Annotated in this window: 102 protein-coding genes and 6 tRNA genes (1 of these 108 running past the window's edge); 61 read left to right on the top strand and 47 right to left on the bottom strand. The window is 56.5% G+C overall.

From position 1 onward, the window contains the following. Positions 1-993, top strand: the 3' portion of a protein-coding gene (gene guaA, locus IM271_RS07135; protein WP_028014050.1) for a glutamine-hydrolyzing GMP synthase. It extends 585 nt beyond the left edge of the window; 993 of the gene's 1578 nt are visible here — the last part of the coding sequence; its start codon lies beyond the left edge, outside the window; the stop codon is at positions 991-993. 112 nt (positions 994-1105) lie between these two features. Here guaA and IM271_RS07130 read toward each other — a convergent pair whose 3' ends face one another. Next, the gene (locus IM271_RS07130) at positions 1106-2026 is read right to left on the bottom strand and encodes a hypothetical protein (RefSeq protein WP_226858952.1); all 921 of its coding nucleotides are present in this window, start codon (positions 2024-2026) and stop codon (positions 1106-1108) included. 589 nt (positions 2027-2615) lie between these two features. After that, a complete protein-coding gene (locus IM271_RS07125; RefSeq protein WP_024908667.1) occupies positions 2616-3449 on the bottom strand; it encodes a MurR/RpiR family transcriptional regulator in 834 nt (277 codons plus the stop codon). A gap of 292 nt (positions 3450-3741) precedes the next feature. Between IM271_RS07125 and IM271_RS07120 the strand changes: the two genes are divergently transcribed. The 10 genes from IM271_RS07120 to iolB all read left to right on the top strand — a co-directional run bounded on the left by IM271_RS07120 (position 3742) and on the right by iolB (position 16864). Then, positions 3742-5247 (top strand): CoA-acylating methylmalonate-semialdehyde dehydrogenase, encoded by a 1506-nt coding sequence (locus IM271_RS07120; RefSeq protein ID WP_193052386.1) that lies wholly within the window; start codon positions 3742-3744, stop codon positions 5245-5247. A gap of 11 nt (positions 5248-5258) precedes the next feature. Beyond that, complete coding sequence (gene iolD, locus IM271_RS07115; protein ID WP_193052385.1) at positions 5259-7184, top strand: 3D-(3,5/4)-trihydroxycyclohexane-1,2-dione acylhydrolase (decyclizing); 1926 nt, start codon at positions 5259-5261, stop codon at positions 7182-7184. Between the two features lie 301 nt (positions 7185-7485). Further along, positions 7486-8472: an inositol 2-dehydrogenase gene (iolG, locus tag IM271_RS07110; protein WP_047368086.1), complete on the top strand. Its 987-nt coding sequence runs from the start codon at positions 7486-7488 to the stop codon at positions 8470-8472. Positions 8473-8503: 31 nt separating this feature from the next. Next, complete coding sequence (locus IM271_RS07105) at positions 8504-9433, top strand: sugar ABC transporter substrate-binding protein (RefSeq protein ID WP_041908742.1); 930 nt, start codon at positions 8504-8506, stop codon at positions 9431-9433. Positions 9434-9481: 48 nt separating this feature from the next. Beyond that, positions 9482-11029 carry a sugar ABC transporter ATP-binding protein gene (locus tag IM271_RS07100; RefSeq protein ID WP_126818698.1) on the top strand — a complete coding sequence of 516 codons (1548 nt, stop codon included), beginning with the start codon at positions 9482-9484 and terminating at the stop codon, positions 11027-11029. Positions 11030-11040: 11 nt separating this feature from the next. After that, positions 11041-12069 carry an ABC transporter permease gene (locus tag IM271_RS07095; RefSeq protein WP_028014045.1) on the top strand — a complete coding sequence of 343 codons (1029 nt, stop codon included), beginning with the start codon at positions 11041-11043 and terminating at the stop codon, positions 12067-12069. Between the two features lie 8 nt (positions 12070-12077). Then, positions 12078-13211 (top strand): Gfo/Idh/MocA family protein, encoded by a 1134-nt coding sequence (locus IM271_RS07090; protein WP_193052384.1) that lies wholly within the window; start codon positions 12078-12080, stop codon positions 13209-13211. Between the two features lie 12 nt (positions 13212-13223). Next, a complete protein-coding gene (gene iolC, locus IM271_RS07085; RefSeq protein WP_193052383.1) occupies positions 13224-15128 on the top strand; it encodes a 5-dehydro-2-deoxygluconokinase in 1905 nt (634 codons plus the stop codon). 11 nt (positions 15129-15139) lie between these two features. Next, positions 15140-16030 (top strand): myo-inosose-2 dehydratase, encoded by an 891-nt coding sequence (gene iolE, locus IM271_RS07080; RefSeq protein ID WP_193052382.1) that lies wholly within the window; start codon positions 15140-15142, stop codon positions 16028-16030. A 9-nt stretch (positions 16031-16039) separates the two neighbouring features. After that, positions 16040-16864, top strand: coding sequence for a 5-deoxy-glucuronate isomerase (iolB, locus tag IM271_RS07075; RefSeq protein ID WP_193052381.1), 825 nt, complete (start codon positions 16040-16042; stop codon positions 16862-16864). Positions 16865-16918: 54 nt separating this feature from the next. Here iolB and IM271_RS07070 read toward each other — a convergent pair whose 3' ends face one another. Genes IM271_RS07070 through IM271_RS07060 form a run of 3 tightly spaced genes read right to left on the bottom strand, consistent with a single transcriptional unit; the run spans position 16919 to position 19420 of the window. Then, complete coding sequence (locus IM271_RS07070; protein WP_193052380.1) at positions 16919-17662, bottom strand: alpha/beta fold hydrolase; 744 nt, start codon at positions 17660-17662, stop codon at positions 16919-16921. A gap of 11 nt (positions 17663-17673) precedes the next feature. Beyond that, on the bottom strand, positions 17674-18141 hold the full coding sequence (locus tag IM271_RS07065; RefSeq protein WP_193052379.1) for a DUF6130 family protein: 468 nt from the start codon (positions 18139-18141) through the stop codon (positions 17674-17676). A gap of 49 nt (positions 18142-18190) precedes the next feature. Further along, complete coding sequence (locus IM271_RS07060) at positions 18191-19420, bottom strand: MFS transporter (RefSeq protein ID WP_193052378.1); 1230 nt, start codon at positions 19418-19420, stop codon at positions 18191-18193. Positions 19421-19516: 96 nt separating this feature from the next. Between IM271_RS07060 and IM271_RS07055 the strand changes: the two genes are divergently transcribed. Continuing rightward, positions 19517-20407 carry a LysR family transcriptional regulator gene (locus tag IM271_RS07055; protein WP_193052377.1) on the top strand — a complete coding sequence of 297 codons (891 nt, stop codon included), beginning with the start codon at positions 19517-19519 and terminating at the stop codon, positions 20405-20407. Here the strand turns inward: IM271_RS07055 and IM271_RS07050 are convergent. After that, positions 20404-20574 carry a YfgG family protein gene (locus IM271_RS07050; RefSeq protein ID WP_023337595.1) on the bottom strand — a complete coding sequence of 57 codons (171 nt, stop codon included), beginning with the start codon at positions 20572-20574 and terminating at the stop codon, positions 20404-20406. The genes IM271_RS07055 and IM271_RS07050 overlap by 4 nt on opposite strands. Positions 20575-20945: 371 nt before the next feature. On the opposite strand from IM271_RS07050, the gene IM271_RS07045 reads away from it, so the two are divergent. Continuing rightward, the gene (locus IM271_RS07045; RefSeq protein WP_028014035.1) at positions 20946-23186 is read left to right on the top strand and encodes an EAL domain-containing protein; all 2241 of its coding nucleotides are present in this window, start codon (positions 20946-20948) and stop codon (positions 23184-23186) included. 4 nt (positions 23187-23190) lie between these two features. Here the strand turns inward: IM271_RS07045 and ppx are convergent, their stop codons facing one another. The 4 genes from ppx to purM form a co-directional block, all read right to left on the bottom strand. Then, complete coding sequence (gene ppx, locus IM271_RS07040; RefSeq protein ID WP_028014034.1) at positions 23191-24729, bottom strand: exopolyphosphatase; 1539 nt, start codon at positions 24727-24729, stop codon at positions 23191-23193. 3 nt (positions 24730-24732) lie between these two features. Continuing rightward, on the bottom strand, positions 24733-26793 hold the full coding sequence (gene ppk1 / locus IM271_RS07035) for a polyphosphate kinase 1 (protein WP_028014033.1): 2061 nt from the start codon (positions 26791-26793) through the stop codon (positions 24733-24735). 183 nt (positions 26794-26976) lie between these two features. Continuing rightward, complete coding sequence (gene purN / locus IM271_RS07030; RefSeq protein WP_028014032.1) at positions 26977-27618, bottom strand: phosphoribosylglycinamide formyltransferase; 642 nt, start codon at positions 27616-27618, stop codon at positions 26977-26979. Continuing rightward, positions 27615-28652, bottom strand: coding sequence for a phosphoribosylformylglycinamidine cyclo-ligase (purM, locus tag IM271_RS07025; RefSeq protein WP_008501643.1), 1038 nt, complete (start codon positions 28650-28652; stop codon positions 27615-27617). Before purM ends, purN begins: the two co-directional genes overlap by 4 nt. 266 nt (positions 28653-28918) lie before the next feature. On the opposite strand from purM, the gene IM271_RS07020 reads away from it, so the two are divergent. The 4 genes from IM271_RS07020 (at position 28919) to IM271_RS07005 (ending at position 33363) form a co-directional block, all read left to right on the top strand. Continuing rightward, positions 28919-30349 carry a 6-phospho-beta-glucosidase gene (locus tag IM271_RS07020; RefSeq protein ID WP_028014031.1) on the top strand — a complete coding sequence of 477 codons (1431 nt, stop codon included), beginning with the start codon at positions 28919-28921 and terminating at the stop codon, positions 30347-30349. Positions 30350-30566: 217 nt separating this feature from the next. Then, the gene (gene upp, locus IM271_RS07015; RefSeq protein ID WP_008501641.1) at positions 30567-31193 is read left to right on the top strand and encodes a uracil phosphoribosyltransferase; all 627 of its coding nucleotides are present in this window, start codon (positions 30567-30569) and stop codon (positions 31191-31193) included. Between the two features lie 82 nt (positions 31194-31275). Beyond that, on the top strand, positions 31276-32565 hold the full coding sequence (uraA, locus tag IM271_RS07010; RefSeq protein ID WP_017692944.1) for a uracil permease: 1290 nt from the start codon (positions 31276-31278) through the stop codon (positions 32563-32565). Between the two features lie 96 nt (positions 32566-32661). Next, the gene (locus IM271_RS07005) at positions 32662-33363 is read left to right on the top strand and encodes a DnaA inactivator Hda (protein WP_211438414.1); all 702 of its coding nucleotides are present in this window, start codon (positions 32662-32664) and stop codon (positions 33361-33363) included. 76 nt (positions 33364-33439) lie between these two features. Here the strand turns inward: IM271_RS07005 and IM271_RS07000 are convergent, their stop codons facing one another. From IM271_RS07000 to celB, 3 genes are read right to left on the bottom strand one after another with little or no spacing between them, the layout of a single operon-like run. Continuing rightward, entirely contained in the window at positions 33440-34858 is a 1419-nt protein-coding gene (locus IM271_RS07000; RefSeq protein ID WP_048999503.1) for a M17 family metallopeptidase, read from the bottom strand. After that, positions 34858-35814, bottom strand: a complete 957-nt coding sequence (locus IM271_RS06995) for a N(4)-(beta-N-acetylglucosaminyl)-L-asparaginase (protein WP_028014028.1) — start codon at positions 35812-35814, stop codon at positions 34858-34860. Before IM271_RS06995 ends, IM271_RS07000 begins: the two co-directional genes overlap by 1 nt. Positions 35815-35817: 3 nt before the next feature. Beyond that, positions 35818-37137 (bottom strand): PTS cellobiose transporter subunit IIC, encoded by a 1320-nt coding sequence (celB, locus tag IM271_RS06990; protein ID WP_047368073.1) that lies wholly within the window; start codon positions 37135-37137, stop codon positions 35818-35820. Between the two features lie 147 nt (positions 37138-37284). On the opposite strand from celB, the gene IM271_RS06985 reads away from it, so the two are divergent. After that, the gene (locus tag IM271_RS06985) at positions 37285-38109 is read left to right on the top strand and encodes a homeodomain-like domain protein (protein ID WP_041908768.1); all 825 of its coding nucleotides are present in this window, start codon (positions 37285-37287) and stop codon (positions 38107-38109) included. Here the strand turns inward: IM271_RS06985 and arsC are convergent. Together arsC and bepA are read right to left on the bottom strand one after the other, a co-directional pair. Beyond that, the gene (arsC, locus tag IM271_RS06980) at positions 38106-38462 is read right to left on the bottom strand and encodes an arsenate reductase (glutaredoxin) (RefSeq protein WP_193052376.1); all 357 of its coding nucleotides are present in this window, start codon (positions 38460-38462) and stop codon (positions 38106-38108) included. The two genes, IM271_RS06985 and arsC, sit on opposite strands and share 4 nt — an antisense overlap. 13 nt (positions 38463-38475) lie before the next feature. Beyond that, entirely contained in the window at positions 38476-39939 is a 1464-nt protein-coding gene (bepA, locus tag IM271_RS06975) for a beta-barrel assembly-enhancing protease (protein WP_041908772.1), read from the bottom strand. 221 nt (positions 39940-40160) lie between these two features. Here bepA and IM271_RS06970 point away from each other — a divergent pair, with 221 nt between their 5' ends. Continuing rightward, on the top strand, positions 40161-41225 hold the full coding sequence (locus IM271_RS06970) for an AI-2E family transporter (RefSeq protein WP_028014023.1): 1065 nt from the start codon (positions 40161-40163) through the stop codon (positions 41223-41225). A gap of 95 nt (positions 41226-41320) precedes the next feature. Here the strand turns inward: IM271_RS06970 and bcp are convergent, their stop codons facing one another. Together bcp and IM271_RS06960 are read right to left on the bottom strand one after the other, a co-directional pair. Beyond that, the gene (gene bcp, locus IM271_RS06965) at positions 41321-41791 is read right to left on the bottom strand and encodes a thioredoxin-dependent thiol peroxidase (protein WP_014171119.1); all 471 of its coding nucleotides are present in this window, start codon (positions 41789-41791) and stop codon (positions 41321-41323) included. Then, a complete protein-coding gene (locus IM271_RS06960; protein ID WP_048959913.1) occupies positions 41791-42360 on the bottom strand; it encodes a glycine cleavage system transcriptional repressor in 570 nt (189 codons plus the stop codon). The genes bcp and IM271_RS06960 overlap by 1 nt, the downstream gene beginning before the upstream one ends. A gap of 145 nt (positions 42361-42505) precedes the next feature. Between IM271_RS06960 and dapA the strand changes: the two genes are divergently transcribed. From dapA to ypfH, 6 genes are all read left to right on the top strand, one after another. After that, the gene (gene dapA, locus IM271_RS06955) at positions 42506-43384 is read left to right on the top strand and encodes a 4-hydroxy-tetrahydrodipicolinate synthase (RefSeq protein WP_028014021.1); all 879 of its coding nucleotides are present in this window, start codon (positions 42506-42508) and stop codon (positions 43382-43384) included. A 16-nt stretch (positions 43385-43400) separates the two neighbouring features. Beyond that, on the top strand, positions 43401-44435 hold the full coding sequence (gene bamC, locus IM271_RS06950) for an outer membrane protein assembly factor BamC (RefSeq protein ID WP_028014020.1): 1035 nt from the start codon (positions 43401-43403) through the stop codon (positions 44433-44435). A 109-nt stretch (positions 44436-44544) separates the two neighbouring features. After that, positions 44545-45258, top strand: a complete 714-nt coding sequence (purC, locus tag IM271_RS06945) for a phosphoribosylaminoimidazolesuccinocarboxamide synthase (protein ID WP_023332985.1) — start codon at positions 44545-44547, stop codon at positions 45256-45258. A 120-nt stretch (positions 45259-45378) separates the two neighbouring features. Continuing rightward, complete coding sequence (locus IM271_RS06940) at positions 45379-46245, top strand: neutral zinc metallopeptidase (protein WP_028014019.1); 867 nt, start codon at positions 45379-45381, stop codon at positions 46243-46245. Then, complete coding sequence (locus tag IM271_RS06935; RefSeq protein WP_193052407.1) at positions 46245-48191, top strand: tRNA(Met) cytidine acetyltransferase TmcA; 1947 nt, start codon at positions 46245-46247, stop codon at positions 48189-48191. Before IM271_RS06940 ends, IM271_RS06935 begins: the two co-directional genes overlap by 1 nt. Positions 48192-48264: 73 nt before the next feature. Continuing rightward, entirely contained in the window at positions 48265-48960 is a 696-nt protein-coding gene (gene ypfH / locus IM271_RS06930; RefSeq protein WP_028014017.1) for an esterase, read from the top strand. Positions 48961-48998: 38 nt separating this feature from the next. Here ypfH and IM271_RS06925 read toward each other — a convergent pair whose 3' ends face one another. From IM271_RS06925 to IM271_RS06915, 3 genes are read right to left on the bottom strand one after another with little or no spacing between them, the layout of a single operon-like run. Further along, positions 48999-49196 carry a YpfN family protein gene (locus IM271_RS06925; RefSeq protein ID WP_193052375.1) on the bottom strand — a complete coding sequence of 66 codons (198 nt, stop codon included), beginning with the start codon at positions 49194-49196 and terminating at the stop codon, positions 48999-49001. Positions 49197-49220: 24 nt separating this feature from the next. Beyond that, positions 49221-50348, bottom strand: coding sequence for a succinyl-diaminopimelate desuccinylase (gene dapE, locus IM271_RS06920; protein ID WP_028014016.1), 1128 nt, complete (start codon positions 50346-50348; stop codon positions 49221-49223). Positions 50349-50351: 3 nt separating this feature from the next. Continuing rightward, positions 50352-50708 carry an ArsC family reductase gene (locus IM271_RS06915; protein ID WP_045261161.1) on the bottom strand — a complete coding sequence of 119 codons (357 nt, stop codon included), beginning with the start codon at positions 50706-50708 and terminating at the stop codon, positions 50352-50354. A gap of 387 nt (positions 50709-51095) precedes the next feature. Between IM271_RS06915 and ypfM the strand changes: the two genes are divergently transcribed. Next, positions 51096-51155, top strand: a complete 60-nt coding sequence (gene ypfM / locus IM271_RS06910) for a protein YpfM (protein WP_015572204.1) — start codon at positions 51096-51098, stop codon at positions 51153-51155. 108 nt (positions 51156-51263) lie between these two features. Here ypfM and acrD read toward each other — a convergent pair whose 3' ends face one another. Together acrD and narQ are read right to left on the bottom strand one after the other, a co-directional pair. After that, positions 51264-54377, bottom strand: a complete 3114-nt coding sequence (acrD, locus tag IM271_RS06905) for a multidrug efflux RND transporter permease AcrD (RefSeq protein WP_193052374.1) — start codon at positions 54375-54377, stop codon at positions 51264-51266. A gap of 142 nt (positions 54378-54519) precedes the next feature. Continuing rightward, entirely contained in the window at positions 54520-56214 is a 1695-nt protein-coding gene (gene narQ, locus IM271_RS06900) for a nitrate/nitrite two-component system sensor histidine kinase NarQ (RefSeq protein WP_028014013.1), read from the bottom strand. A 236-nt stretch (positions 56215-56450) separates the two neighbouring features. Between narQ and nudK the strand changes: the two genes are divergently transcribed. Together nudK and IM271_RS06890 are read left to right on the top strand one after the other, a co-directional pair. Continuing rightward, a complete protein-coding gene (gene nudK / locus IM271_RS06895) occupies positions 56451-57041 on the top strand; it encodes a GDP-mannose pyrophosphatase NudK (RefSeq protein ID WP_041908784.1) in 591 nt (196 codons plus the stop codon). A 109-nt stretch (positions 57042-57150) separates the two neighbouring features. Next, on the top strand, positions 57151-58194 hold the full coding sequence (locus tag IM271_RS06890) for a DUF1176 domain-containing protein (protein ID WP_193052373.1): 1044 nt from the start codon (positions 57151-57153) through the stop codon (positions 58192-58194). Between the two features lie 23 nt (positions 58195-58217). Here IM271_RS06890 and tkt read toward each other — a convergent pair whose 3' ends face one another. Together tkt and tal are read right to left on the bottom strand one after the other, a co-directional pair. Next, positions 58218-60206, bottom strand: coding sequence for a transketolase (tkt, locus tag IM271_RS06885; RefSeq protein WP_028014010.1), 1989 nt, complete (start codon positions 60204-60206; stop codon positions 58218-58220). A gap of 19 nt (positions 60207-60225) precedes the next feature. Beyond that, entirely contained in the window at positions 60226-61176 is a 951-nt protein-coding gene (gene tal, locus IM271_RS06880) for a transaldolase (RefSeq protein ID WP_028014009.1), read from the bottom strand. A 246-nt stretch (positions 61177-61422) separates the two neighbouring features. On the opposite strand from tal, the gene maeB reads away from it, so the two are divergent. After that, positions 61423-63702, top strand: coding sequence for an NADP-dependent oxaloacetate-decarboxylating malate dehydrogenase (gene maeB, locus IM271_RS06875; RefSeq protein WP_028014008.1), 2280 nt, complete (start codon positions 61423-61425; stop codon positions 63700-63702). 64 nt (positions 63703-63766) lie between these two features. Here maeB and hemF read toward each other — a convergent pair whose 3' ends face one another. Both hemF and amiA read right to left on the bottom strand, forming a co-directional pair. After that, positions 63767-64666 (bottom strand): oxygen-dependent coproporphyrinogen oxidase, encoded by a 900-nt coding sequence (gene hemF, locus IM271_RS06870; RefSeq protein WP_063155455.1) that lies wholly within the window; start codon positions 64664-64666, stop codon positions 63767-63769. After that, positions 64666-65541, bottom strand: coding sequence for an N-acetylmuramoyl-L-alanine amidase AmiA (amiA, locus tag IM271_RS06865; RefSeq protein ID WP_028014006.1), 876 nt, complete (start codon positions 65539-65541; stop codon positions 64666-64668). The genes hemF and amiA overlap by 1 nt, the downstream gene beginning before the upstream one ends. 212 nt (positions 65542-65753) lie before the next feature. Between amiA and IM271_RS06860 the strand changes: the two genes are divergently transcribed. From IM271_RS06860 to pdxK, 10 genes are all read left to right on the top strand, one after another. After that, positions 65754-66179, top strand: a complete 426-nt coding sequence (locus IM271_RS06860; RefSeq protein WP_193052372.1) for a GNAT family acetyltransferase — start codon at positions 65754-65756, stop codon at positions 66177-66179. Next, entirely contained in the window at positions 66166-66615 is a 450-nt protein-coding gene (locus IM271_RS06855; protein ID WP_041908792.1) for a DUF2919 domain-containing protein, read from the top strand. Before IM271_RS06860 ends, IM271_RS06855 begins: the two co-directional genes overlap by 14 nt. Before the next feature lie 63 nt (positions 66616-66678). After that, positions 66679-67254, top strand: a complete 576-nt coding sequence (locus tag IM271_RS06850) for an RpoE-regulated lipoprotein (RefSeq protein ID WP_028014004.1) — start codon at positions 66679-66681, stop codon at positions 67252-67254. A gap of 92 nt (positions 67255-67346) precedes the next feature. Beyond that, entirely contained in the window at positions 67347-68246 is a 900-nt protein-coding gene (locus IM271_RS06845; RefSeq protein WP_047368060.1) for a Dyp-type peroxidase, read from the top strand. Positions 68247-68421: 175 nt separating this feature from the next. After that, positions 68422-69435 (top strand): sulfate ABC transporter substrate-binding protein, encoded by a 1014-nt coding sequence (locus IM271_RS06840; protein ID WP_193052371.1) that lies wholly within the window; start codon positions 68422-68424, stop codon positions 69433-69435. Next, positions 69435-70268, top strand: a complete 834-nt coding sequence (gene cysT / locus IM271_RS06835) for a sulfate/thiosulfate ABC transporter permease CysT (protein ID WP_004123378.1) — start codon at positions 69435-69437, stop codon at positions 70266-70268. Before IM271_RS06840 ends, cysT begins: the two co-directional genes overlap by 1 nt. Further along, positions 70268-71143: a sulfate/thiosulfate ABC transporter permease CysW gene (gene cysW / locus IM271_RS06830; RefSeq protein ID WP_193052370.1), complete on the top strand. Its 876-nt coding sequence runs from the start codon at positions 70268-70270 to the stop codon at positions 71141-71143. Before cysT ends, cysW begins: the two co-directional genes overlap by 1 nt. Further along, on the top strand, positions 71133-72227 hold the full coding sequence (gene cysA / locus IM271_RS06825; RefSeq protein WP_008501607.1) for a sulfate/thiosulfate ABC transporter ATP-binding protein CysA: 1095 nt from the start codon (positions 71133-71135) through the stop codon (positions 72225-72227). Before cysW ends, cysA begins: the two co-directional genes overlap by 11 nt. 67 nt (positions 72228-72294) lie before the next feature. Further along, positions 72295-73206 carry a cysteine synthase CysM gene (cysM, locus tag IM271_RS06820; protein WP_059358547.1) on the top strand — a complete coding sequence of 304 codons (912 nt, stop codon included), beginning with the start codon at positions 72295-72297 and terminating at the stop codon, positions 73204-73206. A 5-nt stretch (positions 73207-73211) separates the two neighbouring features. Beyond that, on the top strand, positions 73212-74048 hold the full coding sequence (pdxK, locus tag IM271_RS06815; protein WP_193052369.1) for a pyridoxine/pyridoxal/pyridoxamine kinase: 837 nt from the start codon (positions 73212-73214) through the stop codon (positions 74046-74048). 44 nt (positions 74049-74092) lie between these two features. Here pdxK and crr read toward each other — a convergent pair whose 3' ends face one another. From crr to cysZ, 5 genes are all read right to left on the bottom strand, one after another. Next, positions 74093-74602, bottom strand: coding sequence for a PTS glucose transporter subunit IIA (gene crr, locus IM271_RS06810; RefSeq protein ID WP_003861316.1), 510 nt, complete (start codon positions 74600-74602; stop codon positions 74093-74095). 40 nt (positions 74603-74642) lie between these two features. Continuing rightward, the gene (gene ptsI / locus IM271_RS06805) at positions 74643-76370 is read right to left on the bottom strand and encodes a phosphoenolpyruvate-protein phosphotransferase PtsI (RefSeq protein ID WP_008501604.1); all 1728 of its coding nucleotides are present in this window, start codon (positions 76368-76370) and stop codon (positions 74643-74645) included. Positions 76371-76414: 44 nt separating this feature from the next. Further along, a complete protein-coding gene (gene ptsH, locus IM271_RS06800) occupies positions 76415-76672 on the bottom strand; it encodes a phosphocarrier protein Hpr (RefSeq protein ID WP_000487600.1) in 258 nt (85 codons plus the stop codon). 317 nt (positions 76673-76989) lie between these two features. After that, a complete protein-coding gene (cysK, locus tag IM271_RS06795; protein WP_028013996.1) occupies positions 76990-77961 on the bottom strand; it encodes a cysteine synthase A in 972 nt (323 codons plus the stop codon). A 163-nt stretch (positions 77962-78124) separates the two neighbouring features. Continuing rightward, entirely contained in the window at positions 78125-78886 is a 762-nt protein-coding gene (gene cysZ / locus IM271_RS06790; RefSeq protein ID WP_193052368.1) for a sulfate transporter CysZ, read from the bottom strand. A gap of 230 nt (positions 78887-79116) precedes the next feature. Here cysZ and zipA point away from each other — a divergent pair, with 230 nt between their 5' ends. From zipA to IM271_RS06775, 3 genes are all read left to right on the top strand, one after another. Next, on the top strand, positions 79117-80091 hold the full coding sequence (gene zipA, locus IM271_RS06785; protein ID WP_048999323.1) for a cell division protein ZipA: 975 nt from the start codon (positions 79117-79119) through the stop codon (positions 80089-80091). A 69-nt stretch (positions 80092-80160) separates the two neighbouring features. Further along, positions 80161-82176 carry an NAD-dependent DNA ligase LigA gene (gene ligA, locus IM271_RS06780; RefSeq protein WP_028013993.1) on the top strand — a complete coding sequence of 672 codons (2016 nt, stop codon included), beginning with the start codon at positions 80161-80163 and terminating at the stop codon, positions 82174-82176. Position 82177: 1 nt separating this feature from the next. Then, positions 82178-82393: a DUF3820 family protein gene (locus tag IM271_RS06775; RefSeq protein WP_048959525.1), complete on the top strand. Its 216-nt coding sequence runs from the start codon at positions 82178-82180 to the stop codon at positions 82391-82393. Here the strand turns inward: IM271_RS06775 and IM271_RS06770 are convergent. After that, complete coding sequence (locus IM271_RS06770) at positions 82390-83385, bottom strand: bile acid:sodium symporter family protein (protein ID WP_041908807.1); 996 nt, start codon at positions 83383-83385, stop codon at positions 82390-82392. The two genes, IM271_RS06775 and IM271_RS06770, sit on opposite strands and share 4 nt — an antisense overlap. Positions 83386-83474: 89 nt before the next feature. Between IM271_RS06770 and IM271_RS06765 the strand changes: the two genes are divergently transcribed. Then, a complete protein-coding gene (locus IM271_RS06765) occupies positions 83475-84410 on the top strand; it encodes a LysR family transcriptional regulator (protein WP_041908810.1) in 936 nt (311 codons plus the stop codon). Here the strand turns inward: IM271_RS06765 and IM271_RS06760 are convergent. The 5 genes from IM271_RS06760 to IM271_RS06740 all read right to left on the bottom strand — a co-directional run bounded on the left by IM271_RS06760 (position 84407) and on the right by IM271_RS06740 (position 85207). Continuing rightward, positions 84407-84745: a FlxA-like family protein gene (locus tag IM271_RS06760; protein WP_045631028.1), complete on the bottom strand. Its 339-nt coding sequence runs from the start codon at positions 84743-84745 to the stop codon at positions 84407-84409. The two genes, IM271_RS06765 and IM271_RS06760, sit on opposite strands and share 4 nt — an antisense overlap. A gap of 125 nt (positions 84746-84870) precedes the next feature. After that, positions 84871-84946: transfer RNA gene (locus tag IM271_RS06755), tRNA-Lys, on the bottom strand. A 3-nt stretch (positions 84947-84949) separates the two neighbouring features. Continuing rightward, positions 84950-85025, bottom strand: a tRNA-Val gene (locus tag IM271_RS06750). 27 nt (positions 85026-85052) lie between these two features. Next, a tRNA-Lys gene (locus IM271_RS06745) sits at positions 85053-85128 on the bottom strand. Positions 85129-85131: 3 nt separating this feature from the next. Then, a tRNA-Val gene (locus IM271_RS06740) sits at positions 85132-85207 on the bottom strand. A 258-nt stretch (positions 85208-85465) separates the two neighbouring features. Here IM271_RS06740 and gltX point away from each other — a divergent pair. Next, positions 85466-86881: a glutamate--tRNA ligase gene (gltX, locus tag IM271_RS06735; RefSeq protein WP_045631029.1), complete on the top strand. Its 1416-nt coding sequence runs from the start codon at positions 85466-85468 to the stop codon at positions 86879-86881. Between the two features lie 52 nt (positions 86882-86933). On the opposite strand, the gene IM271_RS06730 is transcribed toward gltX, so the two are convergent. Then, positions 86934-87317 (bottom strand): YfeC-like transcriptional regulator, encoded by a 384-nt coding sequence (locus IM271_RS06730; RefSeq protein ID WP_032644902.1) that lies wholly within the window; start codon positions 87315-87317, stop codon positions 86934-86936. Between the two features lies 1 nt (position 87318). Further along, positions 87319-87681 (bottom strand): YfeC-like transcriptional regulator, encoded by a 363-nt coding sequence (locus IM271_RS06725; RefSeq protein WP_028013988.1) that lies wholly within the window; start codon positions 87679-87681, stop codon positions 87319-87321. Between the two features lie 217 nt (positions 87682-87898). On the opposite strand from IM271_RS06725, the gene IM271_RS06720 reads away from it, so the two are divergent. The 3 genes from IM271_RS06720 (at position 87899) to IM271_RS06710 (ending at position 90495) form a co-directional block, all read left to right on the top strand. Beyond that, positions 87899-87974, top strand: a tRNA-Ala gene (locus tag IM271_RS06720). A 41-nt stretch (positions 87975-88015) separates the two neighbouring features. Further along, a tRNA-Ala gene (locus IM271_RS06715) sits at positions 88016-88091 on the top strand. A 214-nt stretch (positions 88092-88305) separates the two neighbouring features. Next, positions 88306-90495 (top strand): EAL domain-containing protein, encoded by a 2190-nt coding sequence (locus tag IM271_RS06710; protein ID WP_045631031.1) that lies wholly within the window; start codon positions 88306-88308, stop codon positions 90493-90495. 42 nt (positions 90496-90537) lie between these two features. Here the strand turns inward: IM271_RS06710 and IM271_RS06705 are convergent, their stop codons facing one another. Further along, positions 90538-91725 (bottom strand): NupC/NupG family nucleoside CNT transporter, encoded by a 1188-nt coding sequence (locus IM271_RS06705; protein WP_008501591.1) that lies wholly within the window; start codon positions 91723-91725, stop codon positions 90538-90540. A 346-nt stretch (positions 91726-92071) separates the two neighbouring features. Between IM271_RS06705 and IM271_RS06700 the strand changes: the two genes are divergently transcribed. Beyond that, complete coding sequence (locus IM271_RS06700) at positions 92072-93310, top strand: Nramp family divalent metal transporter (RefSeq protein ID WP_045631032.1); 1239 nt, start codon at positions 92072-92074, stop codon at positions 93308-93310. Positions 93311-93341: 31 nt separating this feature from the next. Here the strand turns inward: IM271_RS06700 and IM271_RS06695 are convergent, their stop codons facing one another. Next, entirely contained in the window at positions 93342-93680 is a 339-nt protein-coding gene (locus IM271_RS06695) for a DUF2502 domain-containing protein (RefSeq protein ID WP_041908820.1), read from the bottom strand. Positions 93681-93807: 127 nt separating this feature from the next. Next, the gene (mgrA, locus tag IM271_RS06690; RefSeq protein WP_126345384.1) at positions 93808-94806 is read right to left on the bottom strand and encodes an L-glyceraldehyde 3-phosphate reductase; all 999 of its coding nucleotides are present in this window, start codon (positions 94804-94806) and stop codon (positions 93808-93810) included. Between the two features lie 185 nt (positions 94807-94991). Between mgrA and ipdC the strand changes: the two genes are divergently transcribed. Further along, complete coding sequence (gene ipdC, locus IM271_RS06685; RefSeq protein WP_193052367.1) at positions 94992-96650, top strand: indolepyruvate decarboxylase; 1659 nt, start codon at positions 94992-94994, stop codon at positions 96648-96650. Here the strand turns inward: ipdC and IM271_RS06680 are convergent, their stop codons facing one another. Beyond that, positions 96651-97886 carry an ion channel protein gene (locus IM271_RS06680; RefSeq protein WP_028013982.1) on the bottom strand — a complete coding sequence of 412 codons (1236 nt, stop codon included), beginning with the start codon at positions 97884-97886 and terminating at the stop codon, positions 96651-96653. Positions 97887-98091: 205 nt separating this feature from the next. On the opposite strand from IM271_RS06680, the gene glk reads away from it, so the two are divergent. Continuing rightward, a complete protein-coding gene (gene glk / locus IM271_RS06675; RefSeq protein ID WP_028013981.1) occupies positions 98092-99057 on the top strand; it encodes a glucokinase in 966 nt (321 codons plus the stop codon). A 38-nt stretch (positions 99058-99095) separates the two neighbouring features. On the opposite strand, the gene IM271_RS06670 is transcribed toward glk, so the two are convergent. After that, complete coding sequence (locus IM271_RS06670) at positions 99096-99827, bottom strand: LytTR family DNA-binding domain-containing protein (RefSeq protein WP_028013980.1); 732 nt, start codon at positions 99825-99827, stop codon at positions 99096-99098. 1 nt (position 99828) lies between these two features. Further along, positions 99829-101535 (bottom strand): sensor histidine kinase, encoded by a 1707-nt coding sequence (locus IM271_RS06665; protein WP_193052366.1) that lies wholly within the window; start codon positions 101533-101535, stop codon positions 99829-99831. A gap of 386 nt (positions 101536-101921) precedes the next feature. On the opposite strand from IM271_RS06665, the gene alaC reads away from it, so the two are divergent. Next, positions 101922-103160 carry an alanine transaminase gene (alaC, locus tag IM271_RS06660; protein ID WP_028013978.1) on the top strand — a complete coding sequence of 413 codons (1239 nt, stop codon included), beginning with the start codon at positions 101922-101924 and terminating at the stop codon, positions 103158-103160. Between the two features lie 50 nt (positions 103161-103210). On the opposite strand, the gene ypdK is transcribed toward alaC, so the two are convergent. Both ypdK and lpxP read right to left on the bottom strand, forming a co-directional pair. Then, positions 103211-103282, bottom strand: coding sequence for a membrane protein YpdK (ypdK, locus tag IM271_RS20305; RefSeq protein WP_099458937.1), 72 nt, complete (start codon positions 103280-103282; stop codon positions 103211-103213). A gap of 358 nt (positions 103283-103640) precedes the next feature. Continuing rightward, positions 103641-104561: a kdo(2)-lipid IV(A) palmitoleoyltransferase gene (gene lpxP / locus IM271_RS06650; protein WP_028013977.1), complete on the bottom strand. Its 921-nt coding sequence runs from the start codon at positions 104559-104561 to the stop codon at positions 103641-103643. A gap of 12 nt (positions 104562-104573) precedes the next feature. On the opposite strand from lpxP, the gene IM271_RS06645 reads away from it, so the two are divergent. From IM271_RS06645 to IM271_RS20175, 10 genes are all read left to right on the top strand, one after another. Beyond that, on the top strand, positions 104574-104711 hold the full coding sequence (locus tag IM271_RS06645; RefSeq protein WP_162196518.1) for a hypothetical protein: 138 nt from the start codon (positions 104574-104576) through the stop codon (positions 104709-104711). Positions 104712-105355: 644 nt separating this feature from the next. Beyond that, positions 105356-105853: a type VI secretion system contractile sheath small subunit gene (gene tssB, locus IM271_RS06640; protein ID WP_193052365.1), complete on the top strand. Its 498-nt coding sequence runs from the start codon at positions 105356-105358 to the stop codon at positions 105851-105853. 32 nt (positions 105854-105885) lie between these two features. Then, positions 105886-107430, top strand: coding sequence for a type VI secretion system contractile sheath large subunit (gene tssC, locus IM271_RS06635; protein ID WP_193052364.1), 1545 nt, complete (start codon positions 105886-105888; stop codon positions 107428-107430). An 18-nt stretch (positions 107431-107448) separates the two neighbouring features. Next, positions 107449-108786 carry a type VI secretion system baseplate subunit TssK gene (gene tssK / locus IM271_RS06630; RefSeq protein WP_045259656.1) on the top strand — a complete coding sequence of 446 codons (1338 nt, stop codon included), beginning with the start codon at positions 107449-107451 and terminating at the stop codon, positions 108784-108786. Further along, positions 108783-109436 (top strand): type VI secretion system protein TssL, short form, encoded by a 654-nt coding sequence (gene tssL, locus IM271_RS06625; protein ID WP_193052363.1) that lies wholly within the window; start codon positions 108783-108785, stop codon positions 109434-109436. Before tssK ends, tssL begins: the two co-directional genes overlap by 4 nt. 3 nt (positions 109437-109439) lie before the next feature. Further along, the gene (locus IM271_RS06620) at positions 109440-111164 is read left to right on the top strand and encodes an OmpA family protein (protein ID WP_193052362.1); all 1725 of its coding nucleotides are present in this window, start codon (positions 109440-109442) and stop codon (positions 111162-111164) included. Between the two features lie 5 nt (positions 111165-111169). Continuing rightward, positions 111170-111661 carry a type VI secretion system effector Hcp gene (gene hcp, locus IM271_RS06615; protein ID WP_001007319.1) on the top strand — a complete coding sequence of 164 codons (492 nt, stop codon included), beginning with the start codon at positions 111170-111172 and terminating at the stop codon, positions 111659-111661. A gap of 159 nt (positions 111662-111820) precedes the next feature. Next, the gene (gene tssH, locus IM271_RS06610) at positions 111821-114454 is read left to right on the top strand and encodes a type VI secretion system ATPase TssH (RefSeq protein ID WP_193052361.1); all 2634 of its coding nucleotides are present in this window, start codon (positions 111821-111823) and stop codon (positions 114452-114454) included. A gap of 25 nt (positions 114455-114479) precedes the next feature. Continuing rightward, complete coding sequence (locus tag IM271_RS06605) at positions 114480-115121, top strand: hypothetical protein (protein WP_193052360.1); 642 nt, start codon at positions 114480-114482, stop codon at positions 115119-115121. Continuing rightward, positions 115118-115343, top strand: a 226-nt coding sequence (locus IM271_RS20175; RefSeq protein WP_226858951.1) for a hypothetical protein, incomplete at its 3' end; no start/stop codon positions are given. The genes IM271_RS06605 and IM271_RS20175, both read left to right, overlap by 4 nt.

Here is a 115343-nt window from a genome sequence, read left to right as displayed (position 1 = left end):
CGCTTCGTGCGTGACATCTGCCAGTGTGAAGCCCTGTGGACCCCGGCAAAAATCATCGACGACGCCGTTGAGCGTATCCGCCAGCAGGTTGGCGATGACAAAGTGATCCTCGGCCTCTCCGGCGGCGTGGACTCCTCCGTCACCGCGATGCTGCTGCACCGCGCCATCGGTAAAAACCTGACCTGCGTCTTCGTGGACAACGGTCTGCTGCGTCTGAACGAAGCGAAGCAAGTCATGGACATGTTCGGCGACCACTTCGGTCTGAACATCGTTCACGTGGAAGGCGAGCAGCGCTTCCTGGACGCGCTGAAAGGCGAGAACGATCCGGAAGCGAAACGTAAAATCATCGGTCGCGTCTTCGTGGAAGTATTCGACGAAGAAGCGCTGAAGCTGGAAGACGTGAAGTGGCTGGCGCAGGGTACCATCTACCCGGACGTGATCGAGTCTGCGGCCTCCGCAACCGGTAAAGCGCACGTCATCAAATCTCACCACAACGTGGGCGGCCTGCCGAAAGAGATGAAGATGGGTCTGGTTGAACCGCTGCGCGAGCTGTTCAAAGACGAAGTGCGTAAGATCGGTCTGGAACTGGGTCTGCCGTACGATATGCTCTACCGTCACCCGTTCCCGGGTCCGGGTCTGGGCGTGCGCGTGCTGGGCGAAGTGAAGAAAGAGTACTGCGACCTGCTGCGTCGCGCGGACGCGATCTTCATCGAAGAGCTGCACAAAGCTGACCTGTACAACAAAGTAAGCCAGGCGTTCACCGTGTTCCTGCCGGTTCGCTCCGTCGGGGTAATGGGCGATGGCCGTAAGTACGACTGGGTTGTTTCCCTGCGTGCGGTGGAAACCATCGACTTCATGACCGCGCACTGGGCGCACCTGCCGTATGACTTCTTAGGCCGCGTGTCTAACCGCATCATCAACGAAGTGAACGGTATTTCCCGCGTGGTGTATGACATCAGCGGTAAGCCACCGGCTACGATTGAGTGGGAATGATGGAGTAAATTTTTTCACTGCCTGACTTAATAAAAGAACACCAATAAATTTTTCTATTGGTGTTCTTTTTAAAAGTTAAAGATTTAAATATCCTAATTGAATTTATAATACCTTATTGTTCATAATCCCAGCCCCATGAATGTAAGCATTGTATTGCATGAAGGAGAGCACATAAATAAATACTTTTGGATATTGAGAAATAATTCCTCCCACTAAAAGATTTATCCAAGTCCTCAGGTATATTTATATAGCTTAATGTTTTCAATTGTGTTTTTGTTCTTTTTATTTCAGAATAAAGTTGTGGAGATTCTCTCAGTTGGAAGTGCTCTTTATTTCCCTGAAGGATTAAATCGTCAAGATAATTAGCACTTATGGAGAGATCGGCTTTTAGATTGTTGTGCAACATATTAAAGTTAATCATTTCTTTTTGAACGTTGCTCATCAGTTCTTGCAGTTTAGATTGATCAACTCTTGCTTTCATCTCTAAAACCAGATTGCAAAAATAAGTATCATTCAATAAATCCGCCTCTAGATATGCATTTGGATCTAAATCATACTTTGAATGAATTTTCTTCCTGAAAGAACGATCTCCAAATATATTTTTAATAGGATTAAGGTTATCCTCAAGGAAGGATATTTGGTAAAATCTATGTGATATGTTTTCTGAGGTTTGCCAGGCGAGTTGCCCTTGGAATGTTCGGAAAACCATTTCTGAACTTTCATGCAGTAAATGTCGTAGATATCTCTCTGCATGCTGATTGGTATCATATTGATCGAAGTGGTTTACTATTCTTATTAATGTTTCCCCAGCTAGTCTACTTAATTTAATAAGATCATTTTTATGTTTTTTTTGTGTTTCAGTTAGTGCACTTCTATATTTTAAATGAGATTGAGATAAATGAGAACGATAGTCATTGAAATGATCTTTCTTCGCAAAATCACTTTGCTTTTTTGCATATAACATACTTAATGCCGATACAATTAATGCGGCAAATGATAAAATTTCAGTTAGTCCAATATTCATTGTATCCATAACATATCATCTATTATTCCACGTCCTAGGATTATACTTTGTTGAACATTTCTGCATCAAGGAAATTGTTCAGAGGATTAGAATTTTAAATATCCAATAGCGATCGTTATGAGACTGATTATTCTGAACCCTGCATGGTTACCGCTGCAGGATATATTTACATCACTGCAATAAATGAATTAGCCAGAAGAGTATGCATTTCGCGTAGTCTTGTAAGCGTTAGTGTAGGGGAACACTGAATTTGTCCTCGTGGACTTAGGAGTTATGCTCATCTCAGACCAATACATAAGTCCCAATGAAATGAAGAAATTTCAGCGTAGAGTTTAAACATAAATACGCCAAACTATTATATTTAGTTGTTGAATTGTTAGTTGAGTTATGTCTGCAGGATATTCCTGTTGTTTGACATATTATTCTCTCAAATCACCATCTATCAAACCGCAATCTCGCAACCTTCGAGAAAGTAAACTGATTGGTTTTCTTCTATAAATGCCTTCAATAAAAGGCTCAGATAGTCCTTTGAATAAAAGAAATGACCGAAATGCCGGATGACGGCTGTGTCGTTTCCGGCCGGCTAAGGCAATGCAGACTATTTCTCTCCACTCCCCAACCTATACGCCAGCGCCACCACCAGCGACTGCACCAGGCACAGCGTTGCCGACTGGGACCGGAACGCATCCACCTGCGCCTCTTTCACCACAAAGCAGAGATCGCTGAATGTTGCCAGCGGGCTTATCTGGCTGTCCGTAATCACGATCTGCCGGGCGCCGACGCTGGCGGCGGTTTCGCTGACCATCACCGTCTCTTCCGCGTACGGCGAGAAGCTGATCGACACCACGATGTCGCGCGCCTTAATGCGGCTGATTTGCTCGCGCAGCATCCCGCCCATGCCGTCGAGCAGGATAGGGCGGCACTCCAGGTGGCTCAGGGCGTAGGTAAGGTAGGCAGCGACGCTAAACGAGCGGCGCAGTCCGGCGATGTAGATAGTGTCGGCGTCGGCCAGCAGCTGTACCGCGCGCTCCAGCATTTCCGGCTCGGCGCGGGCGGCCAGCTGCTGCAGCGCCTGCGCGTTCGAGCGGGCGAACTCCTGCAGAATATCGAGCGGCGTTTCCGGCACGGCCTCGCTCTCCATTTCGCGGAACAGCCGCGCGCGGTCGCTGTAGCTGGCAGTCTCCTCCACCAGGTTCATGCGAAACAGCTGTTTCATTTCGTTGAAGCCGGTGAAGTCAAAGGCGTTGGCAAAGCGGATCAGCGTCGACGGCGGCACGTCGGCGCGCTCGGCAATGACGGCAACCGTATCAAAGGCCACGCTGTTGGTGTTATCCAGCACGTAGCGGGAGACCTGCTGCAGCCTCTTGCTCAGGCTATCGTAGCGATCGCGGATTTGCTGCTGCAGTTCGTTCAGGCTGGTTGCTGTCGTCATGTTATCCCCCAAATACAGTCTGATGATTCTAAACGCAAAACCGCGGCTTTTAAATGTCGGCCATCCATCTGGCAGCAAAAATGAAACAGAAGCTTCAGTCATTTCCTCGCCCGAAATCCCTTAATAGCGCACGCAGCGTCAGTGTTGCTGGCTGTTAACATAAAAATCCATCCTTGATCACAATAATCATCATTTATTTTATTTCAACTTAAAATGGAATATTTGTTTCATATATAGTGTCCTGTACACAGCGTTCAGGTAACAGTCACGTATCAACAGCGAGAGGTTAAGGATGGAGACGGTAGCGAATTTTATTCACGGCGAATGTGTCACCGGTTCAGGCCAGCGCGTTCAGGCGATCTTCAACCCGGCCACCGGCGAGCAGATCCGCCAGGTGGTGATGAGTACGGCACAGGAAACGGAGCAGGCGATTGCCGCCGCGCAGCAGGCGTTTCCCGCGTGGGCGCGCCAGGCTCCGCTTAAGCGCGCGCGCGTGATGTTCCGCTTCAAGGCGCTGCTGGAAGAGAACATGACGCGCCTGGCCCGCATCATCAGCGAAGAGCACGGCAAGGTCTTCTCCGACGCGGTGGGCGAACTGACCCGCGGTCTGGAAGTGGTGGAATTTGCCTGCGGTATCCCGCATCTGCAAAAGGGTGAACACTCTGCGAACGTCGGTACCGGCGTCGACAGCCACTCGCTGATGCAGCCGCTCGGCGTCTGCGCCGGGATCACGCCGTTTAACTTCCCGGCGATGGTGCCGATGTGGATGTTCCCCATTGCGCTGGCGACCGGGAATACCTTCGTGCTGAAGCCGTCGGAAAAAGACCCTTCTCTCGCGCTCGCGCTGGCGCAGCTGCTAAAAGAGGCAGGCTTGCCGGACGGCGTCTTCAACGTGGTGCAGGGGGATAAAGAGTCCGTTGACGTGCTCCTGACCGACCCGCGCGTGCAGGCGGTGAGCTTTGTCGGCTCCACGCCGATTGCCGAATACATTTACCAGACCGCCTCCGCCCACGGTAAGCGCTGTCAGGCGCTGGGAGGCGCGAAAAACCACTGCATTTTAATGCCGGATGCCGACATGGAGATGGCGACCAACGCCATCATGGGCGCGGCCTATGGCGCGGCGGGGGAACGCTGCATGGCGCTCTCGGTGGTGCTGGCGGTGGGGGATAAAACCGCCGATGACCTCTGCACCCGGCTGGAAAAACAGATTGAAGCGCTGCGCGTCGGGCCGGGGCTGGACCAGACACCGGAAAACGAAATGGGGCCGCTTATCTCCTCCGCGCACCGCAGCAAGGTGCTGGGCTATATCGACAGCGGGGAAGCGCAGGGGGCGAAACTGCGCGTGGACGGGCGCGGCTTCAGCGTGAAGGGCCACGAGCAGGGCTACTTCGTCGGGCCGACGCTGTTTGATAACGTCACACCGGAGATGACCATCTATAAAGAAGAGATTTTTGGCCCGGTGCTTTCTGTGGTGCGCGTAGCAGATTACGCCAGCGCGGTGGACCTCATTAACCGCCATGAATATGGTAATGGCTCGGCGATCTTCACCCGTGACGGCGGCTGCGCGCGCCGCTTCTGCGAAGAGGTGCAGGCGGGCATGGTGGGGGTCAACGTGCCGATCCCGGTGCCGATGGCATTCCACAGTTTCGGTGGCTGGAAGCGTTCCATCTTTGGCGCGCTCAACGTGCACGGCAACGACGGCGTGCGTTTCTACACCCGAATGAAAACCATCACCGCGCGCTGGCCGGAATTGCAGCAGGAGACAGGCGCTGCGTTCTCCATGCCGACGCTGGGCTGACAGGAGGCATTATGCAAACCGAACGTATGACCATGGCCCAGGCGCTGGTCCGGTTCCTGAATCAACAGTACGTCAGCGTTGACGGCAACGAAACGCCCTTCGTGGAGGGCGTGGCGACGATCTTTGGGCACGGCAACGTGCTGGGTATTGGCCAGGCGCTGGAGCAGGATCCCGGTCATCTGAAAATCATGCAGGGGTGCAACGAGCAGGGCATCGCCCACATGGCGACGGGATTCGCCAAACAGCACCGCCGCCAGCGCATTTTTGCCATCACCTCCTCGGTCGGGCCGGGCGCCGCCAATATGGTCACGGCGGCGGCCACCGCCACGGCGAACCGCATCCCGCTTTTACTGCTGCCGGGCGATATCTACGCCAGCCGCCAGCCGGACCCGGTGCTGCAGCAGATCGAGCAGTATCACGATCTCAGCATCAGCACCAACGACTGCTTCCGTCCGGTTTCCCGCTACTGGGACCGCATCAACCGCCCCGAGCAGCTCATGAGCGCCATGCTAAGCGCGATGCGAACGCTTACTGACCCCGCAGATACCGGAGCGGTGACCCTCTGTCTGCCGCAGGACGTGCAAGGGGAAGCGTGGGACTACCCGCTAAGCTTCTTCGCGCGTCGGGTGCACCACATCGAACGCCGTCCGCCCGATCCGCAGCGACTGGCACAGGCGCGGGCGCTGATCGCCCGCAAGCGCCGTCCGCTGGTGGTGTGCGGCGGCGGCGTGCGCTACTCCGGCGCGCATGAGGCGTTTCGCGAATTTGTCGAGACGCTGCAGCTGCCGTTTGCCGAAACGCAGGCCGGGAAGGGGGCGCTGGTAAGTGACCACCCACTTAACCTCGGCGGCGTAGGAGTGACGGGCGGAATGGCCGCCAACCAGCTCGCGCCACAGGCTGACTTAGTGATTGGCGTCGGCACGCGCCTGACCGACTTTACCACCGGCTCCAAGGCGCTCTTTTCCCACCCGGACGTCGAATTCCTGCTGCTGAACGTGGCCGAGTTTGACGCCCTGAAGCTGGACGCCACCGCGCTGATTGCCGATGCCCAAACCGGGCTGCAGGCCTTAACCCACGCGCTCGGCGATTACCGCAGCGGCTGGGGAGAGGCGATCGCCCAGGCTAAATCCGCGTGGCGCGATGAGTGCCGCCGCTTGTGGGATCGCCAGTGGCATCCGGACGACGCGCCCGAAGTGGCGGGGCATCTGGACGCGCAGCTGACGGAATACGGCGAGACGCTCAACACCCGCCTGACCCAGACGCGGGTGCTGGGGCTGATCAATCAGCATGTGGAAGATAACGCCATCGTGGTGGGCGCGGCCGGTTCGCTGCCGGGAGATTTACAGCGCCTCTGGCAGGTCAAAACGCCGGACAGCTATCACCTGGAGTACGGATACTCCTGCATGGGCTACGAGATTGCGGCGGCCATCGGCGCGAAGCTCGCCCGCCCCGGGCAGCCGGTTTACGCCATGGTGGGTGATGGCTCCTACATGATGCTGCACTCCGAGCTGCAAACCGCGGTGCAGGAGGGCATTAAGGTCACCGTTCTGCTGTTTGATAACGCCAGCTTCGGCTGCATTAACAACCTGCAGATGGGTCACGGAATGGGCAGCTTTGGCACGGAAAATCGCCATCGCAACCCGGAAACCGGGCGGCTTGACGGGCCGCTGGTGAAGGTCGACTTTGCGCAAAACGCGGAAAGCTACGGTTGCTGCGCGTGGCGGGTGAACGACGAGCAGAGCCTGCTGGCGGCGCTTGAGGCGTCACGCGCCCATCCGGGCCCGACGCTGCTGGACATCAAGGTATTGCCGAAGACCATGACCCATGACTACGCCTCGTGGTGGCGAACCGGTGACGCGCAGGTGGCAGAGTCGTCTGCCGTGCGTGAGGCCGCGGAGCAAACGCAGGCGCAGGTGAAAAAAGCCCGTCAGTATTGAGTTTTCCTGTCTTAACGAAATTTTCATTTCATTTCCCCCTCACCCTAACCCTCTCCCCAAAAGTGGAGAGGGGATGGGGTGGTGCACGCTTTTCTCCCTCGCTCCTTTGGGGAGAGGGCCGGAGTGAGGGGTGAGCAGTACCTTCTTTCATGTTGTGAGATTGATAACAAAAATTATCTCATACATCTCAAAAGTGTTAACCCGCACTCAAAAACATAATTTTCACTATTTATAAAAATGAAATAAATGTTTTATTTATAGGGTCGTTAGTTCACAGCATTCACCAACACCGGGAGCCGTTATGTTTAACATTGCTTTACTGGGCGCTGGCCGAATTGGCCAGGTACATGCAGCTAACATCGCCAGCCACGGCGCGACCACGCTCTGGTCCGTGGTTGATCCGAATCAGGAATTTGCCACCCGTCTCGCCGCACAGTATCAGGCCCGCCAGCAGAGCGTGGATGAGGCGATGACCGACCCTAACGTTCACGCCGTGCTGATCGCCTCCGCCACCGACACCCACGCGGATCTGATTGAAATGGCCGCCCGCCACGGCAAGGCTATCTTCTGCGAAAAGCCGGTACACCTCGACCTCGCCCGCGTGCGCGACTGCCTGAAAGTGGTTAAAGAGTACGACGTGCCGCTGTTCATCGGCTTTAACCGCCGCTTTGACCCTCAGTTCCGCCGCGTGAAAACCGATGCCCAGGCCGGACGCATCGGCAAGCCGGAATCGTTGCTGATCATCTCCCGCGACCCGTCTCCGCCGCCCGCGGAGTACGTGCGCGTCTCCGGCGGCATGTTCCGCGATATGACCATTCACGACTTCGACATGGCCCGTTTCATCATGGGCGAAGAGCCGGTGTCGGTGTATGCCCAGGGCAGTAACCTGGTGGATCCGGCGATTGGCGAGGCGGGGGATATCGATACCGCGTTTATCGTTCTGAAATATGCCTCCGGCGCGATGGCGACCATCGTCAACAGCCGCCGCTCCTCTTACGGCTACGACCAGCGCCTGGAGCTGCACGGCTCCGAAGGGCTGCTGTGCGCCGGCAATATTCTGGAAAACCAGGTGCAGCACTACGGCAAACAGGGCTGCACCAGCGCGCTGCCGGAACACTTCTTCCTGCAGCGCTACAAATCCGCTTACGCCGCGGAATGGGAACACTTTGTTGCGGTCCTGCGCGGCGAAGCGGTGCCGGACTGCAGCGGCGATGATGGTGAACGTGCGCTGTACCTCGCGGATAAAGCGCTGGAGTCGCTGCGTAGCCAGCGCGAGATCGTCCTCTAAACACAACAACCCTACACAGAGAGACATAATAATGAAAAAACTGATCTTAGCCGCCCTCATCGCAATGACGTCCGGGGCCGCCCTCGCCGAAAACGAGCAGATTGTTTTCAGTACGCCAAACCTGGCCATGCCGTTTGAGGTTCACATGCAGCGTACGGCGGTGAAAGCCGCGAAAGAGATGGGCGTGAAGCTTCAGGTACTGGACGGGCAGGGCAGTTCACCGAAGCAGGTGGCTGACCTGGAAAACGCCATTACCCGCGGGGCGCAGGGCTTTATCGTCTCCCCGAACGACGTGAACGCGGTCTCCAGCGCGGTGGATGAAATTCAGGATGCGAAGCTGCCGGTGGTCACCCTTGACCGCTCCGTCGACAGCCAGAAGAAAGTGCCCCACTTTGGCGCCAACAACTACAAAGGCGGCCAGGCGATTGGCGACTTCGTCAAAACCAAATTCCCCGACGGGGCAGAGATCATCCTGCTCACCGGCCAGCCGGGTTCCTCTTCCAATATTGAACGCACCAAAGGGATCCGCGACAGCCTGAAGGCGGGCGGGGATAAGTACAAGATCGTCGCCGATCAGACCGGCAACTGGATGCGTTCTGAAGGGATGCGCATCGTCGAAAGCGTTCTGCCTTCGCTACCGAAACGCCCGCAGGTGATCCTCTCCGCCAACGACGATATGGCGCTGGGCGCGATTGAAGCCCTGCAGAGCCAGGGCGTGAAGCCGGGTGAAATCCTCGTGACCGGCTTTGATGCGGTGCCGGAAGCGCTGGCCCGCGTGCGCGACGGCTGGCTGGCGGTAACGGCGGATCAGCGTCCGGGCTTTGCGGTGCAGACGGCGATGAGCCAGCTGGTGGCCAACGTGCGCGAGAAGAAAGCCATCACCGGGGCCGACTACCCGCCAACGCTTATCACCAAAGAGAACCTGCAGCAGGCTGAGCGTATCGGTGAGGCCGGTAACTGATATGTCCCGAGCCGCCTCTGGCGGCTCAACATGAGGAGGAGCAGACCGATGTCGCAACCCTTACTGAAAGTGACCGACCTGGCAAAAAGCTTTTCTGGCGTCTGGGCGCTAAGCAGCGCCCAGCTGACCGTCGGCGCGGGGGAGATCCACGCCCTGCTGGGGGAAAACGGAGCGGGAAAATCCACGCTGCTGAAGGCGCTTGCGGGCGCGCAGCCGCAAACCCGCGGGGATATCTGGTTCAACGGCGAAATGCTGCCGGTGGACGACTCTCCGGTGGAACGGCAGAACAAGGGCATTATCACCATCTATCAGGAATTCAACCTGCTGCCCAACATGACCGTCGCGGAAAACATGTTTCTCGGGCGCGAGCCGCGTAAACGTAATCTGATCGTCGACGAAAGGGCGGTAAATCAGGAGGCGCAGGTCATTCTCGATTACCTGCAGCTAAACGTTGCGCCGACCACGCCTGTCGCTCGTCTGAGCGTCGCCCAGCAGCAGATGGTGGAGATCGCCCGGGCGCTGACCCTCAACGCTCGCCTGATCATCATGGACGAACCTTCCGCCGCGCTGAGCGACAGCGAGGTGGAAAGCCTGCACCGCGTGGTGCGGGAGCTTAAAAACCGCGGCGTGAGCATTATTTACGTTACCCACCGCCTGCACGAAGTTTTCCAGCTCTGCGATCGCTTCACCGTATTTCAGGACGGCCGCTTCACCGGCACCGGCGCGGTGGCGGAGACCAACGTCGAACAGCTGATCCGCCTGATGGTCGGGCGCGACGTGGCCTTTAACCGTCGCCCCGCCAGCGAAACCCATCATCAAGACAAACCTGTCCGCCTGACGGTGAAGGGGCTGAGCCGCGAAAAGCCGCCGCTGGATCCGCACGGCATCGCCCTGCACGACATCAGCTTCCACGTCCACGCCGGGGAAGTTCTGGGCATTGCCGGGCTGGTGGGCGCGGGACGCACCGAGGTGGCCCGCTGCCTGTTTGGCGCAGACGCCTTTACCTCCGGGAGCTTTGAGCTGGACGGCGTGCCGTACCAGCCGCGCGACCCGCTGTATGCCCTCGACCAGGGCGTGGCGCTGGTGCCCGAAGACCGTAAAAAAGAGGGGGCGGTGCTCGGGCTGTCGATTCGCGACAACCTGTCGCTCTCGTGTCTCTCCTCGCTGCTGCAGTGGCGCTGGTTCGTGAACACCCGCAAAGAGGACGATCTGATTGAGTCCTATCGCCAGGCCCTGCAGATCAAAATGGTCAACAGCGCGCAGGAGGTGCGCAAGCTCTCCGGCGGTAACCAGCAGAAGGTGATCCTCGCGCGCTGCATGGCGCTCAACCCGCGGGTGCTGATCGTCGATGAGCCGACGCGCGGCATCGACGTGGGGACCAAATCGGAAGTGCACCAGGTGCTGTTTGACATGGCGAAAAAGGGCGTGGCGGTGATCGTGATCTCCTCCGATCTGCCTGAAGTGATGGCGGTGTCTGACCGGATCATCACCCTCAGCGAAGGCCGGGTGACCGGCGAGATCCACGGTGACGACGCTAACGAAGAACGGCTGATGACGATGATGGCCATCAACCACAACGCCCTGAACGCGGCATAACGGAGTTTCTCATGACGCAGATGATTTCTAAAACGCAGGCCCCGGTCAAACGCGCCGGACGCATCGATCCCATCGCCTTCTTCGAGCGCTTCGGGGTGTTGATTTTCATGATCCTGCTGCTGATCTTCTTCCAGTCGCAGAACAGCAACTTTTTCTCTGAACGCAATATTTTCAACATCCTGACTGAAGTCTCCATCTACGGGATCATGGCCGTGGGGATGACCTTCGTCATTCTGACCGCCGGGATCGACCTCTCCGTGGGCTCCATCCTGGCGGTGTGCGCCATGACCGCGGCGTACGTCATTAAGGGCGACAACTTCACCACCGTCGACCCGAACGCCTGGGGCGGCATGAGCTGGCTGATCGGGCTGGGGATTTGTCTGGCGATGGGCACGGCGATTGGCTTCCTGCACGGCCTGGGTGTCACCCGCCTGCGCCTGCCGCCGTTTATCGTCACCCTCGGCGGGATGACCATCTGGCGCGGCCTGACCCTGGTGATCAACGACGGCGCACCGATCGCTGGTTTCGACCCTGGCTACCGCTGGTGGGGACGCGGGGAGTTGCTCGGCATCTCCATTCCGATCTGGATCTTCGCCATCGTCGCCGTCGGCGGATATCTGGCGCTGCATAAAACCCGCTGGGGCCGCTTCGTCTACGCCATCGGCGGCAACCCGGAGGCGGCGCGCCTGGCGGGGGTTAACGTCAAGCGCGTGCTCGTCAGCGTCTACGTGCTGATCGGCTGTCTGGCCGGGCTGGCGGGCTTCATCCTGAGCGCGCGTCTGGGGAGCGCAGAGGCGGTGGCCGGGATCTCCTTTGAGCTGCGCGTTATCGCCTCGGTGGTGATTGGCGGCACCTCGCTGATGGGCGGCTACGGGCGCATCGGCGGCACCATTATCGGCTCCATCATTATGGGCATTCTGATTAACGGCCTGGTGCTGATGAACGTCTCGGCTTACTACCAGCAGATTATCACCGGGTTAATTATCGTTCTGGCGGTGGCGTTTGATACCTACGCCAAGAGCCGTCGCGGCGCACTGTGAGGATCACGATGAAAGAGGTTCGTATTGGATTGATTGGCACCGGGTATATCGGCAAGGCGCACGCTATCGCCTATGCCCAGGCCCCGACGGTGTTCAACCTGCGCGGCAGGCTGGTGCGCGAGATGGTGGCGGAAGTCACGCCGGAGCTGGCGGCAGAGCGCGCGCAGGCGTTTGGCTTTAACCGTTCAACGGGAGACTGGCGGGCGCTGGTGGCCGACCCGGCCATTGACGTGGTGGATATTTGCTCACCCAACCACCTGCATAAAGCGATGGCGCTGGAGGCGATCCGCCACGGCAAGCACGTCTACTCGGAGAAGCCTCTGGCGCTCAACGCCCATGATGCGCGCGAGATGGTCGACGCCGCGAAGCGGGCCGGGGTGAAAACGCTGGTGGGGTTCAACTACATGAAGAACCCGACGGCGCAGCTGGCGAAGGAGATTATCGCCCGCGGCGAGATTGGCGATGTGATCCACTTCTACGGCACCCACAACGAAGACTACATGGCCGACCCGCTGTCGCCCATCCACTGGCACTGCTTTAAAGAGACCGCCGGGCTGGGCGCGCTGGGCGACCTTGCGGCGCATATCGTCAATATGGCTCAGTACCTGGTGGGCGATATCGAGCAGGTCTGCGGCGATCTGAAGATCGTGGTCCCGGCGCGCCCGGCGAAGGCCGGATCGTCAGAGATGATTGCGGTGGAAAACGAGGATCAGGCCCACGCGATGGTGCGCTTCGCGGGCGGGGCGCAGGGGGTCATTGAAACCTCCCGCGTCGCCTGCGGCCGCAAGATGGGGCTCTCGTACGTGATCACCGGGACGAAGGGCTCCATCAGCTTCACCCAGGAGCGCATGGCGGAGCTAAAGCTCTATCTGCATGACGATCCGGTGAACCGTCAGGGGTTCCGCACGCTGCTCGTCGGCCCGGCGCACCCGGACTACGCCGCGTTCTGCATGGGCGCAGGCCACGGAATTGGCTTTAACGATCAAAAAACGGTGGAGGTGCGCGACCTGGTGGACGGGATTGCCGCCGACGCGCCGATGTGGCCGGACTTCGAAGAGGGCTGGAAGGTGTCGCGCGTGCTGGACGCGATTGCGCTCTCGCACCGGGAAGGCCGCTGGCTGAACGTGAACGACATTGTCTGATGAGGTATCAACGTGGAAAAGCAGTTTGATGTGATATGCATGGGCCGCGTGGCGGTAGACCTCTACAGTCAGCAGATTGGTGCCCGCCTGGAGGACGTGTCGAGCTTCGCCAAATACCTTGGCGGATCCTCCGGCAACGTGGCGTACGGCACCGCGCGCCAGGGCCTGCGCTCGTCGATGCTGGCGCGCGTCGGCGATGAACATATGGGCCGCTTCCTGCGCGAAGAGCTCAACCAGGTAGGCTGCGATACCAGCCATCTGATTACCGATAAAGAGCGCCTCACGGCGCTGGTGCTACTCGGCATTAAAGACCGGGACACCTTTCCTCTGATTTTTTATCGCGATAACTGCGCGGATATGGCGATTACCGCCAGCGATGTGGATGAAAGCTACATTGCCTCCGCACGTTGTCTTGCCATCACCGGGACCCACCTTTCTCATCCGCAGACCCGCGAGGCGGTGCTGACGGCGCTGGGCTATGCCCGCCGTCACGGCGTGCGCACGGTGCTGGACATCGACTACCGTCCGGTGCTGTGGGGGCTCACCTCCTTAGGCGACGGCGAAACGCGCTTTATCGCCGCCGACCAGGTCACCCGCGAGCTGCAGGAGGTACTGCACCTTTTCGACGTCATTGTCGGCACCGAAGAGGAGTTCCATATTGCGGGCGGCAGCACGGATACGCTGCAGGCGCTGGGGCAGGTGCGCGCCGTGAGTCACGCAACGCTGGTCTGCAAGCGCGGCGCGCTGGGCTGCTCGGTCTATACCGACGCCATTCCGTCCCGGCTGGACGACGGCCTGACGGTGACCGGCGTGCGCGTGGAGGTGCTGAACGTTCTCGGGGCGGGGGACGCGTTTATGTCCGGCCTGCTGCGCGGCTACCTGAACGACGAGGGCTGGGAGCAGGCGTGCCGCTACGCCAACGCCTGCGGCGCGCTGGTGGTCTCGCGCCACGGCTGCGCCCCGGCGATGCCGAGCAAAATCGAGCTGGATGACTATCTCTCCCGCGCTGCGGTTGTGCCGCGCCCGGATCTTGACCCGCGTCTTAACCATCTCCACCGGGTGACCACCCGCCGCCGCGAATGGCCGGAGCTGTGCGTGATGGCCTTCGATCACCGCAGCCAGCTCGAGGATATGGCGATGCAGTGCGGCGCGTCGCTTAAGCGCATTCCGGCGCTGAAGCAGCTGATCCTGCAGGCCAGCCGCGAGGCGGCGAGCAGCGCCGGGCTTGAGGGCAAAGCCGGCCTGCTGTGTGACGGCACCTTTGGTCAGGACGCGCTGAACGCGATCACCGGGGAAGGGTGGTGGATTGGTCGCCCCATTGAGCTGCCGGGCTCCCGCCCGCTGGAGATGGAGCACGGCAATATCGGCACCCAGCTTATCAGCTGGCCGCAGGAGCACGTGGTGAAGTGCCTGGTCTTCTTCCACCCGGAAGACGCCCATGGCCTGCGCCTGGAGCAGGAGCAGAAAATCGCTGAGGTGTACCACGCCTGCTGCCGGTCCGGGCACGAGTTGCTGCTGGAGGTGATCCTGCCCGCCAGCATGCCGCGCAGCGACGAGCTCTACCTGCGCGCCATCTCCCGCTTCTACAACCTGGGCATTTACCCGGACTGGTGGAAGCTGCCGCCGCTCTCCGCCGAGGGCTGGACGGCACTGAGCGAGATTATCGAACGCCGGGACCCGCACTGCCGCGGGGTGGTGATCCTCGGCCTGGACGCCCCGGCGGAACAGCTGCGCGCCGACTTCAGGGCCGCAGCGGGGCAGACGGTAGTAAAAGGCTTCGCCGTGGGGCGCACGCTGTTTGGCGACGCCTCCCGCGCGTGGCTGAAGCACGATATTGACGATGCGCAGCTGGTGGCGCGCATCCGGGACAACTACCTGCAGCTTATCGCCTGGTGGCGCGAGCGCGGACACGCATAATGGAGATAACAATGAGTGTGCAATTAGGCATTAACCCGCTGACGTGGACGAACGACGATCTGCCTTCCCTCGGTGCGGAAACCTCGCTGGAGACCTGCCTGAGCGAAGGGAAAGAGGCCGGTTTTGCTGGCTTTGAGCTGGGCAACAAATTTCCGCGTGAAGCGCGCCTGCTTGGCCCGATTTTGCAGCGCCACGACCTGCAGCTGGTCTCTGGCTGGTACTCCGGCCGCCTGCTGGAGCGCAGCGTGGAGGCGGAGATCGCCGCCGTTCAGCCGCACCTGACGCTGCTGCGCGAGCTGGGGGCGAAGGTGCTGGTCTTTGCGGAAGTGAGCGGCTGCATTCACGGCGAGCAGCAGACCCCGGTGCATCTGCGTCCGCGCTTCCCTCAGGCGCGCTGGAAGGAGTACGGCGATAAGCTCACCGAATTTGCCCGCTATACGCAGCAGCAGGGAGTCCAGATTGCTTACCATCATCATATGGGCACGGTGATTGAGTCCGCCGACGACGTGGACAACCTGATGACCCACACCGGAGAGGCGGTGGGACTGCTGCTGGACACCGGTCACCTGACCTTTGCCGGGGCCGATCCGCTGGCGGTGGCGCAGCGCTGGGCGTCGCGCATCAACCACGTTCACTGCAAAGACGTGCGCGCCGACGTGCTGGCGGACGTGAAAAACCGCAAAACCAGCTTCCTTGATGCGGTGCTGAGCGGCGTGTTTACCGTGCCGGGCGACGGCTGCGTCGATTACCCGCCGATCATGAGTCTGCTGAAGGCGCAGGACTATCGCGGCTGGCTGGTGGTGGAGGCCGAGCAGGATCCGGCGATTGCCCATCCGCTGACCTACGCTCGTCTGGGGTATAACAACCTGAGCCGCCTGGCGCGCGACGCCGGGCTTATTTGAGGAGGTGACATGTCACGTCTGTTATCACGCTGGCAGCAGCCGAACGCGGAGGGGCGCACTCAGTCCGTCACCCCGGAACGCGCAGGGTGGGGGTACGTCGGGTTTGAGGCGTATGAGCTGCAGGAGGGGCAGACGCTGACGCTGCCCGCCGTCAGGGGAGAACGCTGCCTGGTGCTGGTCGCCGGGCGCGCCTCTATCACCACGCCTTCCGCGCAGTTTAACGATATCGGCGAGCGGATGAGCCCCTTCGAGCGCATCAAACCGTGGGCGGTGTACGTCACCCCGCAGGAGACGGTGCAGGTGAAGGCGCTGACGACGCTGGAGCTGGCGGTCTGCGCCGCGCCGGGCAAGGGCACGCATCCGACGCGGCTGATTGCCCCGCAGGATATTGACGGTGAGGCGCGCGGTAAGGGTCACAACCAGCGCTATGTGCATAACATTTTGCCGGAAGACAAGCCTGCCGACAGCCTGCTGGTGGTGGAGGTGTGGACCAGTGAGGGCTGTACCAGCTCGTACCCGAGCCACAAGCATGACACGGATAACCCGCCGCAGGAGACTTACCTGGAGGAGACCTACTACCATCGCCTCAACCCGGAGCAGGGGTTCTGCATGCAGCGCGTCTACACCGACGACAGAACGCTGGATGAGTGTATGGCGGTCTACAACCGTGACGTGGTTATGGTGCCGAAGGGGTATCACCCGGTGGCGACGATGGCCGGGTATGACAGCTACTACCTCAACGTGATGGCCGGCCCGGTGCGCAAATGGATGTTTACGTGGGAAGAGGACCACGCGTGGATTAATCGCGATTATCCCGCGGATGGCGGGCGCTGAGGCTGTTTTTTGCCGGGTGGCGCTGCGCTTACCCGGCCTACAATTCGCAAAAAATTACTTTGCTTCAATCGCCTGCTCAATCGTCCGGGCAACGATCTGCGGCTGGCTCACCATTGACACGTGGCTCGCGGCCACCTCGGTGGTTTTCGCGTGGATCGTCTTCGCCATCGCGCGTTCAAGTGCCGGGTTAATCATCCGGTCATTCTTACTCACCACATACCAGTTCGGTTTGTTGTGCCACGCGGCGTGAGTCACTTTTTCTGCGAAAGCTTCGCCCTTTATTGGCCCCTGCGTGGCCGCAATGGTCTGTTGTTCACCCGGTTTCACGTCCGGCGCGAAATCCTTCCTGACGGCTTCCGTCGGCAGGTATAAATAGCCGTCCGCCGTTTTAGCGATGCCCGCGCTACCCGGCGGCGGCGGGTAGCTTCCTGCCAGATCCGCCGTCGACTGGCCGGAATCCGGCGCGAACGCCGCCACATAGACCAGCGATTTTACACGTGCATCGTTGCCCGCCTCGCTAATCACGGTGCCGCCCCAGGAGTGGCCTACCAGCACCACGTCGCCGTGCGCCCGGGCGATGGCCCGTTTTGTGGCGGCAACATCATCCTTAAGCGAGGTGAGCGGGAGCTGGACGGCAATGACCTCTGCGTGCTGTTTCTGCAGAAGGGTAATCACTTTATTCCAGCTGCTGCCGTCGGCAAACGCGCCGTGCACCAGCACGACGCTGGTTTTATTTTCCGCGAAGGCGCTGGCGGAAAGCGCCAGCAGGCCCGCCGTCAGTACAGACAGTGCTTTCATCTTCAGACTCCTTAAAAATGGTGGACCGCCGCGTGGGGCGGGACGGTAAATTCAATGGTTTTGTGGTCGAGCGGCTTGTGCGTCGGGTCAGCCAGAATGATCGTTACCTTGTGCTTGCCGGCGGGCAGCCCCACCAGGATCACCGGCTCGCCGCTGGCGTCAGCCCAGTGCCACGGCGCGCCGTCCACCACCACGTGAATGTGCCCGATGCGCGGGGTGACCTTGAGCGCCTCGGGGCCGAATACCGGCTCGATGCGCAGGTTTTCGGCCCGGTACTGAATAAACACCGCGCCTTTGCTCAGCGGCTCAGCAAGCGGCGGATCGACGATCAGTTTTGCAGGCGGCTGCGGCTGCGCCAGCGGAGCAACGGCGGCGGGGCCGTTAACGTCCGCGGCGCTCAGGTTGTCCAGCGTCGTGGCCTGGGCATGTGTTACAGAGGCCAGGACAAGCAGGGGTAAAATTGCGTAACGGCGAATCATGGTTCTCTCCTCATCAGTTCTGAATGACGACAGGGAAAGAAAACCATTTTTATGTATCGGAGATATTTGCCGGAGGGGGCGTTTTGTACCCGTTTGTCAGCGCGTCGCGCGGGATACAGTGCGATACAGTTTGCCCCCCGGGACGGTGCACGATCGCTATCGCCAGCCCGGCAATCACCAGCGTTAACCCCGTCGACACCCACATTGCACCCGCGATCCCCAGCGTTTTATTCAGCCACGCATAGGTAAACGGTGCGGCTGCCGCCATCAGCTGGCCCGGAATAAGCAGCATGCCCGTGCGGCGGGCATAGCTTTCCGTGCTAAACAGCTCCAGTGGCAGCGTGGCTTTTACTATGGTGACCAGCCCGTTGATGGCGCCGTAGCCCAGCACAAACCCGGCCGCGCACCAGACAAACAAGGTGCTGCTTATTCCCACAAGAAAACACAGCGGCATGGCAAGAGCGGTAAAAAGCGTAAGTTTGAAGGGGGTTAAGCGGCCACCTGCCAGCACCTCCAGCGAGCGCGCGCCCGTCTGGCCGATCCCCCACAGCATGCCGATGGCGACCGGCAGGCCAAAGTGGGCAATAAACTCCGGCAGATGGGTGGAGGTGCCGTTAGAGACAAAGGTGATAAGGGCGATGAAGGCCGCATAAAGCCAGGCGTTACGCCGCTCGTTGCGCAGGGGCGGTGCGATGGCCTTTGTGTTTTCCGTCAGCCGCTGCCGGGGAAGCGTGCGGATCAGCACTGCGCTCAGCAGACCAATCAGGGCATAAATGCGTAACGCGTCCTGCCAGCTCATGATGTGAAGCAGGCCATCGCCCAGCGGCCAGAAGACGGCGGAGGCCAGCCCGCCCGCCAGCGTGACGCGTGAGATCGTTCTTCGCGCCTGCTGCCCGTAGAGGTTGACCAGCGCGGCGAACAGCGCATCGTACAGCGACAGACGCATCCCAGTGCCAGCGACAATCCAGGCGCCGTACCAGCCATAAAGCGTCCGGCTATACGCCATTTCTGCGCAGCTTGCGGCGATCAGCAGCGTTCCGACCATCACCACTTTCTGCCCGCCAAAGCGTGCCAGCAGGCGGGCGACGAAAGGGGAGACCGCCGCCATCACCAGCATCGCCAGCGTTAGGCCGAGGTAAATCTGCGGTGATGACCATCCCCGGTCGGCTGAAATCGCCTGCGCAAAGGTGCCGGGCAGATAAAACGAGATCCCCCAGTTGATAAGCTGATTACATCCGGCAGTAAGGGCAAGGCGACGAGGCAGGGCAGGTGTTTCCATTGTTTTCATTCCGTTATGCAGTTGTCCTGAGCATAGCGAGCGCGGTATTGTGCTGGCAGGCCTGCAACCTTATGCGCGGTATAAGAGAAACTTTGAATGACGACGCTTAATCTTGGCTATCTCGCGACGTTTCGTCTGGTGATCCAGCGCGGCAGTTTTTCCGCTGCGGCGGATGTACTGGGCATTTCCCAGCCCGCCGTCAGCCTGCAGGTACGCCAGCTGGAGCAGTTTCTGCAAACGCGGCTGGTGGAGCGTACCGGGCGGGGCATTAAGGCCACGGCGGCAGGAGAGTCACTGCTGGTGCACGGAGAGCGCATTCAGCAGGTTGTGGACGAAACCCTGCGGTCCGTGAGCGCGTTCAGCCACGATGTCAGCGGGACCATTACTCTTGGCACGGGTGCGACGGCCTGTATCCACCTTCTGCCGCCCCTGCTGGAGCAGCTGCGCCGCGACTATCCGCTCCTGCGGGTGGGCGTAACAACGGGCAACACCCTCGACATCGTCAGGGCCATCGAAGAGAACCGTCTCGATATGGGGCTGGTGACGCTGCCGGTCAGCGGCAGAGCGCTGGACGTTATGCCGGTGATGGACGAGGAGTTTGTTTTTATCGCGTCGCGGGAACAGCAGGATGCTTTCAGCGAGTTAACCCCGGAGGCGCTCCATGCTCAGCCGCTGATCGCCTTTGAGTCTGGCAGCGGTACCCGGGCGCTCATTGATGGCTGGTTTGCGGCCAATGGGTTAGCGATCGCGCCGGTGATGCAGCTTGGCAGCATTGAGGCGATTAAGCGTATGGTTCGGGTGGGGCTCGGCTACAGTATCGTTCCGCGAATGGCGGTTGAGCATGACGCTGACCGTGAAGGGCTCTGCGTCATGTCGCTCACGCCCGTGCTGCAGCGACAGCTCGCCATCGTGATGCGGCAGGACAAGATCCTCAGCAAAGGGATCGCGGGGATTATTCGGCTGGTGCAAAACCCATCGCAGGGCTAGCGGTCAGCGGCGTCGACGTTCAGGCTGGACTGCTGCGACTGGATTTTGTCCTGATGGTGATACCAGGCGCCGATGGAAGAGTAAACGAAGCGGCCAAAGAAAAACAGAAAGCTGATGAGCAGTATAATGCGGGTCATCCGGGTGTTAAAACGGTGTCGTTTGCGCATACGCGTGGCCTGACTCACTCTTCTTTTTCCTGGGCATGCCCTACTGGGCGACGGGGATATTAAGGCACAGCGGAAAGAGAGGGTCAATTCCGTCATGTGTAAATAACCGTCAACGTTTACATTAATTATTGTTATTGAAATTAATATTTGCATTTACCATATTGATAATATGAAGAAAATTATTTCAAAAAAAAGCGGTGCAAAGCTTATTTGCGTAAAATAGTTTGATTTATGTCAACGGATTCCCGGCCCTGATATTTAAAATCCCTCCTCCATACCGTTTGCCCCGCACGTCGCCGGGCTGCGCCAGGTCAGGTTGGATGCCTGTCATTATTTTCCTTCTGGAGAAAAAGGGGTTTAACCGGGCATCTATGAACATTTTTGCTTTCCTGAAAAAGAATCAACACCGCTGGTGGGTATTGCCGCTTATTTTACCGGTGGTTTTACTTCCCGTACTGAGCGTGGCGAATACGTTCACGCACCTGGGCGACGGGATAGCGGCACTTTATTATTTACCGCTCTCGTTTTTGCTTTCGCTGATGATGTTTTTTGGTCTGGAAGCCCTTCCCGGGATCGTGTTGTCGCTGTTTATCCGCTATTACCCGTCGGTCGGGATGTTTGAAACTGTCGCCGGCGTGCTCCATTTTATTGTCCCTATAGTGCTTAGCTGGGGCGGCTACCGGGTGTTTGCGCCCAGACGCAATATGACGGCGTATGGCGACGTACGGTTGATGGCGCAGCGCATCTTCTGGCAGGCCTTCTGCCCCGCGACGCTGTTTCTGTTGTTGTTCCAGTTTGCGGTGTATTTGGGCGTGTATGAGAGTCGCCAGAGCCTGGCAGGGCTTAACCCCCTCAACATTCGCACGCTGATCAACTATCAGGCCTTGCTGGTCAGCGGTCTGACGGGCGTGCCGTTAAGTTATCTGCTGATCCGCCTGATTCGTCATCCGCGCTATCTCAAAAGCCTCATCTCGCAGATCCGTACCCAGATAGACAAAAAGGTGACGCGCGCTGAGTTTCTGATTTGGGCCATTGCGCTTGCCGGGCTGCTTTCGCTCCTGCTGCTGCCGATGAATGAAAACAGTTCGATTTTCACCACTAACTACACCCTGTCGCTGCTGATGCCGGTGATGCTCTGGGGAGCGATGCGCTTTGGCTATAAGCTGATTTCGCTTATCTGGATCCCGATACTGCTGGTGTCTATTCACTATTTTTACCGCTATATCCCCGTGAACCAGGGGTACGACATTCAGCTGGCAATCACCTCTTCCAGCTATCTGGTCTTCTCGTTTGTGGTGATCTACATGTCGATGCTGGCGACCCGGCAGCGGGCGGTGAACAAACGCTCCCGCAGGCTGGCGCTGCTCGACCCGGTTCTGCATATGCCTAACCTGCGGGCGCTCTCGCGCGATCTGGCGAAAAACCCGTGGTCGGCGCTCTGTTTACTCCGCGTTCCGGAGCTTGAAATTCTGGGCCGTAACTATGGCGTGTTACTGCGCATTCAGTACAAACAGCAGCTGGCGCAATGGATTAACGGCACGCTCCAGCCCAATGAGCAGGTCTATCACCTGACGGGCTGTGACATGGCGGTTCGCCTTAACGCCGAATCGCACCAGCAGCGGATTGAAACCCTGGACGAGCACATCAAGCAGTTCCGCTTTGTCTGGGACGGCATGCCGCTGCAGCCGCAGGTGGGGGTGAGCTACTGCTATGTGCGTTCGCCGGTTAACCACCTCTATCTGGTGCTGGGTGAGCTGGGGGTGGTGGCCGATCTATCGCTCTCCTCTAACCACCCGGAAAATCTTCAGCAGCGCGGCGCCGTCCATCTGCAGCGTAGCCTGAAGGATAAAGTCGCGGTGATGAGTCGCCTGCAGCGTGCGCTGGATAACAACGCATTCACGCTGCTCGTTCAGCCCGTACGCGGCCTGCGTGGCGATAGGTATCATGAGGTCTTGCTGCGGATGACTGATGCAAACGGGCTGTTGATCTCCCCTGAACAATTCCTGCCGATAGCCCAGGAGTTTGGCCTCTCTTCGCGGGTAGATTTGTGGGTGCTGGAGCATACGCTGCGCTTCCTCGCCGCGCATCGCGAACGGCTGCCCGGCCAGCGCTTTGCCATTAATCTGGCCCCTTCAACGGTGTGTCGGGTGCAGTTCCCGCTTGAGGTGAGTCGCCTGCTGGCGAAATATGCCATTGAGCCGTGGCAGCTGATCTTTGAAGTGACGGAGTGCAGCACCTTCTGCAACGCGGAGCAGGGGCTCCACATCCTGCGGCAGCTGCAGAAAATGGGGGTACGCATTGCGATCGATGATTTTGGTACCGGCTATGCGAGCTATGCGCGGCTGAAAAGCGTGGATGCGGACATTCTCAAAATCGACGGCGATTTCATCCGCAATATCGTCAACAACAGTCTGGATTACCAGATTGTGGCCTCTATCTGTCATCTGGCGCGCATGAAGAAGATGCTGGTGGTGGCGGAATATGTCGAGACCGAAGAGATACGTAGCGCGGTGCACGCGCTAGGCATTGATTATGTGCAGGGCTATCTGATTGGCAGACCGGCACCGCTTGAGTCACTGCTGGAAGCAGAGGCGTCCACGGCGGACGCCTGAGCCGTTACGCGGCGACGTCGGCGCTATCTTCCTCGATTTTGAGCATCCAGCCGGTGACCGCTTCCCAGTACTGCTGCTCTTTTTCCAAGTCCAGCAGGACCAGCGCGTTCTGGCTGAACCAGTCGTGCGGGAAGCTCAGCGTCCAGTGGTGATCGTCGGTTTTCAGCTTCAGCGTCGGCGGTGTGGTGGTGGCCTGACGCTGATTGTTCAGCAGCACGCCCAGGCGCAGCAGCTGAATAAGCGGCAGGAACTGCTTTTTCTTAAACAGCGTGAAGCGCGGCAGATCGTCGAGCTTGATGGCTTTACGGTGATAGCGCACCAGGGTCGCCATCATGGTTTGCTGCTCCTGGTTGAAGCCGGGCAGATCGCTGTTTTGCAGAATATACGCTGAATGGCGGTGCATCCCGCTGTGGTTGATGTTCAGCCCTACCTCGTGCAGCATCGCGGCCCATTTCAGCAGCGCGGCAAGCTGCGGGTGCGCCAGCTTGGGGTTCTGCTCCTGCCACTGCTCGTACATCTGCACCGTGGTTTCCAGCACGCGCTTCGCCTGCTCGCGGTCGATGTTGTACTGGTTGGCCAGGCTCTGCGCGGTGCGGCTGCGAATGTCCTGATGGCGGAAACGGCCCTCCATCTCATACAGCACCCCCTCACGCAGCGCGCCGTCGGAAAGGCGCAGCTCTTTAATCGCCAGGGCGTCAAACACGCCGCAGAGAATAGCCAGGCCCGGCACGAAGACTGCCTTACGCTCGTCGGAAAGCCCCGGCAGGCTTAGGGCGTCAAAACTTTTATGCTTCAGCACCTCTTCGGTCAGCAGGGTCAGGCGTTCAGGCGTGATAAAACCGTCTTTTTCACCCATCGCCAGCAGCACTTCATGCGCCGCCTTGATGGTGCCCGACGCGCCCAGCGCCACGTTCCAGCCCTGAATGCGGTACTGCCAGGCCAGATTCTCCAGCTTCTGGATCGCAGCCATTTTCGCCCGCTGGAAGTTTTCACGGGTAATGGTGCCGCCGGGGAAGTACATCTGCGCGAAGCTGACGCAGCCCATGCGACGGCTCTCCACCAGGCGCGGCTCAAAGTCTTCACCGATCACCAGCTCCGTAGAACCACCGCCGATGTCGATCACCAGCTTGCGCCCTTTTTCCGGCTGGGTATGTTCAACGCCCATGAAAATCAGACGCGCCTCCTCGTTACCGGAGATGATCTCAATCGGGTAGGGGATCACTTTTTCGGCCCGCTTGAGGAACTCCGGCGCGTTCAGCGCCTGGCGCAGCGTGTGGGTGCCCACGATGCAAACGCTGGAGGGCGAGAAGCCCTGCAGGCGTTCGGCAAACAGCGACAGGCAGTTTAAACCACGCTCCATCGCCTCTTCGCTGAGCATGCTGCGCTCATCAAGCCCATCCGCCAGGTGTACGCGCTGCTTCAGACGACCGATGATCTGCAGCGCGCCATCCACCTCACGGGCGATGACCATGTGAAAACTGTTAGAGCCAAGATCGACCGCGGCGTATTCCTGCGGGCGTGGGGTCTTATCATTTATCGGCATAGGTTAATCGGGTTGCTCGAGTGATTTGATATAGTCGTAAATCGCCAGCTGTGACCGCACTTTACGGCGGTTGCCGCGCGGTACGTAGCGGTTACTGAGTTCTTTGTCGATATAGCGCGCCTTCACCGTATCGCTGAACAGGATCTCGATAATGTCGAGGATACGCTGTTTCAGACGCGGATCCAGCAGCGGCGTCGCGACTTCAATTCGATAGTCAATATTGCGCGTCATCCAGTCTGCCGAAGAGAGATAGACCTGCTTATCGCCCGCATTATCGAAAATATAGACCCTATCGTGCTCCAGGTAGCGGTCAACGATGCTGATAACGCGAATATTGTCGCTGATGCCTTCCAGTTCCGGAATAAGCGAGCACATGCCGCGGATCAGCAGGTTAACCGGCACGCCGGAGCTGGACGCCGCATACAGCCTGTCCACCAGCCCTTTATCGACCAGGTTGTTAAGCTTCAGCGTGATGCCGGACGACAAGCCTTTCTGCGCATTGGCGATCTCTTTATCGATCATATCGTACAGCAGGCGGCGCGAGTTCTGCGGTGAGACCAGCAGATAGTCGAAGCTGACCGGGCGGTACGGGTTTTCGATAAAGTTAAAGACCCGGCGCACTTCGTTGGTAATGCGGGCGTCAGCGGTTAAGAGCGAGTAGTCGGTATAAATCCGCGCGGTTTTTTCGTTAAAGTTCCCGGTGCCGATGTGGGCATAGCGCACCACGTCATCCCCCTCTTTACGCGAGATCAGGAACAGTTTGGCGTGAATTTTCAGACCCGGCGCGGAGAAGATCACGTGCACGCCCGCTTCCGTCAACCGGCGCGCCCAGTGAATGTTTGCCTCTTCGTCGAAGCGCGCCTGCAGCTCAACCACCACGGTGACTTTTTTGCCGTTGTGTGCCGCGTGGATCATCGCATCGATGATGCGGGAATCTTTTGCCACGCGGTAGATATTGATTTTGATCGCCAGCACGTTCGGGTCGAACGAGGCCTGACGCAGCAGCTCCAGCACGTGTTCAAAGGTGTGGTACGGGTAGTAGAGCAGCACGTCGCGCTCGCGGATAGCGTCGAATCCGTTGCGGAATTTATCGAACCAGATATGACGCAGGCGCGGCAGCGGTTTGTTCACCAGATTGGCTTTGCCAACGTTCGGGAAGCCAATGAAGTCTTTAAAGTTGTGGTAACGGCCACCCGGCACGATGGAGTCATAGCGCGAAATGGTCAGCTTCTCGCGCAGCATCTCCACCATGGCGTCCGGCATATCGCGCTGATAGACAAAGCGCACCGGCTCAGCCGTCAGACGCTGTTTCAGGCTGGAGGACATCAGCTCCATCAGGCTGGCTTCCATCTCGTGCACCAGGTCATATTCGGCGTCACGGGTCATCTTCATCGAGTAGGCGTTTAACGCATCGTAATCGAAGAAGCCTTTGAAGATGTCGTCCAGGCAGTAGCGCAGGATGTTATCCAGCAGGATCATCGGCTTGCGTCTGCGCGGGGTTTCCGGCGGCAGGTTCACGAAGCGCGGCACCTTGTCGGACGGGATCTCCAGCAGGGCATAACGGATGGATTCACCGCGAATAATTTCCACCGCCAGGTAGGTGTAGTCATCCTTCAGGAACTGCACCAGATCGGTTTCGCGGTTGATCAGAATCGGGGTAATGTGCTGGCGCAGGTACTGTTTAAAGTAGTGGCGCAGCCAGTTTTGTTGGTTAACGGAAAGCTGACGTTCGTTAATCAGGAATATTTGATTGCGCGCCATCTCCAGCAGCAGTTCGTTATACAGGCCGTCAAATTCCTGATCGGCTTTCAGCACGCGGGACTGGATTTTGCCCAGCAGATGCCGCGAGTGCGAGTTTAAGCCCTGTTCTTCGCTGATGATGATGCGTCTTTTCAGCTCGGCAAAGCGAACCTTGTAGAACTCATCCAGGTTGTTGGAATAAATGCCTAAAAAACGCATGCGTTCGATCAGCGGGTTACTTTTGTCTGCCGCTTCCTGGAGTACACGTTCGTTAAATGCTAACCAGCTTAGCTCTTTCTCGATATATAACTTTTCCTGACCCATTACAGCTCACACTCCAGTTCAATCACAGGACGTGGTAAATCCGTCTCGTCCTTATTATGGCGAGCATTTCCACGATATGTCCAACAGTGCCAGAAAAGTATGACAGTTATTTTTTTTGTTGGGGAATTTAGCGGGTTGGGGGAGGGAATATCGGGTAAGCGAAGCGCCACCCGACATAGCAAACTACTCTTCGGCCGCATAACCCTGCGGGGGCAACTTCACGCCATCCAGCCAGGCTGCGCCGTCGCGCATTTCGAGACGCCCGTCGACAAACCAGCTTACCACCAGCGGGTAAATGGCGTGCTCCTGCGTCTGCACGCGTTCGGTCACGTCGTCTTCGTTGTCGCCGTCAAAGACCGGGACTTTCGCCTGCAGGATCACCGGGCCACCGTCCAGCTCGTCGGTCACGAAATGGACGGAGGTACCGTGCTCCTCGTCACCGTTTTCCAGCACCTGACGATGGGTATGCAGGCCGGGATATTTTGGCAGCAGGGAAGGGTGAATATTCAGCAGTCGACCGGCGTAGTGTTCGACGAAGGCTGGGCTCAGAATACGCATATAGCCCGCCAGCACCACGAGGTCGGGCGCGTAGGCGTCAATCTCCTGCACCAGCTCGCGGTCAAAGGCTTCACGTCCGGCGAACTGGCTGGCTTCCAGCGCGTGAGCGGGAATGTTCGCTTCCCGCGCGCGCTCAAGACCGAACGCGTCGGCCTTGTTGCTGAAAACTGCCCGAATGGTGCCATTGATTTTCTTCTGTTTGCAGGCGTCTATGATGGCCTGCAAATTGCTTCCGTTGCCGGAAATGAGCACCACGATGTTTTTCATTCAATGACCACACGCTGTTCGGAATCGGAGGCTTTAATCGTACCGATTTTCCACGCGTTTTCACCTTTCTCGGTCAGCAGCTTAACCGCTTTATCCGCTTCGCTTGCCGGCAGGGCGATAACCATGCCCACGCCGCAGTTAAAGGTACGGTACATTTCGTGAGAGCTCACGTTGCCTGCAGTCTGCAGCCAGTTAAAGACGGCTGGCCACTGCCATGAGGATTCGTCGATCACCGCCTGGGTGTTGTCAGGCAGCACGCGCGGGATGTTTTCCCAGAAGCCGCCGCCGGTCAGGTGAGCAATAGCGTGAACGTCAACGTTCTCGATAAGCTCCAGCACGTTTTTCACATAGATGCGGGTTGGGGCCAGCAGGTGGTCGGCCAGCGGTTTACCGTCCAGCTCGGTGGTCAGCGGATCGCAGCCGCTTACTTCGAGGATTTTACGCACCAGAGAGTAGCCGTTAGAGTGCGGGCCGCTGGAGGCCAGCGCGATCAGCACATCGCCATCGGCCACTTTGCTGCCGTCGATAATTTCTGATTTTTCTACTACGCCGACGCAGAAGCCCGCGACGTCATAATCTTCGCCGTGGTACATGCCCGGCATTTCAGCGGTTTCACCGCCCACCAGCGCACAGCCGGACTGCAGACAGCCTTCGGCGATACCGTTAATGACGCTGGCTGCGGTATCCACATCCAGTTTGCCGGTCGCGTAGTAATCGAGGAAGAACAGCGGCTCTGCGCCCTGAACCACCAGGTCGTTCACACACATCGCAACCAGATCGATACCGATCGTGTCGTGACGTTTTAAATCCATCGCCAGGCGCAGCTTGGTGCCTACGCCGTCAGTACCCGAGACCAGAACAGGTTCACGATATTTTTGCGGCAGCGCGCACAGTGCGCCGAATCCACCCAGACCACCCATCACTTCCGGGCGGCGGGTTTTCTTCACCACACCTTTGATTCGGTCAACCAGCGCATTACCTGCGTCAATATCAACACCGGCATCTTTGTAGCTGAGAGAAGTTTTGTTGGTCACGGCTTAAATCCCCACGCGATTGCATAGCTAGTAAGAAAAATCGGCGCAATTCTAACAGTCCAGGCAAACGTTTGCGAGCCTATTCTGGACGTGGGGATCTTTTTTTCTGTATAGCCCGCAAATGCAGCCAAACTTGACTCCGTTCACGAAAATGAAACCGGTTTCGGCGATCTGCTTGCAACGAATATCCCCTTTGCACATCATCGAACTGAAACCGGTTTCTGTAATTGTTTTTGCAGAAAATAACGCAGAATGAGGGAAAGCGAATGTCAGGATTCAAAGCAGATTTTCTGTGGGGTGGGGCCGTTGCAGCTCACCAGCTTGAGGGCGGCTGGAAAGAGGGCGGTAAGGGCGTAAGCGTTGCCGACGTCATGACCGCGGGCGCCCACGGCGTGCCGCGTGAAATCACCAACGGCGTGCTGGAGGGGAAAAACTACCCTAACCATGAGGCTATCGATTTCTACCACCGTTATAAAGAAGACATCAAACTCTTTGCCGAGATGGGGTTCAAATGCTTCCGTACCTCCATCGCCTGGACGCGTATCTTCCCGAAAGGCGACGAGCTGGAGCCGAACGAGGCGGGCCTCAAATTCTATGACGATCTGTTCGACGAATGCCTGAAGTACGGCATTGAACCGGTTATTACGCTTTCCCACTTCGAGATGCCGTTCCACCTGGTGACGGAATACGGCGGCTGGCGCAACCGTAAGCTGATCGACTTCTTCGTGCGTTTTGCAAAGGTCGTTTTTGAGCGTTACCAGCACAAGGTGAAGTACTGGATGACCTTTAACGAGATCAACAACCAGGCCAACTTCCACGAAGACTTTGCGCCATTTACCAACTCCGGGCTGAAGTACGCGCCGGGTGAAGACCGCGAGCCGGTGATGTTCCAGGCGGCGCACTATGAGCTGGTGGCCAGCGCCCTGGCGGTGAAGGCGGGGCGCGAGATTAACCCGTCGCTGCAGATCGGCTGCATGATTGCCATGTGCCCCATCTACCCGCTGACCTGTGCGCCGGACGACATGATGATGGCGATGAACGCCATGCACCGTCGCTACTGGTTTACCGACGTTCACGTGCGCGGCAAATATCCGCAGCATCTGCTCAACTACTTCGAACGTCGCGGCTTCGCGCTGGATATTACCGAAGAAGATAAGGCGGCGCTCACGCAGGGCTGCGTGGATTACATCGGGTTCAGCTACTACATGTCTTTCGCCACCAAAGCGACGGCAGATAACCCGGCGCTGGACTACGACGAAAGCAAGAGCCTGGTCTCCAACCCGTACGTGCAGAAATCCGACTGGGGCTGGCAGATTGATCCGGTCGGGCTGCGCTACTCTCTGAACTGGTTCTGGGATCACTATCAGCTGCCGCTGTTTATCGTTGAGAACGGCTTTGGCGCGATCGACGTGCAGGAGAGCGACGGCACGGTGAACGACCAGTACCGCATCGATTACCTTTCCGCGCACATCCGCGAGATGAAAAAAGCGGTGGTGGAAGACGGCGTGGATCTGATGGGCTATACCCCGTGGGGCTGTATCGACCTGGTGTCTGCCGGAACGGGCGAAATGAAAAAACGCTACGGCTTTATCTTTGTCGATAAAGATAACGAAGGTAACGGCACCCTGAACCGCAGCAAGAAGAAATCGTTCGACTGGTATAAGCAGGTGATTGCGAGCAACGGCGACAACCTCTAATTGTCGGGTGGCGCTAACGCTTACCCGACCTACAATACACGTAGGCCCGCGTAAGCGCAGCGCCACCGGGCAAGACCCCGCACCCAAGCCGGAGCCCAGCCTCCGGTTTTTTTGTTTTTGATTGATATACGTCAAGCAAGTTGGGTATGGCGCAATCCGAAAAAAGCGGTATAATCCCGCGATTTTTTTGCGGATGCCACCTCAGAGGAGAAAGAGAATGAAGATTGTGGAAGTGAAACACCCACTCGTTAAACACAAGTTGGGCCTGATGCGTGAGCATGACATCAGCACGAAGCGTTTTCGCGAACTGGCTTCTGAAGTGGGCAGCCTGCTGACCTACGAAGCAACCTCCGATCTGGAAACAGAAAAAGTGACCATCGAAGGCTGGAACGGTCCGGTGCAGGTTGAGCAGATCAAAGGTAAGAAAATTACCGTAGTGCCTATCCTGCGTGCCGGTCTTGGCATGATGGAAGGCGTGCTGGAGCACGTACCGAGCGCGCGCATCAGCGTGGTCGGTATCTACCGTAACGAAGAGACGCTGGAGCCGGTACCTTACTTCCAGAAGCTGGTCTCTAACATCGACGAGCGCATGGCGCTGGTGGTTGACCCAATGCTGGCGACCGGCGGTTCAATGATCGCCACCATCGATCTGCTGAAAAAAGCGGGCTGCAGCAGCATTAAGGTGCTGGTTCTGGTTGCTGCTCCGGAAGGGATCGCGGCGCTGGAGAAAGCGCACCCGGACGTTGAGCTGTACACCGCCTCTATCGACCAGGGGCTGAACGAGCACGGGTACATCATCCCGGGGCTCGGCGATGCCGGCGATAAGATCTTTGGTACGAAATAATCGAATAACGATAAATAAGCCGACTTTGATAGTCGGCTTTTTTTTGAATAAAAACCAACAATACTACACAGAGGAAAACACTATGACGCGCCGTGCTATCGGGGTGAGTGAAAGACCGCCGCTTTTACAGACTATCCCGCTTAGTTTGCAGCACCTGTTCGCTATGTTTGGCGCAACCGTGCTGGTGCCAATCCTGTTTCACATTAACCCGGCTACCGTGCTGCTTTTCAACGGCATCGGTACGCTGCTGTACCTCTTTATCTGTAAAGGCAAAATCCCGGCGTATCTGGGGTCGAGCTTTGCTTTTATCTCGCCGGTGCTGTTGCTGCTGCCGCTGGGTTATGAGGTCGCGCTGGGCGGCTTTATCATGTGTGGCGTGCTGTTCTGCCTGGTTTCCTTCATTGTGAAGAAAGCCGGTACCGGCTGGCTGGACGTGATGTTCCCGCCTGCGGCGATGGGCGCCATCGTTGCCGTCATCGGTCTGGAGCTGGCGGGCGTGGCGGCTAATATGGCCGGCCTGCTGCCTGCGGACGGCCAGTCGCCGGACTCCAAAACCATTATCATCTCACTGGTGACGCTGGGCGTGACGGTATTTGGCTCCGTGCTGTTCCGCGGTTTTATGGCGATTATCCCGATCCTGATCGGCGTGCTGGCGGGCTACGCGCTCTCCTTCGTCATGGGCGTTGTGGATACCACCCCGATTGCCGAGGCGCACTGGTTCGCGCTGCCAACTTTCTACACCCCACGCTTTGAATGGTTCGCCATTTTCACCATTCTGCCTGCCGCGCTGGTGGTAATTGCGGAGCACGTTGGCCACCTGGTGGTGACGGCGAACATTGTGAAGCGCGACCTGATCCGCGACCCGGGTCTGCACCGCTCCATGTTTGCCAACGGTTTCTCCACCATCATCTCCGGTTTCTTCGGTTCCACGCCAAACACCACCTACGGTGAAAACATCGGCGTGATGGCGATTACCCGCGTCTACAGTACCTGGGTTATCGGCGGCGCGGCGATCATCGCCATTCTGCTCTCCTGCGTGGGCAAGCTGGCGGCAGCGATTCAGATCATTCCTGTGCCGGTGATGGGCGGCGTTTCTCTGCTGTTGTACGGCGTGATCGGTGCCTCCGGTATTCGCGTGCTGATTGAATCCAAAGTGGATTACAGCAAGGCGCAAAACCTGATCCTGACCTCCGTTATCCTGATCATCGGCGTGAGCGGCGCGAAGGTGCACATCGGTGCGGCCGAGCTGAAGGGCATGGCGCTGGCGACCATCGTGGGCGTGGGCCTGAGCCTGATTTTCAAGCTGATCTCGGTGATCCGCCCGGAAGAGGTGGTGCTGGACGCTGACGAAAGCGAAAAAGCCCCACACTGATCCATTAACTGGGCGAAGGATCGCCCGGTTCTCTCCTGGCAGGTTCCGTGTTAAACTCATCGCCGATTTTATGTAAGATCTCTGGTTGAGGTATTTCTGAACGGACCGGCACAGCTCTCTCTGCCACTCTATCTCCCTGACGACGAAACTTTTGCGAGTTTCTGGCCGGGTGATAACCCCTCTTTACTGGCTGCACTGCAAAACGTGCTGCGTCAGGATCACAGCGGATACATCTATATCTGGTCACGCGAAGGCGCGGGGCGCAGCCACCTGCTGCATGCCGCCTGTGCCGAGCTTTCGGCGCGCGGCGATGCGGTCGGCTATGTGCCGCTGGATAAACGTACCTGGTTTGTGCCTGAAGTGCTTGAGGGCATGGAACATCTCTCGCTGGTCTGCATCGATAATATCGAATGCGTGGCGGGGGACGAGCCGTGGGAAATGGCGATCTTTAACCTCTACAACCGCATTCTGGAGTCGGGCAAAACCCGGCTGCTGATCACCGGCGATCGTCCGCCGCGCCAGCTTAATCTTGGGCTGCCGGATCTGGCGTCTCGTCTGGACTGGGGACAAATCTACAAGCTCCAGCCGCTATCAGATGAAGATAAGCTGCAGGCGTTACAGCTGCGAGCAAAGCAGCGCGGCTTTGAGCTGCCGGAAGACGTGGGCCGTTTCCTGCTCAAGCGTCTGGACCGCGAGATGCGCACCCTGTTTGATACGCTCGATCAGCTCGATCGCGCCTCCATTACCGCCCAGCGCAAGCTGACCATTCCGTTTGTGAAAGATATTCTTAAGCTGTAGTTATGCCGGGTGGCGTCTGCGCCTTACCCGGCCTACATATGGCGTCCGTAGGCCCGGTAAGCGCAGCGCCACCGGGCTAAAGATCCCCCACCAAGTGCTCCACCAGCAGCGGAATCGGCCTTCCCGACGCCACGCTCCTGCCGTTCTCGCGCCACAGCGCCGTGCCGCTGATGTCCAGATGCGCCCACGGGATCGTCTGCGGGCAAAAATGGTGCAGCAACCACGCCGCCGACGCGCTGATTGCCGCGTTGTTTGTCGGGGTGTTGCACAGATCGGCAATCGCGCTGTCGGTCTGCTTTTTCAGCCGCGCGTCCAGCGGCAGGGACCACACTTCGTCACCGCTCCGCTTACCCGCCTGCGTCAGCGCGGCGCGCAGCGGCTCGTCCTGCGTCATCAGCCCGCTCAGCTCATACCCCAGCGCTTTCACCACCGCACCGGTTAAGGTCGCCATATCAATGATATAGCGCGCCTGCGGATGGCGCTGGCTGGCCCAGGCGATGGCATCCGCCAGCACCAGTCGGCCTTCGGCGTCGGTGTTGTTGATTTCAACCGTCATGCCGTTGCAGGCCGTTGCTACCGAGCCGGGCTGCATGGCGTCCGGTCCGATGGCGTTTTCCGCCAGCGCCAGCACGCCCATGATGCGTACGGGCAGCGCCAGCTCTGCTACGGTCAGCACCAGCCCCAGCACGTTGGCCGCACCGCACATGTCGTATTTCATGGTGTACATGCCTGCGCCTTCCTTCAGCCACAGGCCGCCGGTATCGAAGGTGATGCCTTTACCTACGTAGCAGCGCACCGGGCCGTCAGAAACGCCGTCATAATGAATAGCCAGCAGACGTGGCGGACAGGTCGCCCCTTTGCCGACGGCGTTCAGCAGCCCAAGACCTTGCTCAACAATAGCCTTTTCGTTCAGCACCTCGCAGCGCAGGGCAGGGTAGGCGGCACACAGTTTTTGCGCCTCTTCGACCATAAACTGCGGCGTACAGCGATCGGAGGGTATATCCGCCAGGCGACGCGCTGCGACCATGCCGTGAGCGATGGCCTGCTGCTGGCGGAAAATTGTTTCCAGCTTCGCCTGCTGTTCCGGCAGGCAGAGGGCGGTGATGTGCTTAATACGAACGCACTCACTGGTTTTTTTCAGCTGTAAATCGCTCAGCCTGTGCGCCTGATTAAAGAGAAAACGCAGCACCTGCGCCAGCACCACCTCGTCGATATCCGTCACGTCCAGCACGATATCTGCGCTGATGGGAGAGGCAAACAGCGGTCGCAGGGCGGCAAGCAGGCCTTCAGTGAGCGCGTCATGCCAGAGCGCATCCGGCAGCAGGGTGATGCGCGCAAAGGGCGCGCAGCCAAAGCGGGTGTTCGCGATGCCGTCAGAGTCACGCATTTCCGCAACAAGCGCGGTTTGCGGCAACTGCGCACAGGAGACGCGGGCGATTAAATGGCTTCGTGGCTTCGCGTCAGAAAGCGCGGTGATAAACTGATACGCGATCATCATGACTCCTCAATCGGTGCGCGGATCCGCGCGGCGTAGGCCTGCATCCACTCTTCGTCCACGGCGTGATAGTGCGTTTTCTCCCGCAGGCGCTCGGTACGAAAAACGGTGAGGGGCTGACGGGCCGTCGCCACCACAAACGAGAAGGTTTTGATGTTAGTGGCGGCGCCAAATTCGCCCCTGTTGTTCATGCACACCACGGAGAGATCGCCCACGCGACCGAAGCGCGACATCAGCTTGTCTTCCAGCTCGAACACCACGGAGTCTGCCGCCTGCTGCGGCGTCATACCCTGCGCCATGCGACGAACGATTTCGTAGCTCGTGCAGCCTTTCATCAGATCTTCACCGACGCCCGTAGCGGTGGCCGCGCCGGTTTCGCTGTCGCAGTAAAAGCCGGAGCCGATAATCGGCGAATCCCCAATGCGGCCGCGTTTTTTCATAAACAGGCCGCTGGTGGAGGTGGCAACGCTCATCGACCCCTGCTTATCGAGGCCGATAATGCCGACGGTGTCGTGTCCGTCGTACGGGCTTAAGCCTTTATCCAGCGTCTCGCGGCAGCGTTTGCGGTAGTGCTGCATGGCGCGTTCGGTGAGCATGCTTTTGTCGGCAAAGCCCTGACTTAGCGCCCATTCACGCGCGCCCTGGCCGACCAGCAGGCTGTTGTAGCGCTGGCGGCTGAGCGCGTGCGCCACGCGCACCGGGTTGGCGATATCCACCAGGTTCCCCACGGCACCGAACGCCAGCGTGTCGCCGTCCATGAATGCCGCATCCAGCTCGACTTCGCCGTTTTCGGTCGGCAGCCCGCCGTAGCCGACGGATTTATAAAACGGAAAGTCTTCGACGGCGGCGACGGCATCAACCACCGCCGTAGCGACCGGTTTTCCCGCCGCCAGGGCAGACGCAGATTCCGTTACCCCTTCAAGCGCCATTCGCCAGGTTGCGATAATTCCCCACATGCTTTACTCCTGTTTTGCAAGGGTGGTGTCGGTTTGCGTAACGGTGGCAATTTCCGCCGCGCGGTACTGTTTGTCCACGATACGCATGAAAGGCAGGTACAGCATGGCGCCAATCAGCAGGTTGATCAGCTGCATCACGCTGCCGCTCAGGTGTCCGGTGACGATAAAACCGCTGATCACCGGCGGCAGCGTCCAGGGGATAAACACCCCGGTGGTGACGGCGACCGCGCCAACCTTCATCGCCGCATACTGCACGGTGACCAGCACCAGCGGCACCAGGTTGAACGGAATAAGCATGATCGGGTTCATGATCACCGGCAGGCCAAACAGAATCGGCTCGTTGATGTTAAACACCGACGCCCCGGCGCCGAGGCGCGCCACTTCGCGCATGTTTTTACTGCGGGCGAAAATCAGCATCGCAATCACCAGCGACAGCGTAGCACCCGCGCCGCCCATCCAGATCATGTCAAAAAACTGTTCCGTGATAATGTGCGGCGGCGTCGTCCCCGCCTGGATAGCGGCGATGTTGTCGGTCTGGTTTTCCATCCACAGCGGACGAATGATGCCGTTAATCATCGAGCCGGAGTTAATGCCCACTGACCAGAGAATGGTGATGCTGAAAACGGTCATCAGCGCACCGAAATAGGAGGTGCCGTAGTGGCGCACCGGGGTAGCAACCACTTCATAAATAAACTGGTGGATGGTGTTGTAGTGAGTGTTTTCGAAGACGATGCGGATACCCAGTACCAGAATCATCACCAGCAGGGCGGGGATCAGCGCCGCGAACGACTCCTGCACCGCAGGAGGCACGCCGTCCGGCATTTTAATGACCAGATTTTTGCGCTTCAGCCAGCAGAACAGCTCCGTCCAGAGCAGCGAGCCGATCATCGCCACGAACAATCCTTTGCTGCCAATCCACTCCACCGGCATCACGGTAATCCCGCCATTTTCCGCCACCTTAATAAACGGCGTCAGGATCAGAAACGCGACCAGCGCCAGAATGCCGCAGGAGATGCGGTCCTCGCCGTAGTGTTCCGCCAGGCGGAAGGCGACCAGGAAGCTGATGAACAGCGACATGGTGGAGAACACCGCGTTGAATGGAATTTCAATAATCGCGCTCCAGCTCTCGCCAAAGGCCTGAGACATAAACTGCTGATAGGCCTGGTTAGGGAAGGAGGAGATAACCAGCAGAATGGAGCCGACGATAATAAATGGCATGAATGACACGTAGGCACCGCGAATGGCCCCGAGATGACGCTGCTGGGCCGTTTTCGCCGCCAGGGGCATCAGTTTTGCTTCAAGAAATCCCAGAACATTGTTCATTGTGAACTCCGTACAAGATTGAGGGGTGTTGTTTATGTTATGTCTGTGGATTATCAGTGAAGCGCGGCGAGCGAAAGGTGAAACCGGTCACAAAGCAATCGCCTGTGTTATATAAATCTCATATGATTAGTTAACGGAATTGTTGCGATGGAAATTAAACTACATGCCAATGCGACCACCACGCCGCGCATCCGCCGCTATCTGCAACAGTCAGATAAAAGCGACAGAGAGCTTGCCGTTGAGCTGGGGATCTCGGTCACGACCGTCAGGCGCTGGCGCAACCGCGACCAGGTTTCGGATAACCACACCACGCCAAAAGTGATACACAAAGCGTTGAGACAGGAGCAGGTGGCGCTGGTGAATGCGCTGCGCGACATCTCAGGGGCGCCGTTAGATGAACTGCTGCAGATGGTTAACGACGTGCTGGGGATCCGCGTTTCAAGGGCAACGCTAAATCGCTATCTCAAACCGGCCTCCGCGAAGCTAAAAGGGGGGCCGTTGCAGGGAATAAAAGCGCTGAAGGCTGGCATGCGGCCGCATACGCTGATGCTCCATCATCTGCCTTTATCCCTGCACATGGACGATGGGGGCGAACAACACCTGCTCTGGGCGCGCGAACCGGTGAGCGGCTGGTGTTATGCCCGGCTCTATGCGGGACTGTCGCCTCAGTTGCTCAATACCTGGACGAGGGCGCTGCTTGATGACTGTCCTGCTGATATACAATCTATTGAGACTTTTGGTTTTGAGCTGACGGAGGCTGCAAAAGATGTGGCTGTAAAAACGCATCCCCAAAAACACAACGCGCTTCAGGTGGCGGTGCCATTAGGCGATGTTATTCCTCGCGTAAATGATGAACCGGCGGGAGAGGTGTTGATCGCTCTGTGCGAGTTTTATAACCGGGGCAAAACGCAGAAAAAGCTGGGAGAGAGTACGCCGCAGGCGTTTCTGGAAGCGCTGCGGCGTAAGGACTAGAGGATGTCGAGCACTTCTTCCGGCGGACGGCCAATGCGCGCCTTGCCGTTCGCCACCACAATCGGGCGCTCAATCAGCTTTGGATTGTCGACCATCGCCTGTACCAGTTCAGCCTCGGTGAGGCGGCTGTCATCCAGATTAAGCGATTTATACAGATCCTCTTTCTGACGCATCAGTTCGCGCGCGCTGCCCATCCCCAGCATGTGCAGCAGCTCGCGGATCGTCTGAGCGTCCGGCGGCGTCTCCAGATACAGCACCACTTCCGGGTCGATGCCGTTAGATTTCAGCAGGCTGAGGGTGTCGCGGCTCTTGGAGCAGCGAGGGTTATGGTAAATTTTTACCGCGTCTGTCATGACTTCTCCTTTATTACATCTTCTCGTACGGCTTAAAGCGTTGTTGCAGGCCGCGCAGCTGGTCGATACGCGCATCGTAGCGGGCCTGCTGCAGGCTGCCGAGCTTCACCTGCGAGCTGGCGCTGCTGAGCAGGGAAATAGCCTGATCGAGACGGCCCGCCAGCGCCAGCCCTTCAGCACGCGCCGCCAGTTCCTGATCGCGGTTACCGAGTTGCCCCTGCGCCTGAGCGAGCAGCTCCCAGCCGTTCTGGTCGTCTTTATTGTTAAACGTGTAGCGGTTCAGAATGGTCACGGCCTGCGCAGGCTGACCGCCCTGCAAATAAGCGTTCGCCAGGTTAAGCTGCAGCACCGGGTTGGTCCGTATGTCTTTCGCCCCTTTCAGGCGGTTAATCGCATCAGTGGCTTTCTTCTGCCCCAGATCGATGTCCGTCGAGAGATCGAGATACCACGGATTGTTCGGGTCGGCTGCCAGCAGCGGCTGCAGCGCTTTACGCGCCTCGTCGTATTTACTGGCTTCCATCGCCTGTAGCGCCTGACCATACTGCGCGGCATTTTTTTCCCGCACGTTGCCTTTCGCCAGGGTATCCAGCAGATCGCTGGTGAGCTGGTTACGTCCGGAGTTGTACATGCCGAGCGTTCTTACTTTCGCCATGTAGAAGTCCTGCGAAGACTGCACGACCACCGGGCGCATCTGGTTGGCACGGTTGCGTGCGTCCGAGAGACGGCTTTCCGGCAGCGGGTGGGTGAGCAAAATTTCCGGCGGACGGGAAGAATACCGTGCCTGGTCGAGCAGTTTTTCCAGGAAGCTCGGCATGGCCTGCGGGTCAAAGCCGGAGCGCTGTAAAACCTGAATGCCGATGCGGTCAGCTTCCTGCTCGTTTTGCTGGGTGAAGCTGATCATCCCCTGACGCGTTCCCGCAAGCGTACCGGTCAGGGCCGCCATCCCGGCCTGCGGGCTGGCCATCGCCAGCAGAATAGAGCCCAGTGCGCCCACCCAGGTGAGCGGGGCGTTACGCTTCTGGTCTTCCATTGCACGCGCGAGGTGGCGCTGGGTAACGTGCGAAATTTCGTGCGCCATTACCGAAGCCAGCTGGCTTTCGTTGTCTGAGTAACGGAATAACGCCGAATGCAGCACCACGTTTCCGCCGAAGAAGGCGAAGGCGTTGATTTCGTCGTTATTAATTAAATAGAAGTGGAAGGGCGTTTTTACCGAGTCGGCGTGCGCCACCAGGCGCATCCCCAGCCCGTTAATGTACTGCACCAGCAAAGGGTCGTTGATCAGCGGGGCGCTGCCGCGCAGCTGGCGCACATAGTAATCACCCATCTGCATCTCTTGCCCGATAGAGAGCGTGCTTCCTGCCGTGGTGCCCATGTCCGGCAATGAATCGGACGAGTCAGCGAAAGCGGGCAACACCTGACCGACCGTCACTGCGGCAATCAGTGTTGCAACCAGTGTTTTTCTCAACTGCCTGAACATAACCACTGTCCTGTATGTTGGAGGTGCTAATTTGACCGATGAACCGGCATATCGTTCATCTCTGCTGCCCTGCGAGTGTAGCCGTGTTACCGCATGAATAAAATCCCATTCATCAGGCTTTTGCGGATTGTGACAGGGATACAAAAAGCGAAAGTCTTTTTTGTGACAGTTAGATACAATTCACCGTCTCACTCCCGCCAATCGATTCAGGGAAGGGTTGTATGCTCGAAATGTTAATGCAGTGGTATCGGCGTCGGTTCAGTGACCCGGAAGCCATTGCTTTGCTGGTTATTCTGGTTGCCGGGTTCGGTATTCTGTTCTTCTTCAGCGGCCTGCTCGCCCCTCTGCTGGTGGCGATTGTGCTCGCGTACCTGCTGGAGTGGCCAACGGCGCGCCTGGAACATATCGGCTGTTCGCGCCGCTGGGCGACCAGCATCGTGCTGGTGCTGTTTGTCGGCATTCTGCTGCTGATGGCATTTGTGGTGATGCCGGTTGCCTGGCAGCAGGGGATCTACCTGATCCGCGATATGCCCGGGATGTTGAACAAGCTGTCTGATTTCGCCGCCACGCTGCCGCGTCGTTACCCCGCGCTGATGGATGCGGGGATCATAGATGCGATGGCCGAAAACATGCGCGCCCGCATCATGACGATGGGCGATTCGGTGGTGAAATACTCTCTGGCCTCGCTGGTGGGTCTGCTGACGCTGGCCGTCTATCTTGTGCTCGTGCCGCTAATGGTGTTCTTCCTGGTCAAGGACAAAGAGCAGATGCTGAACGCGGTACGCCGCGTGCTGCCGCGCAATCGCGGGCTGGCCGGGCAGGTCTGGCAGGAGATGAACCAGCAGATCACCAACTACATTCGCGGCAAGGTGCTGGAGATGATAGTCGTGGGAGTCGCCACCTGGATTGGCTTCCTGATCTTCGGCCTGAACTACTCGCTGCTGCTGGCGGTGCTGGTCGGATTTTCGGTTCTGATCCCGTATATCGGCGCGTTTGTGGTAACCATTCCGGTGGTGGGCGTTGCGCTGTTCCAGTTTGGTCTGGGTACCGAGTTCTGGAGCTGCTTTGCGGTATACCTGATTATTCAGGGGCTGGACGGTAACCTGCTGGTGCCGGTGCTGTTCTCCGAGGCCGTGAACCTGCATCCGCTGGTGATTATCCTGTCGGTGGTGATTTTCGGCGGGCTGTGGGGATTCTGGGGCGTGTTCTTTGCCATTCCGCTGGCGACGCTGATTAAAGCGGTGGTGCACGCGTGGCCGGATGTGCCTGCGGTGGAAGAGAAGTAGATTTTGTGCGGCCTGATGCCCTCACCCGACCCTCTCCCTGTGGGAGAGGGGGAACACACTAAAAACGGCAACCTGGGTTGCCGTTTTGCTGTTTATCAGGCGCTTTGTTTCAGCCAGTTCAACACCACGTCGTGGTGGTTGCTGGTTTTGAAGTCGTCAAACACATGTTCAACTTTACCGTCAGCGTCAATCAGGAAGCTGATGCGGTGAATGCCGTCGTAGGTTTTACCCATAAAGGTCTTTTCACCCCAGACGCCGAACTGCTCGCAGACCTGGTGGTCTTCGTCGGAAAGCAGCGTGAAGTTCAGCAGCTCTTTTTCCGCAAATCGTGACAGCTTTTCTGGTTTATCCGTGCTGATTCCCAGCACTTCCACGCCGACTTTCTTCAACTCGTCCATGTTGTCGCGTAAGCCGCAGGCCTGTACGGTGCAGCCGGGGGTCATGGCTTTCGGGTAGAAATAGACCAGAACACGCTGTCCCTGGAAGTCGGTCAAATTTACTTGCTCACCGTCTTGATCCGGTAAGCTAAATTTCGGTGCGATGTCACCGGCTTTCAGTGGATTCATTACTCAACTCCATCCTGTTCGTGCTGCGAATAATTGACGACGCTTATACTGCCCTGCGCGTTTAATTCTGTACAGAGGGCTTTGAACGCTTGCTCGATATTTGACGCATCCTGCGAGGCAGGGCTGTGTGCGGTAATTTGAATAAAGAGCGTGGGAACGGTGCTTCCGTCGCCCGGCTGCGTGCGGGAGACGAGTTCGGCAATGTTCATCTGATGGCTGTCGAACAGCGCGGTAAAGCGCTCAATCAGATGCGGAGAATCAGGGACTTCAACCTGCACCCAGACGGTCGCAGGCATGGCCGGACGCGGGCGCGCGGTGGTGCGCTTCATGACGATCAGCAAATCCAGCTCCGCGCCTTTCAGCGGCAGGGTGGATTCAATAAGGGTAATGGCATTCCATGTTCCGGACAGCAGCATGATAAACGTGAACTCTTCGCCGAGCATCGCCAGGCGGCTGTCTTCGATGTTACAGCCGCAGCTGCTCACGTGACGGGTGATGGTGTTCACGATACCCGGCCTGTCGGCACCCAGCGCGGTGATAACCAGGTAATGTTGTGATGAGGTTGTCAAACCTGTTCTTCCTTTGCATGGTTAAGTCTTCCTAAGGAAAGCATAAAAAAAACGTGCATACAACCGCCAGAGGGCCTCAGGTCGCTTGCTTTTATTACAGTTCCAAACGTACCATTGAGGCTCTTGTTCGCACAGAGGATGGCTCATGTTCACGGGAAGTATTGTCGCGCTTGTTACACCGATGGATGAAAAAGGTAATGTCTGCCGGTCCAGCATGAAAAAGCTGATTGATTACCATGTCGCCAATGGAACCTCGGCGATCGTTTCGGTAGGGACTACCGGTGAATCTGCAACGCTGAGCCACGAAGAGCACGGCGATGTGGTTATGCTGACCCTGGAACTGGCTGACGGACGTATTCCGGTCATTGCGGGGACAGGTGCTAATGCGACCGCAGAAGCGATCAGCCTGACCAAACGTTTTAACGACAGCGGCATCGTGGGCTGTCTGACGGTCACCCCTTACTACAACCGTCCTACTCAGGAAGGTTTGTTCCAGCACTTCAAAGCCATCGCTGAACATACTGACTTGCCACAAATTCTGTATAATGTGCCGTCCCGTACCGGCTGCGATATGCTGCCGGAAACCGTTGGTCGTCTCTCGGAAGTAAAAAATATTATCGGTATTAAAGAGGCGACAGGGAACTTAAGCCGCGTTCATCAGATCAAAGAGCTGGTTTCAGACGACTTTATCCTGTTGAGTGGTGATGATGCGACCTCGCTGGACTTTATGCAGCTTGGTGGTCATGGCGTGATCTCCGTAACGGCAAACGTTGCGGCGCGCGATATGGCTGAAATGTGCAAACTGGCCGCAGCCGGTCACTATAATGAAGCGCGTGTCATTAATCAGCGTCTGATGCCGTTGCACAATAAATTATTTGTCGAACCCAATCCGATCCCAGTGAAATGGGCGTGTAAGGAGTTGGGGCTTGTAGCATCCGATACGCTGCGTTTGCCAATGACACCGATTACCGACCACGGTCGCGACATCGTCAGGGCAGCGCTGAAGCATGCCGGTTTGCTGTAAAGTTTAGGGAGATTTGATGGCTTATTCAGTACAGAAGTCGCGCCTGGCGAAGGTTGCGAGTGTTTCGCTTGTTATGCTGCTCGCTGCCTGTAGTTCAGACTCGCGCTACAAGCGCCAGGTGAGCGGTGATGAATCCTATCTGGATGCGACCCCGCTTGCTGAACTTCATGCACCGGCTGGTATGATCCTGCCGATTCAAAACGGCGATTATAATATTCCCGTGACCAACGGCAGCGGCCTGGTTGGTAAAGCGCTTGATATTCGTCCGCCAGCACAGCCTCTGGCGCTGGTAAGCGGGGCGCGTACCCAGTTCACCGGTGACACGGCGTCTCTGCTGGTTGAAAGCGCGCGTGGAAGCAATCTGTGGCCACAGGTCGTCAGCGTTATTCAGGCGAAGAATTACACCATTGATAAGCGCGATGACGCCAGCCAGACGTTAACCACCGACTGGATCGAGTGGAACCGTCTTGATGAAGATCAGCAGTACCGTGGACGCTATCAGGTCTCCGTGAAACCACAGGGTTACCAGCAGGCAGTTAACGTTAAGCTGTTGAACCTGGAGCAGGCGGGTAAACCGGTTGCGGATGCCGCCTCTATGCAGCGTTACAGCACTGAAATGCTGAACGTGATCGCCGCAGGTCTGGATAAGACTGCTACCGATGCCGCCAACGCCGCGCAGAACCGTAACGGCGTCACTTACGACGTTCAGAGCGGCGCGGATGACACCGGCCTGCCAATGCTGGTGGTGCGTGCACCGTTTAACCAGACCTGGCAGCGCCTGCCAGCGACGCTGGAAAAAGTGGGCATGAAAGTGACCGACAGCACCCGTTCAACCGGCAGCATGACGGCGACCTATAAGCCGCTGTCCGACAGCGCGTGGCAGGAACTGGGCGCCAAAGATCCTCAGCTAGCCTCCGGTGATTACAAGATTCAGGTAGGTGACCTCGATAACCGCAGCAGCCTGCAGTTTATCGATCCAAAAGGTCACACGCTGACCCAGGCGCAGAACGATGCGCTGGTCGCTGTCTTCCAGGCAGCATTCAGCAAATAAATACGAGGGCGGGTTAATCCCGCCCTTTTTATTTTCGTGCTACGCAAACGTGTGCGTGGCATAATATACCCCGTTTTGAACGCAAATTATCACACCAGGAGTAATGAAGATGCAGAAGCAAGCTGAGTTGTATCGTGGCAAAGCGAAGACCGTATACAGCACGGAGAACCCGGATCTGTTGGTGCTCGAGTTCCGCAATGATACGTCAGCAGGGGATGGCGCCCGCATTGAGCAGTTCGATCGTAAAGGCATGGTGAACAACAAGTTCAACCACTTCATTATGACCAAACTGGCCGAAGCGGGTATCCCGACCCAGATGGAAGCGTTGCTGTCCGATACGGAATGTCTGGTGAAAAAACTGGATATGGTTCCGGTTGAGTGCGTGATTCGTAACCGTGCGGCAGGCTCCCTGGTGAAGCGTCTGGGCATTGAAGAAGGTATCGAGCTGAATCCACCGCTGTTCGACCTGTTCCTGAAAAACGATGCCATGCACGACCCAATGGTCAACGAATCCTACTGCGAAACCTTCGGCTGGGTGAGCAAAGAGAACCTGGCGCGCATGCAGGAACTGACCTACAAAGCCAACGACGTGCTGAAAAAGCTGTTTGATGACGCGGGCCTGATTCTCGTCGACTTCAAGCTGGAGTTTGGTCTGTTCAAAGGTGAAGTAGTGCTGGGCGACGAGTTCTCCCCGGACGGCAGCCGCCTGTGGGATAAAGAAACCCTGGATAAAATGGACAAAGACCGTTTCCGTCAGAGCCTGGGTGGCCTGATTGAAGCCTACGAGGCGGTAGCTCACCGTTTAGGCGTTAAGCTCGACTAAGTTCCTCAGTTGCCAAAGGATGTTCGCATCCTTTGGCGTCTTACCTTTGTTTCCTATGGTAATCTTGCCGTTAACCGCCTACGATCATAGCTATTATTAATGGAATAGTTCGAGGTGGTTATGCGCTGGCAAGGGCGTCGTGAAAGTGACAATGTAGAAGACAGACGCAGTGATGGTGGCGGCGGTCCTTCAATGGGCGGGCCCGGCTTCCGCTTACCCAGCGGCAAGGGCGGTATCATCCTGCTGATTGTGGTGCTGGTCGCAGGTTACTACGGGGTCGATCTCACCGGTCTGATGACCGGTCAACCGCTGCAGCAGCAACAGTCTCAGCACTCCATCAGCCCGAATGAAGATGAAGCGGCCAAATTTACCTCCGTTATTCTCGCCACAACTGAAGACACCTGGAGTCAGCAGTTCGAGAAGATGGGGCGCACCTACCAGCAGCCGAAGCTGGTGATGTACCGGGGCGCAACCCGCACCGGATGCGGTACCGGGCAATCTGTGATGGGGCCGTTCTACTGCCCGGCAGACGGCACCGTCTATATCGATCTCTCTTTTTACGATGACATGAAACGCAAGCTTGGCGCTGACGGTGATTTTGCTCAGGGCTACGTTATCGCGCATGAAGTCGGCCATCACGTGCAAAAGCTGCTGGGGATTGAGCCCAAAGTGCGCCAGCTGCAGCAGAACGCGTCTCAGGCCGAAGTGAACCGCCTTTCCGTCAAAATGGAACTGCAGGCGGACTGCTTCGCGGGCGTCTGGGGCCACAGCATGCAGCAGCAGGGCGTGCTGGAATCCGGGGATCTTGAAGAGGCATTAAACGCGGCTGAGGCCATCGGCGACGACCGTTTGCAGCAGCAGAGCCAGGGTCATGTCGTGCCGGACAGCTTCACTCACGGTACGTCACAGCAGCGCTACAGCTGGTTCAAGCGCGGCTTTGACAGCGGCGATCCGGCCCAGTGTAATACCTTCGGCAAAGCCATGTGATGGTGTCGTTTGAACATCTGACGCGCGAGCTTGAGCGTACCGGGCACCGCCGTCTGGTGGTGCTCACTGGCGATGAACAATGGACGTTGAGCCAGGCGGCTGGCCTGCGTGATGCCTTGCCGGGAGACTGGCTGTGGCTGGAGGAGAATCCCTCAAAAGCCGTTAGCGGGATGCTGGGGCGAGAATACCTGCACGCCGTTTTTGACGCGCGTGCCGGGTTTGATGTTTCAGCCTTTGCCGCACTCAGCGGGACGCTGCGCGCCGGAAGTCTGCTGGTGCTGCTGGTGCCGCCTCTCGCTGACTGGGCCGACAGGCCCGACGGCGATTCCGTGCGCTGGAGCGACAGCGCAGAACCCATCGCCACCCCGCGCTTCGTTCACCATTTTTGCCGGACGCTTGCCGCCGATGCGGATGCGATCGTCTGGCAACAGCATCTTCCTCTCTCTCTTCCCGCTGCGCCGGATTCGCCCGCCTGGCAGCCAGCCAGCGGCGAGCCGCAGCGCGAGCAGGCGGAGATCCTCGACGCGCTTCTGACCATGCCTGCGGGCGTCGCTGCCGTGACGGCGCCGCGGGGGCGCGGAAAGTCAGCCCTGGCGGGGATGCTGCTCAACAGCATTCAGGGGAGTGCGGTGGTCACTGCACCGGCCAAAGGGGCAACGGATGTCATTGCGCGCTTCGCTGGCGGGCGTTTTCACTTTATGGCCCCGGATGCGCTGCTGGCCTCCACGACAGAAGCCGACTGGCTGATTGTTGATGAAGCCGCAGCCATCCCCGGCCCGCTGCTGGACAAGCTGGTGTCGCGCTTTCCCCGCGTGTTGCTGACCACCACGGTCCAGGGTTATGAAGGTACGGGCAGGGGGTTTCTGCTCAAGTTCTGCGCCCGGTTCAGCGGGCTGCGGCGCTATACCTTAACCACCCCCATTCGCTGGGCGGCCGGGTGTCCGCTTGAGCGGATAGTGGCGAATACGCTGCTGTTTGACGACGCGCTTATTGACCGTAAACCGGAAGGTGACGTGCGTTTACGGTCGCTAGAGCCGCGGATGTGGGAGAGCGACCCGGCGCGCGTGGCAAGCGTGTATGAACTGCTGTGTGCCGCGCACTACCGGACGTCCCCGCTCGATTTACGCCGGATGATGGACGCCCCCGGACAGTACTTTGCGGTTGCACACGCGGGGGCGGATATGTCGGGCGCGCTCTGGCTGGTGGAAGAGGGGGGATTGCCCCCCGAACTGAGCCGCGCGGTGTGGGCGGGCTTTCGTCGTCCTCGCGGGAACCTTGTGGCGCAGTCACTGGCGGCGCACGGCGGGTCGCCTCTCGCAGCGACGCTGAAGGGGCGGCGGATTAGCCGCATTGCGGTGCATCCCCACCGTCAACGGGAAGGCATCGGCCAGCGGCTTATTCGCAGCGTCAGCGGTGAAGATTATCTCTCGGTAAGCTTTGGCTATACCGACGAGCTGTGGCGTTTCTGGCGGCAGTGCGGCTTTGTGCTGGTGCGAATGGGCAGCCATCGGGAAGCCAGCAGCGGGTGCTACACGGCGATGGCCTTACTGCCGCATAGCGAGGCCGGGCACCGCCTGTGCGCGCAGGAGCACCAGCGCCTGTGTCGTGATATGCGCGTTCTTTCAGCCTGGAACGGCGAAAAGATCCCGGTGACCGATGCCTGGGAAGCTACCCTTAATAGTGACGACTGGCTGGAGCTGGCGGGGTTTGCCTTTGCGCACCGGGCATTTTCAACCTCGGTTGCTGCCCTGACGCGGCTGATGTTAGCCACAGACATGCCGCTCCCGGCGTTGCGCGGGAAAATAGAGGGTAAGACGGAGGAGAAGGGGCGAAAAGCGCTGCTGGCTAAACTGCGGAGTGAAACCGCGCAAGCGCTTGAGAGCCTTGATTATTCCCGCTGCCAGCAGCTGAAAGCCGACATTTTGCAATGGCAATTTTTTCAATGACTTCTTCAGTAAAGTGGCATGGTCATTACCCCGCAGAGGCGTAAAATCCTGCTCATCAATTAAGGAGACCGCCATGAAACACGACCATTTTGTTGTTCAAAGCCCTGACAAACCGGCTAAACAGTTACTGCTCCTGTTTCATGGCGTGGGCGATAATGCCGTCAATATGGGACAGATTGGCCGCTGGTTTGCGCCCGTTTTTCCGGAAGCATTGATCGTAAGCATCGGCGGCGTGGAGCCGTGCGGTCCAGACGGACGGCAGTGGTTCCCGGTTCAGGGCGTGACGGAGGAGAACCGTCAGGCGCGCATTGATGCGATCATGCCCACGTTTATCGACATCGTGCGCTACTGGCAGCAGCAGAGCGGCGTAGGCGCTGACGCAACGGCGCTGATTGGCTTCTCGCAGGGGTCAATCATGTCGCTGGAAAGCGTAAAAGCGCAGCCCGGCCTGGCTTCACGCGTCATCGCCTTTAACGGGCGTTATGCAACGCTACCGACAAGCGCGACCACGCAGACCACCATCCATCTCATTCACGGTGGTGAAGATCGGGTGATTGAGCTTTCGCATGCGGTAGCTGCCCAGGAAGCGCTGGTGCGTGAGGGCGGGGATGTGACGCTGGATATTGTTGACGATCTGGGCCACGCGATCGACGACCGCAGCATGCAGTTTGCGCTCGACCATCTGCGCTATACCGTGCCGAAGCACTACTTTGATGAAGCGCTCAGCGGCGGTAAGCCGAATGATGATGATATTGTTGAGTTTATGTGAGGTTATCCCCTCTCCACAGGAGAGGGGATACAGACCGATTACTTCTTCCGGTCCTTCTTCGGCCAGTCGTCGTCATCGTCCCACTTGTCGTTAAAATCACGGTGCGGCGGGAGATCCGGCTTATTCGCGAGAAACTTTTTGTGGTCAACGCGCTTAAGGTCTTTAATCACGTTAAGCAGTACACCCACCAGAAACACCAGCACCAGAATCCACCAGTACTTTGCAAGCCAATCCATTCGCTATTCCTCTCTGAGCGCTCATCAGGCGACGAGTTGCTCCATAATACGTTGATACATGCGGGCCAGCAGTTGTAAATCGGCTGCGTTCACACACTCGTTGATTTTGTGAATCGTCGCGTTAACCGGACCCAGTTCGACAACCTGTGCACCCATGCGGGCGATAAAGCGTCCGTCTGAGGTGCCGCCCGTCGTCAGCAGCTGCGGCTTAATTTCATTATAGTGCTCAATGGCGTTCACCACCGCATCCACCAGCTTGCCGCGCTGCGTCAGGAACGGCTGGCCGGAGAGCCACCAGTCAACGGTGTAGCGCAGGTTGTATTTTTCCAGCAGAGCGACAACGCGCGCTTTGATCGTCTCGTCGGTCAGTTCGGTACTGAAGCGAAAGTTGAACTGGACGAAGAAATCTCCCGGGATGACGTTGTTGCTGCCGGTTCCGGCCTTGACGTTGGCGATCTGCATGCTGGTCGGCGGGAAGAATTCGTTGCCTTTATCCCACTCGATGCCTACCAGTTCGTTCAGCATTGGCGCGGCGCGGTGGACCGGGTTATCGGCCAGATGCGGGTAGGCCACATGCCCCTGAACCCCATGTATGGTCAGGTTACAGGTCAGCGAGCCGCGGCGACCATTTTTGACGACATCACCCACCACTTCGGTACTGGACGGCTCGCCGACCAGACAGTAGTCAAGACGTTCATTGCGCGCCATCAGCGCCTCAACGACCTTCACGGTACCGTTATGGGCGCTGGCTTCTTCATCGGAGGTGATCAAGAACGCGAGACGGTTTTTGTGGTTCGGATGCTGAGCCACAAAGCGCTCTGCCGCCACAACCATCGCCGCCAGCGAGCCTTTCATGTCTGCCGCGCCGCGGCCGAAGAGCATGCCATCGCGGATGGTCGGCTCAAACGGCGGATTAATCCAGCGATCGGCGTCACCCGCGGGAACGACGTCAGTGTGCCCGGCAAAGGCCAGCGTTTCGCCCTGGCCACGCCACGCCCAGAAGTTCTGGGTGTCGCCAAAATCCATGCGCTCAACGGTAAAACCGATGGCGCGCAGGCGCTCAATCATTAATGCCTGACAACCTGCGTCGTCCGGGCTAAGGGAGGGACGGCGAATAAGCTGTTGAGTCAGCTCAATGACCGGGCATGACATACACTACACCTCTACGAAAAAGTCAGAATAAAGGGTTTCACTGAAACCCAGCAGCATAGGCTGACCTGGCTTGCAGAGCAATGGGCGTTTGATAATTGCCGGCATGTCGAGCATCAACTTTGCCGCGCTGTCAGCGTCAACGATGCTGGCGCGCACGGATTCGTCCAGCTTACGCCAGGTGGTGCCGCGGGTGTTCAGCAGTGCTTCCCATCCCAGTTCGTTAATGGCGGTATGCAGAAATTCTGCATCAAGCCCGTCGGCACGATAATCGTGGAAGCGGTACTCGACGTTATTAGTTTCCAGCCAGCGGCGTGCTTTTTTGATGGTGTCGCAATTTTTAATGCCGTACATCACAACCATGTTGAATCCTTTTGCTCTTATGGCGATTAAACGTTCAGTAAATTCGAAGATATATCTTTAGGTGGAATATAACACACTCAGGAATGCTCTGGATTTACACTTCTTCTTAATTCAACTCACACTTGTACGCTGAATATACTTTCACCATTTAAGCATAGATGTCCACCGTGTTTAAATTCTGAATGAACTCAGCGCGTAAAATAAAACTCACCCGTTCGTAGGGCTATTTCAAAATATTGCTGGCCGTCACACAAAATTTAAACTCCTCCGTTCATATTTATCATAAATCCCCAACGGTGGCGGGGTACAATCACAGCGATTGGTTAAACAGTCTTCACAATGATGATACGTTTTCGTAGAATGCGCATAATAATAAGAGAGGTTGTTATGATTGAACGTGAACTGGGGAACTGGAAAGATTTTATCGAAGGCATGCTTCGTAAATGACATTCAGTAAGAATTGCAAGAGCACTAAAATAAGTAAAATAACCATAGTGTGAATTAATCACACAATAAAAAGGCGGCCGATTAAGCCGCCTTTTTTATGACTGCGGGTTATTCCTGTCGCTCCCGGAGCGGGAAGCGACGACGCACCAGCACAAAGAACAGCGGCACAAAATAAATCGCCAGGATGGTGGCCGAAATCATCCCACCCATGACGCCGGTACCCACCGCATGCTGGCTGCTTGAGCCTGCACCCGTGCTGGTTGCCATCGGCAGTACGCCAAAAATAAACGCCAGTGAGGTCATCAGGATCGGACGTAGGCGCTGGCGGCAGGCGTGTAGCGTGGCGGCCATTAGCTCGTGGCCTTTGGCATTCATCTCGTTGGCAAACTCAACGATCAGAATGGCGTTTTTCGCCGACAAGCCGATCACCGTAAGTAGCCCCACCTGGAAATAAACATCGTTCTCCAGGCCGCGCATCCAGGTCGCCAGCAGCGCACCGATAACCCCAAGCGGCACCACCAGCATGACCGAGAACGGAACCGACCAGCTCTCATACAGCGCGGCAAGGCAGAGGAAGACCACCAGCAAAGAAAGCGCATAGAGGGCAGGGGCCTGCGCCCCGGAGAGGCGCTCCTGGTAAGACATGGCCGTCCATTCCAGACCAAAACCGGCGGGCAACTGCTGCACCAGTTTTTCCATGGTGTCCATGGCGGTACCGGTGCTGACGCCCGGCGCGGCTTCCCCGACGATTTCAACTGCCGAATAGCCGTTATAGCGCTCCAGGCGCGGCGAACCGCTCTCCCAGCGCGACGTGGCAAAGGCGGAGAAGGGGACCATCCCGCCAGAATTATTGCGTACAAACCAGCGGTTAATATCATCCGGCAACATGCGGAACGGCGCGGCTGCCTGGACATACACTTTTTTCACGCGGCCGCGATCCATAAAGTCATTTACGTAGCTTGAGCCCCATGCGGTTTGCAGGGTGTCGTTGATATCCTCGATCGACACGCCCAGCGCCTGAGCCTTACGCTGGTCGATATCCACCTGAAGCTGCGGGCTGTCGTCAAGACCGTTGTGACGAACGCGGGTCAGGCCGGGATCTTTCCCTGCTAGTTCTAGCAGCTTATCGCGCGCGGCCATCAGAGCCGAGTGGCCCGCGCCGGCGTGATCCTGTAGCTCCATATCAAACCCGGCGGAACTGCCCAGGCCGCTAATCGCGGGCGGGCTGCTGGCAAAGACGCGCGCCTCTTTAATGCGGGCAAACGCTTTGGTCGCGCGTTCGATGATGGCGAACGAGGTTCCCGTTCTGGCGTCGCGTTCGTCCCAGTCTTTCAGGCGGACAAACATGCGGGCGACGTTCTGCCCGTTCCCGCCCGGGCCGGAGCCGACGGTAGAGAAGACCGAAACAACGTTATTTTTCTCTTTGGTGAAGAAGTACTGCTCAACGTTCTGAACCACCTTCAGCGTCTGCTGCTGGGTGGATCCGCTCGGGAGCTGCACCGAGGTGATGAACATCCCCCGGTCTTCCTGCGGTAGGAACGAGGTGGGAAGATGCAGGAACAGCCACACCATGCCGCCCAGCAGCACAACGTAAATCATCATCCAGCGCAGGCTGCGGTGTAGCACTTTACCGACGGCAGATTCATACCGCTCGGCGTTGCGGTTGAACATGCGGTTAAACCATCCGAAGAACCCTTTCTGGCCGTGATGTTCCCCTTTGTGCAGCGGCTTAAGGAGGGTGGCGCAGAGCGCGGGGGTGAGGATCAGCGCCACCAGCACGGAGAGCACCATCGCCGAGACGATGGTGATTGAGAACTGACGGTAAATCGCCCCGGTTGTACCGCCAAAGAAGGCCATCGGGATAAAGACCGCCGACAGCACCATCGCGATACCGACCAACGCCCCCTGAATTTGTCCCATCGATTTACGCGTCGCCTGGCGCGGGGAAAGCCCCTCTTCGCTCATGATGCGCTCGACGTTTTCGACCACCACAATGGCATCGTCCACCAGCAGGCCAATCGCCAGCACCATGGCAAACATCGTCAGGGTGTTGATGCTGTAGCCGAACGCGTAAAGCACCGCAAAGGTGCCCAGCAGCACCACCGGGACGGCAATGGTGGGGATCAGCGTGGCGCGGAAGTTTTGCAGGAACAGGTACATCACCAGGAACACCAGGGCGATCGCTTCCAGCAGGGTTTTGACTACGTCCTCAATCGAGGCTTTAACGAAGGAGGTGGTTTCATAGGCGACCTTGTACTCCAGCCCGTGCGGGAAATACTGCGACAGCTCATCCAGACGGTCCAATACCAGCTTCGCCGTCGCCATTTCGTTTGCGCCGGAGGCCAGCTTAATTCCCAGTCCAGAGGCCGGGTTGCCGTTAAAGCGGCTCAGGTAATCGTATTTCTCCGCACCCATTTCCACCTTAGCAACGTCGCCCAGACGCACTTCTGAACCATCCTGATTCACGCGCAGGGTGATGTTGCGGAACTGGTCCGGGGTCTGAAGCAGAGATTGCGAATTAATGGTGGCGTTCAGGGCCTGTTTATCGACGGAAGGCGTGCCTCCCAGTTGCCCCACGGCAATTTGGGCGTTCTGTGCTTTGATGGCGTCCTTCACGTCGGTCGCCGTCATCTGATAGCTGTTCAGCTTGTTGGGATCGAGCCAGATACGCATCGAGTACTGTGAGCCATAGGCGTCGATATCCCCCACGCCGTTAATACGGCTGAGCGGGTCCTGAATATTACTGGCGACGTAGTCCGCAATGTCCTGTTTATCCATTGAGCCATCGGTGGAGACAAACGCGATGGTCAGAATGTTGGTATCACCGGTTTTACGCACGGTGACGCCCTGGTTCTGCACGGCCTGGGGCAGTTTACGCATGGCCGACTGCAGCTGGTTTTGTACCTGCTGTACCGCTTCGTCCGGGTCGGTGCCCGCCTCAAAGCTCAGGGTAACCGTGGCCTGTCCCGTGGCGCTGCTTTGGGAGGACATGTACATCAGGTTATCGAGACCCGTCATGTTCTGCTCGATAACCTGCGTCACGGTATTTTCCAGCGTTTGTGCGGACGCGCCGGGGTAGTTTGCTGTGACACGCACGTTAGGCGGTGCCAGATCGGGATATTGCTCAACGGGAAGAGAAGTAATCGCCAGGACACCTGTCAGACACAACAGGATGGCAAGCACCCAGGCAAAAATGGGGCGATCGATGAAAAAATTCGCCATGAAAGTGTGACCTCGTTTTGCTGCACGTCATTATTGTTTATTGCCCGCATCACTTTAGCGGTAAGGCCCAGGCCAAACGTGCAGAAATAAAGGAGATAATGTAAATTATCATGCGCTTTTCCCGGCGCTTCCCCCTTTACCGTTATTTACCTGTTAACGGCGCGGGTGCGGGGAACGTCACGCTGACCTGCGTGCCGCCGTTTTGCGGCTGCGAGAAGTGGAGCATTCCGCCGAGCCGTTGCGCGCGTTCTCGCATAATGTTCAGCCCGTAGTGTCCCGGCGGCTCGCTGGCCTCGCCAATCCCGATGCCGTTGTCGCGAATGCTGACGCTGTGCGTGCCGTCCACGGCGGTCACGCAGCTGACGGTGATCTCGCTGGCCTGCGCGTGCTTGATCGCATTCAGGACGGCCTCCCGCACGATCTGCAGCAAATGCACCTGCTTCTGCGCGTCAAGCGCCAGGGTGGAGAGGCGGCAGTCGAGGTGCAGCTTCGCCTGCGTCTGGCTCTGCAGGGCATCGAGGGACTCCTGCAGCGCCGCGGGTAAATTCGCATGGTTTAGCGTCAGGCGGAAGGTGGTCAGCAGTTCGCGCAGCTGCTGCCAGGCGTTGTTCAGCTCGCGGGAGAAGTCGGTGATGATCGTCTGCGCGGAGGCATTTTCTGCCGGCACGGCGTGTTTAAGCAGCGTGAGCTGAATCCGCAGATAGGAGAGTACCTGCGCCAGCGAATCATGCAGCTCGCGGGCGATGGTGGCGCGCTCCTCCATCAGCAGCAGCTGCTGGTAATGCTTCTGCGCCTGGTTAAAGTACAGCCCACGTCCGAGCATGGTCGCCACGCTTCTCATCAGCGGAAGAGGAACGCTGCCCGTCTCGCTTTGCCAGCGCAGCTCGCCGTAGAGGGTATCCTGCATCAGCACCGGCAGGGTTTGCAGAGAAATGCCGCTCACCTCTGTTCCTTCACACAGCCGCCAGTCGTCGCTGGTGCGTAGCTCCAGGTAATTCATCTGCGTGTATTCATGCACAATCTGCAAAATATGCCGGAAGCACAGGCTGTCTATCTGCCCGGTATTCAGCGCCTGGGAGCATTTGAACAGCATGTCGAGCTGCTGGTGGGCTTCATGCAAATGCCGCGTCTTTTCCGCGACGGAGGCTTCGAGCGACCGATAGAGAGTATGTAGCTCGCCCGACATATGGTTGAAGGCGCGGGAGAGCTGGCCCAGCTCGTTGGGGAGCGCGGTGTCCGGCGCCGGGGTGGTAAATTCCCCTCGCTCAATGCGTTCGCTGGCGGCCACCAGGTTGTTCAGCGGCAACACCACCTGGCGACGGATGCGCCGCAGGGTAAACAGCGTCAGCAGCAGGATCCCGAGCGCGCCAGCCAGAGAGAGGAGGGTCACCGTCTGGATTTTATTTTCGGTGTAGTGCTGGAGGGCGAGCACAAAGGCATCAATGCGGCCGACAAAATCCTCAATGTGAGCGTCATACCATGCGCTGTCGCCGCGGGCGATGTGCTTGTCCATGTCCAGCCAGGCCACATGCAGCTGCTGATAGCGCGCCTTGACATTGTCCGGGACGTACCAGCGGTTTAGCTTCTCCAGGGAAGGCGCGCTTAACGTTCGCTGCCAGTTCTCACGATGCGCCATAAGGGAGGGGCTGTTGCGCTGCATCTCGTAGCCGAGGCGGTAGCTCTGCATGCGCAGCGAGCCCGCAATGTTGATAGCTTCGGCGTCACGCTGGCTGCTGGCAAGCGTCAGCAGCGCGACGGTGCTGGTCAGCACGGACAGGGCAATGATCGAAAAGAAAGCCCAGGCAAGGCTTCCGGAAACGGGGCGTTTAACGGTCACGGAACGGATCTCTGCATAAAATGGCTCAGCCACAGGTCATGGGCAGTTGTACATTGCCTGATAACGCGGTAGCGAGCAAATAGCTTATTCATACTAAAGATAAGGTTATTGATCCAAAAGCCGCTTTGGGCATTAACCTGAAATCTGGCGAGAAGTAACGCGCCGCCTGAGCCGACGGACGACAAAGCGGGCTTCACGGGGTAGTATAAACAGACTCATTTAGCCGTGGAGCCCGTATGTCCCTGAACATTACCGTTATCAAAGACAAAATCCTTTCTGAAAATTACTTTGTCCTGCGTAACATCACTTACGATTTAACCCGTAAGAACGGTGACGTGATTCGCCACAAACGCGAAGTCTACGACCGGGGCAATGGCGCAACCATTCTGCTGTATAACCGTGAAAAGCAAAGCGTAGTGCTGATTCGCCAGTTTCGGGTCGCGACCTGGGTCAACGGCAATGCGGACGGGCGCCTGATTGAAACCTGCGCCGGCCTGCTTGATGACGATGAGCCGGAAGTCTGCATCCGCAAGGAGGCAGTTGAGGAGACCGGTTTTGAAGTGGGCGAGGTGCAAAAAGTCTTTGAGCTTTTCATGTCCCCTGGCGGGGTGACCGAGCTGGTCCATTTCTTCATTGCGGAATACACCGATGCCCAGCGCACGCATCGCGGCGGCGGCGTGGAGGATGAAGACATTGAAGTGCTGGAAATGCCTTTCACCCAGGCCGTTGAGATGGTTAAAAGCGGCGAGATCCGCGACGGTAAAGCGGTGATCCTGTTACAGTATCTGCAAACCAGCGGCTTAATGAACCCTAAACCGATGTCGTGATAACGTGTATTTCAGATAAATCTATCCGATAAATCCGATTGAGCCCGCTCGCCCTGGGCACGAAGATACGCCCCAGATTGACCTTTTCGTTTCCGGGGCTGTGCCATTCATGCGCTACTGCGTTTTGCTTTTCTTCTTTTTCTGCGTGCTACCCGCACCTCTGGTGTGGGCTGCGCCCGCGCAGCAGTCTTTTTCAGACTGGCAGGTTACTTGCAATAACCAGAATTTTTGTGTTGCCCGGAATACCGGCGAGCATCGCGGTCTGGTCATGACGCTGAGCCGTAGCGCAGGCGCGAAAACGGACGCCAGCCTGCGCATCGATCTCGGCGGGCTTTCGGCCCCGCCGGTTAAAGAGCCTGACATTGCCCCGCGCCTGCTGCTCGACAACGTTCCGTTAAAGCTCAATTCGCAGCACTGGCAGTTAACCCCCTGGCATCTCAAAACTGACGATGCGGGTACCATCACCACGTTTCTGAAAAACATTCAGGAAGGGCAGGCGCTGACCCTGCGCGGGGGGAAGCAGACGATCTCGCTGGTCGGTCTGAAGGCGGCGCTGCTGTTTATCGACGCCCAGCAGAAGCGCGTTGGCAGCGAAACGGCATGGATTAAAAAAGGAGATATCCCGCCGCTGAGCGTGCCTCCTGCACCGGCATTAAAAAAGGTGGCCGTGGTGAACCCGACGCCGACGCCGCTGACGCATAGCGAGCTGAACGATCTGCTGGATTATGGGACGTGGCGGATGAACAACAGCCAGTGCTCGCTGGATCCTAACCGTCGTGAAGTACGCGTCACTGCATTAACGGATGACAAAGCGCTGTTGATCGTCAGCTGTGAAGCGGGGGCCTATAACACGGTCGATCTGGCGTGGCAGGTCTCACGTAAAAAACCGTTCGCCGCCCGTAGCGTCAGGTTACGTCTGCCGTTCACCCCCTCCAGCCAGAGCAGCGACATGGAGCTGATGAACGCCCGCTTTGATGAGAAAACGCGCGAGTTGACGACGCTGGCGCTGGGACGCGGTATTGGAGACTGCGGGATCCAGACGCGCTGGCGTTTTGACGGCCAGCGTTTTCGCCTGGTACGCTACGCGGAAGAGCCAAGCTGCGATAGCTGGAATGGGCCAGACGCCTGGCCCACGCTGTGGATCACTCGCTAGTTTTGCCGGATGGCGCTGTCGCACTACAACACGCTCAGCGCTTTCTCCACCACATTCTCAACGGTAAAGCCGAAATACGGGAACAGTTTGTCGGCAGGAGCGGATTCACCGTAACCCCGCATGCCCACAATAGCCCCTTTCAGCCCCACGTACTTATACCAGTAGTCGGCAATACCCGCTTCCACCGCCACGCGCGCCGCAACGCTGGAAGGCAGCACCGATTCCCGATACGCCTCGTCCTGGGCGTCAAAAATATCCGTTGAAGGCAGAGATACCACGCGCACCGCGTGACCTTCGGCGGTCAGTTTCTCCGCCGCTTTCACCGTGATTTCCACCTCGGAACCGGTGGCAATCAGGATCACGTCCGGCTTGCCGCCGCTGTCTTTCAGGATGTACCCGCCGCGGGCGATGTTTTTTACCTGCTCCGGCGTGCGCTCGATCTGCGCCAGGTTCTGGCGCGACAGGATCAGCGCCGTAGGTCCGTTATGACGCTCAACGGCCAGCTTCCAGCCCACCGCGGCTTCGACCTGATCGCACGGACGCCAGGTGCTGAAGTTTGGCGTCAGGCGCAGGCTTGCCAGCTGCTCTACCGCCTGGTGCGTCGGACCATCCTCACCCAGCCCGATGGAGTCGTGGGTGTAAACCATGATCTGCCGGGCCTTCATCAGCGCCGCCATGCGCGCCGCGTTTCGGGCGTACTCGACGAACATCAGGAAGGTGGCGGTGTAGGGCACGAAGCCGCCGTGATGGGCGATGCCGTTAGCAATCGCGGTCATCCCGAACTCGCGCACGCCGTAGTGGATGTAGTTCCCGGCAATGTCTTCCTTCAGGGATTTAGAGCCTGACCAGATGGTCAGGTTGCTTGGCGCCAGATCCGCCGAGCCGCCGAGCAGCTCAGGCAGGAGAGGGCCAATCGCGTTCAGGGTATTTTGCGATGCCTTACGGGTAGCGATTTTCGCCGGGTTGGACTGCAGATTTTCTATCAGCGCCTGGGTTTTATCGTCCCAGTCTTCCGGCAGGCCGCCGCTCATGCGGCGGGAAAACTCGGCGGCCAGCTCCGGGTGCGCTTTTTTGTAGGCGGCAAATTTTTCGTTCCAGGCCTGCTGCGCTTTTTCACCCGCTTCGCGCGCATCCCATGCTCTGTAGATCTCTTTCGGGATCTCAAACGGCGGATATTTCCAGCCCAGTTTCTGGCGGGTTAACGCCACTTCCTCTTCGCCCAGCGCCGCGCCGTGCGCCTCTTCTTTGCCCGCTTTGTTCGGCGAGCCGAAGCCAATGGTGGTACGGCAGATAATCAGGGACGGTTTGTCCTTCACGCTCTGCGCTTCCTGAATCGCTTTTTTTACCGCTTCCGGATCGTGGCCGTCAATCTCGTGCACCACGTGCCAGTGATAGGCCTCAAAGCGTTTTGCCGTGTCGTCGGTAAACCAGCCCTCGGTTTCCCCGTCGATGGAGATGCCGTTGTGGTCATAGAAGCCAATCAGCTTGCCGAGCCCCAGCGTGCCCGCCAGCGAGCAGACCTCGTGGGAGATCCCCTCCATCAGGCAGCCGTCGCCCATAAAGACATAGGTGTAGTGATCGACAATCTCGTGGTCGGGCTGGTTGAACTGCGCGGCCAGCGTACGTTCGGCAATTGCCAGGCCGACGGCATTCGCCAGCCCCTGGCCCAGCGGGCCGGTTGTCGTTTCCACGCCCGGCGTATAGCCGATCTCCGGGTGGCCCGGCGTTTTGGAGTGCAGCTGGCGGAAGTTTTTTAACTCCTCAAGCGGCAGGTCATAGCCGGAAAGGTGCAGCAGGCTGTAGAGCAGCATCGAGGCGTGGCCGTTGGAGAGAATAAAACGGTCGCGGTCGTACCAGGTTGGGTCAGTGGGGTTGTGCTTCAGGAAGTCGTTCCACAGCACTTCGGCAATATCGGCCATCCCCATCGGGGCGCCAGGGTGGCCGGAATTGGCTTTTTGTACGGCATCCATGCTGAGGGCGCGAATGGCGTTAGCGAGCTCTTTACGGGACATAGTTCACTCCGTGGCAAGGTTAAAGTTTGGCGGCGAGAAGATCTTCGAGTTTTCGCTGGTCGACGGCGAACTGGCGGATGCCGTCCGCCAGTTTTTCCACGGCCATAGGGTCCTGATTATGCTCCCAGCGGAACTCCGCTTCGGTCATGGCTTTCGGTTTTGGCAGGACGGTAGAGGTCGGCACCAGCTTGCGGATCACCGTTTCGTCGCTCTCCTGCAGCTTTTTCAGCAGGTCAGGGGAGATGGTCAGACGGTCGCACCCTGCGAGCGCCAGGATCTGCTCGGTGCGGCGGAAGCTGGCCCCCATCACGATGGTTTCGTAGCGATGCTGCTTGTAATAATCGTAGATATTACGCACCGACTTCACGCCAGGGTCTTCCTCTACCACGTACGGGTCCATCGGCTGTTTCGCCTGATACCAGTCGTAGATGCGCCCGACAAACGGCGAGATCAGGAACACGCCCGCTTCGGCACAGGCGCGCGCCTGGGCAAAGGAGAACAGCAGCGTCAGGTTGCAGTGGATCCCCTCTTTTTCCAGAACCTCTGCCGCGCGGATGCCTTCCCATGTGGACGCGAGCTTGATCAGAATGCGTGACTTATCGATCCCCTGTTCCTGGTAGAGCTCCACCAGGCGGCGCGCTTTGTTAATACTCTTTTCCTGATCGAACGAGAGGCGGGCATCTACTTCGGTCGACACGCGCCCCGGAATGCTTTTCAGAATTTCCGCACCAAAATTAACCGCCAGCTTGTCGCTGGCTTCAGCAACCTGCTGCTCCTGCGTTTTCCCGCGCTGTTTACCGTAGGCAATCGCGTCGTCAATCAGATGGCTAAAATGGGCAAGCCCCGCCGCTTTCAGAAGCAGCGAAGGGTTGGTGGTCGCGTCCTCTGGCTGATAGTGGCGAATCGACTCGATATCGCCGCTGTCTGCAACCACGGTGGTGAATTGTTTGATGCCGTCTAGCTGGTTCATAAATAATTACTCCTTGGAAATAAAAGAGTTAGATGAGTGCGTTAGTTCACACTTCTGAGAAAATCATGATGGACTTAACAAAAAAGCATAGCAGACGGGGCAGGCATTGCTTTTGAGACGGGTAACATGGCTGTTATAAATTGATAACAATTTTTAATGTGTGATGGTGAGAGTTTGGCAGCCTTCAAAGTTTATGCGCTGCTCAGCGGCGATACTATCTGACCGATACGTAAAAGGAATAACAAGATGGACGATCAGTTAAAACAGAGTGCCCTCGATTTTCACGAGTTCCCTGTCCCCGGTAAAATTCAGGTCTCCCCAACCAAGCCGCTGGCGACCCAGCGCGATCTGGCGCTGGCCTACTCGCCGGGCGTGGCTGCGCCGTGTCTGGAGATCGAAAAAGATCCGCTGGCGGCCTACAAATACACCGCGCGCGGTAACCTTGTCGCTGTTATCTCTAACGGTACGGCGGTGCTGGGCCTGGGCAATATTGGTGCCCTGGCCGGTAAACCGGTGATGGAAGGGAAGGGCGTACTGTTTAAGAAATTTGCCGGTATCGACGTGTTCGATATCGAAGTGGACGAACTCGATCCCGATAAGTTCATCAACGTGGTGGCCGCGCTGGAGCCGACCTTCGGCGGGATCAACCTGGAAGACATCAAAGCGCCGGAATGTTTCTATATCGAGCAGAAGTTGCGCGAGCGTATGAACATTCCCGTGTTCCATGACGACCAGCACGGCACGGCGATTATCAGTACCGCTGCCATTCTCAACGGCCTGCGCGTGGTGGAGAAAAATCTCTCCGACGTTCGCATGGTGGTCTCCGGTGCGGGCGCGGCGGCCATCGCCTGTATGAACCTGCTGGTGGCGTTGGGCATGCAGAAACACAATATCGTGGTCTGCGACTCTAAGGGCGTTATCTACAAAGACCGCGAGCCGAACATGGCGGAAACCAAAGCGGCCTACGCGGTTGAAGACGACGGCAAGCGCACGCTTGAGGACGTGATTGACGGCGCGGATATCTTCCTCGGCTGTTCAGGCCCGAAAGTGCTGACCCAGGAAATGGTGCAGAAAATGGCGCGCGCGCCGATGATCCTGGCGCTGGCGAACCCGGAACCGGAAATCCTGCCGCCGCTGGCGAAAGCGGTGCGCGAAGACGCCATTATCTGTACCGGCCGTTCGGACTACCCGAACCAGGTGAACAACGTGCTCTGCTTCCCGTTCATCTTCCGCGGGGCGCTGGACGTTGGCGCGACGGCGATCAACGAAGAGATGAAGCTGGCCGCCGTTCACGCCATCGCCGAGCTGGCGCACGCTGAGCAGAGCGAAGTGGTCGCCTCCGCGTACGGGGATCAGGATCTGAGCTTTGGCCCGGACTACATCATTCCAAAACCGTTCGATCCGCGCCTGATTGTCAAAATTGCGCCAGCCGTTGCCAAAGCGGCGATGGACTCCGGCGTGGCGACGCGTCCGATTCAGGATTTCGACGCGTACGTCGATAAACTCACCGAGTTCGTCTACAAAACTAACCTGTTTATGAAGCCGATCTTCTCTCAGGCTCGCGCAGACGCGAAGCGCGTGGTGCTGGCGGAAGGGGAAGAGGCGCGCGTGCTGCACGCCACGCAGGAGCTGATCACCTTAGGGCTGGCGAAGCCGATCCTGATTGGTCGTCCGAGCGTGATCGAGATGCGCATTCAGAAGCTGGGCCTGCAGATTAAGCCGGGCGTGGACTTCGAGATCGTTAACAACGAATCCGATCCGCGCTTCAAGGAGTACTGGAACGAATATTACGCGATCATGAAGCGTCGCGGGATCACCCAGGAGCAGGCGCAGCGGGCGGTGATCAGCAATACTACGGTCATCGGCGCGATCATGGTCCATCGCGGCGAGGCGGATGCGCTGATCTGCGGCACCATCGGCGATTACCACGAGCATTTCAGCGTGGTGCAGGAGATCTTCGGCTATCGCGACGGCGTGCACACCGCCGGGGCGATGAACGCGCTGCTGCTGCCGAGCGGCAACACCTTTATTGCCGATACCTACGTTAACGACGATCCAACCCCGGACGAGCTGGCGGAGATCACCGTGATGGCCGCCGAGACCGTGCGTCGCTTTGGTATCGAGCCTAAGGTGGCGCTGCTGTCGCACTCAAACTTTGGTTCGTCCAAATCCGCGGCGGCGTGCAAAATGCGCCAGACTCTGGAACTGGTGCGCGAGCGTGCGCCGGAGCTGATGATTGACGGGGAAATGCATGGTGATGCCGCGCTGGTGGAGAGCATCCGCAACGAACGTATGCCGGACAGCCCGCTGAAGGGATCGGCGAACATCCTGATTATGCCGAACGTGGAAGCGGCGCGTATCAGCTACAACCTGCTGCGCGTCTCCAGCTCTGAAGGGGTGACCGTAGGACCGGTGCTGATGGGCGTGGCAAAACCGGTGCACGTGTTAACGCCGATTGCCTCCGTGCGTCGTATCGTGAACATGGTGGCGCTGGCGGTGGTTGAGGCGCAGACGCAGCCGCTGTAAGGGCGCGTGTGCTTACCCGACCTGGGGATTGAGTAGGCCGGATAAGCGCAGCGCCATCCGGCAGTTAAATCCAGTCGCGTACTTTAAGGAACTCACTCAAGGCAGCCTCCGGGCTGCCTTCTTTTGGCTCGTAGCTGTACTCCCAGCGCACCAGCGGCGGCATCGACATCAGAATCGACTCCGTGCGTCCGCCGGTCTGCAGGCCGAACAGCGTCCCGCGATCCCACACCAGGTTGAACTCCACGTACCGCCCGCGACGATAAAGCTGGAACTCACGCTCGCGCACGCCGTAGTCGGTGTTTTTACGGCGTTCGACAATCGGCAGGTACGCATCGGTGAACCCTTCACCCACCGCGCGCATAAAGCTAAATGCCGTATCAAAATCCGGCGTGTTGAGATCGTCAAAGAACAGCCCGCCGATGCCGCGCTGCTCGTCGCGGTGCTTCAGGTAAAAGTAGTCGTCGCACCACTTTTTATATTTCGGGTAAACGTCTTCGCCAAACGGCAGGCAAAGGTCCCGCGCGGTGGTGTGCCAGTGCACGGCATCCTCTTCGAAGCCGTAGTAGGGCGTCATGTCGAAACCGCCGCCAAACCACCAGACCGGATCGGCCCCCGGCTTCTCCGCGATGAAAAAGCGCACGTTGGCGTGGCTGGTCGGAACAAACGGGTTATGCGGGTGGATCACCAGCGAGACGCCCATCGCTTCGAAGCTGCGGCCCGCCAGCTCAGGGCGGTGCGCGGTAGCGGACGCGGGCATGGCGTCGCCGTGAACGTGGGAAAAATTCACGCCCGCCTGTTCGAAGATGCCGCCGTTACGCAGCACGCGGCTGCGCCCGCCGCCGCCCGCTTCGCGCTGCCAGCTATCTTCCTGGAATTCACCGCCGTCAGCGGCGGCCAGTTTCTGGCAAATCTCATCCTGCAACTGCAGCAGGAACGTTTTGACCAACTGTGCATTGGGTTTCATCAGCGTTTCCTGGAGTGCGCTTTCTGGTTATCGAACCAGTTGAAGTAACTGATAATGCCGGAGGCGATGGCGTTGGCGATCTTCTGGCGAAACGCCGTGGTGCCGAGCAGGCGCTCTTCTTCCGGGTTGGTAATAAAGGACGTTTCCACCAGCACGGATGGGATAGACGGTGACTTCAGCACCACAAACGCCGCCTGTTCCGTGCTTTTACTGTGCAGACGGTGCACCGGCTTAATCCGCTTGAGGATATGCGAGCCGAGCGTCAGGCTGTTTTTGATGGTGTCCGTTTGCACGAGATCGAACAGCACCTGCTGCAACAGATGATCTTTATCCGTGGCTTTCTTCCCGGCTACTTCATCCGCCCGGTTTTCGCGATCGGAAAGGTATTTCGCCATGGCGCTACTGGCGCCGCGGTTGGAGAGGGCAAACACCGACGCGCCCGCGGCGGAAGGGTTTGTGAAGCCATCCGCGTGAATGGACATAAACAGGTCGGCGCCGTGCTTATGGGCAATTTCCACGCGGTCATACAGCGGAATGAACGTGTCGCCCGTACGCGTCAGGCGGGCGTCAATGCCGTTGCTGCGTAAAATCGATCGCACATTTTTTGCAATTGCCAGCACGACGTGTTTTTCTTTCGAACCGTTTCTGCCGATGGCGCCGGTATCAATACCGCCGTGGCCCGGATCGAGCATCACCAGACGCTTTGCGCCCGGCTTTTTGGTTTTCGGTTTGCTGTGTCCGTTACTGGTTTTGAGCGTGCTCTCGTCTTTTGCCTGAGCCTGCTTAGCGATGCCCGTTAACGTTAAGGCCGCCAGCCCCGCTTTGAGAACCTGACGACGCGATGTGAGTGCTTTTAATGGTTTGAATGTGCTCATGCGGCCTGAATACTGAAAAATGGGGTCCTGGTGTTATATCGTATCGTGTTTCCCGTTACGACAGTCCTTATTGAGAATTGTTTTACTTTTCATTTCAATACGTGACAAAGTGACATTATGCCAAATTTTGGCGAGATTTTCCCCGGTTATTGGCTAAACGCCCCGTTCACGCCATAATCACTGTTTTTAAACCCGAAAAGGCGGTTAATACCATGGAGATACGCGTTTTTCGCCAGGAAGATTTCGAAGAGGTGATCACCCTTTGGGAGCGCTGCGATCTGCTGCGTCCGTGGAACGATCCGGAAATGGATATCGAACGTAAGGTGAATCACGACGTTAGCCTGTTTCTGGTCGCGGAAGTGAACGGCGAGGTGGTCGGGACGGTAATGGGCGGCTACGACGGCCACCGCGGCACGGCCTATTATCTGGGCGTCCACCCGGAATACCGGGCGCGCGGCATCGCCAACGCGCTGCTCAATCGTCTGGAAAAGAAACTCATCGCCCGCGGCTGCCCGAAAATCCAGATCATGGTGCGGGAAGATAACGACGTGGTGCTGGGCATGTATGAGCGTCTGGGCTACGAGCACGCCGACGTGCTGACGCTGGGTAAGCGCCTGATCGAAGATGAAGAGTACTGAGATCCACCCGGCTGACTATGACGCGCAGGGCCGCGTCAGGCTGCCGTTTTTATTCTGGTGCGTTTTGCTCCTCCAGGCCCGTACCTGGGTACTGTTTGTGATGGCCGGTGCGTCGCGCGGGCAGGGCGATACGCTGCTGAATCTCTTTTATCCCGACCACGATGCCTTCTGGCTCGGCTTACTGCCGGGCGTACCGGCGGTGGTGGCTTTTTTGTGCAGCGGTCGACGGCATGTAATCCCGCGTCTGTGGCGTGCGCTTCGCTGGCTGCTGATCCTCGCCCAGATTGCGCTGCTGTTCTGGCAACCCGTGCTCTGGTGGCTGGGTGAACCGCTTTCCGGTATCGGCATCGCGCTGGTGGTGGCGGATATTGTGGCGCTGATGTGGCTGCTGACGAATCCCCGCTTACGTGCCTGTTTTACGCAAGAGTCAGATTAGCGCGGCACTTTTTGCCGATGCCGCACTCCAACAAGCGTTGATTTAATTAGAAAGGACGTTTCAATGAAATCGCTGCGTTTACTTTTATGCGCTCTCCCGCTGGCGCTAACCGGCTGTTCGACGCTCTCCTCCATTAACTGGTCCGCCGCGTATCCGTGGAACTGGTTTGGCTCTTCCACCGAAGTGACCGAGCAGGGCGTGGGAAAAATTACCGCGTCAACGGCGCTCGATCAGGACGCCATTCAGGATGCCCTGAGCAGTGACTATCGCCTGCGTAGCGGGATGAAAACCGAGAATGGCAACATTGTACGTTACTTTGAAGCGCTAAAGGGCGACAAGCTGGCGCTGGTGATTAACGGTGATAAAGGGACGGTGAACCGCATTGCCGTGATGGACGAAGATATTCCGACCGCCAGTGGCGTAAAGGTGGGCACCCCGTTTAGCGATCTTTATAAACAGGCCTTTGGTAACTGCAGCAGCGCCCCTTCAGACGATGGCGTGGCGGTGGAATGTAAGGCGGAAGGCAGCCAGCACATCAGCTATGTCTTCACCGGAACCTGGAGTGGTCCGGAAGGATTGATGCCCTCTGACGACACGCTGAAGAGCTGGAAAGTGAGCAAAATACTCTGGAAGCAGTAATTTGCGCCTGAACAAACCGCCTCGCTGAAATCCGGGTATAATAGCCGCCATCAATGCCACGCTGACGTGGCATCTTTATTTCAGGAGGAGCGATGTCTCAGGTTCAGAGTGGCATTTTGCCAGAACATTGCCGCGCGGCGATTTGGATTGAAGCCAATGTTAAAGGGGACGTGGATGCCCTGCGCGCGGCCAGCAAAGTTTTCGTTGATAAACTGGCCACCTTCCAGGCCAAATTCCCGGACGCCCATCTGGGTGCCGTTGTCGCTTTCGGCAATAACGTCTGGCGTCAGCTGAGCGGCGGCGAAGGCGCGGAAGAGCTGAAGGACTTTATCCCTTACGGCAAAGGCCTGGCGCCAGCCACCCAATACGACGTGCTGATCCACATCCTCTCTCTGCGCCACGACGTGAACTTCTCCGTTGCTCAGGCGGCGGTTGAAGCGTTTGGCGACAGCATCGACGTGCAGGAAGAGGTTCACGGCTTCCGCTGGGTGGAAGAGCGCGATCTGAGCGGCTTCGTTGACGGCACCGAAAACCCGGCGGGTGAAGAGGTTCGTCGCGACGTGGCGGTCATCAAAGACGGCGTGGACGCGGGCGGCAGCTACGTGTTCGTCCAGCGCTGGGAGCACAACCTCAAGCAGCTTAACCGCATGAGCGTGCACGACCAAGAGATGATGATTGGCCGCACCAAAGAAGCCAACGAAGAGATCGACGGCGATGCGCGCCCGGTGACCTCGCACCTGTCCCGCGTTGACCTTAAGGAAGACGGCAAGGGGCTCAAAATTGTTCGTCAGAGCCTGCCGTACGGCACGGCAAGCGGCACGCACGGCCTCTACTTCTGCGCCTACTGCGCGCGGCTGCACAATATTGAGCAGCAACTGCTGAGCATGTTCGGTGACACTGACGGCAAGCGCGATGCCATGCTGCGCTTCACCCGCCCGGTCACCGGCGGCTACTATTTTGCGCCGTCCGTTGAGCGCCTGCTGGCGCTGTAAAACGCTCCCCATACGTAGGCCGGGTAAGCGTTAGCGCCACCCGGCAATTTTCCCCGCACCCTTATTCCCTTTTCTGCTTGTAAATCACCAAACGGTATATAAAACCGTTACTCCTTTCATCCCCGTTATAAATATTATGACTATAAGATAGTCATCACATTTATAAGGGTGCGCAATGGCCGTTACTGTACTGAAAAAAGGAACTCTGGCGCTGGCAGGTTTACTGCTGGTGGCCCAGGCGCAGGCGACCGAGCTGCTGAACAGCTCGTATGATGTCTCCCGCGAGCTGTTTGCCGCCCTTAACCCACCGTTCGAGCAGCAGTGGGCGAAAGAAAACAATGGCGATAAGCTGACCATCAAGCAGTCCCACGCCGGTTCATCCAAGCAGGCGCTGGCGATTTTGCAGGGGCTGAAAGCAGATGTCGTGACCTACAACCAGGTGACTGACGTGCAGATCCTGCACGACAAGGGCAAGCTGATCCCGGCTGACTGGCAGAGCCGCTTGCCAAACAATAGCTCGCCGTTCTACTCCACCATGGGCTTCCTGGTGCGTAAGGGCAACCCGAAGAACATCCACGACTGGAGCGACCTGGTGCGTTCCGACGTGAAGCTGATTTTCCCGAACCCAAAAACTCTAGGTAACGCGCGCTACACCTATTTAGCCGCGTGGGGCGCGGCAGACAAGGCTGACGGTAAGGATAAAGCGAAGACCGAGCAGTTCATGACCCAGTTCCTGAAAAACGTCGAAGTGTTTGATACCGGCGGCCGCGGCGCGACCACGACCTTCGCCGAGCGTGGTCTGGGCGACGTGCTGATCAGCTTTGAATCCGAAGTGAACAACATTCGCAAGCAGTACGAAGCGCAGGGCTTCGAGGTGGTTATTCCGAAAACCAACATCCTGGCTGAGTTCCCGGTGGCGTGGTTGGATAAAAACGTGCAGGCGAACGGCACCGAGAAAGCGGCAAAAGCCTATCTCAACTACCTGTATAGCCCGCAGGCGCAGGCCATCATTACCGACTACTACTACCGCGTGAACAACCCCGACGTAATGAACAAACTGAAGGACAAATTCCCGCAGACCGCGTTGTTCCGGGTGGAAGATCATTTCGGCTCCTGGCCTGAGGTGATGAAAACGCACTTTGCCAGCGGCGGTGAGTTAGACAAACTGCTGGCGGCGGGGCGTAAGTAATGTTTGCAGTCTCGACAAAACGCGTGCTGCCGGGCTTTACCTTAAGCCTCGGGACCAGCCTGCTGTTCGTCTGCCTGATCCTGCTGTTGCCGCTCAGCGCGCTGGTGATGCAGCTTGCTCAGATGAGCTGGGCGCAGTACTGGGACGTGGTCACCAACCCGCAGGTGGTGGCGGCCTATAAGGTGACGCTGCTGTCGGCGTTTGTTGCCTCCATTTTTAACGGCGTGTTTGGCCTGCTGATGGCGTGGATCTTAACCCGCTATCGCTTCCCGGGCCGTACGCTGCTTGATGCCCTGATGGATCTGCCGTTTGCGCTGCCGACGGCGGTTGCGGGCTTAACCCTCGCGTCGCTCTTCTCCGTGAACGGGCTGTACGGCGAGTGGCTGGCGAAATTTGACATCAAGGTGACCTATACCTGGCTCGGGATCGCGGTGGCGATGGCCTTTACCAGCATCCCGTTTGTGGTGCGTACCGTGCAGCCGGTACTGGAAGAGCTGGGTCCGGAATACGAAGAAGCGGCGGAAACGCTGGGCGCCACGCGCTGGCAGAGCTTCCGCAAAGTGGTTCTGCCAGAGCTCTCTCCGGCGCTGATGGCTGGCGTCGCGCTGTCGTTTACCCGCAGCCTCGGTGAGTTCGGCGCGGTGATTTTTATCGCCGGGAACATCGCCTGGAAAACGGAAGTCACCTCGCTGATGATTTTCATCCGCCTGCAGGAGTTTGATTATCCGGCGGCGAGCGCGATTGCCTCGGTGATCCTCGCGGCCTCGCTGCTGCTGCTGTATTCGATAAACACTCTGCAAAGTCGCTTTGGTCGACGTGTGGTAGGTCACTGATGGCGGAAGTTACGCAATTGAAGCGATACGATGCGCCCCGCATCAACTGGGGTAAATGGTTTCTGATTGGCATGGGCGTGCTGGTTTCCGCCCTCATTCTCGTCGTGCCGACGATTTATATCTTCGTCCAGGCGTTCAGCAAGGGGCTGATGCCCGCGCTGGAGAACCTGGCGAACCCGGACATGCTGCACGCCATCTGGCTGACGGTGCTGATTGCCCTGATCACCGTGCCGGTGAACCTGGTCTTCGGTACGCTGCTGGCCTGGCTGGTGACGCGCTTTAACTTCCCGGGACGTCAGCTGCTGCTGACCCTGCTGGATATTCCGTTTGCCGTGTCGCCTGTTGTTGCCGGTCTGGTTTACCTGCTCTTTTACGGCTCCAACGGCCCGCTGGGCGGCTGGCTGGATGAACATAACCTGCAGATCATGTTCGCCTGGCCGGGCATGGTGCTGGTGACCATCTTCGTGACCTGCCCATTTGTGGTACGTGAGCTGGTGCCGGTGATGTTAAGCCAGGGGAGCAACGAAGACGAAGCGGCGGTGCTGCTGGGGGCTTCGGGCTGGCAGATGTTCCGCCGCGTGACGCTGCCGAATATCCGCTGGGCGCTGCTTTACGGCGTGGTGCTGACCAACGCCCGCGCGATTGGTGAGTTTGGTGCGGTGTCGGTTGTATCCGGCTCGATTCGCGGTGAAACGCTGTCGCTGCCGTTACAGATTGAGTTACTGGAACAGGACTACAACACCGTCGGTTCCTTTACTGCCGCAGCGTTGCTGACGCTGATGGCGATTTTGACCCTGTTTTTGAAGAGTGTGGTGCAGTGGCGTTTAGAGAATCAGGAAAAACGTCAGCATCAGGAGGGAAATCATGAGCATTGAGATTGCCAATATTAAGAAGTCTTTTGGTCGCACCCAGGTGCTGAATGATATCTCACTGGATATCCCTTCCGGACAAATGGTGGCGCTGCTGGGGCCGTCTGGCTCGGGCAAAACGACGCTGCTGCGGATCATCGCCGGGCTTGAGCACCAGACCAGCGGGCACATCCGCTTCCACGGCACCGACGTGAGCCGCCTGCACGCCCGCGATCGTAAAGTGGGTTTTGTCTTCCAGCATTACGCGCTGTTCCGCCACATGACCGTTTTCGACAATATCGCCTTTGGCCTGACGGTGCTGCCGCGTCGTGAACGCCCGGATGCAGCAACCATTAAGGCGAAAGTAACCAAACTGCTGGAGATGGTGCAGCTGGCGCATCTGGCGGACCGTTTCCCGGCGCAGCTTTCCGGCGGGCAGAAGCAGCGCGTGGCGCTGGCGCGCGCGCTGGCCGTTGAGCCGCAAATACTACTGCTGGATGAACCCTTCGGCGCGCTGGATGCGCAGGTGCGCAAAGAGCTGCGTCGCTGGCTGCGCCAGCTGCATGAAGAACTGAAATTCACCAGCGTCTTCGTGACCCACGATCAGGAAGAGGCGATGGAAGTCGCGGACCGCGTGGTGGTCATGAGCCAGGGCAACATCGAGCAGGTTGACGAGCCGGAACAGCTCTGGCGCGAGCCGGCGACCCGCTTCGTGCTGGAGTTTATGGGCGAGGTGAACCGCCTGCAGGGCACCATTCGCGGCGGTCAGTTCCACGTCGGCGCGCACCGCTGGCCGCTGGGCTACACCTCCGCGCATCAGGGGCCGGTCGATCTGTTCCTGCGCCCGTGGGAAGTGGACGTCAGCCGCCGCACCAGCCTGGATTCCCCGCTGCCGGTGCAGGTGCTGGAAGCTAGCCCTAAAGGTCACTACACCCAATTGGTGGTACAGCCGCTGGGCTGGTATACCGAGCCGCTGACCGTGGTCATGCGCGACGACGTCCCGCCGCACCGGGGTGAGCGCCTGTTTGTCGGGCTGCAGCATGCGCGCATCTATCACGGTAAGGAGCGCATTGAGACGCGCGAGGATATTGCTCTGGCGGAGTCAGCCTGATAGGTTATTGAGTATGTTTTTCGCCCGGTGGCGTGATGCTTACCGGGCTTTTTATTGAGTAAAAATCGTGAATACACTCGAACACACCATCGGCAACACCCCTCTGGTCAAGCTTCAGCGCATGGGATGTGCCAACGGCAGCGAAATCTGGGTCAAACTCGAAGGCAATAACCCGGCAGGGTCGGTGAAAGACCGCGCGGCGCTGTCGATGATTGTCCAGGCCGAGAAACGCGGTGAAATTAAGCCAGGCGATGTGCTGATTGAAGCCACCAGCGGCAACACCGGTATCGCGCTGGCAATGATTGCGGCGCTGAAAGGCTACCGCATGAAGCTGCTGATGCCGGACAACATGAGCCAGGAGCGCCGCGCCGCGATGCGCGCCTACGGGGCCGAGCTGATTCTGGTGACCAAAGAGCAGGGGATGGAAGGGGCGCGAGACTTAGCGTTAGCAATGGCCGAGCGCGGCGAAGGTAAACTGCTCGATCAGTTCAACAACCCGGACAACCCGTACGCGCACTACACCACCACCGGCCCGGAAATCTGGCAGCAAACCGCCGGGCGCATCACCCATTTTGTCTCCAGCATGGGCACTACCGGCACCATTACCGGCGTGTCGCGTTTTTTGCGCGAGCAGGAGAAACCGGTCACCATTGTTGGTCTGCAGCCGGAAGAGGGGAGCAGCATTCCGGGCATTCGTCGCTGGCCTGCGGAGTATATGCCAGGCATCTTTAATGCGCAGCTGGTGGATCGGGTGCTGGATATTCATCAGCGCGAGGCGGAGAATACCATGCGTGAACTGGCCGTGCGTGAAGGCATCTTCTGCGGGGTCAGCTCGGGGGGCGCGGTAGCGGGGGCGTTGCGCGTGGCGCAGGCAAATCCCGGTGCGGTCGTGGTGGCGATTATCTGCGATCGCGGCGATCGCTATTTGTCTACCGGCGTCTTTGGTGAAGAGAGTTATTCGCAGGGGGCGGGGATTTAAGCGTCATGGAGATGATTCTATTCCGGGATAACACCCGGGCGCAGCAAACCGACATTGTCGCGGTGCAGTCGCAGGTGGTTTACGGCAGCGTGGGGAACAGCATTGCTGTGCCGAACATTTGTACCCACAGGCTGAACGTTACCGCCGTGCCGACGGTGCTGTTTAGCAACACGCCGCACTACGACACCTTCTACGGCGGGGTGATCCCCGACGAGTGGTTCAGCGGCTACCTGAAAGCGCTGGAAGAGCGCGAGATCCTGCGCGAGCTTAAAGCGGTCACTACCGGCTATATGGGCAGCGCCAGCCAGATCGCGCTGCTGGCGCAGTGGCTGATGGCGGTCAAAGCGCAGCATCCTGACCTGCTGGTGCTGGTCGACCCGGTTATCGGCGATATCGACAGCGGAATGTACGTGAAGCCGGATATCCCGGAAGCCTACCGGGAACACCTGCTGCCGCTGGCGCAGGGGATTACGCCAAACGTCTATGAGCTGGAAGTATTGAGCGGTAAGCCGTGCCGGACGCCGGAAAGCGCTATTGCCGCCGCGCAGGGATTGCTTTCTGACACTCTGAAATGGGTGGCGATCACCAGCGCGCCGGTGGCCGATGACCCGCAAAACATCCACGTGGTGCTGGTGACGCGTGAGGGCGTGACCGTCAGCGCGCATCCCCGCGTAGAAACCGATCTGAAAGGGACGGGGGATCTGTTCTGTTCAGAACTGGTGAGCGGAATTGTTGAGGGGAAAACCGTTGCTGATGCCATTCGCATGGCCGGGGATCGGGTGACTGATGTGATGCTTTATACCCAGTCGAAAGGCTACGACGAGCTTATCCTCCCTGCATAAACAAAAATGGCGCCCGAAGGCGCCATTTTTCTGTGCGGCAAGAATTACTTCTTGATGCGGATAACCGGGGTTTCGCCCACGGTGACGCTGCCAGACAGTTTGATCAGTTCTTTGATTTCGTCCATGTTGGAGATAACAACCGGCGTCAGGGTAGACTTGGCTTTTTCTTCCAGCAGTGGCAGATCGAATTCAATCACCGGGTCGCCAACTTTAACACGCTGGCCTTCTTCCGCGATACGCTTGAAGCCTTCGCCTTTCAGTTCAACGGTGTCGATACCGAAGTGAACGAACAGTTCGATACCGCTATCAGATTCGATAGAGAACGCATGGTTGGTTTCAAAAATTTTACCGATGGTGCCGTCAACTGGAGCAACCATTTTGTTGCCAGTTGGTTTGATAGCAATGCCATCACCAACGATTTTCTCAGCAAACACTACATCCGGCACGTCTTCGATGTTGACGATCTCGCCGGAGAGCGGAGCAACAATCTCAATAGTTCCGGAGTCTTTCTTATCATCAGAAACCAGAGATTTCAGTTTATCGAACAAACCCATGATCTTCTCCTAAGCAGTAATTTGGGCCGCATCTCGTGGATTAGCAGATTGTTTTTTCTTCAATGAACTTGTTAACCAGCGTCATTAACTCGTCCGTTGTCGGTTGAGCAAGAGCCTGCTCTGCTAACACCTTCGCATCTTCGAAGTTCGTGTTACGGATAATCTTCTTAATGCGCGGGATGGAAATGGCGCTCATAGAGAATTCGTCCAGACCCATACCCAGCAACAGAAGTGTAGCACGTTCGTCGCCTGCAAGCTCACCACACATGCCAGTCCATTTACCTTCTGCATGAGAAGCATCAATAACTTGCTTGATCAAGTTCAGTACGGACGGTGACATTGGCTGGTAGAGATGTGAAATCATATCATTACCACGGTCAACTGCCAGGGTGTACTGCGTTAAATCATTGGTACCGATACTAAAGAAATCAACTTCTTTGGCTAAATGACGCGCAATGGTCGCCGCTGCTGGTGTTTCCACCATCACGCCGATCTCAATTGACTCGTCAAATGCTTTACCTTCGTCGCGCAGTTCCTGTTTGTAGATTTCAATCTCTTTCTTCAGTGCACGCACTTCTTCAACAGAGATGATCATCGGGAACATGATGCGCAGCTTACCGAAAGCGGAGGCACGCAGGATAGCGCGAACCTGGTCACGCAGGATCTCTTTACGATCCATCGCGATACGCACGGCACGCCAGCCCAGGAACGGGTTCTCTTCTTTCGGGAAGTTCATGTACGGCAGCTCTTTGTCGCCACCGATGTCCATGGTACGGACGATAACCGCCTGTGAGCCACACGCTTCTGCGACGGCTTTATACGCAGCAAACTGCTCTTCTTCCGTAGGCAGCGCGTCGCGGTCCATGAACAGGAATTCTGTACGATAGAGACCAACACCTTCCGCACCGTTGCGCTCAGCGCCATCAACGTCGCGTACGGTACCGATGTTTGCGCACACTTCTACCTGATGGCCGTCCAGGGTGATGGCTGGCAGGTCTTTCAGCTTAGCGAGTTCCGCTTTTTCAGTCGCAACCTGCTCCTGAACCGCGCGCAGTTTTTCGATCTCTTCGTTAGTTGGGTTGACGTAAACCAGATTGTTTACGGCATCCAGAATCAGATAGTCGCCGTTTTTCACCTGAGAGGTGACGCTACCGGTGCCCACGATGGCAGGCAGTTCCAGAGAACGCGCCATGATTGAGGTGTGGGAGGTACGGCCACCCGCGTCGGTGATGAAACCGAGAACCTTTTTCAGGTTCAGCTGTGCGGTTTCAGACGGGGTGAGGTCAGCGGCAACCAGGATCACTTCATCCTGAATCGCGCTCAGGTCGATAATGGCCAGGCCCAGGATGTTGCGCAGCAGGCGCTTACCGATGTCACGTACGTCAGCCGCACGCTCTTTCAGGTATTCATCATCCAGCTCTTCCAGGGCAGTTGCCTGACCTTCGATAACTTCATGCGCAGCCGCGTCGGCCGTCATGCCTTTATCTTTAATCAGGGCTATGATTTCCTGCTCCAGCTCCTCATCTTCGAGCAGCATGATATGCCCTTCGAAGATGGCTTCTTTTTCTTCACCGAAAGTTTCGCCAGCTTTAGTTTTGATCGCTTCCAGTTGCGCAGATGCCTTGGCACGACCGCTCAGAAAACGTTCAACTTCCTGATCAACCTTGTCGGCAGAAATTTTTTTCCGGTCGATGACGATCTCGTCTTCTTTCAGCAGCAGTGCTTTGCCGAAAGCGATACCCGGGGATGCTAAAATGCCTGAAATCATAACCCTACCTTACTTGTGACTGATATTTAAAAGAACCCGGAAACTTACTCGAGCTCAGCCATCAGTTTAACCAGATGCTCAACTGCTTTCTGCTCGTCTTCACCTTCAGCAGAGATGGTAACAACGGTGCCCTGAGTCAGGCCCAGAGTCTGCAGTTTGAACAGGCTTTTTGCGCTAGCGCTTTTGCCGTTGGAAGTTACAGTGATTTCAGAAGTGAAGCCTTTCGCTTCTTTAACAAACTGAGCAGCAGGGCGGGTGTGCAGACCGTTCGGAGCGGTAATGGTAACTTCTTGCTGGAACATTGTATTTCCCCAACTTATAGGTTTAGTGTTGTGGAACTAAAGTCTAGCCTGGCGGCTTAACTTTAGCCTGTATTGTTAGCGCTGACGTTTCAATCGTCATTAAACATTATGCAGCGAAAGGAAGACTTGAACCAAATCATAAAATCGATTCAGCAAGGGTATTTCGTTCACTGATTAATTTCACGCTTCAAAATAATTGCTGGTTTAAATACCAGACACATCGGGGTGAAGCAATGCCAGGAGGGGCAAAAGTCTGAAGCAGGTCACAAAAAAGCACCCGAAAAGGTGCTTTTTTACGCGTTATTAACATACTGGCACTACTGTTGCAGCTCTTTTTCCGTGAACAGATCGGCAAACAGCGCGGTGCTCAAGTAACGCTCACCCGAGGAAGGAAGGATAACCACAATATTCTTATTGGTAAAGGCTTCATCTTCCTGAAGTTTGAGCGCTGCCGCAACGGCCGCACCGGAAGAGATACCCGCCAGAATGCCTTCTTCATCCATCAGACGACGCGCGGTAGAGATGGCTTCTTCGTTCGTGATGGCAACGACTTTATCGATCAGCTTCAGATCCAGGTTACCCGGAATGAAGCCCGCGCCGATGCCCTGAATTTTATGCGGGCCAGGCTTAAGCTCTTCACCCGCCAGCGCCTGAGCGATAACCGGGGAGTCGGTAGGTTCAACGGCAACGGTAATCAGCTCTTTTTTACCTTTTGTGCCTTTAATATAGCGAGACACGCCGGTCAGCGTGCCGCCGGTGCCGACGCCGGAGATAAATACGTCAACCTGGCCGTCAGTATCTTCCCAGATTTCCGGGCCGGTGGTCTTCTCGTGAATTTCAGGGTTAGCCGGGTTGCTGAACTGCTGCAGCAGCAGATATTTCGCCGGATCGCTGGCCACGATCTCTTCAGCTTTCTGAATGGCACCTTTCATGCCCTTCGCGCCTTCGGTCAGGACCAGGTTCGCCCCCAGCGCTTTGAGCAGTTTGCGACGTTCGATGCTCATGGTTTCCGGCATGGTCAGGGTCAGCTTGTAGCCGCGTGCGGCAGCAACATAGGCCAGAGCGATACCGGTGTTACCGCTGGTCGGTTCCACCAGCTCAACGCCTGGCTTCAGCACGCCGCGTTTTTCAGCATCCCAAATCATGTTTGCACCGATGCGGCATTTTACGCTGAAGCTCGGGTTGCGTGATTCGACCTTCGCCAGAATGCGTCCATTACCGATACGGTTCAGTCGAACCAGGGGCGTATGACCGATAGTCAGCGAGTTGTCTTCATAAATCTTACTCATGGCCTGTCCTTAACTGTATGAAATTGGGATACCGACCCAGCATACCTGCTAAGCAGGTAGGGGGAAGTAAGGAATTCGCATATCTATATACTGCAAGGAAATAATGGGGATCAGTATGGAATAAGGGGCGGCATAAGCCACCCCTGCTTTACACATTTTTGCATTATTTCCATAACGCGTGCTTAGCACGATAACAGTCCACCCACATCGCCGTCGCGCCGCAAACCGCAACCGGCATGATGAAGAAGTTAAGGAAGGGAATCATGGTGAACAGGCTGGTCAGCGCGCCGAACTGCATATTGGCGACCTTCCGGGTGCGCAGGGCGGTGCGCATCGCTTTAAACGGCACCTTGTGGTTATCGAACGGATAGTCGCAGTACTGGATGGCCAGCATCCAGGCGCTGAACAGAAACCACAGCACCGGCGCAACCGTCTGGCCAATGCCGGGGACAAAGTAGAGGGCAAGCAGTACAACCGCGCGGGGGAGGTACCAGGCAAACTTCTGCCACTCGCGCTTCATAATGCGCGGGATATCTTTCACGATCCCCAGCACGCCCGTGTCCGGTGGCGTCGCGCCGGTAAGCCGCGCCTCCAGCTGTTCCGCCAGCAGGCCGTTAAACGGCGCGGCTATCCAGTTCGCGATCGTTGAGAATAAATAGCCGAATACCAGCAGCACGGAGATGACCGCCACCGGCCAGAGCAGGTAGTTAAGCCACTGCAGCCAGTCCGGCACGTAGCTCATCAGCGACGGGATCCAGCTTTCGAGCTTTGTGAACAGCCACCAGAACGCGCCGCCCATCAGAATAATGTTGATCAGCAGCGGCAGAATGACGAAGCGACGGATACCTGGCAGTGAAACCAGCTTCCAGCCCTGAGAAAAATACCAGACGCCGCTGCGCGGGGGAGAAGACGATGTTGAAACCATAACCAGGCTGTACTCCTTTTTTCACAACCAGTGGAATTGCCCGCCTATATTATCCACTTGCGGACCAATGACCAGTTCGGAAATGTTCGAAAAACCAGCAAAAAGCACGATTTACTTCATCTTTATGCTGCGAATGCTCTGCACACACTTGCACTTGACGTAAACGGCAAATACTCTTAGTGAGTAAATGTTTGCCGTGGTGGCAAGGTGTTAGAACAACAGAGAATATAATGATGCAGGATTTGCGTCTGATATTAATCATTGTTGGCGCGATCGCCATAATCGCTTTACTGGTACATGGTTTCTGGACCAGCCGTAAAGAGCGTTCCTCGATGTTTCGCGATCGCCCACTGAAGCGCATGAAGTCCAGTCGTGATGATGATGACACTGAAGATGACATCACCGGTAGCGACGACGACGGCGTGGGTGAAGTTCGTGTTCATCGGGTCAATACTGCGCCCGGCGCGGCTCATGGGGAGCATGAAGCCCCCCGCGCTCCGCAGCACCAGTATCAACCGCCGTATGCCTCTGCCCAGCCGCGCCAGCCAGCGCCGCAGCCAGTGGAAGAACCTGTACGTCAGCCGCCGCAACCGCCTGTCCAACAGCAGCCCGCTGCGCCACAGCCGGTTCAACAGCAACCTGTGCAGCAGCCCGTGCAACAGCAACCTGCTCAGCAGCCGCAGCAGCCTGTTCATGTACAGCCTGCGCCGCAGCCCGCTCCGGCTCCGCACGTTGAGCCAGAGCCGGTCGCCGAGCCTGAACCGGTTGTTGAAAAGCCGCAGCGTAAGGAAGCGGTGATCATCATGAACGTGGCCGCGCATCACGGCAGCCATCTCAACGGTGACGTGTTGCTCAACAGTATTCAACAGGCAGGCTTCAAGTTTGGCGATATGAATATTTTCCATCGCCACCTGAGCCCTGACGGTAGTGGTCCGGCGCTGTTTAGCCTGGCCAATATGGTCAACCCAGGCACCTTTGACCCGGAAATGACCGGTGATTTCGTGACGCCAGGTGTCACTATCTTTATGCAGGTGCCGTCCTACGGCGACGAGCTGCAAAACTTCAAGCTGATGCTGCAGTCCGCTCAGCACATCGCTGATGAAGTGGGTGGTGTGGTGCTCGACGATCAGCGTCGAATGATGACCCCGCAGAAGCTGCGCGAGTATCAGGACCGCATCCGCGAAGTAAAGGAAGCCAACGCGTAATTGTCGCGTTTACTTCAACTCCTCCTCAACCCCCGCCTGTCGGGGGTTTTTTCTCATTGATGGTGCGATATGGACTCAATCGAACAACAACTCACTGAACTGCGAACCACGCTTCGCCATCATGAATATCTCTATCATGTTATGGACGCACCGGAAGTGCCTGATGCTGAGTATGACCGGCTGATGCGCGAGCTGCGCGAGCTGGAGGCGCAGCACCCGGAACTGATTACGCCAGATTCTCCGACCCAGCGCGTCGGCGCCGAGCCGCTGGGGGCTTTCAGCCAGGTGCGTCACGAAGTGCCGATGCTGTCGCTGGACAACGTCTTTGACGAAGAGAGCTTCCTCGCGTTTAACAAGCGCGTGCAGGACCGTCTGAAAAGCAGCGATTCCCTCACCTGGTGCTGCGAGCTGAAGCTCGACGGCCTGGCGGTCAGCCTTCTCTATGAAAACGGCGTGCTGGTGCGCGCCGCCACGCGTGGCGACGGTACGACGGGTGAAGACATCACCACTAACGTACGAACCATCCGCGCGATCCCGCTGAAGCTGCAGGGTGACAACATTCCCGCGCGTCTGGAAGTGCGCGGCGAGGTGTTCCTGCCGCAGGCGGGATTCGAGAAAATTAACGAAGAGGCGCGTCGCACCGGCGGGAAAGTGTTTGCTAACCCGCGTAACGCGGCGGCAGGCTCTCTGCGCCAGCTTGACCCGCGCATCACCGCGAAGCGACCGCTTACTTTCTTCTGCTACGGCGTCGGTATTCTGGAAGGTGGTGAGTTACCGGACACGCACCTCGGGCGTCTGCTGCAGTTTAAAGCCTGGGGCCTGCCGGTGAGCAACCGCGTTCAGCTCTGCGACTCGCCGGAAGCGGTGCTGGCGTTCTATCACAAAGTGGAAGAGGACCGTCCGACGCTCGGCTTTGATATCGATGGCGTTGTCATCAAGGTCAATTCGCTGGCGCTGCAGGAGCAGCTGGGCTTTGTGGCGCGTGCACCGCGCTGGGCGGTGGCGTTTAAATTCCCTGCCCAGGAGCAGATGACCTTTGTCCGCGACGTGGAGTTTCAGGTGGGCCGTACGGGCGCTATTACCCCGGTCGCTCGACTGGAGCCGGTGCAGGTCGCAGGCGTGCTGGTGAGTAACGCTACGCTGCACAACGCCGATGAAATCGAACGCCTCGGCCTGCGCATCGGTGACAAAGTGGTGATTCGCCGCGCGGGCGATGTTATCCCGCAGGTGGTGAACGTTGTTGAGTCAGAACGTCCTGATGATACGCGCGAGGTCGTTTTCCCGACCCACTGCCCGGTATGCGGCTCTGACGTAGAGCGTGTGGAAGGCGAAGCGGTGGCCCGCTGTACGGGCGGCCTGATCTGCGGCGCGCAGCGTAAAGAGTCGCTTAAGCACTTTGTTTCCCGTCGCGCAATGGACGTTGACGGCATGGGCGACAAGATTATCGATCAGCTGGTTGAGAAAGAGTATGTCCATACGCCAGCGGATCTGTTCAGGCTCACGGCGGGCAAACTGACCGGTCTGGATCGCATGGGGCCGAAGTCAGCCCAGAACGTGGTTAACGCGCTGGAAGCAGCGAAAGAGACGACCTTCGCCCGCTTCCTGTACGCGCTGGGCATTCGTGAAGTCGGCGAAGCGACGGCGGCAGGTTTAGCCGCGTACTTTGGTACGCTGGAGGCGCTGGAAAAGGCAAGCATCGACGAGCTGCAGAAAGTGCCGGACGTCGGCATCGTCGTCGCCACGCACGTCTTTAACTTCTTTGCCGAAGAGAGCAACCGCGAGGTCATCGGCAAGCTGCTGGAAGAGGGCATTAAATGGCCCGCGCCGGTGGTGGTCAACGCCGAAGAAATTGATAGTCCATTTGCCGGTAAAACCGTGGTGCTAACCGGTAGCCTTAGCCAGCTTTCACGCGACGATGCAAAAGCGCGTCTGGTGGCGCTGGGGGCCAAAGTGGCGGGCAGCGTGTCGAAGAAAACCGACCTGGTGATTGCCGGCGAAGCTGCGGGTTCGAAGCTGGCGAAAGCCCAGGAGCTCGGCATTGAGGTTATCGACGAAGCGGAAATGATGCGCCTGTTAGGAGAGTAACGTGGAGAAAGAGCAGCTCGTTGAGATCGCCAATACGGAAATGCCGTTCGGTAAATATAAGGGCCGCAGGCTGATCGATTTGCCGGAGGAGTACCTGCTGTGGTTCGCCCGCAAGGACGAATTCCCCGCCGGGCGCCTGGGCGAGCTGATGGCTGTCACGTTACTGATCAAAACCGAGGGGCTGACCCAGCTGGTGCAGCCCCTGAAGCGTCCTTAAGCCTTCGCGGCGCGGGTCTCTTCCTGCGCCAGCTTTTCCGTCTGGCGCTTGTAGCGACGCGCCAGCACCGCGCAGACCATCAGCTGGATCTGATGGAAAATCATCAGCGGCAGCACCATCATCCCGATCACCGAGGTGGGGAACAGAATGTTCGCCATCGGGATGCCGTTAGCCAGGCTCTTTTTGGAGCCGCAGAAGACGATGGTGATCTCATCGGCTTTGCTGAAGCCGCATTTGCGCGCCACAAAAACGTTCACCGCAATGACAATTGCCAGCAGAACTAGGCTGACCACCACGATAAACAGCAGCGAGCCTGCACCCACCTTATGCCAGATCCCGTTTACGACCGCTTCGCTGAAGGCGGAATAGACCACCAGCAGAATCGAAGACTGGTCGGTTTTGGAGATCCATTTCTTATGCTTCGCCACGAACGCCCCGGTCCACGGACGTGAGAGATGGCCCAGGACAAACGGCAGCAGCAGTTGCAGGCAGATTTTGCCGACTTGCTCAAGGTTACCTTCCGCGCCGTGCATGTTCATCAGCAGGCCCACCAGCAGCGGGGAGACGAAAATCCCCAACAGGCTGGATGCCGATGCGGAGCAGACCGCGGCTGCCACGTTCCCTCCGGCAAGAGAAGTAAAGGCAATGGCAGACTGCACGGTGGCAGGAAGAATACAGAGATACAGGAAACCGGTGTAGAGCGCCGGATCGACGTTAACCGGTGCCCACCAGGCAAACAGCACCCCGAGGATCGGGAACAGAATAAACGTGCTGCACATCACCCAGAGGTGCAGTCGCCAGTGGCTACCGCCAGCGATAATCGCTTCGCGGGAGAGCTTTGCGCCGTGCATAAAGAACAGCAGCGCGATGGCGGCTGTCGTCAGTCCCTCAAAAAAAGGGACGAAACCGCCGCGAGCAGGGAAGAACGAGGCCAGTAAAACGGTAGCCACCAGGGTGAGCGTAAACGGATCAAGAATACGAAATAGTTTCATAATGACTCCTGAAAACAGATGTCGCTATTGTGCTTTTTTCTATTTGAGAAATAAAATTGATTTATTGCATCCATTCATGAATTAAAAAGATGAATTATTCCCTACGCCAGCTTCGCATTTTCGTCACCGTCGCCCATGCCCGCAGCTTTAGCCGGGCAGGTGAAATGATCGGCCTGAGCCAGTCGGCGGTCAGCCACAGCGTGAAGGAGCTGGAAAACCAGACCGGCGTTAGATTGCTTGACCGCACCACTCGCGAAGTGGTCCTGACCGAAGCCGGGCAGCAGCTGGCCCTGCGTCTTGAACGGCTGCTTGATGAGCTGAACAGCACGCTCAGAGACGTGGGGAGGCTGGGGCAGCAGCTGTCGGGCACCGTGCGGGTTGCGGCCAGCCAGACGATATCCGCGCACCTTATCCCGCAATGTATTGCTGAGGGTAACCATCGCTATCCTGATATTGATTTTGTCCTGCATGACAGACCGCAGCAGTGGGTGCTGGAGAGCATCCGCCAGGGGGATGTGGATTTTGGTATTGTGATCGATCCTGGCCAGGTGAGCGATCTGGAATGCGAAAGCGTTCTTTCTGAGCCTTTTTTGCTGCTCTGCCGTGACGACGACCCGCTGGCAGCGTTGCTCGAGGTCAGCTGGCAGTCCCTGCAGGGGGCGAACCTGGTTTTACAGGATTATGCCTCAGGCAGCCGCCCGCTGATTGATTCCGCGCTGGTGAATCAGGGCGTTAAGGCAACGATCGTGCAGGAGATTGGTCATCCGGCCACGCTGTTTCCGATGGTGGAAGCCGGAATTGGCATCAGCGTGTTGCCCGCTCTGGCGCTTCCCCTGCCGCAGGGAAGCCAGCTGGCGGTGAAGCGGCTGACGCCCGTTGTCGAACGAAAGCTGATGCTGGTGCGGCGAAAAAATCGTTCGCTCTCGGGTGCGGCGCAGGCCATCTGGGAAGTGGTGCGTATCCAGGCACAACGATTAACCGAGGCCCGCATACGCGATCCACTGTTTAACGCATCAGACGATTAGATGTAGATATCAATCTGATTAGTGTCTGACGGGCTATTCACGCCTTCTACTTTGCCCAGTTTTTGATCCTGCTTCTTCTGAGCTTCTTCGGCCTGCTGGCGCTGCAGTGCGGCGAGCTGCGCCTGCAGCACTTTGATCTGGGTCTGAATCAGTTCCTGCTGCTTCTTCTTCTCATCTGCACTGCCGGGGCTGTTTGCCAGCTCTTTTAACTGCTGGGTCAGCTTTTTGATCTTGTCGAGAATGCGGGTGATTTGCGCAGAGATATCGTTACTGCTCGAAGAGCCACTCGCGCCGCTGGTTTGAATCTGTTGGGTTGAAGCCTGAATGGTCGTCATACTTTTTCCTCGCGTTATAAAACAGAGGTATCGGCACCGACGGGATTAGCTTGAGGAAAATGCGGCAGGTTCACATTTTTATATCGCAGATAGCAAAAAAGCGCCTTTAGGGCGCTTTTTTACATTGGTGGGTCGTGCAGGATTCGAACCTGCGACCAATTGATTAAAAGTCAACTGCTCTACCAACTGAGCTAACGACCCGAATGGTGGGCGATGACGGGCTCGAACCGCCGACCCCCTCCGTGTAAAGGAGATGCTCTACCAACTGAGCTAATCACCCACTCTGTACTGCCGGAACTGCGTTAAGTGGTGGGTCGTGCAGGATTCGAACCTGCGACCAATTGATTAAAAGTCAACTGCTCTACCAACTGAGCTAACGACCCGAGTGGTGGGCGATGACGGGCTCGAACCGCCGACCCCCTCCGTGTAAAGGAGATGCTCTACCAACTGAGCTAATCACCCCCGCTGTGTGGAGTCGCATTATAGGGAGAGTTGAAAATGAGTCAACGCATTTTCTAAAGTTTTTATTCGTTCGTCGTAAAATTAAACAAAACGATCGCAAAACGGGCGGTGGCGCATGATTTCTAAACAAAAACAGCAAACTCCGCCACGATAAAGGGATCGACATTGAGGAATCCCCCCACAGTGATAGAATATTGCCCATCGTTTTTTCCCCGGGATTTGCCGATTGCCGGCATCTTTATAACGTAAGGCCATTTCATGAAAATCAAAACTCGCTTCGCGCCGAGCCCGACAGGTTATCTGCACGTCGGTGGTGCTCGTACTGCTCTCTATTCCTGGCTTTTTGCACGCCACAACCAAGGTGAGTTCGTGCTGCGTATAGAAGATACGGATCTTGAGCGCTCCACGCCGGAAGCAATTGAAGCCATTATGGATGGTATGAACTGGCTGAACCTGCAGTGGGACGAAGGCCCGTATTTCCAGACCAAACGTTTTGACCGCTATAACGCTGTTATTGATGAGATGCTGGTCGCGGGCACGGCGTATAAGTGCTACTGCTCCAAAGAGCGTCTGGATGCGCTGCGTGAAGAGCAGATGGCGAACGGTGAAAAACCGCGTTATGACGGCCGCTGCCGCCACGACCACAGCGAGCATGCCGCTGATGAGCCATGCGTGGTGCGTTTTGCTAACCCGCAGGATGGCTCGGTGATTTTCGACGACCAGATCCGTGGCCCGATTGAATTCAGCAACCAGGAGCTGGACGATCTGATCATACGCCGTACCGACGGTTCCCCAACCTATAACTTCTGCGTCGTGGTTGATGACTGGGATATGGAAATTACCCACGTTATCCGTGGTGAAGACCATATCAACAATACCCCACGCCAGATCAACATCCTGAAAGCGCTGAATGCACCTGTTCCGGTCTATGCGCACGTCTCCATGATCAACGGCGACGACGGTAAAAAGCTGTCTAAACGTCACGGTGCGGTCAGCGTCATGCAGTATCGCGACGACGGCTATCTGCCGGAAGCGCTGCTGAACTATCTGGTGCGTCTGGGCTGGGCTCACGGCGACCAGGAGATCTTCAGCCGCGAAGAGATGATCGAACTGTTCTCTCTGAGCTCTGTGAGCAAATCTGCCAGCGCATTCAACACCGACAAGCTGCTGTGGCTCAACCATCACTACATCAATACCATGCCGCCGGAATATGTGGCGACTTACCTGCAGTGGCACATTGAGCAGGCAAACATTGATACCCGCACTGGCCCTGAGCTGGCGGACCTGGTAAAACTGCTCGGCGAGCGCTGCAAAACGCTGAAAGAAATTGCCGAAAGCTGCCGCTACTTCTATGAAGAGTTTGATGAGTTCGACGCCGACGCCGCGAAGAAGCACCTGCGCCCGGTTGCGCGTCAGCCGCTGGAAGTGGTGCGCGACAAGCTGGCTGCGCTCACCGAGTGGACCGCTGAGAATGTGCATCACGCCATTCAGGCGACCGCAGACGAACTGGAAGTGGGCATGGGCAAAGTCGGTATGCCGCTGCGCGTTGCGGTGACCGGCGCGGGTCAGTCTCCGGCGCTGGACGTGACTGTCCATGCCATCGGCAAGTCACGCAGCGTGGCGCGCATCAACAAGGCGCTGGATTTTATTGCAGAACGTGAAAATCAGCAGTAACTAAGCCATCCATAAGAAAAACGGCAGGGTATCCTGCCGTTTTTTTTGCCTTTTATTCGGCAATACCCAGACGAGCAAGAAAACCGCGTATGCCTTCGCGCTTCAGTAAGGTATCCAGACGCTGCTGTTCAAGCTCAGTCATACTCTCCAGCGTTTCGATAATGCCCGGACGCAGACGTGAAGGCTGTTCATTGTAGGATGAGGCCACCTCAGCCAGATGATAAACCGCCTGGCGGTTACGGATAGCCGGGAGGCTCATAATATGTTCCTTCACGCGTGCATCAACGTGAATGAGCCGCGCCCGACCGCCTTTTACGCCATTGAGTCCTTCGGTTTTCCACCCCTGCTGCCGTATCCAGCGATTTACCGTTTGTCTGGCAACACCCAAATTCTCCGCCAGCTCTTCCGTGGTCATTTTGCTACGTAGTCTTTTCATATTAATTCTGGTCGCGAATCCCTAAACGTTGCAACAAACCGGTAATCCCTTCCCGCAATAGCAGCGATGTCATCTGCTTCTGCTCTTCCGGCGTCATTTCATTGGCCAGCGTCAGGAGTAGGGTATGAAGTGAACCGTCAGTGCTGATGCCGTCAGGCATAGCGGATGTTTCCGTTGCCCGGCGTGCGCTGCGGATAAAGTCACGCACCTTTTCGTTCACATGCACCAGACGCGCTTTACCCCCCTGGACACCGGGCTTGGGCGACGTTATCCAACCCTCTTTCCGTACCCATTTATTGATGGTCTGTCGGCTATAGCCAGTGAGCAGGGCTAACTCTTCCGGCGTCATTCGTTCCTTGATCATGCAATTTCCTGAATATTCGTGGGGTTAATTAACGGCTCATTTTATAGCACCGTTTTACGTGAAAACGTGACAGGCTTAACTCATGACTGCGAGCAGGCTCGCAAAGTGATTCATTTGCATGATTTTTCGGCGATTGAACCGCGGCTATTGATTTTGCCGTTGACACTCCGCGGTGGAATTCATATTATGCCGCCCGTCAACATGACAGCTTTACGATGGGGCTATAGCTCAGCTGGGAGAGCGCCTGCATGGCATGCAGGAGGTCAGCGGTTCGATCCCGCTTAGCTCCACCAAACTCTGAACCCAACAGAGTGTGGTTAGTAAAGTCACATGTGGGGCTATAGCTCAGCTGGGAGAGCGCTTGCATGGCATGCAAGAGGTCAGCGGTTCGATCCCGCTTAGCTCCACCAAAATTTTAAACCCTCGTCAAAAGACGAGGGTTTTTTTTATGTTTTTGTAACACCCCTAAACGTATTTTGTTGCCAAAATGGTTTTTTTCCATATCTCACCTCAACCGAAATCAATAAATCAGTCTATAAATAGACTTCAACTTGATTCGCGTAATTAATAAACCTATTATCCATGCGGTCAATGATATGAACGGATAATAATCTCCCCAGCTTAATGAATAGAAAATCGTATAATAATGTAAAGATATTTATAATTGCTCTGGCGATCTGTCTGATTGCGGTTCCCGTTTCCCGTTATCTCTCCCCGCGTGCAATTGTTAATGAACACGACGTTTATTTAGCGTGGCTCCCGTTAAGCGTTATGCTGGCGATTATGCTGTTATTGGGGCGCCGCGGTATTCTGCCTATTCTGATAAGTTTTATGGTTGCTAATATATTTAACGTTAATTTAGCACCGCTACAATATTCAGTATTACTGTTCTGTCAGACTTTCTCCGTATTCGCTGCCTGCGGTGTTCTGCGCCTTCTGCTGGGCCGGCGCTGGCGCTACTGTATGCCCAACAGGCACATTGGGTTACGCATATTTTGGCTCGGCTTTATGGTGCCGATAGGCATTAAAATGTCGATGTATCTCGCTGGCTATTTCTTTGATTTTCCGGTCACAATCTCAACTTTCTTCGGCGAAGGAACGGTAATTTATAACGTTGTTGATATTCAAAGCCTGATATGCGCGGCGATGATTTTTACCATGATGTTCTATTATCCGTTAAGAATGATTATTAATCCTCGTTATGCCATCAAGTTCTGGCGGCGAAGTGTGAAGCCCGTGTTTTTACACAAGAAATCATTATATATATTCGTCTGGCTGATGCTGTTAATCGCCATCATCGCAATTTTATGTGCGCCTTTCGAGTCGCCTGTTATTGCGGGCTATTTGATGCCGATTATTTTCATTCTCTTTACGTTAGCGATTAGCCGTCTGAGCTATGCGCTTATCTCTCTGCTGTGGGCCACCTCTGCGCTTCTGCTGTTGACCTACAATTACAACTTTCTAAACGGAGTGGAGTCGGGCCATTCGCTCTCCTTTATCCTGTCGGTACTGATCTCTTTTGCTATCTGCCTGCTTTATATGTCGCGTATCTATCAGCGAAGCGAATGGTTGAAGCAGGGCTGGCAGGACAGAGCGCTCACCGATCCGCTGACAGGATTACCCAACATTCGTGCGCTGGAAGATTTTCTCCTCGACCACCCGGATGCCAAAGTGTGTTGCCTGAGAATGGATAATCTGGAGTTTTTGAGCCGCCATTACGGCATTCTCATGCGGGTGCACTGCAAACGAATGATCACGTCCTCTCTCCAGCCGCTGTTGCAAAAAGATGAGACGCTTTTCCAGCTGCCGGGAAGCGAGCTGGTGCTGGTATTGCTTGGGCAGGGAACGGCCGAGCGCCTCCAGCATATGGTTGATCGGCTGAACAGCCGTAAGATTTTCTGGAACAATACCGGGCTGGATATCGAATTTGGCGCGTCCTGGGGAATGGTCGAAAACGGTGAGAAACTGCACCACACGCTGGGGCAACTGAGCTGGCTGGCCGAGCAATCCTGCGGAGCGCACAACGTTCTTGCGCTGACGAATAGCCTGGAAGCTGCATCAGGACAAACAACGGAGCGTGTCCTGATGCTGGCGCGGATTAAGCACGCCCTGGAGGCGGGGCAGTTCCATTTGTATGCGCAGCCGATCCAGAAGGCGGACGGTAGCGGGTACTACGAAATTCTGGCGCGTATGGAGAGCGAGGGCGAGATCATCACCCCTGACCGCTTTATTCCCCTGATTGCCCAGTTCAACCTCAGCCACCGGTTTGATATGTGCGTCATGGAAAAATTACTGCTGTGGCTGCGCGATCACCCAGCGACGCAGGCTGGCGCCCGTTTCTCTGTCAATCTGATGCCGCTTACGCTGATGCAAAATGAGGTGGCGACTGAGATTTGTGCGCTCTTTGAACGGTACGGCGTTGCGCCTCAGGCTGTCGTGATTGAGATCACCGAAGAGCAGGCCTTCTCCAATTCCGGCTGCAGCATCCACAACATTCAGCAGCTGCGGGACTACGGTTTCAGGATTGCCATCGATGATTTTGGTACCGGCTACGCCAACTACGAGCGTCTGAGACGCCTGCAGGCAGACATCATTAAAATTGACGGCTGTTTCGTGAAAGATATTTGTACTGATGATATGGACGCAATGATCGTCCAGTCGATATGTAATCTGGCGAAGACGAAATCACTGTGCGTGGTGGCAGAATATGTTGAGACGCCAGCGCAGCGGGAGATGCTGCTACGCTTCGGCGTGGACTATCTCCAGGGCTACCTGATAGGCAAACCCAAACCGCTGGAAGAATTGCGGGCATAAAAAAACCGGGAGCAAGTCTCCCGGTTTTTTTTACGGTAAACGTTACAGAACCAGCGCAGCAATAGAAGCTGACAGGACGCTCACCAGGGTGGAGCCGTAAACCAGTTTCAGGCCAAAGCGAGAAACCACGTTACCCTGTTCTTCGTTCAGGCCTTTAATCGCACCGGCGATAATACCGATGGACGAGAAGTTCGCGAAGGAGACCAGGAATACGGACAGAATGCCTTCCGCACGTGGAGAGAGCGTACTGGCGATTTTCTGCAGATCCATCATCGCAACGAATTCGTTAGAAACCAGTTTGGTCGCCATGATACTGCCCACCTGCAGCGCTTCGTGAGCTGGAACACCCATCACCCATGCGACAGGGTAGAAGATGTAGCCCAGGATGCCCTGGAAGGAGATGCCCAGCACAGCGGCGAACAGGGCGTTCAGTGCGGAGATCAGGGCGATAAAGCCGATCAGCATCGCGGCAACGATAATCGCCACTTTGAAACCGGCCAGGATGTACTCACCCAGCATTTCGAAGAAGCTCTGACCTTCGTGCAGGTTAGACATCTGGATGTTCTCTTCGCTGGCGTCAACGCGATACGGGTTGATCAGCGACAGAACGATAAAGGTGCTGAACATATTCAGAACCAGCGCTGCAACCACATATTTTGGCTCCAGCATGGTCATGTACGCGCCCACGATAGACATGGAAACGGTAGACATTGCGGTTGCCGCCATGGTGTACATGCGGTTACGGGACATTTTGCCGAGGATATCTTTATACGCGATGAAGTTCTCAGACTGACCGAGGATCAGGGAACTTACGGCGTTGAAAGATTCCAGCTTACCCATGCCGTTTACTTTGGATAACAGGAAACCAATGCCACGAATAACGAACGGCAGAACTCGGATGTGCTGCAGAATACCGATCAGCGCGGAGATGAAGACGATTGGGCACAGTACCTTCAGGAAGAAGAATGCCAGACCTTCGTCGTTCATTTTACCGAAGACAAAGTTTGTCCCTTCGTTGGCGAATCCGAGCAGTTTTTCGAACATTTCGGAGAAGCCTTTCACGAAGCCGAGGCCTACGTTGGAGTTCAGGAAGAACCACGCAAGTAAAACTTCAATGACCAGCAGCTGGACAACATAACGAATACGAATTTTTTTGCGGTCTGTGCTGACCAGCAATGCGAGTGCAGTAACGACAACAAGTGCCAGGACAAAATGAAGGACGCGGTCCATATTTGCTCCAAATATGAGGCAGGTTTAATTTTCGTGCACATTCTATGTAACAAGCGAAAAGAAAACGAGATCAGGGACACACTATAGTTACATCCTGTGACGAGTCTCAAAATTAGTGATCCACAATACATTTTTGTTATGTTAGGTAAATGAGTGAAAAGTTAAGTTTGTGTGCTACGCTTCACAAATGACCGCGCATTTTCACATTCTGTGATGTCGCACCACCTGCCCATCTATTGTTCTTAGCTATCAGAGAAATCATTTTAAACTCTCTAAATGATCTTGATAATCATTCTCATTTTGATAGCATTAAACATAGCAAAGGCTATATTTCCAGAGGCAGATAATGACAAACAGTCGCGTAGAGGGTAGCAGTGGTAGAGCCGCGCGCAAGTTGCGGTTCGCATTAATGGGACCTGCTTTTATTGCTGCCATCGGCTATATCGATCCGGGTAATTTTGCGACCAATATTCAGGCCGGGGCCAGTTTCGGCTATAAGCTGCTGTGGGTGGTCGTCTGGGCAAACCTGATGGCGATGCTGATTCAGATGCTCTCTGCAAAACTGGGGATTGCCACGGGTAAAAACCTTGCGGAGCAAATTCGCGACCATTATCCCCGTCCGGCGGTGTGGCTCTACTGGGTTCAGGCGGAAATTATCGCCATGGCAACCGATCTCGCTGAATTTATCGGGGCAGCGATTGGCTTTAAGCTGATTCTGGGCGTGTCGCTGTTACAGGGGGCGGTGCTGACCGGGATTGCCACATTCCTGATCCTGATGCTGCAACGTCGGGGTCAAAAACCGCTGGAGAAGGTCATTGGTGGCCTGCTGCTGTTTGTTGCTGCGGCGTACATCGTCGAGCTGATTTTCTCACAGCCGAATCTGGCGCAGCTCGCGAAAGGCATGGTGATCCCAAGCCTGCCAACTTCGGAAGCGGTTTTCCTGGCCGCCGGGGTCCTTGGGGCGACCATTATGCCGCATGTCATTTATTTGCACTCCTCGTTAACCCAGCATCTGCACGGCGGGACGCGTAAAGAACGCTACTCGGCAACCAAATGGGATGTGGCAATCGCCATGACCATCGCGGGTTTTGTGAATCTGGCGATGATGGCCACCGCAGCCGCCGCTTTCCACTTTAACGGTCATACTGGCGTCGCCGATCTCGACCAGGCTTACCTCACGCTCGAGCCGTTACTGAGCCATGCTGCTGCCACGATATTTGGTCTGAGCCTGGTTGCCGCCGGTCTCTCCTCCACGGTGGTGGGGACGCTGGCAGGGCAGGTGGTAATGCAGGGATTTGTTCGCTTCCATATTCCATTGTGGGTGCGTCGTTTTATCACCATGCTTCCGTCGTTTATCGTGATTATGATGGGGCTCGATCCAACGCGAATTCTGGTGATGAGCCAGGTGCTGCTGAGCTTTGGTATTGCGCTGGCGCTGGTGCCGCTGCTGATTTTCACCAGCAATAAAACTCTGATGGGAGAACTGGTTAATACGACGCTGGTGAAACGGGCCGGGTGGGCCATCGTGGTGGTCGTCGTGGCGCTGAACTTGTGGTTGTTGGTGGGAACCGCGCTGGGTCTTTAACAAAAAAGGAGCCGCAGGGGCTCCTTTTGGATTAGTGATGATGGCCGTGACCATGACCTTTGCCGCGACCCCAGCCGCGACGGTCATCACGATCCCGCCAGCCTTCACGGTAACCGCGCTCATAGGCGTTGTCTTTATACCAGCCGCGGTGTCTGCCGTTGTCATGTTTCCACCAGCGATCGCCGCGCCACTCATAGTGACGATGCCAGTAATCACGGTCGCGCCAGTAGCCACCGTCCCAGTATCTGCCGTAGTCGTCACGATCGCCAATTTGTAATTTTACTGATGGCAACAGGGTGATTTCGCCAGCAGTGGCGACCAGCGGGGCTGAAGCCAGTAATACCGCTGCAAGAATCAGTGACCTGAACATACTCTTTCTCCTTCACGATCGGGGCCTTCGTGGGGCCTGTTAACGCAATATTACGAGTTGGTAAAGGCTCGTTTCATCGCCTCAACTCCGAATTCCCGAGGGAGAGCACTTTTTGCTAAAAGTGGTTTTATTTTGAACTGCTCAGGATCTGGTCGATTAGAGAAAGTTCTTCTGCGGTAAACTGGCGGTTTTCCAGCATACCCACGGCATCATCAATCTGAGCCGTTTTGCTGGCTCCGATCAGCACCGACGTGACCTCCTCATGGCGTAATACCCAGGCAAGCGCCATCTGCGAGAGTTTCTGGCCGCGGCTTTCTGCCAGGGCGTTTAGCTGGCGCACTTTCTCAAGCTTCTCTTCGGTGATCTGTTCCGGGTTAAGGAATTGACTGCCGCTTGCCGCACGGGAATCGGCGGGAATACCGTTAAGATACCGGTTGGTCAACTGTCCCCCTGCCAGCGGCGAGAAGGGAATACAGCCGACCCCTTTTTCCTGCAGAACATCCAGCAAACCCTCTTCCGGCGAACGTTCGAACATCGAGTATTTCGGCTGGTGGATCAGGCAGGGCGTGCCCAGGTCATTCAGGATATCAATCGCTTTTCGCGCCAGCTCGGCAGGATAGTTGGATAACCCGACATACAGGGCTTTGCCCTGGCGCACCAGATGGTCAAGCGCTTTCATGGTTTCCTGCAGCGGCGTTTCCGGGTCAGGACGGTGATGATAGAAGATATCGACATATTCCAGCCCCATGCGCTTCAGGCTTTGATCGAGGCTTGCCAGCAGATATTTACGCGATCCCCAGTCGCCGTAAGGGCCGTCCCACATGGTATATCCCGCTTTCGTGGAGACGATCAGCTCGTCGCGCCAGGGCAGGAAATCCTCCTGCAAAATACGGCCGAAATTACGCTCGGCAGACCCCGGCGGGGGACCATAGTTATTGGCAAGGTCGAAATGCGTAATACCCAGATCGAACGCGCGCTGTAAAAGTTGACGGCTATTTTCGATGAGCGTGGCGTCACCAAAGTTATGCCACAGCCCCAGCGAGACCGCGGGCAACCTGAGTCCGCTTCGCCCACAGCGGCGATACTCCATTGTCTGATAACGATTTTTGTCCGGCTGATAACCCATTCGTATGACCTCTCGTGCTGAAGAGAAAAATCAGTGTATACGTTTACATTAACGTGAAAAAAAGCAGCATAGCTCAGCATTTTTTGTAAAGCATTCTTTCCATAGCCTTCTTATCGCCAATTCTGGACAGCCATCACGCTTATTTAATACTCAAAGTGAGGTCAACATCAGAAGGATACCTGTTTATGCGTACCCCGTACTGCGTCGCCGATTACCTGCTGGACCGTCTTACAGATTGTGGAGCCGATCATCTGTTTGGCGTGCCGGGCGACTATAACCTGCAGTTTCTCGACCACGTAATAGACAGCCCGGACATCTGCTGGGTGGGCTGTGCCAACGAGTTAAACGCCTCTTATGCCGCTGACGGATATGCCCGCTGTAAGGGCTTCGCCGCGCTGCTGACGACGTTTGGCGTCGGCGAATTAAGTGCCATGAACGGCATTGCGGGCAGCTATGCCGAGCACGTTCCGGTGCTGCATATTGTTGGCGCGCCGGGGATGGCGTCTCAGCAAAGAGGGGAACTGCTGCACCATACGCTGGGCGATGGTGAGTTCCGTCATTTTTACCATATGAGCGAGCCGATCACCGTTGCACAGGCGATCCTGACCGAACAAAACGCCTGTTATGAAATCGACCGGGTACTGACGACGATGCTCCGGGAACGTCGCCCCGGCTATTTGATGTTACCTGCCGATGTGGCAAAAAAAGCCGCTACGCCGCCTGTAAACGCTCTCACGCTTCGGCATGCGCATGCCGATAGCGCCTGCCTGAAAGCGTTCCGGGATGCTGCGGAGCGTCAACTGGCAGCGAGTAAGCGTACCGCGCTGTTAGCGGATTTTCTTGTCCTGCGCCATGGGCTGAAGCACGCGCTGCAGAAGTGGGTGAAGGATGTGCCGATGGCGCATGCCACGATGCTGATGGGCAAAGGCATATTCGACGAACGTAACGCCGGTTTTTACGGTACATACAGCGGTTCAGCCAGTGCCGGTCCGGTAAAAGAGGCGATAGAGGGGGCGGATACGGTGCTGTGCATCGGCACGCGTTTTACCGATACTCTGACGGCCGGGTTTACCCATCAGTTAACGCCTGCACAGACGATAGAAGTCCAGCCTCATGCCGCCCGCGTCGGCGATATCTGGTTTACCGGCATCCCGATGGCCCAGGCCATTGAAGCGCTGCTGGAGCTGTGCAAACAGCATATTCACGATAAGCCTGTTTCGGCATCGCACAGCGCGATGAATTTCCCTCAGCCGGACGGCTCACTTACGCAGGAGAATTTCTGGCAAACGCTGCAAACGTTTATTCGCCCGGGATACATCATCCTGGCCGATCAGGGCACCTCGGCCTTCGGCGCGATTGACCTGCGTTTGCCTGCCGACGTGAATTTTATCGTCCAGCCGCTGTGGGGCTCGATCGGCTACACCCTGGCCGCGGCGTTCGGTGCGCAAACGGCATGCCCGAACCGGCGGGTGATTGTGCTGACGGGGGATGGCGCGGCACAGCTGACCATTCAGGAGCTCGGGTCAATGTTGCGTGATAAACAACATCCCATCATTCTGGTGCTCAACAACGAAGGATACACGGTTGAAAGGGCAATTCACGGGCCGGAACAGCGTTACAATGACATTGCGCTATGGAACTGGACGCAAATCCCGCAGGCCCTGAGCCTCGATCCTCAGGCCCAGTGCTGGCAAGTCAGTGAAGCGGAGCAGCTGGCGGACGTGCTGGAAAAAGTGGCGCACCACGAGCGGCTCTCGCTAATTGAGGTGATGCTGCCAAAAGCGGATATCCCGCCGCTGCTGGGAGCAATTACCAAAGCGCTGGAAGCGCGCAATAGCGCCTGATTATTTGTCGTTTCGCCAGGCCATCATCATCGGTTTGCCCGCCAGCAGGAGCCAGGCGGGCAACATCACGATGCAGAGCAGCGGGAACAGCGTCGAATCCGGCACCACCACCGCCGCCATAAACAGGCTCAGCCATGCATCGCGCGTCACCACCAGTACCAGCCCCAGAATAGAGCAGGAAACGGTAATCGCCGCCGGAACCGCGTCGACATGCTCGTGCAGCATCAGCCCCAGCGCCACGCCGACAAACACCGCCGGGAAGATACGCCCGCCGCGGAAACCGCACGCTGCAGCAACGACAAGCGCCGCCAGCTTGATGACGGCAAACAACAGGTAATCGGACACGCTAAACACCTGGCTGAAGGCCAGCTGCTGCATCTCGTCCAGACCTTTGAACAGGGTCACCGTTCCGCCAATTGCCCCTAAAACACCGAGGATTAACCCCCCTGTTCCCAGAATCAATACCGGATGTTTGAGTTTATGCACCAGCCGGTGCAGGCGCGGAAGACACCATACCGCCACCATGCCCAGCGCGATGGCGATCGCGACGACGATGGCGCCGCTGAATATATCTGCAATCCGCATCTCTCCGTAGTGCGGCAGAGAGAGGGAAAAATGGGGATGGAAAAACAGGCTTGTCGTCAGCGCGCCGGCAGCCGCGGCCATCAGCGGAGCGAACAGCTTATCCCAGAGCGGGACGTCGTTATCACTGGCCAACGTCTGAGAAAAGATCAGGGCAGCAGCGACAGGCGTGCCAAAAAGCGCCCCGATGGTGCCTGCGGAGGCGAGGATGGTCCAGTCCAGCGCGCCGACGCGAGGCAGAATGCGTGAACCAAGAAAAACCGCCAGGCCAATGTTCACGGCCATAATCGGATGCTCAGGTCCCAGACTAACGCCTCCAGCCAGACCGATAATCAGCGCAATGATGAGCCCTGGCAACGCCGAGGGGGCTACCGGGGCACCAATCAGCGGTTCCTGTGCCGGATCGGGGCCGGCATGGCCGGGACTAAAACGGATCACCAGGCCCACTGCAATACCGGTTAACGTCAGCATCCCAACGATCCAGGCAGGAGAATCAGCGGTGACGCCCAGTCCAGCCGGAAGCGCGTTCCATAATAGTGTTTGCAGCACCGACGCGATTTTCATCACGACGATAAGGACCAGGCTTGAGGCCACGCCAATGATCAGCGCCGGAATTGCCAGCAACAGCATGGTTCTGGCTCGCGGGTGGAGCATGATGATTTCCTTGTACAAAATGCAATGACGTTACTTTGCATATTAAGCCTTATGGCAATAGTGCAAAAGGTGCTGAAACGGTAAAGTTATTCTGTGACGAAGATCGATAATCCACGGGCATTCACCTTCCGGTCGTTGTTGTTATCACGCCTTGAATTTACAGTGTCCGAAAGATTTATTCTGACTTTAGCGGAGCAGTAGAAGAATGACAAAGTATGCTTTGGTAGGCGATGTGGGCGGCACGAACGCGCGTCTCGCATTATGCGATGTAAGTAGCGGTGAAATTTCCCGGGCGAAGACCTACTCAGGGCTGGATTACCCAAGCCTTGAGGCCGTTGTTCGCGTCTATCTGGAAGAGCATCAGGTGAGCGTCGAAGACGGCTGCATCGCCATTGCCTGCCCGATAACCGGCGACTGGGTCGCAATGACCAACCATACCTGGGCATTCTCCATCGCAGAGATGAAAAAGAATCTCGGTTTTGCGCATCTGGAAATCATCAATGACTTCACCGCGGTGTCCATGGCGATCCCGATGCTGAAGCCGGAGCACCTGATTCAGTTTGGCGGCGCTGAACCGGTCGAGGGCAAGCCGATTGCGGTTTACGGGGCCGGTACCGGCCTGGGCGTGTCTCACCTGGTGCATGTTGCTCAGCGCTGGGTGAGCCTGCCGGGTGAAGGCGGCCATGTGGACTTTGCGCCAAATAGCGAAGAAGAGGGCATTATCCTCGAAGAGTTGCGCGCGGAGATAGGCCACGTTTCCGCCGAGCGCGTCCTGTCAGGGCCGGGGCTGGTGAACCTGTATCGGGCGATTGTGAAGTCAGACGGTCGTCTGCCGGAAAACCTGCAACCGAAAGACGTCACTGAACGCGCGCTGGCGGACAGCTGCATCGACTGCCGTCGCGCTCTTTCGCTGTTCTGCGTCATTATGGGACGGTTCGGCGGCAACCTGGCGCTGACGCTGGGCACCTTTGGCGGGGTCTATATTGCGGGCGGGATCGTGCCGCGCTTCCTCGACTTTTTTAAAGCCTCCGGTTTCCGCGGCGGGTTTGAAGATAAAGGGCGTTTCAGAAGCTACGTACAGGACATTCCCGTTTATCTCATCGTGCATGATAACCCAGGCCTGCTGGGTTCGGGTGCCCATCTGCGTCAGGTTCTCGGTCAAATTCTCTGATGTATCATTACCCTCTCCCGCGGGAGAGGGCTCTTTCGTTACAGGTGCATCAGCTGGCGGAATTCTTTCACTTTGCTGCGGCTCACCGGCACCTGAAAATCCAAATCCTTAAGGCGCAAAATATAGGTGTTGTTAAACCACGGTTCGATCTCGCGGATCTTGTTTAAATTGACGCAAAACGAACGGTGGCAGCGGAAAAAGTGGGCTGCCGGAAGCTTGCTGCAGAATTCGGTAATGTTCATCGCCATGACATACGATTCCCGCCGCGTATAGACAAACGTCATCTTTTCGTGCGCTTCGGCATAGTAGATATCGTTGACCGGGGTCACGATGATGCGCTCATCTTTGACAAGATTAATGGTGTCGTTTTCCCGTATCGTCGGGCTGGCGGTAGCCGGAGCGCTCTGTTGCTGCCATGCGGCCTCCAGCTTTTGCAGCATGCTGACAATTCGCGACTCCTGGTAAGGCTTCAGAATATAGTCAAATGCCTCCAGCTCGAAGGCTTCTACGGCATGCTCTTTCCATGCGGTAACGAACACAATAAACGGCTTATGGGCAAACTGATTGATATTTTGCGCCAGCAGCACGCCGTCCAGCGAGGGAATATTGATATCCAGAAAAATCGCGTCAACCCGGTTATGCTGCAGAAACTTCAGCACGTCCAGACCATCATCAAACGTACCCACAATCTCCATCTGGCTGTGGGTTTTGATAAGCCAGGTTAGTTCCTGTTGAGCCAGGAATTCATCTTCAACGATGATGACTTTCATATTACTCACCCTGAGGTAATAAAGATGTCGCCGCATGAACAAGGGAGCGCTCATTCGGGACGTAAAAAGCGATTTCAGTGCCTGGTTCAAGACGATGAATATGCAGCCCGTCGCCGTAGAGAAGCTTGACTCTGTGGTGCACGTTCAGCAGCCCGATTTTATTCCCGGGCATCTCGTTAGACTCCACGCGCTCAATGACTTTTGGGTCAATCCCGTGGCCGGTATCGCGTACCGCAATTCGTACCCGGTTGCCGCTTTCGGTGATGCTGATGGTGACCACCCCTTTGCCTTTACAGGGCTGAATACCGTGAACAATCGCGTTTTCAACCAGCGGCTGGATCAGCAGGCTCGGGATCACGCAGTTGACCTCTTCATCAATATCGTAAATCACCGTGAGCTTGTCGCCAAAGCGCGCCTGCTCAATCGCGATATAGTCTTTGATCTGATAAAGCTCTTTTTTAATATCGATCTGCTCGTCATCTTTCAGTTCGATGTTGTAGCGCAGATAGCGCGACAGGTTAAAAATCAACTGGCGCGCGGTGTCCGGATTCAAACGAATGGAAGAGGAGATAGCGTTCAGCGCGTTAAACAGGAAATGGGGATTAATTTTGCTCTGCAGCGCGCGCAGCTCTGCCTTATTTGCCATCTCACGCAGCTGTTCTGCCCGGGAGACCTCAAGCTGAGTAGAGATAATCTGCGACAGGCCAATGGCCATCTCCTGCAGCGTGGAGGTGATCTGATGCGCGTGGCAGTAATAAATTTTCAGCGTGCCCGTTACAACGCCTTTTTCCCATAGCGGGATCACCAGCATCGAGTGAATTTCCGGCGTTCGGTGAGCTTCATCATTGTTTTTAATGATGATTTTTCCGTAGTTAATCGCCTGTCTGGTGGTCGGACTAATGGTGTCATCACTGTCGCGATAGTTGTGTTCTCCAACGCCTACGTAGGCCAGCACGTGGTCGATATTTGTGATGGCGACGGCGTCAGCGTGAATGTCGTGGCGGATAATCTCGCAGACCTGGCGCAGCGACTCCGCGTTAACGTGGCGAAAGAGCGGCAGCGTTTTGTTGGCAATATCCAGCGCCAGCTTGGCCTGACGGGCGGCGCTGGCCTCTTTTTCCCCTTCAACGCTCTGTACCAGCAGCACGATAAAACCGATGCAGACGCTGCCCAGGATCATGGGAATACCGATTTTCGAGACGATATCCAGCCCCAGCGCGGTGGTGGGGGCCCAGACGACGACCAGGATCATGGTCAGCGTTTCGCACACCATGCCCGCAGCAATCCCGGCGCGCCAGCGCTGTTTTTTGGGGATCTTGCGGCCGATCCAGCCGGAAAGCACCCCGGCGATAATGCTGGTGATAAAGCATGGCACTGCCGTTACGCCACCGATATCAATCAGGTAGCGATGGGTCCCGGCAATCACGCCGGTGATGACACCCACCCACGGGCCAAACAAAATTCCGCCGGACATGACGGCGATAATGCGCACGTTAACCAGCGAACCCTCTACCGGCACCCCGGACCAGGTGCTGAACAGTGCGAACAGGGAAAAGATGGCGGTAACCGCCAGCAGCTCTTTCGGAGAGTGTGCGGATTTATGCAAAAGCTCGCGAAACAGGCGAATGCGAATCAGGAAGAACAGGCAAATCAGCATTAATGCCGCACGGTCAAAAACCGCCAGCAGCATAGTGAATATCTCGTGCACGGAGCAGACCTGGGCAAACGGGAAAGAACCATGATAAAAAACCTGGGGCGTATTGACCAGCTATCCGTCGGGTTTATCAAATGAGGAAAAACCATATTTTACAAAGGGGATTGTCAGGTGAGGATTGATGCTACCCGATTTTTTCTCAACGCCAAATCACCAGGTAACTGTTTTGATATCATTGTGTTAAATAACGGCTAACGGAAAGCCAATATCAGAACCCTGTTTCCATTTTCAGGCATTGCAGTGTTCCGGTTTTCACGCGGGCGCTTTTTTTTCATTTCCCTCTCGACAGGGTGTTTTTTTTCAGGTTATTTTCTAAGCACGCCACATCGGTGGCAGCGTCGCTCGGACGGTCCGGGCGCTAACGTTAATCTGAGGAATCTATGGCTGAATTCAGTCCTGAACGCCGTTTTACGCGTATCGATCGTCTCCCCCCTTATGTTTTCAATATCACTGCTGAACTGAAGATGGCTGCGCGTCGGCGCGGCGAAGATATTATCGATTTCAGCATGGGTAACCCTGACGGCCCAACGCCACCGCATATCGTTGAAAAGCTCTGCACGGTTGCCCAGCGCCCGGATACGCACGGCTACTCAACCTCGCGCGGTATTCCCAGGTTACGTCGCGCGATCTCGCGCTGGTATCAGGATCGTTATCAGGTTGATATCGATCCTGAAAGTGAGGCGATTGTCACCATCGGCTCGAAAGAAGGGCTGGCACATCTGATGCTGGCCACGCTGGATCACGGTGATACGGTGCTGGTACCCAATCCAAGTTACCCAATCCATATCTACGGCGCGGTGATTGCCGGGGCGCAGGTGCGCTCTGTTCCGCTGGTGGAAGGTGTCGATTTCTTTAACGAACTGGAACGTGCCATTCGCGAAAGCTACCCGAAACCCAAGATGATGATCCTCGGTTTCCCGTCGAACCCAACGGCGCAGTGCGTGGAGCTTGATTTCTTCGAGAAAGTTGTCGCTCTGGCCAAGCGTTATGACGTGCTGGTGGTTCATGATTTAGCCTACGCCGATATCGTCTATGACGGCTGGAAAGCCCCGTCGATAATGCAGGTTCCGGGCGCGCGTGACGTGGCGGTGGAGTTCTTTACCCTGTCGAAAAGCTACAACATGGCGGGCTGGCGTATTGGCTTTATGGTGGGTAACAAAACGCTGGTAAGTGCACTGGCGCGCATCAAGAGTTACCACGATTACGGTACCTTCACGCCGCTGCAGGTTGCCGCTATTGCCGCTCTGGAGGGCGATCAGCAGTGCGTTCACGACATTGCTGCTCAGTATAAACGTCGCCGCGACGTACTCGTAAAAGGGTTACATGAGGCTGGCTGGATGGTGGAGATGCCGAAAGCGTCCATGTACGTCTGGGCGAAAATTCCGGAACCGTACGCAGCGATGGGTTCGCTGGAGTTTGCTAAAAAGCTGCTGCAGGACGCGAAGGTGTGTGTGTCCCCGGGCATCGGCTTTGGTGATTATGGCGACACCCACGTGCGCTTTGCTTTAATCGAAAACAGCGACCGTATTCGTCAGGCGGTGAGGGGCATCAAGAGTATGTTCCGTGCCGATGGCCTGCTCTCAGCAAAGAGCGTTGCTGAAAACCCCGTGTCCTCATGACAAAAAAACAGGAGCCAAATGGCTCCTGTTTTTTTGACTGCATGTTCTCACTAGATCATCAGGGCAAAGGTTCCGGCCCAGACTAAAACGATCACCGAAATGCCCATAAAGAAATATTTCACGTTTCATCGCTCCGCGTATCTTGTGGTACGCATTTAAAAACAGAGTCCAACTGATTATAGAGAACTGAAATCCCGGCTAAACAGAAATGAGAATTTTCCCGTTACGCCGATGACTCCCGCTCAGAATTCTGTGCTTTCCTGGTGCCAGACGGCGCTAATGTACGCTTAAAAATGAGGAGTGACAAGAGGGATTTTTTTAAATAATTTCCGCCACTTACGAGTGTCGTGGAACGGCGACAGTTTGATTTCACAGCGCAATAAATTCACTTTGGGCGACGCCATCAAAGACGGTTTTGCAGTGAGATGACAGGTGATTGAAAAGGCTAGTTTCTTAGCGAAACTAACCTTCATGCAGGGCTTAAATATAGAGGGAGGCTTCGCCAAGAGGACGCGTTTTGAAACGGCGATGCATCCAGAGATATTGCTCCGGTGCACGCATGATTTCAGTTTCGATGACCTTATTGATAAACGCAGCCGCTTCACACTCGTTTTCCGGATAGTTAGCCATTTCCGGAGAGATGTGCAGACGGTAGCCTGACTTATCCGCTTTTCTCACCATCGTCACGGTCAGCATGGAGGCACCTGACAAACGCGAAATGACGAAAGTCCCGTTGGTCGTCGCTACATCCTTCACGGCAAAGAAGGGGGCAAAGCTGCTGCCTTTGCGTCCGTAATCCTGGTCAGGAGCAAACCAGACGGCCTCACCTTTCTTCAGGGCGCCAACCATACCGCGCAGGTTGTTACGGCTGATCATCGCTTTATTGGAACGCATGCGGCCTCGCGTCTGAACCCACTCCATCAGTGCACTGTTGTGCGGTCTGTAGGTTGCCATCATTGGCTGACAAAGGCCCATCACGCGCCCGCCCAGCTCCAGCGACATAAAGTGCACGCCAACAACCATCACGCCGCGTTTTTGCAGCTGAGCGCGTTTAAGGTTGTCCAGTCCTTCTACATCAAACCACTTGCGGACGCGTTCATCCGGCCAGAACCAGGCCATGCCGGTTTCAAGCAGCGCCATGCCGATGGATTTAAAGTTTTCAGAGATCAGTTTCTCGCGTTCTTCAGCATTGTACTGAGGAAAGCAAAGCTCGATGTTTTTACGCGCGATAGATTCGCGACGCTTCAGGAAATAGCGGGATGCGCTGCCCAGTTTCGACCCCAGCATACGCAGCACAGGGTAGGGGAGTTGTACCAGCAGCCAGAGAACGCCAAGACCAAACCATGTAAACCAGTAACGCGGGTGTAAAAACGCGCGTTGAAATTTGGATTGAGACAAAATAGTGAAACCTATGTGAAGCCTGTAAAGGTAGCGCAGCGTGTGCGATACGACGTGCCGATAAGACCGTTCTTCAAGGTGATGGTTGCAGGCTTTACCGAACTTTACGGCGTTACCTGGCCACTGCTGATTTGGGTGGGCGGCGTAATGTAGCACCGTTATACGTTATGTGCTATTACTCGTTTTTGATTAAAAAAGCGACGATCCAGGAGGTGTTTGATTTTACAGATTTTATAAACAGCCGCATTGAGAGCATCCCTCCTTCTTGCGCGGCGAGCAAAAGCCTTTGTGCAAGGATAAAATCAATTCATGAACAAGCACGGTATTAATGATTGACGACTCGTTAAGTATCCGGAAATGAATTTTTTACTACATATAATAAATAAGAATTTTCATAAGGAAAAATCTTATATATTATTCATTCCATCAATAAAATATTCACTTTTCATACTTCTTTCGTCTCTTCTTTTTTTACGTTCCTCAATAGCTTCTTTCAGTTAATTCATGCTTTTTTGACAAAGTGTCGTGATGCAAATCAAAATAAGTTGTTTTTATTAGTATCTCACTGGTTGCGATCCTTTTAACGATATAAATATTTGGTTTGCGCGAAAAGAGTAGTTTCTTTTTCTGCCTTGTCAGGGCATTACACAATAATAGTTTAGCAGAAAATTCTTAAGAAATTTCTCATTGCGGGTTAATGATCTGCGTATTTGATTTTGTGTCGATCATTATTCTATGATTGCGCATCAAAGCGATACCGTGAAGTTGGCATAGCAAAACCAAAGAGGGATGATGAGATGGCTGACAGTTTTCAGAATGAAGTGCCTAAGGCACGTATTAACCTAAAGCTTGACCTGCATACTGGCGGAGCAAGCAAGAAAATGGAATTACCATTGAAATTGCTTGTTGCGGGTGATTTTAGTAATGGGCAGGACACAGCGTCAATATTTGAGCGCGAAAAGGTTAATATCACGAAGAACAATTTTGATAGCGTTCTTTCCGAATATTCCCCAAAAGTTAATCTGACCGTTAAAAATACGCTGACTGATGATGGCGGTGAGGACAACATTCAGCTGACTTTCCAGAGCATGAAAGACTTTACGCCTGAGCAGGTGGCAGCCCAGATACCGCAACTGAAGGCGATGCTGGCGATGCGCAACTTGCTCCGTGATTTGAAAGCCAACCTTTTGGATAACCAGACTTTCCGAAAAGAGCTGGAAAAAATCGTTCTTGACCAGTCGCTTAGTGCTGAGTTGCGAAATGAATTATCCGCACTGGCGTCAAAAAAATCGTAACCATCAGGCTGTTTTAACGGATTAATCAAGGAATGCTCATGTCTGTACAAAATAATATTACTGGCGGTGAAAGCGTGGTGCTGGAGCGCCCGGCAGCGGGTGGGGTTTACGCTTCCCTGTTTGAGAAAATCAATCTGAGCCCGGTCTCTGAGCTGAGCGCGCTGGATATCTGGCAAGATGCACAGGCGATGTCGGATGCCACCGCCGATGAACGTCTGACTGCAGGTATGCAGGTCTTTCTGGAGTGTCTGACCAAAGCAGGCTCGAAAGTCGAAAAACTGGATAAAAGCCTGATTGATCACCATATCGCTGAGCTTGATTTTCAGATCAGCCGCCAGCTGGACGCTGTAATGCACCATGATGAATTTCAGGCGGTTGAGAGCCTGTGGCGCGGGGTGAAGTCGCTGGTGGATAAAACCGATTTTCGCCAGAATGTGAAAATTGAGCTTCTGAGTATGTCTAAAGAAGACCTGCGCCAGGACTTTGAAGACTGTCCGGAGGTGATCCAGAGTGGTCTGTATAAACACACCTACATCGACGAATATGATACCCCGGGCGGCGAGCCGATTGCGGCGCTGATTTCCGCTTACGAGTTCGACGCTTCAGCGCAGGATGTCGCTCTGTTGCGCAATATCTCTAAAGTCTCTGCTGCGGCACATATGCCATTTATCGGCTCGGCAGGCCCGAAATTCTTCCTCAAGGAGTCAATGGAAGACGTTGCGGCGATTAAAGATATTGGTAACTATTTTGACCGCGCCGAGTACATCAAGTGGAAATCGTTCCGCAATACGGACGACGCGCGCTACATCGGTCTGGTGATGCCCCGCGTACTGGGACGTTTGCCGTATGGCCCGGATACCGTTCCGGTTCGCAGCTTCAATTATGTCGAAGAAGTCAAAGGTCCGGATCACGACAAATACCTGTGGACCAACGCATCGTTTGCTTTTGCGTCCAATATGGTGCGCAGCTTTATCAATAATGGCTGGTGTGTACAGATCCGTGGGCCACAGGCTGGTGGTGCGGTTCAGGACCTGCCTATCCATCTGTACGATCTCGGTACTGGCAATCAGGTAAAAATCCCTAGCGAAGTGATGATTCCTGAAACCCGTGAATTCGAATTCGCGAATCTGGGCTTCATTCCTTTGTCCTACTACAAAAACCGCGACTACGCCTGCTTCTTCTCGGCTAACTCCACGCAGAAACCGGCGCTGTATGACACCGCAGATGCAACGGCGAACAGCCGCATCAATGCGCGTCTTCCGTACATCTTCCTGCTGTCGCGTATCGCCCACTACCTGAAGCTGATTCAGCGCGAAAACATTGGCACCACTAAGGATCGCCGACTTCTGGAGCTGGAGCTGAACACCTGGGTCCGCAGTCTGGTGACCGAAATGACCGATCCGGGCGATGAACTTCAGGCGTCTCACCCACTGCGTGACGCGAAAGTGGTGGTGGAAGATATTGAGGATAACCCGGGCTTCTTCCGCGTGAAATTGTACGCTATCCCGCACTTCCAGGTGGAAGGGATGGACGTCAATTTGTCGCTTGTTTCACAGATGCCTAAAGCAAAATCGTAAGGCAAGGGGTGATCAGGGATGAAAATTTACCGCCCACTTTGGGAGGATGGGGCCGCTCTGGCCCCGCAACAGTTCCAGCAGCAGGTCCGCTGGAGTGAGCACGTTGCCAATATGGTCGCCCGGATGGGTATTTCTCATCCCTGGGGCGTGGTTGCAGCAGAGTTTGATGACGCTGCACTTGCGCTCTCGCGGCTGAATGCCATCCGTCTGGTCATACGTTTCCAGGATGGCACAATCGTTGATACGGACCTGGCGGATAATATTCCGCCGGTTTGTGATTTGTCTGCCGCAAACGGCGCTGAGGCTGTTGAGGTGCTTGCCGCATTGCCACTGCTGAGTGCCAGTGGTGGCAACCTCGATAATGGACAGGACAGTGAACGCCCCCGTCGCTGGAAAGCAGAACGTGTGGTGGTGCAGGAACTTGCTGGTCATGAAAGCGGGGAACTCGCCATTCTACGTAATGCGCTAACCCTGCGTCTGTCCAGCCAGGAAAACACGGCATACCTAATCTGTCCGGTGACCCGTCTGGTACGTAATGCTCAGGGGAAGTGGGGCCGTGATCCTGCTTTCATTCCCCCGATGCTTTCCGTTTCTGCAAGTCCGTGGCTGACCACAGAACTGGGGGACCTACTGGTTCGTCTGCAGGTCCGCCGCCGTCGCCTGATGGCCATGCGCCGTGAAAGCAATGAGCGGATGGCAGACTTTGCTGTCGCGGATGTCTCCCTGTTCTGGCTGCTGAATGCCCTGAACAGTGCCGAGCCGGTGCTGATTGAACTGCTTCAGACGCCTGAGCGCCACCCGGAACTGTTGTATCGCGAACTGACCCGTCTGGCCGGCAGCCTGCTGACTTTCTCACTTGAGCACGACGCCAGCGATATTCCTGCTTACCAGCACGATGCACCGGAACGAGTATTCCCGCCGCTGCTGGCACTGCTGGACAAACTACTGGAAGCGAGCCTGCCGTCGCGGGTAATAAGTATCCACCTGGAGCATCAGGACCAGATCTGGAAAGGTGCCCTGCACGACGCACGTCTGCGCGAAGGGGCGGACTTCTATCTCTCAGTACGCTCCTCCATGCCGAACCATGAGCTTCAGACTAAATTCCCGCAGTTGTGTAAAGCGGGCAGCTTCGATGATGTTTCGGATGTGGTGAATGTGGCTCTGAGTGGGATGCTGATTAAGCCTTTGACGCATGTTCCGGCCGCTATCCCGTTGCGCCTTGAGAACCAGTATTTCTCGCTGGATCTGAGCAGTGAGGCGGCTCGCGCAATGCTTGAGATGGGCTGTTGCACCTTCTATACCCCACGCTCGTTGGGGGATGTTGATCTCGAACTCTTTGCGGTGCTGCGTACATGAATAAATCTGAACTTAGTCAGATAGAACATATCTTCTACCCGGGCTGGCTGATGGCCAGCCAACTGCGGAGTGGTCAGGAAGTGCGTGACGGGGAAGGGCTCTATCGCCGTGCCTGCGGTCTGGTTCGGGAGGCGAAAGCTGCGCTCACGGAGGCAGGTTACAGCGACATCAGCCGTGACCATATGGTGTATACCCTTTGTGCACTGCTTGATGAGAGCGTGATGAACCGGGGAACCACCGATGATGGCTACCTGACCTGGCGCCGTGATCCGCTGCAGGCACATTTCTTCGGTACCCTCAATGCTGGTGAAGATCTATGGGAAAGAATCCGTAATCTGCTGAAAGAAACTGCCCCTGATACCGCCGTCCTGACCTGTATGTACCGGACTCTGCAACTGGGGTTCGTGGGTCAGTATCGCGCTCAGGATGATGAGCGTCGGGAAGATATTGTTCGCGCTCTCGCAGAGCGGGTGCCCGCCTTCACATTGGCACAGGATGCCCCCATTGTTGTGCGCGCATCACGCCTGCGTAGCGGTCGTCGCTGGTACTGGTTGAGCTGGGTAGTGGCCGCCGTCGCTCTGACTGCGCTCTGGTTTTTCCTTTCGTCTTCGCTTACCGGGCTGGTAAGCCAGATTGTCAGGCCGGGGTAAGTGATGCGGGATACGTACCGAAGTCTGTTAACTGCTCTGGGTGCCGTTCTGGCGTTGTGGCTCATTCTGGGATTCTGGCCACTGTCCACGGGCAGCCGTCTGGCACTCGGTCTTCTGGTTGCTCTGGTGGCCGGAGTTATTTTCTGGTGCCTGCGTCGGGCTTCTCTGGCGCGGGCAACCGCTGTTCTTGAGATTGTGGATGAAAGCCTGCCGCCGGAAGATTTTCAGGGGGCGGTAATCTTTGTCTGTGGTGATAACGCTCCGCTCTTTGTGTCCGGAATCCGTCACCGGGAAACCCGGCAGGGCTGGTATCTGTGGGTAAAGGACGCAGAGCAACTACCGCTCTTTGCGCAGCACCTGAGTTTGGTGCGCCCGGCTCTGGTGTCGCAAATCTCGGTCATGCTGGCGGTGGTGCCTGAGCAGCACAAATCCGGTGATGATTTTACCCAGTCTCTGCGGGGCTGGCAGCGTGCTGTCGTCCAGTGCCGCGCAGCATTTGGCTCCATCCCTCCACTGTGGACCGTAACCTGGGTATCACCACCGTCGGCGTGTGCGGAAGCCGAGCCTGTCTGGTTTACCACGGTAAACCAGCGGAGCGGTATTCAGGTATATCAGCCTGGCCAGGGCAATGTGTCACTGACGGAGTGGGCCCGGGAGGCTGGAACAGACGGACGTCTTTCCCGTCTGAGTCAGGGCCTGTGGCTGGACAGTCTGCTTGCCTGGCAGAATAGCGCGGTGAATGACTTGTTGTCGGTACGGCGGGGTGAGTTACCCGTGATGAAGCCCTGTGTGCAGGGCATGTGCATGGTGCGGGTGAACGGCATCGTGGGCAATCTCTGGCAACAGCACATTACCTCCGTGACGGCGCTGCCACCGGATGTGGTCGTGGCCACAGAGCCATTGCCGCTACCTGAACTGCTGTTGCCTGCGCTACCACGCCGACATGGTGTCAGCCGTAGGATGGTGTTCTGGGGTTATGCCGGTCTACTCGGGGGTATTTTCCTTGCGCTGGCGATGCTGGCGTCCTGGGTGAATAACCAGCGCCTCATCCGTAACGTTGGCGATCATCTTGCGTTGTATCACCAACTGAGCGGTAAGCCAGTTGAACCGAAACTGCATGCGCAGCAGCGTCTGCGGGCTGATGGCGCATTGCTCGACGACTGGCTGCGTCGTGGGGAACCACTACGTTATCGCCTGGGGCTGTATCAGGGGCTGCGTCTGGTTCCGCTCGTTGAGGCCGCTCTCAGCGACTGGGCACCTCCGCCACCGCCTCCACCGGTCATTAAGAAAATCATTCAGGGGCCGAAAACCATTCGCCTCGACAGCATGTCGCTGTTCGATTCCGGCAAGTTCGAGCTGAAAGCAGGCTCCACCAAAATGCTGGTGAATTCACTGGTTGGCATCAAAGCGAAGCCAGGCTGGCTGATTGTCGTATCAGGGCATACCGATAACACCGGCAATCCGCAGCTGAACCAGACGTTGTCTCTTAAGCGTGCCGAAGCGGTGCGCAGCTGGATGCGTGACACCGGCGACGTGCCGGAAAGCTGTTTTGCGGTGCAGGGCTATGGCGAAAGCCGCCCTGTCGCAACCAACGACACTCCGGAAGGGCGTGCGCTTAACCGCCGTGTCGAAATCAGTCTGGTACCGCAGGCAAGTGCCTGTCAGATACCCGGCAAACACCCGGCGCCATCGCAGGATGATGGCGTCTCAGAAAATAAAACGGAGTAATTAACATGGCAATTCCTGTTTATCTTTGGCTGAAGGATGACGGCGGCGCAGACATCAAAGGGTCTGTTGACGTTCAGGATCGTGAAGGCAGCATCGAAGTGGTCGCTCAGGAACATAATCTGTACATCCCGACCGACAACAACACCGGCAAGCTGACCGGGACCCGTATCCACACCCCGTTCCTGTTCACTAAGGAAATCGACTCCTCCAGCCCGTACCTGTACAAGGCGGTGACCACGGGTCAGACCCTGAAATCCGCTGAGTTCAAGTGGTACAAAATCAACGATGCGGGCCAGGAAGTGGAGTACTTCAACACCAAACTTGAAAACGTCAAGGTGGTGAAAGTGAACCCGGTAATGCACGACATCAAGGATCCTTCTTTCGAGAAGCATAACCACCTTGAGCAGATCGAGCTGCGTTACGAAAAAATCACCTGGACCTACAAAGACGGCAACATCATTCATTCCGATTCCTGGAACGAACGCGCCACCGCGTAATCCTGATGCGGGCAGGTTTTTCCTGCCCGCAGTTTTTTGCTGAGCGCCTGAGACGCGGGCGCTCAGCAAAGAAAATACAACCTGCCTGCCTGACCTTATGCGCTTTGGTGAACAGCGAGGGGCGGTAGCGTGTCCAGGAACCGACAAAGAGAGAATCTCATGGAAAATCCAGCCATCCTGTTACGTCGTCTGAACCCTTACTGCGCCCGCGCGATGGAAGGGGCGGCATCGCTATGCCAGACCCGTGCCCATGCCGAAATTCTGCCGGAGCACTGGCTGCTGAAGCTGCTGGAGCAAGGCGAGGGGGATCTCACTGTGCTGGCACGCCGCTACGAGTGGGATATGGATGGCATCTGGCAGGATCTGCTCGGCTGGCTGGATAAACAACCTCGTTCCGTACGCCATCGGCCCCAGCTCTCAGAAGACATCCAGACTCTGATGCAGCAAGCCTGGCTACTGGCCTCACTCAATGGTGAAGAGCACATTCGCAGCGTCCATCTGCTGATGGCGCTGGTGGAAAAACCAAAACTGGCTCGTTGTGACGGCCTCTGGCCGTTGTTAACGCTTGGTCAGAGCCAACTGGAGCGCCTGAGACCGTTGCTGGATGCGCAATCGGATGAGCGTCCGGAAATGCAGCGCGAAGCTGAGCTGGCACAGAACCACGGCGGTGAAGTGGAGTTTGTCGGGCGTCCGGCTGGTGAGGAAATGGAAGAGGGGGAACTGAGTCCTGCACTGCAGAACGCGCTGGACAAATTCACCCTCGATGTCACCGCCAAAGCGAAGGAAGGGAAGATCGATCCTGTGTTTGGCCGTGACACAGAAATCCGGCAGATGGTGGACATCCTTTCTCGTCGCCGCAAAAACAACCCGATTCTGGTCGGCGAGCCGGGCGTGGGGAAAACCGCACTGGTTGAAGGTCTGGCGCTGCGTATTGCCGAGGGTAATGTGCCTGAATCCCTTAAAACGGTCACTCTGCGTACCCTCGACTTGGGCCTGCTACAGGCCGGCGCGGGCGTGAAAGGTGAGTTCGAACAGCGGCTGAAAAAAGTCATCGACGCGGTGCAGCAATCCCCGTCCCCGGTCCTGCTGTTTATTGATGAAGCGCATACCATCATCGGCGCAGGCAATCAGGCGGGCGGTGCCGATGCAGCGAACCTGCTAAAACCAGCGCTGGCGCGTGGTGAACTGCGTACCATTGCGGCCACCACCTGGAGTGAGTACAAGCAGTACTTTGAACGCGATGCCGCACTGGAGCGCCGCTTCCAGATGGTCAAAGTGGACGAGCCGGATGACGACACCGCCTGTCTGATGCTCCGTGGTCTGAAATCCCGCTACGCCGAGCACCATAACGTGCACATTACCGACGATGCGGTGCGCGCGGCAGTTACGCTTTCTCGCCGCTATCTGACGGGCCGCCAGCTGCCGGACAAGGCAGTTGACCTGCTCGACACCGCCGCAGCGCGCGTCCGCATGAGCCTCGACACCGTGCCGGAGCAGCTGACCTGCATTCGCTCGCAGATCACCTCTCTTGAAATGGAGAAGCAGGCACTGCTGGAAGATATTGCTGTCGGCAATCAGAGCCATGGTGAACGCCTGACCGTCATTGAGCAGGAAGAGAACGATCTTATCGTTGCTCTCGACGAGCTTGAAACTCAATACGGGCAGGAACTGAAACTCACCGAACAACTGCTGGAAAGCCGCCAGGACATCTCCCGTCAGAGCGAGACGCACGCGCTGCAGCAGGAACTGCACGGCATGCAGCACAGCAACCCGCTGCTCTCGCTAGATGTGGATGTGCGCACCGTTGCCAATGTGATTGCTGACTGGACAGGCGTTCCGCTGTCATCACTGATGAAAGATGAGCAGACCGAACTGCTTACCCTGGAAGATGAAATTGGCAAACGTGTGGTCGGGCAGGATGTGGCGCTCGCGGCCATCGCGCAGCGCCTGCGTGCGGCAAAAACGGGTCTTACATCTGAGAATGGCCCTCAGGGCGTATTTCTGCTGGTGGGCCCGAGTGGGGTGGGGAAAACCGAAACCGCCCTGGCTCTGGCGGACGTGATGTACGGCGGTGAAAAATCACTGATTACCATCAACTTGTCCGAGTACCAGGAGCCTCATACTGTTTCCCAACTGAAGGGCTCCCCTCCGGGCTACGTTGGCTACGGTCAGGGCGGTATTCTCACCGAAGCCGTGCGTAAGCGACCGTACAGCGTGGTGCTGCTCGATGAAGTCGAAAAAGCGCACCGCGACGTGATGAACCTGTTCTACCAGGTGTTCGACCGTGGCTTTATGCGCGACGGTGAAGGTCGTAAAATCGACTTCCGCAACACAGTTATTCTGATGACCTCCAACCTCGGCAGCGACCCCCTGATGCAGCTGCTGGACGAACAACCTGAATCCACCGAAGGCGATCTGCACGAACTGCTGCGTCCGATCCTGCGTGACCACTTCCAGCCCGCGTTGCTGGCCCGCTTCCAGACCGTGATTTACCGTCCGCTGGCGGAAGCGGCCATGCGTACCATCGTGGAAATGAAGCTGTTACAGGTTAGCAAGCGCTTGCATCGCCACTACGGCCTGACCACGCAGATTAATGAGAGCCTGTATGACGCCCTGACCGCCGCCTGCCTGCTGCCGGACAGCGGCGCACGCAACGTCGACAGCCTGCTCAATCAGCAGATTCTGCCAGTACTGAGTCAACAACTGCTGACCCACATGGCCGCGAAACAGAAGCCACACAGCCTGACGCTGGGCTGGGATGACGAAGAAGGGATTGTGCTGGCGTTTGATTAACTGGTTTATCTAAAGGGTAGCAATTATGGACAGCGCAAAAGAGATTGCCAGAGATATGCTTGAGGCCATTCATATCGATGGGTCTGGGTTTATCGGTGCTGTGGCGAAAGGTGTTATTTCCTTACCCGTCAGCCTTGCCTATCTTGGCTGTGATTTTATAGATACGGAACACCGCAGAGAGAATCAGAATGATAAATTTCGGTTAGCAGCACTGGTTAAAAAAGTAACTTTTAACAATGAGGTTATTTATAAGGTTATTAAACCATTTATAGATGATTTTGTTTCTCATGTAGACATGCATAAAATTTCACATTTTTCAAGAAATATATCGGGAAGTGTTATAGGTAAAATGATCTTCTCGCAGTTTACGGGGGTTAACCTCGGTAGGGCGATTATATCTCAGGGAGTTGGTGCCTTTTTTTCTGGTTCTGTTGCTGGTGGTGTATTGGGAGTTGGTGCTGAAGCATCAAGATCTATTTATACATCACGGTACTTGCGTGAAAGAAACCCCATAATGTATGAGAAATTAAACAGTATGGGTGATTTTGATCTTTTTTATTATCTTGTTGAGGACATTGTTAGGCCTTATGAGACGGCTTGTGAAATTGCAAAGATAAATCCTGAAGAGTTTAATAATGTCTGCGAATACTTCTTTGGAGGTTTATGAATATAAAAGATTTTATACTTATCATTGTTTCACGGATCGTAGCCAGTATCGGGATGACGCTAGGAGCTGTCAGTATGATTTACTCTTTCTACTGTTTCTTTTTTTCAGCCAATACTTACCGCTTCATTCTAGGTGGGGCAGGTATAGTAGCCTTTCTCATAGGTTATGGACTTTATAAATTCGCCTTGAAATACATTTATGATGAATGGGAACATTATAGAT

Source organism: Enterobacter cloacae complex sp. I3 (genome assembly GCF_014896175.1).
GTDB classification, from domain to species: Bacteria; Pseudomonadota; Gammaproteobacteria; order Enterobacterales; family Enterobacteriaceae; genus Enterobacter; species Enterobacter bugandensis.
This window is presented reverse-complemented; position numbering and strand designations above follow the sequence as displayed.

What these genes read in the sequence shown, in the direction of transcription:
- IM271_RS07130 (WP_226858952.1), bottom strand. Translation starts at nt 2,026, where the DNA reads ATGGATACAATGAATATTGGACTAACTGAAATTTTATCATTTGCCGCA.
- IM271_RS07125 (WP_024908667.1), bottom strand. Translation starts at nt 3,449, where the DNA reads ATGACGACAGCAACCAGCCTGAACGAACTGCAGCAGCAAATCCGCGAT.
- IM271_RS07120 (WP_193052386.1), top strand. Translation starts at nt 3,742, where the DNA reads ATGGAGACGGTAGCGAATTTTATTCACGGCGAATGTGTCACCGGTTCA.
- iolD (WP_193052385.1), top strand. Translation starts at nt 5,259, where the DNA reads ATGCAAACCGAACGTATGACCATGGCCCAGGCGCTGGTCCGGTTCCTG.
- iolG (WP_047368086.1), top strand. Translation starts at nt 7,486, where the DNA reads ATGTTTAACATTGCTTTACTGGGCGCTGGCCGAATTGGCCAGGTACAT.
- IM271_RS07105 (WP_041908742.1), top strand. Translation starts at nt 8,504, where the DNA reads ATGAAAAAACTGATCTTAGCCGCCCTCATCGCAATGACGTCCGGGGCC.
- IM271_RS07100 (WP_126818698.1), top strand. Translation starts at nt 9,482, where the DNA reads ATGTCGCAACCCTTACTGAAAGTGACCGACCTGGCAAAAAGCTTTTCT.
- IM271_RS07095 (WP_028014045.1), top strand. Translation starts at nt 11,041, where the DNA reads ATGACGCAGATGATTTCTAAAACGCAGGCCCCGGTCAAACGCGCCGGA.
- IM271_RS07090 (WP_193052384.1), top strand. Translation starts at nt 12,078, where the DNA reads ATGAAAGAGGTTCGTATTGGATTGATTGGCACCGGGTATATCGGCAAG.
- iolE (WP_193052382.1), top strand. Translation starts at nt 15,140, where the DNA reads ATGAGTGTGCAATTAGGCATTAACCCGCTGACGTGGACGAACGACGAT.
- iolB (WP_193052381.1), top strand. Translation starts at nt 16,040, where the DNA reads ATGTCACGTCTGTTATCACGCTGGCAGCAGCCGAACGCGGAGGGGCGC.
- IM271_RS07070 (WP_193052380.1), bottom strand. Translation starts at nt 17,662, where the DNA reads ATGAAAGCACTGTCTGTACTGACGGCGGGCCTGCTGGCGCTTTCCGCC.
- IM271_RS07065 (WP_193052379.1), bottom strand. Translation starts at nt 18,141, where the DNA reads ATGATTCGCCGTTACGCAATTTTACCCCTGCTTGTCCTGGCCTCTGTA.
- IM271_RS07060 (WP_193052378.1), bottom strand. Translation starts at nt 19,420, where the DNA reads ATGGAAACACCTGCCCTGCCTCGTCGCCTTGCCCTTACTGCCGGATGT.
- IM271_RS07055 (WP_193052377.1), top strand. Translation starts at nt 19,517, where the DNA reads ATGACGACGCTTAATCTTGGCTATCTCGCGACGTTTCGTCTGGTGATC.
- IM271_RS07050 (WP_023337595.1), bottom strand. Translation starts at nt 20,574, where the DNA reads ATGCGCAAACGACACCGTTTTAACACCCGGATGACCCGCATTATACTG.
- IM271_RS07045 (WP_028014035.1), top strand. Translation starts at nt 20,946, where the DNA reads ATGAACATTTTTGCTTTCCTGAAAAAGAATCAACACCGCTGGTGGGTA.
- ppx (WP_028014034.1), bottom strand. Translation starts at nt 24,729, where the DNA reads ATGCCGATAAATGATAAGACCCCACGCCCGCAGGAATACGCCGCGGTC.
- ppk1 (WP_028014033.1), bottom strand. Translation starts at nt 26,793, where the DNA reads ATGGGTCAGGAAAAGTTATATATCGAGAAAGAGCTAAGCTGGTTAGCA.
- purN (WP_028014032.1), bottom strand. Translation starts at nt 27,618, where the DNA reads ATGAAAAACATCGTGGTGCTCATTTCCGGCAACGGAAGCAATTTGCAG.
- IM271_RS07020 (WP_028014031.1), top strand. Translation starts at nt 28,919, where the DNA reads ATGTCAGGATTCAAAGCAGATTTTCTGTGGGGTGGGGCCGTTGCAGCT.
- upp (WP_008501641.1), top strand. Translation starts at nt 30,567, where the DNA reads ATGAAGATTGTGGAAGTGAAACACCCACTCGTTAAACACAAGTTGGGC.
- uraA (WP_017692944.1), top strand. Translation starts at nt 31,276, where the DNA reads ATGACGCGCCGTGCTATCGGGGTGAGTGAAAGACCGCCGCTTTTACAG.
- IM271_RS07000 (WP_048999503.1), bottom strand. Translation starts at nt 34,858, where the DNA reads ATGATCGCGTATCAGTTTATCACCGCGCTTTCTGACGCGAAGCCACGA.
- IM271_RS06995 (WP_028014028.1), bottom strand. Translation starts at nt 35,814, where the DNA reads ATGTGGGGAATTATCGCAACCTGGCGAATGGCGCTTGAAGGGGTAACG.
- celB (WP_047368073.1), bottom strand. Translation starts at nt 37,137, where the DNA reads ATGAACAATGTTCTGGGATTTCTTGAAGCAAAACTGATGCCCCTGGCG.
- IM271_RS06985 (WP_041908768.1), top strand. Translation starts at nt 37,285, where the DNA reads ATGGAAATTAAACTACATGCCAATGCGACCACCACGCCGCGCATCCGC.
- arsC (WP_193052376.1), bottom strand. Translation starts at nt 38,462, where the DNA reads ATGACAGACGCGGTAAAAATTTACCATAACCCTCGCTGCTCCAAGAGC.
- bepA (WP_041908772.1), bottom strand. Translation starts at nt 39,939, where the DNA reads ATGTTCAGGCAGTTGAGAAAAACACTGGTTGCAACACTGATTGCCGCA.
- IM271_RS06970 (WP_028014023.1), top strand. Translation starts at nt 40,161, where the DNA reads ATGCTCGAAATGTTAATGCAGTGGTATCGGCGTCGGTTCAGTGACCCG.
- bcp (WP_014171119.1), bottom strand. Translation starts at nt 41,791, where the DNA reads ATGAATCCACTGAAAGCCGGTGACATCGCACCGAAATTTAGCTTACCG.
- dapA (WP_028014021.1), top strand. Translation starts at nt 42,506, where the DNA reads ATGTTCACGGGAAGTATTGTCGCGCTTGTTACACCGATGGATGAAAAA.
- bamC (WP_028014020.1), top strand. Translation starts at nt 43,401, where the DNA reads ATGGCTTATTCAGTACAGAAGTCGCGCCTGGCGAAGGTTGCGAGTGTT.
- purC (WP_023332985.1), top strand. Translation starts at nt 44,545, where the DNA reads ATGCAGAAGCAAGCTGAGTTGTATCGTGGCAAAGCGAAGACCGTATAC.
- IM271_RS06940 (WP_028014019.1), top strand. Translation starts at nt 45,379, where the DNA reads ATGCGCTGGCAAGGGCGTCGTGAAAGTGACAATGTAGAAGACAGACGC.
- IM271_RS06935 (WP_193052407.1), top strand. Translation starts at nt 46,245, where the DNA reads ATGGTGTCGTTTGAACATCTGACGCGCGAGCTTGAGCGTACCGGGCAC.
- ypfH (WP_028014017.1), top strand. Translation starts at nt 48,265, where the DNA reads ATGAAACACGACCATTTTGTTGTTCAAAGCCCTGACAAACCGGCTAAA.
- IM271_RS06925 (WP_193052375.1), bottom strand. Translation starts at nt 49,196, where the DNA reads ATGGATTGGCTTGCAAAGTACTGGTGGATTCTGGTGCTGGTGTTTCTG.
- dapE (WP_028014016.1), bottom strand. Translation starts at nt 50,348, where the DNA reads ATGTCATGCCCGGTCATTGAGCTGACTCAACAGCTTATTCGCCGTCCC.
- IM271_RS06915 (WP_045261161.1), bottom strand. Translation starts at nt 50,708, where the DNA reads ATGGTTGTGATGTACGGCATTAAAAATTGCGACACCATCAAAAAAGCA.
- acrD (WP_193052374.1), bottom strand. Translation starts at nt 54,377, where the DNA reads ATGGCGAATTTTTTCATCGATCGCCCCATTTTTGCCTGGGTGCTTGCC.
- nudK (WP_041908784.1), top strand. Translation starts at nt 56,451, where the DNA reads ATGTCCCTGAACATTACCGTTATCAAAGACAAAATCCTTTCTGAAAAT.
- IM271_RS06890 (WP_193052373.1), top strand. Translation starts at nt 57,151, where the DNA reads ATGCGCTACTGCGTTTTGCTTTTCTTCTTTTTCTGCGTGCTACCCGCA.
- tkt (WP_028014010.1), bottom strand. Translation starts at nt 60,206, where the DNA reads ATGTCCCGTAAAGAGCTCGCTAACGCCATTCGCGCCCTCAGCATGGAT.
- tal (WP_028014009.1), bottom strand. Translation starts at nt 61,176, where the DNA reads ATGAACCAGCTAGACGGCATCAAACAATTCACCACCGTGGTTGCAGAC.
- maeB (WP_028014008.1), top strand. Translation starts at nt 61,423, where the DNA reads ATGGACGATCAGTTAAAACAGAGTGCCCTCGATTTTCACGAGTTCCCT.
- hemF (WP_063155455.1), bottom strand. Translation starts at nt 64,666, where the DNA reads ATGAAACCCAATGCACAGTTGGTCAAAACGTTCCTGCTGCAGTTGCAG.
- amiA (WP_028014006.1), bottom strand. Translation starts at nt 65,541, where the DNA reads ATGAGCACATTCAAACCATTAAAAGCACTCACATCGCGTCGTCAGGTT.
- IM271_RS06860 (WP_193052372.1), top strand. Translation starts at nt 65,754, where the DNA reads ATGGAGATACGCGTTTTTCGCCAGGAAGATTTCGAAGAGGTGATCACC.
- IM271_RS06855 (WP_041908792.1), top strand. Translation starts at nt 66,166, where the DNA reads ATGAAGAGTACTGAGATCCACCCGGCTGACTATGACGCGCAGGGCCGC.
- IM271_RS06850 (WP_028014004.1), top strand. Translation starts at nt 66,679, where the DNA reads ATGAAATCGCTGCGTTTACTTTTATGCGCTCTCCCGCTGGCGCTAACC.
- IM271_RS06845 (WP_047368060.1), top strand. Translation starts at nt 67,347, where the DNA reads ATGTCTCAGGTTCAGAGTGGCATTTTGCCAGAACATTGCCGCGCGGCG.
- IM271_RS06840 (WP_193052371.1), top strand. Translation starts at nt 68,422, where the DNA reads ATGGCCGTTACTGTACTGAAAAAAGGAACTCTGGCGCTGGCAGGTTTA.
- cysT (WP_004123378.1), top strand. Translation starts at nt 69,435, where the DNA reads ATGTTTGCAGTCTCGACAAAACGCGTGCTGCCGGGCTTTACCTTAAGC.
- cysW (WP_193052370.1), top strand. Translation starts at nt 70,268, where the DNA reads ATGGCGGAAGTTACGCAATTGAAGCGATACGATGCGCCCCGCATCAAC.
- cysA (WP_008501607.1), top strand. Translation starts at nt 71,133, where the DNA reads ATGAGCATTGAGATTGCCAATATTAAGAAGTCTTTTGGTCGCACCCAG.
- pdxK (WP_193052369.1), top strand. Translation starts at nt 73,212, where the DNA reads ATGGAGATGATTCTATTCCGGGATAACACCCGGGCGCAGCAAACCGAC.
- crr (WP_003861316.1), bottom strand. Translation starts at nt 74,602, where the DNA reads ATGGGTTTGTTCGATAAACTGAAATCTCTGGTTTCTGATGATAAGAAA.
- ptsI (WP_008501604.1), bottom strand. Translation starts at nt 76,370, where the DNA reads ATGATTTCAGGCATTTTAGCATCCCCGGGTATCGCTTTCGGCAAAGCA.
- ptsH (WP_000487600.1), bottom strand. Translation starts at nt 76,672, where the DNA reads ATGTTCCAGCAAGAAGTTACCATTACCGCTCCGAACGGTCTGCACACC.
- cysK (WP_028013996.1), bottom strand. Translation starts at nt 77,961, where the DNA reads ATGAGTAAGATTTATGAAGACAACTCGCTGACTATCGGTCATACGCCC.
- cysZ (WP_193052368.1), bottom strand. Translation starts at nt 78,886, where the DNA reads ATGGTTTCAACATCGTCTTCTCCCCCGCGCAGCGGCGTCTGGTATTTT.
- zipA (WP_048999323.1), top strand. Translation starts at nt 79,117, where the DNA reads ATGATGCAGGATTTGCGTCTGATATTAATCATTGTTGGCGCGATCGCC.
- ligA (WP_028013993.1), top strand. Translation starts at nt 80,161, where the DNA reads ATGGACTCAATCGAACAACAACTCACTGAACTGCGAACCACGCTTCGC.
- IM271_RS06770 (WP_041908807.1), bottom strand. Translation starts at nt 83,385, where the DNA reads ATGAAACTATTTCGTATTCTTGATCCGTTTACGCTCACCCTGGTGGCT.
- IM271_RS06765 (WP_041908810.1), top strand. Translation starts at nt 83,475, where the DNA reads ATGAATTATTCCCTACGCCAGCTTCGCATTTTCGTCACCGTCGCCCAT.
- IM271_RS06760 (WP_045631028.1), bottom strand. Translation starts at nt 84,745, where the DNA reads ATGACGACCATTCAGGCTTCAACCCAACAGATTCAAACCAGCGGCGCG.
- gltX (WP_045631029.1), top strand. Translation starts at nt 85,466, where the DNA reads ATGAAAATCAAAACTCGCTTCGCGCCGAGCCCGACAGGTTATCTGCAC.
- IM271_RS06730 (WP_032644902.1), bottom strand. Translation starts at nt 87,317, where the DNA reads ATGAAAAGACTACGTAGCAAAATGACCACGGAAGAGCTGGCGGAGAAT.
- IM271_RS06725 (WP_028013988.1), bottom strand. Translation starts at nt 87,681, where the DNA reads ATGATCAAGGAACGAATGACGCCGGAAGAGTTAGCCCTGCTCACTGGC.
- IM271_RS06710 (WP_045631031.1), top strand. Translation starts at nt 88,306, where the DNA reads ATGAATAGAAAATCGTATAATAATGTAAAGATATTTATAATTGCTCTG.
- IM271_RS06705 (WP_008501591.1), bottom strand. Translation starts at nt 91,725, where the DNA reads ATGGACCGCGTCCTTCATTTTGTCCTGGCACTTGTTGTCGTTACTGCA.
- IM271_RS06700 (WP_045631032.1), top strand. Translation starts at nt 92,072, where the DNA reads ATGACAAACAGTCGCGTAGAGGGTAGCAGTGGTAGAGCCGCGCGCAAG.
- IM271_RS06695 (WP_041908820.1), bottom strand. Translation starts at nt 93,680, where the DNA reads ATGTTCAGGTCACTGATTCTTGCAGCGGTATTACTGGCTTCAGCCCCG.
- mgrA (WP_126345384.1), bottom strand. Translation starts at nt 94,806, where the DNA reads ATGGGTTATCAGCCGGACAAAAATCGTTATCAGACAATGGAGTATCGC.
- ipdC (WP_193052367.1), top strand. Translation starts at nt 94,992, where the DNA reads ATGCGTACCCCGTACTGCGTCGCCGATTACCTGCTGGACCGTCTTACA.
- IM271_RS06680 (WP_028013982.1), bottom strand. Translation starts at nt 97,886, where the DNA reads ATGCTCCACCCGCGAGCCAGAACCATGCTGTTGCTGGCAATTCCGGCG.
- glk (WP_028013981.1), top strand. Translation starts at nt 98,092, where the DNA reads ATGACAAAGTATGCTTTGGTAGGCGATGTGGGCGGCACGAACGCGCGT.
- IM271_RS06670 (WP_028013980.1), bottom strand. Translation starts at nt 99,827, where the DNA reads ATGAAAGTCATCATCGTTGAAGATGAATTCCTGGCTCAACAGGAACTA.
- alaC (WP_028013978.1), top strand. Translation starts at nt 101,922, where the DNA reads ATGGCTGAATTCAGTCCTGAACGCCGTTTTACGCGTATCGATCGTCTC.
- tssB (WP_193052365.1), top strand. Translation starts at nt 105,356, where the DNA reads ATGGCTGACAGTTTTCAGAATGAAGTGCCTAAGGCACGTATTAACCTA.
- tssC (WP_193052364.1), top strand. Translation starts at nt 105,886, where the DNA reads ATGCTCATGTCTGTACAAAATAATATTACTGGCGGTGAAAGCGTGGTG.
- tssK (WP_045259656.1), top strand. Translation starts at nt 107,449, where the DNA reads ATGAAAATTTACCGCCCACTTTGGGAGGATGGGGCCGCTCTGGCCCCG.
- tssL (WP_193052363.1), top strand. Translation starts at nt 108,783, where the DNA reads ATGAATAAATCTGAACTTAGTCAGATAGAACATATCTTCTACCCGGGC.
- IM271_RS06620 (WP_193052362.1), top strand. Translation starts at nt 109,440, where the DNA reads ATGCGGGATACGTACCGAAGTCTGTTAACTGCTCTGGGTGCCGTTCTG.
- hcp (WP_001007319.1), top strand. Translation starts at nt 111,170, where the DNA reads ATGGCAATTCCTGTTTATCTTTGGCTGAAGGATGACGGCGGCGCAGAC.
- tssH (WP_193052361.1), top strand. Translation starts at nt 111,821, where the DNA reads ATGGAAAATCCAGCCATCCTGTTACGTCGTCTGAACCCTTACTGCGCC.
- IM271_RS06605 (WP_193052360.1), top strand. Translation starts at nt 114,480, where the DNA reads ATGGACAGCGCAAAAGAGATTGCCAGAGATATGCTTGAGGCCATTCAT.